This window comes from Peristeroidobacter agariperforans (assembly GCF_004138335.1).
Lineage (GTDB): Bacteria > Pseudomonadota > Gammaproteobacteria > Steroidobacterales > Steroidobacteraceae > Steroidobacter > Steroidobacter agariperforans.
Genome location: NZ_RYFW01000007.1, coordinates 57,283 through 171,534, shown reverse-complemented (window position 1 = coordinate 171,534; position 114,252 = coordinate 57,283). Strand labels below are relative to the sequence as shown.

At 62.5% G+C, this 114,252-nt stretch carries 108 protein-coding genes and 1 pseudogene (2 of these 109 cut by a window edge); 33 read left to right on the top strand and 76 right to left on the bottom strand.

All coding sequences use genetic code 11. From position 1 onward, the window contains the following. The 4 genes in view from ubiG to EK373_RS31295 are tightly spaced (at most 21 nt apart) and all read left to right on the top strand, a layout consistent with a single transcriptional unit that may run on beyond the window. Window positions 1–621, top strand: partial view of a bifunctional 2-polyprenyl-6-hydroxyphenol methylase/3-demethylubiquinol 3-O-methyltransferase UbiG gene (ubiG, locus tag EK373_RS31310; RefSeq protein WP_129649302.1) — the 3' portion only. 90 nt of this gene lie to the left of the window's left edge; 621 of the gene's 711 nt are visible here — the last part of the coding sequence; the start codon falls outside the window, past its left edge; its stop codon occupies window positions 619–621. 1 nt (window position 622) lies between these two features. Further along, window positions 623–1,936 (top strand): DNA recombination protein RmuC, encoded by a 1,314-nt coding sequence (rmuC, locus tag EK373_RS31305; RefSeq protein ID WP_129649301.1) that lies wholly within the window; start codon window positions 623–625, stop codon window positions 1,934–1,936. Window positions 1,937–1,940: 4 nt separating this feature from the next. Next, on the top strand, window positions 1,941–2,774 hold the full coding sequence (locus EK373_RS31300) for a phytoene/squalene synthase family protein (RefSeq protein WP_157994626.1): 834 nt from the start codon (window positions 1,941–1,943) through the stop codon (window positions 2,772–2,774). 21 nt (window positions 2,775–2,795) lie between these two features. Next, a complete protein-coding gene (locus tag EK373_RS31295; protein ID WP_129649299.1) occupies window positions 2,796–3,545 on the top strand; it encodes a YciK family oxidoreductase in 750 nt (249 codons plus the stop codon). 2 nt (window positions 3,546–3,547) lie between these two features. Here EK373_RS31295 and EK373_RS31290 read toward each other — a convergent pair whose 3' ends face one another. Then, entirely contained in the window at window positions 3,548–3,817 is a 270-nt protein-coding gene (locus EK373_RS31290) for a hypothetical protein (protein ID WP_129649298.1), read from the bottom strand. A 98-nt stretch (window positions 3,818–3,915) separates the two neighbouring features. On the opposite strand from EK373_RS31290, the gene EK373_RS31285 reads away from it, so the two are divergent. Then, on the top strand, window positions 3,916–4,335 hold the full coding sequence (locus EK373_RS31285) for a VOC family protein (protein ID WP_129649297.1): 420 nt from the start codon (window positions 3,916–3,918) through the stop codon (window positions 4,333–4,335). An 84-nt stretch (window positions 4,336–4,419) separates the two neighbouring features. On the opposite strand, the gene EK373_RS31280 is transcribed toward EK373_RS31285, so the two are convergent. The 5 genes and pseudogenes from EK373_RS31280 to EK373_RS31260 all read right to left on the bottom strand — a co-directional run bounded on the left by EK373_RS31280 (window position 4,420) and on the right by EK373_RS31260 (window position 10,707). Beyond that, window positions 4,420–5,262: a S4 domain-containing protein gene (locus EK373_RS31280; RefSeq protein WP_129649296.1), complete on the bottom strand. Its 843-nt coding sequence runs from the start codon at window positions 5,260–5,262 to the stop codon at window positions 4,420–4,422. 39 nt (window positions 5,263–5,301) lie between these two features. Then, entirely contained in the window at window positions 5,302–6,432 is a 1,131-nt protein-coding gene (gene scpB, locus EK373_RS34095) for an SMC-Scp complex subunit ScpB (RefSeq protein WP_129649295.1), read from the bottom strand. A 1,448-nt stretch (window positions 6,433–7,880) separates the two neighbouring features. Then, a pseudogene (locus EK373_RS34475) lies at window positions 7,881–8,642 on the bottom strand (segregation and condensation protein A); the annotation flags it as partial. A 95-nt stretch (window positions 8,643–8,737) separates the two neighbouring features. After that, window positions 8,738–9,955, bottom strand: a complete 1,218-nt coding sequence (locus EK373_RS31265) for a tryptophan--tRNA ligase (protein WP_129649294.1) — start codon at window positions 9,953–9,955, stop codon at window positions 8,738–8,740. A 128-nt stretch (window positions 9,956–10,083) separates the two neighbouring features. After that, on the bottom strand, window positions 10,084–10,707 hold the full coding sequence (locus EK373_RS31260) for an L-threonylcarbamoyladenylate synthase (protein ID WP_129649293.1): 624 nt from the start codon (window positions 10,705–10,707) through the stop codon (window positions 10,084–10,086). A gap of 66 nt (window positions 10,708–10,773) precedes the next feature. Between EK373_RS31260 and EK373_RS31255 the strand changes: the two genes are divergently transcribed. From EK373_RS31255 to EK373_RS31245, 3 genes are read left to right on the top strand one after another with little or no spacing between them, the layout of a single operon-like run. Continuing rightward, window positions 10,774–11,337 carry a septation protein A gene (locus tag EK373_RS31255; protein ID WP_129649292.1) on the top strand — a complete coding sequence of 188 codons (564 nt, stop codon included), beginning with the start codon at window positions 10,774–10,776 and terminating at the stop codon, window positions 11,335–11,337. Continuing rightward, entirely contained in the window at window positions 11,334–11,603 is a 270-nt protein-coding gene (locus EK373_RS31250; protein ID WP_129649291.1) for a BolA family protein, read from the top strand. Before EK373_RS31255 ends, EK373_RS31250 begins: the two co-directional genes overlap by 4 nt. A 48-nt stretch (window positions 11,604–11,651) precedes the next feature. Then, entirely contained in the window at window positions 11,652–12,464 is an 813-nt protein-coding gene (locus EK373_RS31245; RefSeq protein WP_129649290.1) for a peptidylprolyl isomerase, read from the top strand. A 194-nt stretch (window positions 12,465–12,658) separates the two neighbouring features. Here the strand turns inward: EK373_RS31245 and ligA are convergent, their stop codons facing one another. Genes ligA through smc form a run of 3 tightly spaced genes read right to left on the bottom strand, consistent with a single transcriptional unit; the run spans window position 12,659 to window position 19,160 of the window. Further along, a complete protein-coding gene (gene ligA, locus EK373_RS31240; RefSeq protein ID WP_198683793.1) occupies window positions 12,659–14,674 on the bottom strand; it encodes an NAD-dependent DNA ligase LigA in 2,016 nt (671 codons plus the stop codon). Then, window positions 14,671–15,645, bottom strand: a complete 975-nt coding sequence (locus EK373_RS31235; protein ID WP_129649289.1) for a cell division protein ZipA — start codon at window positions 15,643–15,645, stop codon at window positions 14,671–14,673. The genes ligA and EK373_RS31235 overlap by 4 nt, the downstream gene beginning before the upstream one ends. Window positions 15,646–15,656: 11 nt before the next feature. Further along, complete coding sequence (smc, locus tag EK373_RS31230) at window positions 15,657–19,160, bottom strand: chromosome segregation protein SMC (RefSeq protein WP_129649288.1); 3,504 nt, start codon at window positions 19,158–19,160, stop codon at window positions 15,657–15,659. Between the two features lie 281 nt (window positions 19,161–19,441). On the opposite strand from smc, the gene dksA reads away from it, so the two are divergent. From dksA to phaR, 3 genes are read left to right on the top strand one after another with little or no spacing between them, the layout of a single operon-like run. After that, window positions 19,442–20,389: an RNA polymerase-binding protein DksA gene (gene dksA, locus EK373_RS34150; protein WP_129649287.1), complete on the top strand. Its 948-nt coding sequence runs from the start codon at window positions 19,442–19,444 to the stop codon at window positions 20,387–20,389. Window positions 20,390–20,437: 48 nt separating this feature from the next. Then, window positions 20,438–21,475, top strand: coding sequence for a tRNA glutamyl-Q(34) synthetase GluQRS (gene gluQRS, locus EK373_RS31220; protein WP_129649286.1), 1,038 nt, complete (start codon window positions 20,438–20,440; stop codon window positions 21,473–21,475). Beyond that, window positions 21,472–22,119, top strand: coding sequence for a polyhydroxyalkanoate synthesis repressor PhaR (phaR, locus tag EK373_RS31215; protein ID WP_198683792.1), 648 nt, complete (start codon window positions 21,472–21,474; stop codon window positions 22,117–22,119). The genes gluQRS and phaR overlap by 4 nt, the downstream gene beginning before the upstream one ends. 51 nt (window positions 22,120–22,170) lie before the next feature. Here the strand turns inward: phaR and pnp are convergent, their stop codons facing one another. The 10 genes from pnp to gcvA all read right to left on the bottom strand — a co-directional run bounded on the left by pnp (window position 22,171) and on the right by gcvA (window position 33,993). Further along, window positions 22,171–24,258 carry a polyribonucleotide nucleotidyltransferase gene (gene pnp / locus EK373_RS31210; RefSeq protein ID WP_129649285.1) on the bottom strand — a complete coding sequence of 696 codons (2,088 nt, stop codon included), beginning with the start codon at window positions 24,256–24,258 and terminating at the stop codon, window positions 22,171–22,173. 190 nt (window positions 24,259–24,448) lie between these two features. Then, complete coding sequence (rpsO, locus tag EK373_RS31205; protein WP_129649284.1) at window positions 24,449–24,718, bottom strand: 30S ribosomal protein S15; 270 nt, start codon at window positions 24,716–24,718, stop codon at window positions 24,449–24,451. Window positions 24,719–24,839: 121 nt separating this feature from the next. After that, window positions 24,840–25,754: a tRNA pseudouridine(55) synthase TruB gene (gene truB, locus EK373_RS31200; protein ID WP_129649283.1), complete on the bottom strand. Its 915-nt coding sequence runs from the start codon at window positions 25,752–25,754 to the stop codon at window positions 24,840–24,842. An 11-nt stretch (window positions 25,755–25,765) separates the two neighbouring features. After that, window positions 25,766–26,275: a 30S ribosome-binding factor RbfA gene (gene rbfA / locus EK373_RS31195; protein ID WP_129649282.1), complete on the bottom strand. Its 510-nt coding sequence runs from the start codon at window positions 26,273–26,275 to the stop codon at window positions 25,766–25,768. Between the two features lie 12 nt (window positions 26,276–26,287). Beyond that, window positions 26,288–29,035, bottom strand: a complete 2,748-nt coding sequence (gene infB, locus EK373_RS31190; RefSeq protein ID WP_129649281.1) for a translation initiation factor IF-2 — start codon at window positions 29,033–29,035, stop codon at window positions 26,288–26,290. Window positions 29,036–29,072: 37 nt separating this feature from the next. Continuing rightward, window positions 29,073–30,578: a transcription termination factor NusA gene (nusA, locus tag EK373_RS31185; RefSeq protein WP_129649280.1), complete on the bottom strand. Its 1,506-nt coding sequence runs from the start codon at window positions 30,576–30,578 to the stop codon at window positions 29,073–29,075. Between the two features lie 47 nt (window positions 30,579–30,625). Then, window positions 30,626–31,075, bottom strand: a complete 450-nt coding sequence (rimP, locus tag EK373_RS31180; RefSeq protein WP_129649279.1) for a ribosome maturation factor RimP — start codon at window positions 31,073–31,075, stop codon at window positions 30,626–30,628. A 520-nt stretch (window positions 31,076–31,595) separates the two neighbouring features. Beyond that, window positions 31,596–32,408 (bottom strand): pentapeptide repeat-containing protein, encoded by an 813-nt coding sequence (locus tag EK373_RS31175; RefSeq protein ID WP_198683791.1) that lies wholly within the window; start codon window positions 32,406–32,408, stop codon window positions 31,596–31,598. 226 nt (window positions 32,409–32,634) lie between these two features. After that, window positions 32,635–33,030, bottom strand: a complete 396-nt coding sequence (locus tag EK373_RS31170; protein ID WP_129649277.1) for a TfoX/Sxy family protein — start codon at window positions 33,028–33,030, stop codon at window positions 32,635–32,637. Between the two features lie 36 nt (window positions 33,031–33,066). Then, window positions 33,067–33,993 (bottom strand): transcriptional regulator GcvA, encoded by a 927-nt coding sequence (gcvA, locus tag EK373_RS31165; protein ID WP_129649276.1) that lies wholly within the window; start codon window positions 33,991–33,993, stop codon window positions 33,067–33,069. 78 nt (window positions 33,994–34,071) lie between these two features. Here gcvA and EK373_RS31160 point away from each other — a divergent pair, with 78 nt between their 5' ends. Next, window positions 34,072–34,887 (top strand): aminotransferase class IV family protein, encoded by an 816-nt coding sequence (locus EK373_RS31160; protein ID WP_129649275.1) that lies wholly within the window; start codon window positions 34,072–34,074, stop codon window positions 34,885–34,887. 13 nt (window positions 34,888–34,900) lie between these two features. On the opposite strand, the gene EK373_RS31155 is transcribed toward EK373_RS31160, so the two are convergent. Beyond that, window positions 34,901–35,398 (bottom strand): TspO/MBR family protein, encoded by a 498-nt coding sequence (locus EK373_RS31155; protein WP_129649274.1) that lies wholly within the window; start codon window positions 35,396–35,398, stop codon window positions 34,901–34,903. A gap of 141 nt (window positions 35,399–35,539) precedes the next feature. Here EK373_RS31155 and EK373_RS31150 point away from each other — a divergent pair, with 141 nt between their 5' ends. Together EK373_RS31150 and EK373_RS31145 are read left to right on the top strand one after the other, a co-directional pair. Continuing rightward, window positions 35,540–36,067: a DUF1003 domain-containing protein gene (locus EK373_RS31150; protein WP_129649373.1), complete on the top strand. Its 528-nt coding sequence runs from the start codon at window positions 35,540–35,542 to the stop codon at window positions 36,065–36,067. A gap of 93 nt (window positions 36,068–36,160) precedes the next feature. Continuing rightward, complete coding sequence (locus tag EK373_RS31145) at window positions 36,161–37,042, top strand: AraC family transcriptional regulator (RefSeq protein WP_129649273.1); 882 nt, start codon at window positions 36,161–36,163, stop codon at window positions 37,040–37,042. A 36-nt stretch (window positions 37,043–37,078) separates the two neighbouring features. Here the strand turns inward: EK373_RS31145 and EK373_RS31140 are convergent, their stop codons facing one another. Genes EK373_RS31140 through EK373_RS31130 form a run of 3 tightly spaced genes read right to left on the bottom strand, consistent with a single transcriptional unit; the run spans window position 37,079 to window position 39,644 of the window. Then, entirely contained in the window at window positions 37,079–38,431 is a 1,353-nt protein-coding gene (locus EK373_RS31140; protein WP_129649272.1) for a right-handed parallel beta-helix repeat-containing protein, read from the bottom strand. A gap of 10 nt (window positions 38,432–38,441) precedes the next feature. Next, on the bottom strand, window positions 38,442–39,095 hold the full coding sequence (locus EK373_RS31135; protein WP_198683789.1) for an alpha-ketoglutarate-dependent dioxygenase AlkB family protein: 654 nt from the start codon (window positions 39,093–39,095) through the stop codon (window positions 38,442–38,444). Between the two features lie 15 nt (window positions 39,096–39,110). Next, window positions 39,111–39,644, bottom strand: a complete 534-nt coding sequence (locus EK373_RS31130; RefSeq protein WP_198683788.1) for a DinB family protein — start codon at window positions 39,642–39,644, stop codon at window positions 39,111–39,113. Window positions 39,645–39,863: 219 nt separating this feature from the next. Here EK373_RS31130 and EK373_RS31125 point away from each other — a divergent pair, with 219 nt between their 5' ends. Continuing rightward, complete coding sequence (locus EK373_RS31125) at window positions 39,864–42,524, top strand: DUF3857 domain-containing protein (protein WP_198683787.1); 2,661 nt, start codon at window positions 39,864–39,866, stop codon at window positions 42,522–42,524. Between the two features lie 49 nt (window positions 42,525–42,573). On the opposite strand, the gene EK373_RS31120 is transcribed toward EK373_RS31125, so the two are convergent. From EK373_RS31120 to flgB, 17 genes are all read right to left on the bottom strand, one after another. Further along, window positions 42,574–42,828 carry a hypothetical protein gene (locus EK373_RS31120; protein WP_129649269.1) on the bottom strand — a complete coding sequence of 85 codons (255 nt, stop codon included), beginning with the start codon at window positions 42,826–42,828 and terminating at the stop codon, window positions 42,574–42,576. A gap of 136 nt (window positions 42,829–42,964) precedes the next feature. Beyond that, entirely contained in the window at window positions 42,965–43,729 is a 765-nt protein-coding gene (locus tag EK373_RS31115; protein WP_129649268.1) for a class I SAM-dependent methyltransferase, read from the bottom strand. Window positions 43,730–43,821: 92 nt separating this feature from the next. Next, complete coding sequence (locus tag EK373_RS31110) at window positions 43,822–45,006, bottom strand: serine hydrolase domain-containing protein (protein WP_129649267.1); 1,185 nt, start codon at window positions 45,004–45,006, stop codon at window positions 43,822–43,824. Between the two features lie 33 nt (window positions 45,007–45,039). Beyond that, window positions 45,040–45,345, bottom strand: a complete 306-nt coding sequence (locus tag EK373_RS31105) for a hypothetical protein (RefSeq protein ID WP_129649266.1) — start codon at window positions 45,343–45,345, stop codon at window positions 45,040–45,042. Between the two features lie 47 nt (window positions 45,346–45,392). After that, the gene (locus EK373_RS31100) at window positions 45,393–45,956 is read right to left on the bottom strand and encodes a GNAT family N-acetyltransferase (protein ID WP_232831403.1); all 564 of its coding nucleotides are present in this window, start codon (window positions 45,954–45,956) and stop codon (window positions 45,393–45,395) included. Between the two features lie 53 nt (window positions 45,957–46,009). After that, on the bottom strand, window positions 46,010–47,011 hold the full coding sequence (locus tag EK373_RS31095; protein ID WP_129649264.1) for a hypothetical protein: 1,002 nt from the start codon (window positions 47,009–47,011) through the stop codon (window positions 46,010–46,012). A gap of 12 nt (window positions 47,012–47,023) precedes the next feature. Further along, the gene (gene flgL, locus EK373_RS31090; RefSeq protein WP_198683786.1) at window positions 47,024–47,938 is read right to left on the bottom strand and encodes a flagellar hook-associated protein FlgL; all 915 of its coding nucleotides are present in this window, start codon (window positions 47,936–47,938) and stop codon (window positions 47,024–47,026) included. Between the two features lie 16 nt (window positions 47,939–47,954). After that, window positions 47,955–49,334 carry a flagellar hook-associated protein FlgK gene (gene flgK / locus EK373_RS31085; RefSeq protein WP_129649263.1) on the bottom strand — a complete coding sequence of 460 codons (1,380 nt, stop codon included), beginning with the start codon at window positions 49,332–49,334 and terminating at the stop codon, window positions 47,955–47,957. A 45-nt stretch (window positions 49,335–49,379) separates the two neighbouring features. Next, entirely contained in the window at window positions 49,380–49,706 is a 327-nt protein-coding gene (locus EK373_RS31080) for a rod-binding protein (protein ID WP_129649262.1), read from the bottom strand. A gap of 3 nt (window positions 49,707–49,709) precedes the next feature. After that, entirely contained in the window at window positions 49,710–50,840 is a 1,131-nt protein-coding gene (locus tag EK373_RS31075) for a flagellar basal body P-ring protein FlgI (RefSeq protein WP_129649261.1), read from the bottom strand. Window positions 50,841–50,851: 11 nt separating this feature from the next. Continuing rightward, window positions 50,852–51,511: a flagellar basal body L-ring protein FlgH gene (flgH, locus tag EK373_RS31070; protein ID WP_129649260.1), complete on the bottom strand. Its 660-nt coding sequence runs from the start codon at window positions 51,509–51,511 to the stop codon at window positions 50,852–50,854. Window positions 51,512–51,516: 5 nt separating this feature from the next. Further along, window positions 51,517–52,305 (bottom strand): flagellar basal-body rod protein FlgG, encoded by a 789-nt coding sequence (gene flgG / locus EK373_RS31065; RefSeq protein ID WP_198683785.1) that lies wholly within the window; start codon window positions 52,303–52,305, stop codon window positions 51,517–51,519. A gap of 145 nt (window positions 52,306–52,450) precedes the next feature. Then, the gene (locus EK373_RS31060; RefSeq protein WP_129649259.1) at window positions 52,451–53,179 is read right to left on the bottom strand and encodes a flagellar basal body rod protein FlgF; all 729 of its coding nucleotides are present in this window, start codon (window positions 53,177–53,179) and stop codon (window positions 52,451–52,453) included. Then, window positions 53,179–54,366 carry a flagellar hook protein FlgE gene (locus tag EK373_RS31055; RefSeq protein WP_129649258.1) on the bottom strand — a complete coding sequence of 396 codons (1,188 nt, stop codon included), beginning with the start codon at window positions 54,364–54,366 and terminating at the stop codon, window positions 53,179–53,181. The genes EK373_RS31060 and EK373_RS31055 overlap by 1 nt, the downstream gene beginning before the upstream one ends. A gap of 21 nt (window positions 54,367–54,387) precedes the next feature. After that, the gene (locus tag EK373_RS31050; protein WP_129649257.1) at window positions 54,388–55,041 is read right to left on the bottom strand and encodes a flagellar hook capping FlgD N-terminal domain-containing protein; all 654 of its coding nucleotides are present in this window, start codon (window positions 55,039–55,041) and stop codon (window positions 54,388–54,390) included. A 2-nt stretch (window positions 55,042–55,043) separates the two neighbouring features. Continuing rightward, a complete protein-coding gene (gene flgC / locus EK373_RS31045; protein ID WP_129649256.1) occupies window positions 55,044–55,466 on the bottom strand; it encodes a flagellar basal body rod protein FlgC in 423 nt (140 codons plus the stop codon). A 3-nt stretch (window positions 55,467–55,469) separates the two neighbouring features. Next, window positions 55,470–55,835: a flagellar basal body rod protein FlgB gene (flgB, locus tag EK373_RS31040; RefSeq protein WP_129649255.1), complete on the bottom strand. Its 366-nt coding sequence runs from the start codon at window positions 55,833–55,835 to the stop codon at window positions 55,470–55,472. 10 nt (window positions 55,836–55,845) lie between these two features. On the opposite strand from flgB, the gene flgA reads away from it, so the two are divergent. Continuing rightward, the gene (gene flgA / locus EK373_RS31035; protein WP_157994624.1) at window positions 55,846–56,550 is read left to right on the top strand and encodes a flagellar basal body P-ring formation chaperone FlgA; all 705 of its coding nucleotides are present in this window, start codon (window positions 55,846–55,848) and stop codon (window positions 56,548–56,550) included. A gap of 3 nt (window positions 56,551–56,553) precedes the next feature. Here flgA and flgN read toward each other — a convergent pair whose 3' ends face one another. From flgN to EK373_RS30955, 16 genes are all read right to left on the bottom strand, one after another. Continuing rightward, entirely contained in the window at window positions 56,554–56,982 is a 429-nt protein-coding gene (gene flgN / locus EK373_RS31030) for a flagellar export chaperone FlgN (protein WP_129649253.1), read from the bottom strand. Then, window positions 56,979–57,248 (bottom strand): flagellar biosynthesis anti-sigma factor FlgM, encoded by a 270-nt coding sequence (gene flgM / locus EK373_RS31025; protein WP_129649252.1) that lies wholly within the window; start codon window positions 57,246–57,248, stop codon window positions 56,979–56,981. Before flgM ends, flgN begins: the two co-directional genes overlap by 4 nt. 29 nt (window positions 57,249–57,277) lie before the next feature. Further along, complete coding sequence (locus EK373_RS31020; protein ID WP_129649251.1) at window positions 57,278–58,267, bottom strand: flagellar motor protein MotB; 990 nt, start codon at window positions 58,265–58,267, stop codon at window positions 57,278–57,280. Beyond that, window positions 58,251–59,177 (bottom strand): flagellar motor stator protein MotA, encoded by a 927-nt coding sequence (gene motA / locus EK373_RS31015; protein ID WP_129649250.1) that lies wholly within the window; start codon window positions 59,175–59,177, stop codon window positions 58,251–58,253. Before motA ends, EK373_RS31020 begins: the two co-directional genes overlap by 17 nt. A gap of 16 nt (window positions 59,178–59,193) precedes the next feature. Further along, window positions 59,194–59,904 (bottom strand): FliA/WhiG family RNA polymerase sigma factor, encoded by a 711-nt coding sequence (locus EK373_RS31010; protein WP_129649249.1) that lies wholly within the window; start codon window positions 59,902–59,904, stop codon window positions 59,194–59,196. A 15-nt stretch (window positions 59,905–59,919) separates the two neighbouring features. After that, window positions 59,920–60,396, bottom strand: coding sequence for a flagellar basal body-associated FliL family protein (locus EK373_RS31005; protein WP_129649248.1), 477 nt, complete (start codon window positions 60,394–60,396; stop codon window positions 59,920–59,922). Then, window positions 60,393–61,502, bottom strand: a complete 1,110-nt coding sequence (locus tag EK373_RS31000) for a flagellar hook-length control protein FliK (protein WP_129649247.1) — start codon at window positions 61,500–61,502, stop codon at window positions 60,393–60,395. The genes EK373_RS31005 and EK373_RS31000 overlap by 4 nt, the downstream gene beginning before the upstream one ends. Next, window positions 61,499–61,810, bottom strand: a complete 312-nt coding sequence (locus EK373_RS30995; RefSeq protein ID WP_129649246.1) for a hypothetical protein — start codon at window positions 61,808–61,810, stop codon at window positions 61,499–61,501. The genes EK373_RS31000 and EK373_RS30995 overlap by 4 nt, the downstream gene beginning before the upstream one ends. A 4-nt stretch (window positions 61,811–61,814) precedes the next feature. Further along, window positions 61,815–62,201, bottom strand: coding sequence for a flagellar export chaperone FliS (fliS, locus tag EK373_RS30990; protein WP_129649245.1), 387 nt, complete (start codon window positions 62,199–62,201; stop codon window positions 61,815–61,817). A gap of 33 nt (window positions 62,202–62,234) precedes the next feature. After that, window positions 62,235–63,590 carry a flagellar filament capping protein FliD gene (gene fliD, locus EK373_RS30985; protein ID WP_129649244.1) on the bottom strand — a complete coding sequence of 452 codons (1,356 nt, stop codon included), beginning with the start codon at window positions 63,588–63,590 and terminating at the stop codon, window positions 62,235–62,237. Window positions 63,591–63,673: 83 nt separating this feature from the next. Continuing rightward, on the bottom strand, window positions 63,674–64,102 hold the full coding sequence (locus EK373_RS30980; protein WP_129649243.1) for a flagellar FliJ family protein: 429 nt from the start codon (window positions 64,100–64,102) through the stop codon (window positions 63,674–63,676). Further along, window positions 64,099–65,409, bottom strand: coding sequence for a flagellar protein export ATPase FliI (fliI, locus tag EK373_RS30975; RefSeq protein WP_129649242.1), 1,311 nt, complete (start codon window positions 65,407–65,409; stop codon window positions 64,099–64,101). The genes EK373_RS30980 and fliI overlap by 4 nt, the downstream gene beginning before the upstream one ends. Continuing rightward, entirely contained in the window at window positions 65,406–66,104 is a 699-nt protein-coding gene (gene fliH, locus EK373_RS30970; RefSeq protein WP_129649241.1) for a flagellar assembly protein FliH, read from the bottom strand. The genes fliI and fliH overlap by 4 nt, the downstream gene beginning before the upstream one ends. After that, window positions 66,101–67,120: a flagellar motor switch protein FliG gene (locus EK373_RS30965; protein WP_129649240.1), complete on the bottom strand. Its 1,020-nt coding sequence runs from the start codon at window positions 67,118–67,120 to the stop codon at window positions 66,101–66,103. Before EK373_RS30965 ends, fliH begins: the two co-directional genes overlap by 4 nt. Then, a complete protein-coding gene (gene fliF / locus EK373_RS30960) occupies window positions 67,104–68,687 on the bottom strand; it encodes a flagellar basal-body MS-ring/collar protein FliF (protein ID WP_129649369.1) in 1,584 nt (527 codons plus the stop codon). The genes EK373_RS30965 and fliF overlap by 17 nt, the downstream gene beginning before the upstream one ends. A gap of 109 nt (window positions 68,688–68,796) precedes the next feature. Then, window positions 68,797–69,117 (bottom strand): flagellar hook-basal body complex protein FliE, encoded by a 321-nt coding sequence (locus tag EK373_RS30955; protein ID WP_129649239.1) that lies wholly within the window; start codon window positions 69,115–69,117, stop codon window positions 68,797–68,799. A gap of 456 nt (window positions 69,118–69,573) precedes the next feature. Between EK373_RS30955 and EK373_RS30950 the strand changes: the two genes are divergently transcribed. From EK373_RS30950 to flhA, 7 genes are read left to right on the top strand one after another with little or no spacing between them, the layout of a single operon-like run. Then, window positions 69,574–70,449 (top strand): FliM/FliN family flagellar motor C-terminal domain-containing protein, encoded by an 876-nt coding sequence (locus tag EK373_RS30950; RefSeq protein ID WP_157994623.1) that lies wholly within the window; start codon window positions 69,574–69,576, stop codon window positions 70,447–70,449. Between the two features lie 13 nt (window positions 70,450–70,462). Then, window positions 70,463–70,828, top strand: a complete 366-nt coding sequence (locus EK373_RS30945; RefSeq protein ID WP_198683783.1) for a FliM/FliN family flagellar motor switch protein — start codon at window positions 70,463–70,465, stop codon at window positions 70,826–70,828. Then, the gene (fliP, locus tag EK373_RS30940; protein ID WP_129649236.1) at window positions 70,825–71,601 is read left to right on the top strand and encodes a flagellar type III secretion system pore protein FliP; all 777 of its coding nucleotides are present in this window, start codon (window positions 70,825–70,827) and stop codon (window positions 71,599–71,601) included. Before EK373_RS30945 ends, fliP begins: the two co-directional genes overlap by 4 nt. A 17-nt stretch (window positions 71,602–71,618) precedes the next feature. Further along, window positions 71,619–71,891 carry a flagellar biosynthesis protein FliQ gene (gene fliQ / locus EK373_RS30935; protein WP_129649235.1) on the top strand — a complete coding sequence of 91 codons (273 nt, stop codon included), beginning with the start codon at window positions 71,619–71,621 and terminating at the stop codon, window positions 71,889–71,891. A gap of 11 nt (window positions 71,892–71,902) precedes the next feature. Continuing rightward, window positions 71,903–72,673, top strand: coding sequence for a flagellar biosynthetic protein FliR (gene fliR, locus EK373_RS30930; protein ID WP_129649234.1), 771 nt, complete (start codon window positions 71,903–71,905; stop codon window positions 72,671–72,673). Between the two features lie 4 nt (window positions 72,674–72,677). Next, complete coding sequence (locus tag EK373_RS30925; protein WP_129649233.1) at window positions 72,678–73,802, top strand: EscU/YscU/HrcU family type III secretion system export apparatus switch protein; 1,125 nt, start codon at window positions 72,678–72,680, stop codon at window positions 73,800–73,802. A 6-nt stretch (window positions 73,803–73,808) separates the two neighbouring features. Continuing rightward, a complete protein-coding gene (gene flhA / locus EK373_RS30920) occupies window positions 73,809–75,908 on the top strand; it encodes a flagellar biosynthesis protein FlhA (RefSeq protein ID WP_129649232.1) in 2,100 nt (699 codons plus the stop codon). Here the strand turns inward: flhA and EK373_RS30915 are convergent. From EK373_RS30915 to prpB, 7 genes are all read right to left on the bottom strand, one after another. Next, on the bottom strand, window positions 75,889–77,010 hold the full coding sequence (locus EK373_RS30915) for a hypothetical protein (RefSeq protein ID WP_129649231.1): 1,122 nt from the start codon (window positions 77,008–77,010) through the stop codon (window positions 75,889–75,891). The two genes, flhA and EK373_RS30915, sit on opposite strands and share 20 nt — an antisense overlap. Before the next feature lie 111 nt (window positions 77,011–77,121). After that, entirely contained in the window at window positions 77,122–78,018 is an 897-nt protein-coding gene (locus EK373_RS30910; RefSeq protein ID WP_129649230.1) for a flagellin N-terminal helical domain-containing protein, read from the bottom strand. 270 nt (window positions 78,019–78,288) lie between these two features. Then, window positions 78,289–79,188, bottom strand: a complete 900-nt coding sequence (locus tag EK373_RS30905; RefSeq protein ID WP_129649229.1) for a flagellin N-terminal helical domain-containing protein — start codon at window positions 79,186–79,188, stop codon at window positions 78,289–78,291. A 128-nt stretch (window positions 79,189–79,316) separates the two neighbouring features. Then, window positions 79,317–80,501, bottom strand: coding sequence for a 2-methylaconitate cis-trans isomerase PrpF (prpF, locus tag EK373_RS30900; protein ID WP_129649228.1), 1,185 nt, complete (start codon window positions 80,499–80,501; stop codon window positions 79,317–79,319). Window positions 80,502–80,517: 16 nt separating this feature from the next. Next, on the bottom strand, window positions 80,518–83,112 hold the full coding sequence (gene acnD / locus EK373_RS30895) for a Fe/S-dependent 2-methylisocitrate dehydratase AcnD (RefSeq protein WP_129649227.1): 2,595 nt from the start codon (window positions 83,110–83,112) through the stop codon (window positions 80,518–80,520). 21 nt (window positions 83,113–83,133) lie between these two features. Beyond that, window positions 83,134–84,306: a bifunctional 2-methylcitrate synthase/citrate synthase gene (gene prpC / locus EK373_RS30890; protein ID WP_129649226.1), complete on the bottom strand. Its 1,173-nt coding sequence runs from the start codon at window positions 84,304–84,306 to the stop codon at window positions 83,134–83,136. 38 nt (window positions 84,307–84,344) lie between these two features. Continuing rightward, window positions 84,345–85,223: a methylisocitrate lyase gene (gene prpB / locus EK373_RS30885; protein WP_129649225.1), complete on the bottom strand. Its 879-nt coding sequence runs from the start codon at window positions 85,221–85,223 to the stop codon at window positions 84,345–84,347. Window positions 85,224–85,422: 199 nt separating this feature from the next. On the opposite strand from prpB, the gene prpR reads away from it, so the two are divergent. Continuing rightward, the gene (prpR, locus tag EK373_RS30880; protein WP_129649224.1) at window positions 85,423–87,354 is read left to right on the top strand and encodes a propionate catabolism operon regulatory protein PrpR; all 1,932 of its coding nucleotides are present in this window, start codon (window positions 85,423–85,425) and stop codon (window positions 87,352–87,354) included. Here prpR and EK373_RS30875 read toward each other — a convergent pair. From EK373_RS30875 to EK373_RS30860, 4 genes are all read right to left on the bottom strand, one after another. Continuing rightward, window positions 87,332–88,888, bottom strand: a complete 1,557-nt coding sequence (locus EK373_RS30875; protein WP_129649223.1) for a S41 family peptidase — start codon at window positions 88,886–88,888, stop codon at window positions 87,332–87,334. The genes prpR and EK373_RS30875 overlap by 23 nt on opposite strands. Before the next feature lie 99 nt (window positions 88,889–88,987). Beyond that, entirely contained in the window at window positions 88,988–90,334 is a 1,347-nt protein-coding gene (locus EK373_RS30870) for a M20/M25/M40 family metallo-hydrolase (RefSeq protein WP_129649222.1), read from the bottom strand. A gap of 94 nt (window positions 90,335–90,428) precedes the next feature. Further along, a complete protein-coding gene (locus EK373_RS30865; RefSeq protein ID WP_129649221.1) occupies window positions 90,429–92,099 on the bottom strand; it encodes a flotillin family protein in 1,671 nt (556 codons plus the stop codon). Between the two features lie 40 nt (window positions 92,100–92,139). Then, the gene (locus EK373_RS30860) at window positions 92,140–92,769 is read right to left on the bottom strand and encodes a YqiJ family protein (protein ID WP_157994622.1); all 630 of its coding nucleotides are present in this window, start codon (window positions 92,767–92,769) and stop codon (window positions 92,140–92,142) included. A 167-nt stretch (window positions 92,770–92,936) separates the two neighbouring features. Here EK373_RS30860 and EK373_RS30855 point away from each other — a divergent pair, with 167 nt between their 5' ends. The 4 genes from EK373_RS30855 to EK373_RS30840 all read left to right on the top strand — a co-directional run bounded on the left by EK373_RS30855 (window position 92,937) and on the right by EK373_RS30840 (window position 95,722). Then, window positions 92,937–93,257 carry an ArsR/SmtB family transcription factor gene (locus EK373_RS30855; RefSeq protein WP_129649219.1) on the top strand — a complete coding sequence of 107 codons (321 nt, stop codon included), beginning with the start codon at window positions 92,937–92,939 and terminating at the stop codon, window positions 93,255–93,257. Between the two features lie 11 nt (window positions 93,258–93,268). Then, window positions 93,269–93,793 carry an SRPBCC family protein gene (locus tag EK373_RS30850; protein WP_129649218.1) on the top strand — a complete coding sequence of 175 codons (525 nt, stop codon included), beginning with the start codon at window positions 93,269–93,271 and terminating at the stop codon, window positions 93,791–93,793. A gap of 70 nt (window positions 93,794–93,863) precedes the next feature. Beyond that, on the top strand, window positions 93,864–94,499 hold the full coding sequence (locus tag EK373_RS30845; protein WP_129649217.1) for a TetR/AcrR family transcriptional regulator: 636 nt from the start codon (window positions 93,864–93,866) through the stop codon (window positions 94,497–94,499). Beyond that, complete coding sequence (locus EK373_RS30840) at window positions 94,496–95,722, top strand: glycosyltransferase (RefSeq protein WP_129649216.1); 1,227 nt, start codon at window positions 94,496–94,498, stop codon at window positions 95,720–95,722. Before EK373_RS30845 ends, EK373_RS30840 begins: the two co-directional genes overlap by 4 nt. On the opposite strand, the gene EK373_RS30835 is transcribed toward EK373_RS30840, so the two are convergent. Genes EK373_RS30835 through napE form a run of 5 tightly spaced genes read right to left on the bottom strand, consistent with a single transcriptional unit; the run spans window position 95,711 to window position 99,848 of the window. Continuing rightward, window positions 95,711–96,370, bottom strand: a complete 660-nt coding sequence (locus EK373_RS30835) for a NapC/NirT family cytochrome c (protein WP_129649215.1) — start codon at window positions 96,368–96,370, stop codon at window positions 95,711–95,713. The two genes, EK373_RS30840 and EK373_RS30835, sit on opposite strands and share 12 nt — an antisense overlap. Next, window positions 96,367–96,879, bottom strand: coding sequence for a nitrate reductase cytochrome c-type subunit (locus EK373_RS30830; protein WP_129649214.1), 513 nt, complete (start codon window positions 96,877–96,879; stop codon window positions 96,367–96,369). The genes EK373_RS30835 and EK373_RS30830 overlap by 4 nt, the downstream gene beginning before the upstream one ends. After that, window positions 96,879–99,377 (bottom strand): nitrate reductase catalytic subunit NapA, encoded by a 2,499-nt coding sequence (gene napA, locus EK373_RS30825; protein ID WP_129649213.1) that lies wholly within the window; start codon window positions 99,375–99,377, stop codon window positions 96,879–96,881. The genes EK373_RS30830 and napA overlap by 1 nt, the downstream gene beginning before the upstream one ends. Continuing rightward, window positions 99,343–99,696, bottom strand: coding sequence for a chaperone NapD (locus EK373_RS30820; RefSeq protein ID WP_129649212.1), 354 nt, complete (start codon window positions 99,694–99,696; stop codon window positions 99,343–99,345). Before EK373_RS30820 ends, napA begins: the two co-directional genes overlap by 35 nt. 8 nt (window positions 99,697–99,704) lie before the next feature. Continuing rightward, window positions 99,705–99,848 (bottom strand): periplasmic nitrate reductase, NapE protein, encoded by a 144-nt coding sequence (gene napE, locus EK373_RS30815; RefSeq protein ID WP_161816411.1) that lies wholly within the window; start codon window positions 99,846–99,848, stop codon window positions 99,705–99,707. 178 nt (window positions 99,849–100,026) lie between these two features. Between napE and fdnG the strand changes: the two genes are divergently transcribed. Genes fdnG through selB form a run of 5 tightly spaced genes read left to right on the top strand, consistent with a single transcriptional unit; the run spans window position 100,027 to window position 107,519 of the window. Next, window positions 100,027–103,128 carry a formate dehydrogenase-N subunit alpha gene (gene fdnG, locus EK373_RS30805; protein WP_157994621.1) on the top strand — a complete coding sequence of 1,034 codons (3,102 nt, stop codon included), beginning with the start codon at window positions 100,027–100,029 and terminating at the stop codon, window positions 103,126–103,128. A gap of 10 nt (window positions 103,129–103,138) precedes the next feature. Further along, entirely contained in the window at window positions 103,139–104,053 is a 915-nt protein-coding gene (fdxH, locus tag EK373_RS30800; protein WP_129649208.1) for a formate dehydrogenase subunit beta, read from the top strand. After that, window positions 104,046–104,711 carry a formate dehydrogenase subunit gamma gene (locus tag EK373_RS30795; RefSeq protein ID WP_129649207.1) on the top strand — a complete coding sequence of 222 codons (666 nt, stop codon included), beginning with the start codon at window positions 104,046–104,048 and terminating at the stop codon, window positions 104,709–104,711. The genes fdxH and EK373_RS30795 overlap by 8 nt, the downstream gene beginning before the upstream one ends. Beyond that, a complete protein-coding gene (fdhE, locus tag EK373_RS30790) occupies window positions 104,680–105,609 on the top strand; it encodes a formate dehydrogenase accessory protein FdhE (protein ID WP_129649206.1) in 930 nt (309 codons plus the stop codon). The genes EK373_RS30795 and fdhE overlap by 32 nt, the downstream gene beginning before the upstream one ends. After that, the gene (selB, locus tag EK373_RS30785; RefSeq protein WP_129649205.1) at window positions 105,606–107,519 is read left to right on the top strand and encodes a selenocysteine-specific translation elongation factor; all 1,914 of its coding nucleotides are present in this window, start codon (window positions 105,606–105,608) and stop codon (window positions 107,517–107,519) included. Before fdhE ends, selB begins: the two co-directional genes overlap by 4 nt. Before the next feature lie 44 nt (window positions 107,520–107,563). On the opposite strand, the gene EK373_RS30780 is transcribed toward selB, so the two are convergent. The 4 genes from EK373_RS30780 to EK373_RS30765 form a co-directional block, all read right to left on the bottom strand. Then, entirely contained in the window at window positions 107,564–109,216 is a 1,653-nt protein-coding gene (locus EK373_RS30780; protein WP_129649204.1) for a hypothetical protein, read from the bottom strand. A gap of 22 nt (window positions 109,217–109,238) precedes the next feature. Continuing rightward, window positions 109,239–110,534, bottom strand: a complete 1,296-nt coding sequence (locus EK373_RS30775; RefSeq protein ID WP_129649203.1) for a conjugal transfer protein TraF — start codon at window positions 110,532–110,534, stop codon at window positions 109,239–109,241. Window positions 110,535–110,765: 231 nt separating this feature from the next. Beyond that, window positions 110,766–112,694 carry a serine hydrolase gene (locus EK373_RS30770; protein WP_129649202.1) on the bottom strand — a complete coding sequence of 643 codons (1,929 nt, stop codon included), beginning with the start codon at window positions 112,692–112,694 and terminating at the stop codon, window positions 110,766–110,768. 2 nt (window positions 112,695–112,696) lie between these two features. Next, window positions 112,697–114,252, bottom strand: the 3' portion of a protein-coding gene (locus EK373_RS30765) for a TonB-dependent receptor domain-containing protein (RefSeq protein WP_198683781.1). 1,015 nt of this gene lie beyond the right edge of the window; the window shows 1,556 of its 2,571 coding nt (coding positions 1,016–2,571); the start codon falls outside the window, past its right edge; the stop codon is at window positions 112,697–112,699.

Here is a 114,252-nt window from a genome sequence, read left to right as displayed (position 1 = left end):
CGTCCCCTGCACGTTTTGAATCCAGTGCGGCTCGAGTACATCGACGCAGGCGCTTCATTGCGAGGCAAGCGTGTCCTCGATGTGGGCTGCGGCGGCGGCATTCTCAGCGAGGCGATGGCCAAGCGCGGCGCTCAAGTCACCGGCATCGACCTGGCGCCTCAAACCATCGAAGTCGCCGAGCTGCACGCCCTCGAAAGCCAGGTGACGATCCGCTACGTGCGCGAGTCCGCCGAAACTCACGCCGCTCATTCGCCCGGCGCCTATGACATCGTCACGTGCATGGAAATGCTCGAGCACGTTCCCGAGCCGCAGAGCGTGCTGCGCGCGCTGCATGATCTGGTGAAGCCCGGCGGCCACATCTTCGTCTCGACGCTCAACCGCAATCTGAAGGCTTATCTATTGGCGGTGGTCGGCGCCGAATACGTTCTGAACATGCTGCCGCGGGGCACGCATAGTTATGAGCGCTTCATCAAGCCTTCCGAAATGAGCCGCTGGGCGCGGGCCACAGAACTGAGCGTCGTGGATATCGCCGGCCTGGCGTATGACGCGCTCCAACACACCGCCCGTCGCACCGGCGACGTGAGCGTGAACTACATGATGCACTTGAGAAGAGATTCCTGAGTTGGTCGGCACTTCGGTTTGGCTGATCGTCCTGACTGCCCTCGCGATCGGCGTGCTCATCGGCGCGCTGTTCGCGAGCTTGCGTGCACGCCAGCGCTCGCAAGCGCTGCACGTCGAGCTCGCGGTGCTGAAGGCTCAGGTCAAAGGCGAGGAACAGCTCGAACACGAGCGGCAGGCCGCGCTCGAACGCTCGATGGAGCGACTGAAGACATCCTTCGACAGCCTCGCCGGCTCCTCGCTGCGCTCGAACAGCGAACTGTTCCTGCAGCTCGCCCGCGAGCATTTAACTCAGCATCAGCAATACGCGGTCTCGGCGCTCAGCGAACGTGAGAAAGCCATCGAGACCATGCTCGGGCCCATCCGCGAGGCGCTGGGCAAGACCGAGCAGCAGATCCTGCGCATTGAAAAAGAGCGCGCCGAAACGTTCGGCAGCTTGAAGACCTCGCTCGAATCGGTCGCCCTCGGCCAGCAGGCCCTGCAAAAAGAAACGCGCACGCTGGTCAACGCGCTGCGTCGACCCGAAGTACGCGGCCAATGGGGCGAGATGACCTTGCGTCGCCTCGCCGAACTGGCGGGCATGGTCGAGCACTGCGACTTCAAGGAACAAGTGCACGTGCGGGTCGAGGACGGCAATCTCCGCCCCGATATGATCGTGCACATGCCCGACGGCCGCGATCTGATCGTGGATGTAAAGACGCCACTCGATGCTTATCTCGAAGCGGTAGACGCCAGCACCGACGAGCAGCGCGCGCTTGCGATGCGCCGTCATGCCAATGCCATCGGCGAGCGGGTCAAACAGCTCGGCGCCAAAAGCTACTGGGCCCAGTTCGAGCGCAGCCCCGACTTCGTCATTCTGTTCATCCCGGGCGATCAGTTCTTGTCGGCGGCGCTGGCCGAACAACCCAACTTGCTGGAAGACGCCATTCGCCAGGACGTCATCATCGCGACGCCGTCCAGCTTCGTCGCATTATTGAAAGCCGTCGCCTATGGCTGGCGGCAGATGTCGCTCGCGCAGAATGCCGAGACAATTCGCACGCTCGCCGAAGATCTCTACAAACGACTCGCCGTGTTCACGACCCACCTCGGCAAGCTCGGGCGCAATCTGAGCAACAGCGTCGAAAACTTCAACGCGGCCATCGGTTCGCTCGAACGCCAGGTGCTGCCCGGCGCGCGCAAGTTCACCGAGCTGGGCGTGCGTCCGGATCGCGATATGGAACCGTTGGAGCCCATCGACAAACTGGCGCGCGAGCCCGCGGACAATGGCCAGCTGCCCCTGCCCGGCACTGCCGACAAGGCCACCACGCAGCCGAGCTAACGACATGTCGACCCTGGACAACGAACTTGTCAATCGCACGGCCCCGCCGGGCTCGATGCGTTATTTCGCGCTGCTCTACTCGCCCGAGACCAGCCGCGAAATCGTGCAGGCGTTGTATGCGATCGAAACCGAGATTCGTGAGTCCGCGAAGAGCGCAAGTCACGATGTCGCACACACGCGTTTGACTTGGTGGCGCGCCGAGACCGACAGGCTCATCAACGCCAATCCGCAGCATCCGGCCACACGCGTCCTGCTCGAACGCACATCCGGCGATCGATCCGTGTTCAACAAACTTCACGAAGTGCTCGCGGCCGCCGACATGGATCTCGCCCGCATGACCTTCTCGAATCAGCAGGAGCTGCGCGCGTACTGTTCACGCAGCGGCGGCGCGATCCAGGAGCTGATCGCGACCTTGCTCGTCAGGCCCGAAGCGCTCGATGAAACGACCCGCGCCGCGGCCAACAAGCTTGGCGTCGGCATTCGAATGACAGAGATCGTTCGTGATCTGCGCCAGGATGCGTGCGACGGCAATGTTTATTTGCCGCTCGACCTGCTCGACCAACATGAGCTGAAGAACGACCACCTGCGCGCAGGCGAAGTCGATCCGAAGCTCAAGGACGCGCTGCGCTCCATGCGCGAGTCCGCGATGACCGAGCTCGAGCTGCCGCCGCGTAGCCCGCAAACCGAACACCTCCGCCCGATCTACGTACTCGCTGCCTTACACCGCAAGCTGCTCGACCACATCGCGGCTCGCAACTACGATGTGGCCACCCAACGCATCGAGCTCGGGCCTCTGCAAAAACCGTGGACTGCGTGGCGCGCCGCGCGTCGTGCCTGATCCATACACCTGGCAATGAATATGACCGACCCTCGCACTTACCAACCTTCCAAAGACGCGCTCAAAGATCGCGTCATTCTCATTACCGGCGCCAGCGATGGCATCGGCAAAGCGGTGGCGCTCGCAGCGGCATCGCACGGCGCGCAGGTCGTGTTACACGGCCGCAGCGTTCGCAAGCTCGAAGCGGTGTACGACGAGATCGTGAATGCCGGCGGTCCGCGTCCTTCCATCCTGCCGCTGGATTTCGAGAAGGCCGGGCCGGACGAATACGAGAAGCTGGTCGCCGCGCTCGAGCAGGAGTTCGGGCGGCTCGACGGACTGCTGCACAACGCATCGATGCTGGGCGAGCGCGCGCCCATCGAACATCACGACGTGGCGAAGTGGATGCGCACCATGCACGTCAACGTCAACGCCCCCTTCATCCTCACGCGCACCTGTCTGCCGCTGCTGAAGAAGTCGACCGATCCGGTGATTTTGTTTACTTCGAGCGGCGTTGTTTCCAATCCGCGCCCGTTCTGGGGCTCGTATTTGGTATCCAAGTGGGCCAGCGACGGTCTGATGAGCATGCTGGCCCAGGAACTGGAGAAACAACCGGCGATGCGTGTGAACAGCATCAACCCCGGTGCAGTGAAGACGAACATGCGCCTGCAGGCGTACCCGGCCGAGGATCGCAGCAAGCTGCGCGAACCCCACACCATTGTGGCCGCGTATCTTTATCTGCTCGGGTCCGATAGCCGTGGCGTACACGGCCAGACGATCAACGCGCAGTAAGGTTACTCGCCAAACTCCTTGTCATGGACCGGCGCGTCGGGTCGCTGCCGGTCCAGCGATTCCCGATAGCGCACGCAGCCGCGCATGAACCTGGGCCACGGCGGCACCGCTATGGCCGGATCGATCGGCTCGGGCAACAAACCCCACAGCTGCGGGTGGTGCCAGCACAACCCGTGACCGCTGCTGTCGCGATGCTCGCGAATAGCCGCCCGCAGTTTCCTTACCTCGGCGAGCAATTGGTCCCGGCTCAACGCCTCCAGGTCTTCGTCCATCGCTCCTCCAAAAAAATTCCGATGCCCGTGTCGGCAGTCGGGCGGCTGACGCGTCCTTGCCTCGAACGATACGCTTTCCACCCTCACCGGAGCAGAAGATGAGCGCTGTGCAAAACGAAACTCAATACCCGAACCCCGAAGTCAAGGGCGGTCTGGTCGCCTACCTGTGCGTGGACGGCGCCGCCAAGGCGGCCGACTTCTATATCAAGGCGTTCGATGCGAAGGAGGTCTTCCGATATCCGGTGGATGACCAGGGTCGCACCATGCACATACACCTGTACGTGAACGGCTCATCGCTGATGCTGGCCGACGGTTACCCCGAGCACGGTTGCCCGGCGGAGAAGCCGCAGGGCTTCAACCTGACACTGCAGGTCACGGAGATCGACAAGTGGTGGCAGCGCGCCCTCGATGCTGGCTGCGAAATCGTGTTGCCGCTGCAGGATATGTTCTGGGGCGCGCGCTACGGCCAGGTGAAGGATCCGTTCGGCGTTATGTGGTCGATGAACCAGCCGAAGTAAACGATTGGATGTTGGTGGTTAGGGGATGGAGGCTTGCCGGAGTCTTTGACCAACCCCTAACTATTAATCGCTGACGACCGGCTATTAGCGCCGCTTCGGCTTCTTGCGTCGATCCGGCGCTGGCCGGCGACGCGGCCGTGGCGCTGCTGCCGGTTTCGGCGGCGGCGTCGGCAATGTGAGCTCGACGCTTGCATACAGATCGGCAACGTCACTTTCCGACAACTCACGATGCTTGCCGCGAGGCAGATCTCGCGGCAGCTCGAAATCGCCGAACTTCACTTGAATCACGCGGCTAACTTTCAAGCCGCGGCTCTCGAACAATGCCCGCACGGCAGCGCGCCGGTGGGCACGGTGCGATTCCACACGGAACCATCGGTTCGTACCCTCACCGCCCGCCGGCTCGATGTTCTCGAACTCGATGGTCTCGTCGTCGTATTGAACGACGCGAGGAATCGAATCGACATCGTATTCGGGGAACGGCACGAGCACGCGCGCGACGTATGCAGCCGGCGTCGTCTCTGCCCGGCGGCGAAGCGCATCGGCCAGTCGGCCATCGCTCGTCAGTAACAGCAGCCCGCTGTCGCCCGCTTGCATGGTATTCACGACCAGCCAGCGCGAGCCGCGCAACGACGGCAGCGATTCCATTACGGATTTGGCCGCTACCTCGCCGCTCTCATCTTCGGCGGTCGGCGTGATCGGCTGGCCTTGCGGCTTGTGATACAGGACGACCTTCGGCGCAGCGAAAACCTGCAGCCGCGATGTCACATCCTTGCCATCGATGCTGACGCGATCGCCCGGGTTGTAGCGATCGCCTGGTTGCGCAGGCTGATTGTTCAGGCGTACGCGGCCTTCCAGCATCCACTTCTCGATCTCGCGACGCGAGCCGAGACCATGCTGGGCCAGTAGTTTGTGCAGACGTTCGGACATGGTGCTGGCACCCGCGGCGGGCAGCGGTGCCGGTAGTTGTTAGCCTTCGCTCGGCGGCTCGCTGACGCGAGCGTGCTCTTCATCGTCGTCCGACGCGACCATTGGCGATGATTGACCGGAGTCGTCGTCGCCGTCATCGGCGTCGGCCGACAGCTCGTCGTCGTTCAAGTCGTCGCCGTCGTCGCTATCACTGCCGTCGGCCGACAACTTGGTGTCGATGTCGCTGTCGTCGCTGTCACCCGCGCTGGCCGACAGCTCGTCGTCGATATCGTCATCGTCATCGATGTCGTCATCGTCATCGTCATCATCCGAGTCGTCGTCTTCGCTGTCGGCGTCGTCCTCGTCCTCGTCCTCGTCGTCGTCGTCCTCGTCCTCGTCCTCGTCGTCGCTGGCGTCAGCATTGGCTTCAGCGACCGTCGCGCTTGCGACGTCGGAGTCGGCGTCCGCGTCGGCTTGAACATCTGCGTCTGCTTGCGCTCCCGTGCTCGCTTCGACTTCACCCACGGACTCCACGGTCTCGCCGGGCGCCGCGGCTTCGTCCGTCGCCGCACCATCTTCGGCGCTTGCCGCGACTTCGCCTTCAGCTGTGCCTTCAGACGACTGCGGCTGATCGGCGGGCAGCTCGAGCTGCACACCGATGGCCTCGATGTCCTTCAGCTCGGCCAGCGTCGGCAACTGATCCAGGCTCTTCAGGCCGAAGTAATCCAGGAACTCACGCGTCGTGCCGAGCAGTTCCGGACGGCCCGGCACTTCACGATGGCCGACAGTGCGAATCCAGCCGCGCTCCTGCAAGGTGCGCATGATGGTCGAGCTGATCGACACGCCACGGATCTCTTCGATCTCGCTGCGGGTGATCGGCTGGCGATAAGCGATGAGCGCCAGGGTTTCCAGGAACGCGCGCGAGTACTTCGCCGGCCGTTCCGACCACAGACGCGAGACCACTTCGGCGGCCTTCGGCCGCACTTGAATGCGCCAGCCGCTCGCGACTTCGACCAGTTCGATGCCACGATTCTCGTAGTCCGCGATCAGCATGCCGATCGCAGTCGTGAAGAACTCGGGCGTGGGCCGCTCGCGCTCCTCGAAGAGGTCCATCAGCTGCTGAGTAGTGATCGGCTTGCCAGCCGCCAGCAGCGTCGCTTCGATGATGTGCTTGAGATCGTGTTCGTTCATCTCGATGATTCCGCGTCCGAATTGTCGTCCGAGCTTCCGGCCCCGGTCACGCTGTCGCCTGCCTGGGACACATCAGGCTCGGACAGATCGGCAATCTGTTCGCTCGTTGTCTCGCCCTGCTCGGCCGTTGCCACGGCGTCTTCGATCACGACGTTGGTCGTCTCATCGGACGGGACGTCCTCAGCAACGACTTCGATTGGCTCGTCAGTTGGCGCATCCTCTGCAACAACCTCGACCGGTTCGCTCGATGGCGCGTCCTCCGCGACCACCTCGATTGCTTCGAGGGCCGGAGTCGTCTCGGCAGCGACTTCGAGCGCCGTTGCTTCCTCGCTCACCACGACATCTGTCGCCTTGGCCAGCTGCGAATGCTCGTCGGCCTCGTGTGCGGCTGATACGTCGGAAGATGCGATGGGCTCGTCCGCGATCTCCGCCGTCGTCTCGACCGCAGCTACAACCTCTTCGATATTCTCGACCCTCTCGACATGAGCAACGGTTTCTTCGCCGCCGGCAATAAACTCGGCGGCAACTTCAGGCTCGGCTGTCTCGACCTGAGCGGTCGATTCGGCAGCGATGTCCTCGCTCTCAACCTGGGCCTCGTCAGCAACCTGCGCATCGACCAGCGAGTTGTTCTCTTCGACCACCGGCTCGGGCACGACGTGCTCTTCGACCACGTGCTCGGGAACGACGTGTTCCTCGACTTCGTGCTCTTCCACGACATGCTCTTCGACCGGGCGCGACTCGGTTGGATCGGCGGCGGCGATTTGGTTCACCGCGGCGCTCGTCTCGGCCGACTCGATCGTTTCGATGGATTCGATCTCGACCGATTCCGCCGTATCGACGGCCGTCTCTTCGGTAACGACAACTGCCTGAGCAATTGCAGCCTCCGGCAGAGCATCGGCGACGGGCGAAATGCTCTCTTCCACCACCGCCTCTGCCGAGTGCTCGACGACCTGCGCTTCCATCGGATCGACGAAGGCGCCGGCGTCATCGACGGGGCCGAACTCAGGCGGCACGTCTTCGAGCGTAATTTCCTCGGCAACGTGCGCGCTCACGGCGGCTTCATCAACAATCACCGGCTCGCCAGCAGCAACTTCTTCAGCCACCGCCTCTGCAAAGGCTACTTCGTCCGTCGCGGCAACCTCGGCAACCGTCTCCACTGCATTCTCGGTCGACGCAATCGCCTCCGACACCGCAGCTTCAACGAAGCCAACATCGGCGATCGCGTTATCCGACTCAACACTGTCTACAGCGATTGAGGATGCAGCGGCCACATCAGCAACGGCAGCCTGAACAGCAATGGCCGCGTCATCGGCCGGCGGCGTCTCATCCTCATCCGGGATGTCATTCTCACCCGCCAACTCAGGCTGCGCGAGCGCGGCGACGTTCTCGGCGTCCGCACTCTCGGAAGCTGTCGCGCCACCCTGAACAACTTTCAGGTGCCGCTGCGCCGTGCGCACGTGAATTGGAGCGTAGGCCTCAGCTTGCACGATTTCGATCAAGCCTTCTTTCATCAACTCCAGAATGGCGATGAACGTCACAGTGACGCCCATGCGCCCTTCCTCGGGCTTGAACAATTCCCTGAACTCGAAGAACGCGACCGTCTGCAAGCGCGACAGGATTTCCGACATGCGCTCACGCTGCGACAAGCGCTCGCGAGAGATGTGGTGATGCGCGAACTTCTCGGCCCGCGACAGGACGTCGCGGAACGCGTCGAGCATTTCCTTCAGGGTCACATCCGGCAGGAGCTTGACGACCTTGCGCTCCTCCAGCTCGGCCGATGCGGAAATGTTGTCTCGCTCCAAGCGATTGAGCTTGTCGAGATCTTCCGCCGCCTTCTTGAAGCGTTCGTACTCTTGCAGACGACGCACGAGCTCAGCGCGCGGATCCTCTTCTTCCTGACCTTCCGCCACTGCCGGCCGAGGCAACAGCATGCGCGACTTGATCTCGGCGAGCATCGCGGCCATCAGCAAATATTCGCCGGCCAGCTCCAGCTGCATCTCCGCCATCACCTCGATGTACTGCATGTACTGACGAGTGATCTCGGCGATCGGAATATTCAGGATGTCCAGGTTCTGCTTGCGGATCAGATACAGCAGCAGATCGAGCGGACCTTCGAACGCGGTCAGGAACACCTGCAGCGCGTCCGGCGGAATATACAAATCGCGCGGCAGCTGGGTCATCGGCTCGCCTTCGACCACAGCGAACGGCATCTCGCTCTGCTGCGGCGGCAGCTCGATGCTCAGGTCCTCCTCCTGCAGCTGCGAGCCGGTGTCCTCCACCAGCTTCAGTTCGGGCTTGGACTTGCTCACCGGTAATTCATCCCCATCGCCTGGTGCACCTCATCGAGCGTCTGGCGCGCCACGTCACGCGCCTTCTCGTTGCCTTCGGCGATGATGCCTCGGACGAGGTCGCGATTCTCTTCGAATTCCTTCGCGCGTGCCTGCATGTCGCGCAGCTGCGCCACGACCGCATCGATGACCGGCTTCTTGCAATCCAGACAGCCGATGCCGGCCGTACGACAGCCCTGTGCGGCCCACGCCTGAGTCTCGGAGCTCGAATAGATCTTGTGCAGATCGAACACCGGGCACTTGTCCGGATCGCCCGGATCGGTGCGCCGCTGGCGCGCCGGATCGGTCACCATCCCCTTGAGCTTCTTCGCGACCTGATCCGGGTCTTCGCGCAAGCCGATGGTGTTGCCGTACGACTTGGACATCTTGCGGCCATCGAGGCCGGGCACCTTCGGCGTCGCCGTCAGCAGCACTTCGGGCTCGACCAGATAGCTCCGGCCGGTGCCTTCGAGATAACCGATCAGTCGCTCGCGATCGGCGAGCGTCAGGCGCGCCGTGCCTTCCAGCAGCGAATGCGCTTTGGCAATGGCTTCGGCATCGCCCTTCTCCTGATAAAGACGGCGCAACTCGTTGTATCGAGTGCTGTTGCGAGTGCCGAGCGCTTTAAGTGCTTTCTCAACTTTGGCTTCGAAGTCGGGCTCGCGGCCATAGATGTGGTTGAAGCGCCGCGCGACTTCGCGGGTGATCTCGACGTGCGCTACCTGGTCTTCGCCGACCGGGACGAACGCGGTCTTGTACAGCAGGATGTCCGCGGCCTGCAGCAGCGGATAACCCAGGAAGCCGTACATCGCCAGATCCTTGTCCTTCAACTGCTCCTGCTGATCTTTGTAAGTCGGCACGCGCTCGAGCCAACTCAGCGGCGTCACCATGGACAGCAGCAGGTGCAGCTCGGAATGCTCGGGCACACGCGACTGAATGAAGATGGTCGACGAGGCGGGATTCAGGCCGGCCGCCAGCCAGTCGATCACCACATTCCACACATTGCTTTCGAGCTGCGAGGTGTCCTCGTAACCGGTCGTCAGCGCGTGAATATCGGCGACGAAGAAATAGCACTCGTACTGGTACTGCAGCTCCACCCAGTTCTTGAGCGCGCCGTGATAGTTCCCGAGATGGAGTGCGCCGGTCGGTCGCATGCCGGACAGGACGCGTCGGTTGTTAGCGGGAGTCGCGCTCAATGCTTGGCCTCGGGCCCTATAAATCAAGGCGTTATCGAATCTTGTTAATTCGGGAAATCAGCAGCTTGCAAAGCTGGCCGCATTATACGCAGCTTGACAGCCAGTCTTGATAGCCGCGCAGGACCGGATTATTCGAAGGCGCTCACGTCGCCTTTACCGCGGCGGACGATGACTGGCGCTGGCCCAGCCAGATCGATCACGCTGCTCGGCTCGAGCCCGCAGTTGCCGCTGTCGATCACCGCATCGACGAAGTGAAACAGCCGCTCCTGGATCTCGTGCGGATCGGTCAGCGGGTGTTCGTCGCCCGGCAGGATGAGAGTCGAACTCATGATGGGCTCGCCCAGCTCATCGAGGATGGCCGTGGGCACGGGATGATCCGGCACTCGCACGCCGATCGTCTTGCGCTTCTCGTTCTGCAGGCGGCGCGGTGTCTCCTTGGTGGCCTGCAGGATGAAGGTGTACGGCCCGGGCGTGAAGGCCTTGAGAGTGCGGTACTGCGTGTTGCTGACGCGGGCGTAGTTGGCGATCTCGGACAGATCGCTGCACACCAGCGTGAAGTGGTGATGGCGGTCGGTCTGGCGAATGCGTGCGATGCGCTCCATGGCGGCCTTGTCGCCCAGGTGACAGCCCAGCGCATAGCTGGAGTCGGTCGGATAAACGACCACCCCGCCCTCACGAATGATCTCGACCGCCTGACGGATCAGGCGGAGCTGCGGGTCCTTGGGGTGAATCTCCAGATAGCGGCTGGTCATCCCGGTATGATAGCGGCCCTGTCAAATCCGCCGGAGTATTCGATCCGGCAAGGCGCGCTCTCTCGCATGCAGTTGTTGTTCGACTTCTTCCCGGTCATCGCTTTCTTTCTCACCTACAAGATCACCGGCAACATGTTCGTCGCCACCGCCGTAATCATCGTCGCGGTGATAGCGCAGACGGGCTGGCAATGGTTCCGCCATCGCAAGATCAGCCAGATGGCGCTGATCTCGGGCGTGCTGGTATTGATTTTCGGCGGCCTGACGCTGGCGATCCACGACAAGGCCTTCATCCAATGGAAAGTCACGGTGGTGAACTGGCTGCTCGCGGCCGGCTTCCTGGCGAGCCGGTTCTTCGGCGACAAGCTGCTGATCGAGCGCATGATGGGCGAGAACGTGCAGCTGGAGCGCCCGGTGTGGGCGACCCTCAACTGGGCCTGGATCCTGTTTTTTGCCGCGCTCGGCGCCATCAACCTGTACGTCGTCTACAACTTCTCGGAAGAGGCCTGGGTCAACTTCAAGCTGTTCGGCATGCTCGGGCTGACCTTCGTGTTCGCGATCGCGCAGGCGGTCTGGCTGTCGTCCAAGATGCCGTCCGAGGACGCGCCGACGCAGTCGGAGAAGCCGCAATGACGCGCGCCGAACGCATCGTCGATGAGCTGCGCAAAGCGCTGCACACCGATCAGGTGGAGCTGGTCGACGACAGTCATTTGCACGCCGGCCATGCGGGTGCGAAAGAAGGCAAAGGACATTTCCGCGTGCGCGTCGTCTCTGCCGATTTCGACGGGTTGCGCACCTTGCAGCGGCACCAGCTGGTGTACCGCTCGCTGGGCGAGCTCATGCAATCCGACATCCACGCCTTGAGCATCACCGCGCTGACACCGGACGAGGCGCGCTGACGAATATCCGTTCAGCATCACTTCCCCCTTCTCCCCCAAGGATTGCGTATGAACCGTCATCTACTCGCCAGCCTGCTGCTGCCCCTGACGCTGCTGGCCGGCTGCGGCAAGGCTGCCGAAACTGCCAAAGCCCCCGCGGGCCCTGCCGTCGCAGTGGTCAATGGCAAAGAGATCAGCAAGTCCGAGTTCGACCTGTACGTCGAGAACGTCGCGCGCCAGTCGAAGCGCGAGATCACTGAAGCCGAAAAGTCGCAGCTGCTGGATCAGTTCATCAGCATGCAGCTGGCCGCCGAAGCAGCATCGAAGGACGGCATCGAGAAGGAAGCGAAGGTGCAGGATCAGCTCGCGCTCGCCCGGCTGAACGTGCTGGTCGATTCGGGGCTGCAACAGTGGCTGGAGAAGAACCCGGTGACGGACGCGGAACTGCGCCCGGAGTACGACGCGCAGGTCGCCCAGATGCCGAAGGAATATCACGCCCGTCACATCCTCGTGGACGATCAGGCCAAGGCCGAAGCGATCACGAAGGAACTCAAAGCCGGCGGCGACTTTGCGAAGTCGGCGCAGAAGAATTCGAAGGATCCCTCGGGCAAGAATGGCGGCGACCTCGGCTGGTTCACGCTCGAGACCATGGTGAAGCCGTTCTCCGACGCGGTCGCGGCGCTGCAGCCGGGACAGATGACAGATGCGCCGGTGCAGAGCCAGTTCGGCTGGCACGTCATCAAGCTCGAAGAGTCTCGCGTGACCTCGCCGCCTCCGTTCGAAGAGGTGAAGGATCGGGTGAAGGTGCTGGTCCAGCGGAAGAAGCTGCAGACTTATTTGGATGACCTGCGGAAGAACGCGAAGGTCGAGAAGAAGATTTAAGAATCGGAGCGTCGGCGCACGCGGCGGCTGTCGGGGGGATGTGTCCTCCCGGCACCGGGCGCCGGCCGGAGCGCATTGCGCTCCTCGCCGCACGTCCATGGTGAGCCCTGCTGTTTCGGCCCCATCCCTGTGCCGAAAAGCTGCCGGGAGAACACATCCTCCCGACAGCCACCGCCGATCGCGCGGTGGGGCGTTTAGCCTTCCAAGAGTTTTAGGAACGCGGCCTCGTCGAGAATTTCGACGCCGAGCTCTTGGGCTTTGGTGAGCTTCGAGCCCGCTTCAGAGCCGGCGACCACGTAGCTCGTCTTCTTCGACACGCTGCCTGTCACCTTCCCGCCGAGCGCCGTGATGCGATCGCCGGCGTCATCTCGGCTCATGCTTTCCAGCGTTCCCGTGAGCACGAACGTTTTGCCGGTCAGCGGGCCTTCGGTCGGAGCGGCGCGGGCCTTTTGTGCCGGCCAGTTGACGCCGAGGTCACGGAGCGCTTGGATCACCTCTCGATTGTGAGGCTGCTGGAAGAACGTGTAGACGTGCGCCGCCACGACGGGGCCAACGTCCGGCACTTCCTGGATCGCGGCTTCATTCGCGTCTTGGAGCGCCTCGATCGAGCCGAAGTGATTCGCGAGCGCAGTGGCCGTCGACTCGCCTACGTCTCTGATGCCGACGGCGTAAAGGAAGCGAGCCAGCGTGGTCTTCTTGCTCTTCTCGAGCGCGGAGACCAGATTCTTGGCCGACTTCTCTCCCAACCTCTCCAGATTCGCGAATTGCTCGACCGTCAGCTGGTACAAATCCGCCGGGCTGTGCACGAGCCCTTCGGTGAGCAACTGATCGACGATCTTCTCGCCCAGTCCATCGATATCCATCGCCCGCCGACCCGCGAAATGCAGCAGCGCACCTTTCAACTGCGCCGCACAGGACAGGCTGCCCGTGCAGCGGGCGACAGCTTCGCCCTCCTCGCGCTCCACGGCTGAGCCGCAGATCGGACATTTTTCGGGAAGCACGACCGGCCGGGCATTCTTCGGTCGACGTTCCAAAACGACTTTGACGACCTCGGGAATCACATCGCCCGCCCGACGAATGACCACCGTATCGCCGATTTGCACGTCCTTACGCTGCACTTCATCCATGTTGTGAAGCGTCGCGTTACTCACCGTCACTCCACCGACGAAGATCGGCTCCAATCGCGCAACCGGCGTCAGTGCACCCGTGCGACCGACCTGAAACTCCACATCGCGAACGATCGTGTTCTCTTCGTGCGCCGGAAACTTGTGCGCGATCGCCCAGCGCGGCGCGCGCGAGACGAAGCCGAGCTCGCGCTGTTGAGCGAAACGATTGACCTTGTAGACGACGCCGTCGATCTCGTACTTGAGCGAGCTGCGTTTCTCACCGATATCTTGGTAGTACTCCAGGCAGCCCTCGGCGCCCTGCACGCGCTTTACGAGCGGCGAGACTTTGCAACCCCATTCGCGCAGTTGCTCGAGCACTTCGTAATGCGTAGGCGGCAATTTCCAATTGCCGTGCTCGCCGACGGCATAAAAGAACACATCGAGCGGACGGCTCGCCGCAAGTCGCGGATCGAGCTGACGCATCGTGCCGGCCGCGGCGTTGCGCGGGTTCACGAACACCTTCTCGCCCTTTTCCAGCGCGCGTTGATTCATCGCCTTGAAGCCGGCAAGCGTCATGAAGATTTCGCCACGCACGTCGACCACGTCCGGCGCTTTGCCGCGCAGCTGCGTCGGCACCGCCTTGATGGTGCGAACGTTGTGAGTAACGTCTTCGCCCTTCATGCCATCGCCACGAGTCGCGGCGCGCACGAGCTTGCCTTTCTCGTAACGGAAGCTCATGGCCAGGCCGTCGAGCTTCGGCTCGGCGACGTATTCGATGATTTTGTCGGTCTCGAGACGCTCGCGAACGCGGCGGTCGAAATTGATCAGGTCCTCATCCGTGAAGGCGTTGTCCAACGACAGCATGGGCGTCGTGTGAACGGCTTCCTGCAGCTCGCTGACCGGGGTCGCGCCGACGCGCTGGGTCGGCGAATCGGGCGTGATGAGATCGGGATTGTCCGTCTCGATCTGCTTCAGCTCATTCAGCAGGCGGTCGTACTCGGCATCGGAGACTTCCGGATCGTCGAGCACGTAATAACGATAGTTATGATGCTCCAGCTGGCGGCGCAAATCCTCTGCGCGCGCCGCAGGCGACGGCTTGGTCACTCGTGATTACCCCTGCCCGGCGGGCGCTCGAAGTCGCGGACTTCCTGTCGCATGCGCTCGACTCGGTGCACGGTCAGCGGCACACCACGATCGTCCTGAAGCACGCCACCCAGCGATTGGTGCAGGCGACGCGCACATGCGACCAGCTCGTTGAGCGCATGCATGCCCGGCACCGGGCCGGGCAACTGAGCAAACAAAGTCACGCCCGGATACAGCGTCTCGCCCATTTTCTCCAGATCGAACGTGCCGGGCTCGACCATGCTGGCGATGCTGAAGATGGCCTGCCCGTCGCTGTGCTCGCGATGGAAGATGTCGTACTTACCGTGGCTCAGCAGCTCGGCCGCCAGCACTTCCTGCAGCTTCGTGCCTTCGATCTTCTGCGGCGCCGTGCTCAGGCGCAGTGAAAGAATCTTGCGGCGCTCGGGCGACCGGCGCGGCGCTGGCGTATCGCTCGAAGACAGCGTCGGCGCGGGGGTAACAACCGCCGTCGAATTTGGCGACTGAACCGGCAGCTCCTCGGTGACGGAATCGCCGCCGAGCGTGGGCTCGACGCGTCCGCGACGAAAATCCGGCAGCGGCCGTGACTCAGAGCTCGTCGCGGGCGGCGGCGTTTCTCTCGCTACCGGTCGCGGCAACTCGCCGCGAGGAAGCCGAGCTTCCATGCGCGGTGGACGCACCGGCCGAACCGCGGTCTCTTCGTAACTTTCAGCCAGCGGCTTTGCTTCGTCGGCAGGTTCCTCGGACTCGTCGTCCTGCTCGTACGAAGGCTCTTCGTAGTCGGGAACCTCCGCTCGCTGGAACGCCGGCTCGCGACGCACCTCGGTGAAGCCATGGGGTGGCAACGCGGACTCGGGTCGCGAGCGAAGCGCGACATCTTCCGCAACGGCAGCGCCACCGCGCCGCCCCCACAGATAGATGCCTGCGAGCAGAACGATACCGAACCCGATCAGAATCCAACGCAACTCACTCATTGCGAGCCCGCTTACATCGCCGCCAGACGCACCGCTTCGTCGACGTCCACCGCCACCAGGCGCGACACGCCCGGCTCGTTCATCGTCACACCGACCAGGTGCGACGCCAGCTCCATGGTCGTCTTGTTGTGGGTAATGAAGATGAACTGCACGCGCTCGGACATCTCCTTGACGGTGTTGCAGAAGCGGCCGACGTTGGCTTCGTCGAGCGGCGCGTCCACCTCGTCCAGCAGACAGAACGGTGCGGGGTTCAATTCGAAGATCGAGAACACCAGCGCCACGGCCGTGAGCGCCTTCTCACCGCCGGACAGCTGGTTGATGGTGCTGTTCCGCTTGCCCGGCGGGCGCGCCATGATGGACACGCCGGCGTTGAGGATGTCCTCGCCTGCCAGCTCCAGATACGCATGACCGCCGCCGAACAGGCGTGGGAAGCGTTCCTTCAAGCCGGCATTGACGCGATCGAACGTATCCTGGAAGCGCTGACGCGTTTCTTTGTCGATCTTCTGGATCGCCGTTTCCAACGTCTCCAGCGCCTCGGTCAGGTCCTTGAACTGGCTGTCGAGGTATTCCTTGCGCTGTGACTGTTCCTGATATTCCTCGATGGCCGCGAGGTTCACGGCGCCGAGGCGGCCGACCTTGTCGGCGATATCGCTCAATGTTTCTTCCCAGGCGTGCACGTCCGCTTCCGGCGGCATCTCCTGATACACCGTCGCCAGATCGAGCCCGGTCGCTGCGAACTGTTCCTGCAGCGTCTCACGCCGCACTTTCAGTTCCTGCGCGAGCATGCGCACGTCTTCCAAGCCCGCGCGCGCCTGTTCGATCGCGTGCTCGCGATCCATGCGCTGCTGATCCATCGTGCGCATCAGATGCTCGGCGGTTTCCAACGCCTGGCGCGCGACCGACAACTCTTCCTCGACTTCGACGCGCTGTTCGAGCTTCGCTTCCAGCTCGGCTTCCAGCGCATTCAACGGCTCATCGCCCTCGGAGAGTTGCTGCGTCAAACGCTCGCGACGCTGTTCCAACTGTTCCAGCTGGTTGCGCAGACGATCGAGACCGGCCGAGATGGACGACAGCGCCGAGCGCCGCGACTCCACCTTGATGGCCACGTCCTGCGCACCGGCGCGATCCAGCTGCGCCTGCGAGCGCTTGTGACCCAGATCCTCGCGACGCTCGTCGCGTTCCTGCTCGAGCCCGATGCGCTGATCTTCGAACTGCGCCATCGCTTCCACGCCTTCCTGCAAGCGGGCGCGTGCTTCGGCAATCGCTTCGGAGCGACTGCCGTAATCGTTATCCAGCTCTTCGATTTCACCGGTGACGCGACGCAGGCGCTCCGCGGTCTGCTCGGCCTTGGCACGCAGCGCGGTGACCTGCGAGGTGAACTCGCTGTGCGAGCGGTGCAGACGATTCACCTCGACCTGCAATTCATCGCGACGCTGTTCGAGCGCGTGGAAGCCGTCGCGGCATTCCGCGAGCTGCGATTGAACGGTCTCGCGCTGCTCTTCGGCGGCGCCAACGCGATCGCGCAGCTCGCCCATTTCCTTTTCGCGCTCAATGACGCCGGCGTGCACGTCTTTGTCACGGCTGACCCGCAACCAATCGCGACCGATCCACACGCCATCGCGCGTGATGATCGACTGACCGTCGGAGAGCGAATGACGACGCTCCAGCGCTTCGGGCAACGAGTCCACCGCGATGATGCCCGTCAACAATGCCGAGATCGCGGACGGGCCCCGCACGCGCGACAGCAAGCTGTTGCTGTCACTGCTCTGAGCGCTGCTCGTGCCTGAAGAGAAGAACGAAACAGTGCCGACTTGCAAGGAGTCGATCCGTTGAGCGATGTCATCGAGTGCATCGACGGACACGGCTTCGAGATAGGAGCCGAGCACCGTTTCGACAGCACGCTCCCAGCCCTGGTCCACGACCAGCTGCTGACCCAAGCGTGGGCGCTCGGTCAGCGAGTTGGACGAGAGCCATTCGGTGACCTTGCCCTGTGCCAGACCCAGCGCGGCCTGCTGCAGAGCCTGCAGCGACATCAACTTGCCCTGCGCTTCCTGCAACTGCTTACGGCTGTTGTCCTCGGCGCTCACCAACTCGCGTTCGCGCTCGCGCAGACTCTGCAACTGTTCCGTCGCCTCACGCAGCTGAGTCGCCGCGGTTTCGCCTTGAACCGCTGCATCTTCCTGTTGAGCTTCGAGCATCGCGATGCGCTCGGTGGAATCGCCCATGTCGAGCTGACCCAGCTCGGTGCTCAGACGCTCACGCCGCGACTGCAGGCCCGAGAGCTGATGTTCCAACTGTTCGATACGCGCGCGTTCGACCTGCGTCTTTTCGCTGGCCGATCGGGATTCGCGATTGAAATCCTCCCAGCGCTCCTGCCACAACTGCATCGCCTCTTCGGCTTGCGATAACGCATCGGCGGACGCCTGTTCGCGTTCGCGGGCCGCTTCGAGTCCGGGCTCGAGTTGTTCGAGCTCGGTTTGCAGCTGACTGATCTGCTCCTGATCGCGCGACAAATGCTTGCTGGCTTCGGCCGCGCTCTCTTCGGTCTGCTCCAGGTCCTGGCGCTGCCGTTGACGCAGCTCGCGGGTGTGCTGAATCGACTGCTCGATGCGCGAGATCTCGGAGCCGATCTGGTAGTAGCGGCCCTGGACTGCGTTGAGAGCTTCCGACTTCTCCGTGAAATCTTCGCGCGAGGTTTCGATCGACGACTCGATGGCGCGCAGCTCGGCAATCAACGCCTGCATCGCGGTGTCGCGCTCGCGCAGGACGGTTTCCTTCGACTCCGCATCGCCCTCGATGGTCTTCAGGCGCAGCGCGATCAATTCGGCGTTGAGTTTGCGCTCGTCCTGCTTCAAGGCCTGGTAGCGACGGGCGGTGGCGGCCTGGCGCTGCAAGTGGCGCAGCTGCTTGTCGACTTCCTCGCGGACGTCGTTCAAGCGCTCCAGGTTCTCCTTGGTGGCGGAGATGCGATTCGCAGTCTCGCGGCGGCGCTCCTTGTACTTGGAGATGCCGGCGGCCTCTTCGATGAAGCCGCGCAATTCCTCGGGACGCGCCTCGATGACGCGGCCGATCATGCCTTGCTCGATGATGGCGTAGCTGCGCGAGCCCAGGCCGGTGCCCAGGAACAGCTGCGTGATGTCCTTGCGACGGCAGCGGGCGCCGTTGAGGAAATATGCCGACGTGCCGTCGCGCGAAACGACTCGTTTCAGCGAGACTTCATTGAAGTTGGCGAACTGGCCCGCCAGCTTGCCGTCGGAGTTGTCGAACACCAGCTCCACCGAGGCGGTGCCCACCGGCTTGCGCGAGCTGGAGCCGTTGAACACCACGTCGGCCATCGAATCGCCGCGCAGGTGCTTGGCAGAGATCTCGCCCATGACCCAGCGGACCGCGTCGATGATGTTCGATTTGCCGCAACCGTTCGGACCGACGACGCCCGTCAGGTTGCCTGGGAAATTCACCGCGGTCGGGTCCACGAAAGACTTGAACCCGGCCAACTTGATCTTATTGAGTCGCATCGCGCCTCGGTACGAAGAGGGGTATGAAAACGGGCCGTAGTGTATGTGAAACATTCCCGCCTGTGGACGCGTTGACGCAGGCTGAGCGGGCCAAAATTCAGCCCATCGATAGACCTGTACGCGCGGGGTGCGGTCTGTATAATCGCGCCCCTCTTTGGCGAACGATTGTCCGGAACTGTTGAAGCTGTTGGTCCAAGCTGTTGTTTAGGGCCGTGGTTTGGGTTCGAGCCTCGCGCGGGCGAGCCGAGCTCCTCTAGTAGGCCCTGGCGGAGGCACTTTAGATGGCCGCAAAAAAACCGTCGGCGAAGCCGGCGAAGGCCAAGCAAACCGTGGTCAAGAAAGCTCCGGCCGTGAAAGAGCCGGCCAAGGACACCGCGAAAAAGGCGGCGTCCGCCAAGAAGGCGCCTACAGTCGCGGCCCGGCCCAAGCCAGCGGCGGCGGCCCCCGCGCCTCGCCCCACACCAGCCTCCGCCCACACTGCAACCAAGGCCGACAAGCCCATCGAACCGATCAAGCCAGTTGCCGCCCCAGCACCCAAGGCAGCAACGGTCGCCGCCTCTGCCCATGGTGTCGGTGTGGCGGCCCACAAGCCGGCGTCGAAGGTGAGCCGCCCAGCCGCCCCGGTCGAGCAGAACGACGAAGAGTCGATCGCCGCGCCGGCCCCTGCAACCCCTGTGAAGCCAACGATTTCAGCGAGACCCGTGATTTCCAATCTGAACACCCATTCCCAGGACACTGACGCTGCCAGCGACAGTGAGGACAGCGAAGGCCAGGATCTTTCGAGTGTCAATCTGTTAGCCGGTCCGCGCAATGTAAAACCTTACATTCCGCGGCGTGGCGAGCAGTACATGAACAAGGAGCAGCTCGAGCACTTCCGCCAGATCCTGAACAATTGGAAGCGCGACCTGATGCAGGAAGTGGATCGCACCGTACTTCACATGAAGGACGAGGCGGCCAACTTCCCCGATCCGAACGACCGCGCGACCCAGGAGTCCGAATTCAGCCTCGAGCTGCGCACGCGTGACCGCGAGCGCAAGCTGATCCGCAAGATCGAAGAAGCGATCAAGCGGATCGAGGATGGCAGCTACGGCTACTGCGTCGAGACCGGCGAGGAGATCGGCATCAAGCGGCTCGAAGCCCGCCCGGTCGCGACCCTGTGCATCGAAGCGCAGGAACGCCGCGAGCGTCGCGAGCTCCAGTACGGCGACCGCGACGACCGCTACAGATAGCGGTTAGCGGTTGGCGGTTCGCGGTTGGCGGTTAGTTAAGAGGCCCCGCTGCGCCCGTCAGATGTCCAGTCCGAATCAAACCCATCGCCGCCAGCCGGCGATGGACGGACACCCCTAACCTCTTCACCAACCACCAACCGCGAACCGCCAACCGCCCACCGCTATCGCGGCCGGTTCGCACCCTCGCCAACCGGCCCCCTCCACTTCGGCTCGCTGGTCGCAGCCGTCGGCAGTTATCTGTACGCCCGTCAGGCGGGCGGCGAGTGGCTGCTTCGCATCGAAGACCTGGACACGCCCCGCGAGATACCAGGCAGCGCCGATTCCATCATCCGCACCCTCGACACACTCGGTTTCGAGTGGACTGGTTCTATCCTGCGCCAGAGTTCACGCCGCGATGCCTATGCGGCGGCCACGCAACGTTTGCTAAATAACAACCAGGCGTTTCATTGCTCGTGTACGCGCAGCGAACTGCAAGCCGCGCAAGCTTCCGAAGTGCGTTTGTTTGATACCGATGAGTTGCGCTATCCAGGATGGTGTCGCCTGGGCCCTCGCGCGCCAGAACGCAAGACCGCCATTCGTTTATTTGTACCCCGAGGGGAAACCGCAGTTACGGATTTGCTGCAAGGACGTTTCACTGTTGATGTGTCAGCAGAAGTGGGTGACTTCGTCATTCGCCGCCGCGATGGACTGCACGCTTACCAGCTTGCGGTGGTGATCGACGACGCCTTCCAAGGGATTACCGCGGTCGTGCGCGGAGCCGATTTGCTACACAGCTCGCCTCGACAGGTGATATTGCATCGCATGTTAGATCTGGCAGTACCGGACTACGCACATTTGCCGGTAGTAACAGATGTTAATGGGATCAAACTGTCGAAGTCGGCAGGCGCTGCAACAATCGATATTGCCCGCCCTACTTATGAAGTGTGGCGGGCTTTAGAGTTTCTGCAGCAAACGCCGCCTCCCGAACTGCGTCGTGCCGGATTGGCGACGTTGTGGGAGTGGGCAATAAAACACTGGCAACCGAAACGTTTGAACGGACTGCGTCAGGCAACGATCCGGGTCGGACGCGAGGATGGACTAACATGAATGCGCTAGAAACACGATTGGCTCCGAGCTCTGAACTGCACCGGGGAGCAGTGATGGGCGAGCCGCACTTCGACGGTAAACAGGTCGACGGCAAGCAGGAGAATGCGATCAATCAAACAAGAGACAATCAACCCAGAGAAGGGCAGCCGAGAGTCGTCAAGAAATATCCAAACCGCCGTCTCTACGACACAGTCGAAAGCCGCTACATCACCCTCGCCGACATTCGTCGCCTGGTGATGGAGAAGATCGACTTCATCGTGATCGACAAGAAATCGCAGGAAGACATCACTCGCTCCATCTTGCTGCAAGTGATTGCCGAGCAGGAGCACGCCGGCGAGCCGCTCATGAGTCAGGATTTCCTGTCGCAGGTTATCCGCTCGTACGGCGGCGCCATGCAGTGCTTGGTGGGAAGCTATCTGGAACAGAGCCTGAAACTGCTGTCGAACCAACAGCAGCAGATGAGGGACCACATGCGAGGCGTGTTCGGCGACGACGCCTTTGACAGCATCGCCGCGCTGACGCAGCAAAACATCGAGCGATGGCGCTCGGTGCAAGATGATATTTTCAAAGTGATGAGCGGGGCCGCAGTCGCAGCCCGCAAGGACCAGCGCGCTGAGGAAACGGAGACCGACCCGCGCAGCTAAGCAGATTTCAGGCCGGAGGCAGTGGCCACTGCCCCCGGTCCGATTAAGCTCTTAAGCGGCGTCGACGTTGCGCATGCTCAGACGCACGCGACCCTGACGATCGACTTCCAGCACCTTCACGCGCACCACGTCGCCTTCCTTCAGCTTGTCGCTGACACGCTCGACGCGCTCGTCGGAGATCTGGGAGATGTGCACCAGGCCGTCCTTGCCCGGCAGGATGGTGACGAACGCACCGAAGTCCATCAGGCGCGCCACGCGGCCTTCATAGACACGGCCGACTTCGACCTCCGCCGTGATCAGCTCGATGCGACGCTGGGCTTCGCGGCCCGACACGCCGTCGACAGAGGCGATCTTCACCGTGCCGTCGTTCTCGATATCGATCGTGGTGCCGGTCTCTTCGGTGATGGCGCGGATGACCGCACCGCCCTTGCCGATGACTTCGCGGATCTTCTCCGGATCGATCTTGATGGTGATGATCGACGGCGCCCACTCCGACATCTGCGGACGAGCTGCGGGAAGGATCTGGTCCATCTGCTCGAGGATGTGCAGACGGCCGGCCTTCGCCTGATCCAGCGCCACCTGCATGATCTCCTTGGTGATGCCGTTGATCTTGATGTCCATCTGCAGCGCGGTCACGCCGTCGCGCGTACCGGCCACCTTGAAGTCCATGTCGCCGAGGTGATCTTCGTCACCGAGGATGTCGGTGAGCACCTGGAACTTGTCGCCCTCCTTCACCAGGCCCATCGCGACGCCCGCGACCGAAGCCTTGATCGGCACGCCCGCATCCATCAGCGCGAGGCTGGAGCCGCAGACGCTGGCCATGGAGCTCGAGCCGTTCGACTCGAGAATTTCCGAGACGACGCGGATGACGTACGGGAAATTGGTCATGTCCGGCATCACGGCGCTGATGCCGCGACGAGCCAGGTTGCCGTGGCCGATTTCGCGGCGCTTCGGCGAGCCCATCATGCCCGTCTCGCCGACGCTGAACGGAGGGAAGTTGTAGTGGAACATGAACGGCTCTTTACGCTCGCCGGTCAGCGCATCGATGATCTGCGCATCGCGGCCAGTGCCGAGCGTGACAGTGACGAGAGCCTGCGTCTCGCCACGAGTGAACAGGCCCGAGCCGTGGGTACGCGGCAGCACGCCGGTCTTGATCGTGATCGGACGCACCGTCTTCATGTCACGGCCGTCGATGCGCGGCTGACCGGCGATGATGCGGTCACGCACGATGCGATATTCGAGGTTCGCGAATTCCTTGGAAACATCGGCCGCGACGAACTGCGGCGCTTCGCCGGTCGCGAGCGCGGTGAGTGCCGCCGCCTTGATCTCTTGAACACGATTGCGACGCTGCTGCTTGTCGAAAATCTGATACGCCTCGGTCAGCGCGCTCTTCGCGTTCGCAGCGAGTGCCGCTTCCAGCGCAGTGTTCGCAACCGGTGGCGCCCATTCCCAAGCAGGCTTGCCCGCCTCGGCCTTGAGCTCATTGATCGCCTTGATCGCGACCTGCATCTGCTCGTGACCGAACACCACGGCGCCAAGCATCACATCTTCCGGCAGACGATCTGCTTCGGACTCGACCATCAACACTGCTTCGGCCGTGCCGGCGACCACGAGGTCGAGCTTGGAAGTCTTCAGCTGCTTACCGGTCGGGTTGAGCACGTACTGCCCGTCGATGTAACCGACCTTGGCCGCAGCGATCGGGCCCATGAACGGCACGCCCGACAGCGCCAGAGCGGCGGAGGCGCCGAGCATCGCCGGAATGTCGGCATCGATATCGGGATTGAGCGAGACGACGGTCGCAACGACCTGGATCTCGTTGAAGAAGTGCTCGGGGAACAGCGGCCGGATCGGGCGGTCGATCAGGCGCGAGGTCAATGTTTCTTTTTCGGACGGACGGCCTTCACGCTTGAAGAAGCCGCCGGGGATGCGGCCCGCGGCGTACGTCTTCTCGACGTAGTTGACCGTCAGCGGGAAGAAGTCCTTGTTCGGATCGGCCTGCTTGCGGCCCACCGCGGTGACCAGCACCACGGTGTCGCCCATCGACACCACCACCGCGCCGTCGGCCTGACGGGCCATTTCGCCGGTTTCCAACGTGACTTGATGCTGACCGAAGGCGAAGGATTTTTTAATAGCGCTCACGATGGTTCCTACTGATATTTGGATGGCTCAGCAGCTCATCGCGCGACACGAGGGCGCAAATTGGCCGAGACACGAAGTTGAATTGAAAGCTCGATGCAGCGAACGGCACAGCATGACGATGGCCACGGTTCGTGCGGGATCAGGCGGGAGAGCCGGCATGACTAAGATCCGGCTCGATCCCATCTGCGGCTTAGCGCCGCAGACCGAGGCTGCTGACGACGGCGGTGTAGCGCTCCGGCGCGGTCTCTTTGAGATAGTCCAGCAGCTTGCGGCGCTGATTCACCATCTTGAGCAAGCCACGGCGGGAAGCGTGATCGCTCTTGTGCGCGCTGAAGTGCTCGCCCAGGCCGTTGATGCGTGCGGACAGCAGCGCGATCTGGACTTCCGGCGAACCGGTGTCTTTGGCGTTGCGGCGGTACTGGGCGACGATTCCGCCCTTCTGGTCGGTCGACAATGACATCTGCTTAACCTCGGTGCGGCGTGCGAATCGCCGCGTGAAGAAACTCTAACCGCCACAGTGGCGGCTTTTGAGAGGCGCGCATTGTACCCGCGCGGCTCGGAATCTCAAGTAAAACCAAGAATTAGGGCACCGATACGAACAAGCGCGCAGGTTTGACCCGCCCGCCTGGCTGGCCCTCGCCCAGGCCCAGGAAACGCCCGGCCGGGCCATAAAGCCGCACTTCGCCCAGCGGCGCTGCTGCTTGCCCGGACACCGTACGGCCCAGCAGAAGGCTCTGCTGGGCTGAAACGTCCAGATCCACGCGCGGCAGGTCGGCAAACGCCGTATCCACGGCCAGCAAGCGGCCGCCGAGCTGCTCCTGGCTTTCGGTCGACAGCGCCTCCAGGGTGAACATCGGCCGATCGCCGAAGGGATCCACCGACAGGCGGCGCAGGCCTTTGACATAGCCTAGCGTGCCCAGCTTGACCGCCACATCCGCGGCCAGGGTGCGGATATAGGTCCCCTTGGAGCAGTACACGTCGAATTCGAGCTGGTTGGTCGCGAGCCCCTCCTCGGTGCTCACGCGCACGATCTTGTGGATCACGATGTCCCGGGGCGGACGCTCGACCGACTCGCCTTTGCGAGCGAGCTCGTACAGCCGCTTGCCCTCGAACTTCAGAGCCGAGTGCATCGGCGGGATCTGCTGCTGATTGCCCAGGAATTGAGCCAAGGTTGCGTCGACGCCCGCTGCGGTCAGCGCCGGAACCGGCGCGCGTTCGATAACTTCAGTTTCGCCATCGCCGGAGGGCGTCAGCTCGCCAAGCTGCACCAGCACGCGATAGGTCTTGCCAGAGTTCAGCAGACGGCCGCAGACCTTCGTGGCTTGCCCGAAGCACACAGGCAGCAAGCCTGACGCCAACGGGTCGAGGCTGCCCGCGTGGCCCGCCTTGAGCGCGCCGTAGAGCCCCCGGACCTGCTGGAGAGCGGCGTTGGAAGACACGCCGAGGGCCTTGTCGAGCAGCAGGATGCCGTCGACTTCACGATGGAAGCGCTTCATGGATGACGGCGTTAGCTTTTCGAAGGGGACGGGTTCGAGTCGGAGGCGTCGTCGTCCTCGTCCGAGTCGTAGTGTCCGTCGTCGTCATCGTCGGAGCTGTAATGGGCGTCCTCGTCCGCTTCGGCGGCGGCTTCTGACTCGCTGGCGGGCTCGTCATCGACATGCCGGGCTTCGTCGTCCTTCACGGCCTTGTTGATCAGCGCCGACAAGCGCGCGCCGCTCTCGATCAGCTCGTCCTGCACGAAGCGCAGCTCCGGGCTATGCCGAATCCCCAAGGCGCGACCCAACGGGCCGCGGAGCATGTCCGCGGCCTGCGTGAGGATCTGCTGAGCCAGGTGCGGATCCGCTCCCAGCACCGAGTAATAGATTTTCGCGTAGCTCAAATCACTCGACATGCGCACGTCGGTCAACGTGATCATGCCGAGCCGCGGGTCGCGCAGCTCACGTCGGATCAACTCGCTCAGCGCGCGTTGAATCTGCTGGCCGACCCGCTTGGCGCGGGGATAGGACTTCGTCGACATCTCACCTCAAAATCAAGCTTCGAGCGTGCGCGCCACTTCGACGCGCGAGAAGCACTCGATCTGGTCGCCCACCTGCACGTCGTTGTAGTTCTTCACGCCGATGCCGCACTCGGTGCCGGCGCGAACCTCATTGACGTCATCCTTGAAGCGACGCAGCGATTCCAGGCCGCCCTCGAAGATCACCACGTTATTACGCAGCACACGGATGGGATTGTTCCGGCGCACGTAGCCGTCCGCCACGATACAGCCCGCGACCGTGCCGAACTTGCTGGAGCGGAACACTTCGCGCACCTCGGCGAGGCCCACGATCTGCTCCTTCACTTCCGGCGCCAGCATGCCCGTCAGCAACGCGCGCATCTCATCGATGGCTTCGTAAATGATGCTGTAGTAGCGAACGTCGACGCCCGCTTCCTTGATCATCGCGCGAGCCGAGCTGTCGGCGCGCACGTTGAAGCCGATGACACGCGCGTTCGAGGCCTGCGCCATCGTGATGTCGGACTCGGTGATACCACCGACGCCGCTACCGATGACCTTGACCGCCACTTCATCGGTGGACAGCTTGGTGAGCGAATCGCGCAACGCTTCCGCCGAGCCCTGCACGTCCGCCTTTATGACGACGTGCACGGTCGCAACCTTGCCATCGCCCATCTGCGACAACATGTCCTCGAGCTTCGCCGGGCCCTGCTTCGCCAGCTTGGTATCGCGGAACTTGCCCTGCCGATACAACGCGACTTCGCGAGCCTTGCGTTCGCTCTCGACCACGAGCAGTTCATCGCCGGCATTCGGCGCACCCGACAAGCCGAGCACGACGACCGGCAACGACGGACCCGCTTCGGTCACCTGCGCGCCAGTCTCGTCGAACATCGCACGGACGCGACCGAATTCGGTGCCCGCGATAATCGGATCGCCCGGCTTCAGCACGCCGCGCTTCACGAGCACGGTCGCGACGGCGCCGCGGCCCTTCTCCATGCTGGACTCGACCACGACGCCGGCCGCGAGGCCCGACTTCGTCGCCTTGAGATCCAACACTTCCGCCTGCAGCAGAATGGTGTCGAGCAGCTCGTCGATGCCCTGGCCGGTATGCGCCGACACGTTTACAAACATCGTGTCGCCGCCCCAGGCTTCAGGCAGCACTTCGTACCTGGAGAGATCGGTTCTCACCTTCTCCGGATCCGCAGCCGGTTTGTCGACCTTGGTGATCGCCACGACCATGGGTACTTCAGCCGCTTTCGCATGCTGAATCGCTTCGATGGTCTGCGGCATGACGCTATCGTCGGCAGCCACGACCAGCACGACCACGTCCGTCACCTGAGCGCCGCGAGCGCGCATCGCGGTGAACGCGGCGTGACCCGGCGTATCGAGGAACGTGATGACGCCCTTCGGCGTCTCGACGTGATACGCACCGATGTGCTGCGTAATGCCGCCCGCTTCACCGGCCGCCACTTTGGTGCGACGGATGTAGTCGAGCAGCGAGGTCTTGCCGTGGTCGACGTGACCCATGATGGTGACGACCGGCGGACGCGCTTCGAGCTCGTGCGAGGCATCGGTGGCCTGCAACTCGTCCTCGATCGCGCTCTCCTTGTGGATGACGGCCGTGTGGCCGAGCTCTTCCACGACGAGCACCGCGGTGTCCTGATCGATGGGCTGATTGATGGTGGCCATCACGCCCATGTTCATCATGACCTTGATGACTTCGTTGGCCTTCACGGCCATGCGCTGAGCGAGCTCGCCGACGGTCACCGTCTCGCCGATCTGCACTTCGCGCTTGACCGGCGCTGCCGGGCGCTCGAAGCCATGCTGACTGGCGACGTTGATCTGCGACGGACGGCCGCGCGATCGGGCGCTGGTCGCCGCCTGCTGTTTCTTTTTCTTGAAACGAGCACTGGCGTCGCTGGACACGTGCAGCTCGGCACGTTGCGGACGGTCGGAGGCGCCGCCACGCTTGCCGCCACGTTCTGCCGGACGCGCCGGAGCCGCTGCTGCAGCTTCCTGCTGCTTGCGTTCAGCTTCAGCTCGGGCCGCAGCTTCGGCTATGCGACGAGTTTCGTCTTCAGCGGACTGACGGGTCTCCGCGTCAGCCATGCGACGGATCTCGTCCTCCATTCGCTTCTGCTCGCGGGCAGCGAATTCACGCGCTTCGGCTTCAGCCTGCTCTTTCTGCAGACGATCCGCTTCTTGGCGTGCCGCTTCGGCAACGGCTTCGGCAGCAGCTTGAGCGGCGCGTTGTGCTTCCGTCTGCGCTTCATTCTGGGCAGCTGCCGCTGCCGCTTGAGCGGCGGCGGCGGCATCGGCCGCGGCCTTTTGAGCCGCAGCAGCTGCATTTTGAGCCGCAGCAGCTGCGTTCTGAGCCGCAGTACGCGCTGCCGCTTCTTCTGCGGCAGCGGCGGCAGCACGGTCGGCCGCCGCATCGCTCGCAGACGGCGTAGCCGGACCGCGAGCCTGCTCTTCGAGCACGCTGCGGTTCATGTACGTCTTCTTGCTGCGAACCTCGACGTTGACCATGCGCGCACGACCCTGCGCCGAGGCGACTTTGATTTCGCCCTGGGACTTGCGCTTCAAGGTGATCTTGCGAGGCGCAGTCGCTTCCTGCGTGCGCCCGTGCGCACGACGCAGGAACGTCAAGAGCTCCATCTTGGCGTCGTCGCTGATCGTGTCATTCGCGCCGGAGACTTGAATCCCGGCTTCATCGAGCTGCGTCAGCAGCCGCTCGACAGGTACTTTCAGTACCTCGGCAAACTGGCTTACCGTCACATCCGCCATATACGCCCTCCCGACCCGCTACTCAGTACGACGCCGCTCATGCCTGCTGCCCCGCGTTGTCGAACCAGTGCTTACGCGCCGCCATGATGAGCGCGCCCGCGCGCTCGTTATCCACGCCTTCGATCTCCGTCAGGTCATCGATCGCCTGCTCGGCGAGATCCTCACGCGTCACGATGCCTCTGCTGGCGAGCTTCCGCGCCAGGTCGTCGTCCATGCCGTCTACCTCCAGCAGATCCGCTGCAGGCTCGGCACTGTCGATTTCTTCCTCGCTCGCGATCGCCTGCGTCAGCAGCACGTCGCGCGCACGATTACGCAATTCTTTAATGATGTCCTCGTCGAACTCTTCGATGTTCGCCAGCTCGGACGCCGGCACGTAGGCGATCTCTTCGATGGTCGAGAAGCCTTCCTGCACCAGGATCTGCGCCACGTCTTCATCCACATCCAGCTGCTGCTTGAACACGTCGATGAGCTTCTGCGACTCGCCTTCGCTCTTGGCTTCGGCGGCCTGCTGCGTCATCACGTTCAATTCCCAGCCAGTCAGCTCGCTGGCCAGACGGATGTTCTGACCGCCGCGGCCGATGGCCTGCGACAGCTTCTCCTCCGTCACCGCAATATCCATGGAGTGCGAGTCCTCGTCGACGACGATGGAGACCACTTCCGCAGGCGCCATCGCATTGATCACGAACTGTGCCGGATTCTCGTCATAAGGAATGATGTCGACGCGCTCGCCGGCGATCTCGTTCGACACCGCCTGCACGCGCGAACCGCGCATACCCACGCAAGCGCCGACCGGATCGATGCGGCTGTCGTTGCTCTTCACCGCGATCTTGGCGCGTACGCCTGCATCGCGAGCGGCGCCGAGGATCTGGATCAGACCCTGGCCGACTTCCGGCACTTCGAGCTTGAACAGCTCGATCAGGAATTCTGGGGCCGTACGCGTCAGAAACAACTGCGGACCGCGCTGCTCGGAGCGCACATCCGCCAGGTAAGCCTTCACGCGATCCTGCGAACGGATCGGCTCGCGAGGAATCATCTGATCGCGCGCAATGAAGCCTTCGGCATTGCCGCCGAGATCCACGAAAACCCCGTTACGATCGACGCGCTTGACGATGCCGGACACCAGGGTGCCCTGGCGCGCCTTGAATTCATCGACGACCTGCGCCCGCTCGGCCTCGCGCACCTTCTGCACGATGACCTGCTTGGCGGTCTGGGCGGCGATACGGCCGAACGCGACCGACTCCATCGGCACTTCGACATAGCCGCCGACTTCGGCGTCCTCTGAAATGTCCTTAGCGTCTTCCAGGCGCAGCTCGCTGTCCGGGAATTCCAGCTCGGTGGAATCGTCCGCGAACACCTTCCAACGGCGCCACGTATCGTAGTCGCCGCTCTTGCGGTTGATGGAGACGCGCACGTCGATGCCCTCGCCGTGACGTTTACGGGTCGCGGACGCGAGCGCGGCTTCGAGCGCCTCGAAGATGATTTCCTTGTCGACGCCCTTCTCGTTGGAGACTGCGTCCACGACCATCAGAATCTCTTTGTTCATCGTGCGAACTCCGCTATACGCCTACCGCGACTCCCGTCGCTCATACGTCATACGTCCGGGATCAACCGCGCCCGGTGAATGTCTTCGATCGGCAAGCTCACCTCGCCGCCGTCCGTCTCGAGCGTAATCTCGCTCTCGCCTACCTTCTGCAAGCGCCCCTGAAACCGCTTGCGGCCGTTGATCAGCGCAATCATCTCCACCTTGACCCGCTCGCCGGCAAAGCGCGCGAAATGGGCCTGGGTCCTGAGCACCCGGTCCAGCCCGGGCGAGGACACTTCCAGGGTGTACTCGTTCGGAATGGGGTCGGCCTCGTCCAGCACGGCGCTGACGCCCCGACTCACCTTCTCGCAATCATCCAGAGAAATGCCATCCGGGCTGTCGATATACAGCCGCAACAGCCCGCCGCCGGCGCGCGGCGCGTACTCGATTTCCCACAGCTCGTAACCGAGATTGGCCACGACCGGGCCGAGCAGCTCGCCCAGCTGATCTCGCAGCATCGGTCACCTCCGGTTTGACTGTGGGGCCCTTGGCTCGCCCCTGTCCGGCGCTTGCTACCCGCGCCGGAAGAGCTCCGCCGGGCCGGTTTTTACCGTCGCCGAAACGAAAAATGGGCCCCAAGGCCCATTCTCACTCTCCGTCCCTTCCTGCCAGGCGGCCTTGAGGTACCGCCCAACTCCCCTAATTCGTCATGTAAGTTCTGCGCCGGAAGCCTGTCCTGGCTGGCTCCAGAAGCGAAAAAGGCCCTTCGAATCGGGCCCTTTCATACCCGGACACCTTATATATGCCCGGAAGCGCTACCTACAACCCCTGTCGGACCGGCTGACACCTGTTACCAGGAGGAGACGCTCGACAAGGGCCGCGGAGTTTAAGGGGGTGAGTGGGGAGATGGCAAGGCCGATCTAATGATCGCGAAGGCTCCCAATTGGTCTCACCGGAAGGTGGACGGCTGCAGCGATCTTCGCCATCCACAAGCGACTTTCGCGAATCAACCCTGCTTCATTCGCTCGCACTTCAGCACTATTCGCTCATCGGCAGACCACGCGCGCCCGTGGTGGTCGCGGTGTCGAGCCCGCGAACATTGCGAGCAGTTGCACCAGTGAGATCCGCGTTGGTCAGGTTCGCCCCCGAGAGATCCGTGTTGTCGAACACTGCATCGCGCAGGTCTGCCCCAGAAAGATCGGCGCCCGCCAGATTGGCGCCGCTGAAGTCGGCTCGGAAAAGCCTGGTCCGTTGCATCTTCGCGCGGCTCAGATCGGAAAAGCTGAAATCGGTGCGCGAAAAATCCGAATCGGAGAAGTCCGCCTCGATGGCCTTGGCGCTCACGATGTTGGCGCGCATCAGCCCCATCGACTGATTCTTCATGTCCGGCGCAGCGTTCATGCGAACCAGTTGCGCCTTGGACAGATCGGCCTTGCGCAGGTCGCCGATCAACCGCGCGCCGGTGAGATCGGCGCCGATCAGCTTCGCGCCAGCAAGCTGAGACGAAAACAGCATCGCCTCACGCAGCGAGGCGCCCGACAGATTGGCGCCCTCCAGGAAGCTGACCGTAAGATTGCATTTATCGAGCGTGGCGCGACTGAGGTTCGCGCCATTCAGCACCGAGGCCGAGAGATTGGCACCGCGAAAGTCGATCCCCGACAGATCAACGTCGATCAGATTCTTGGAGGTGACTTTGGGCTTCACCCCGGCATGCGAACCGTCGAGGGTTTCGAGCAACTGCTCGCGACTGAGCCGCTCGTAGCCCTCCCACTCCGCCCCGAAGGTAGCGCCCGCGAAGATCACGCACACCAACGCCACATATCGCCGACCGGCTCGCGAAGAGATGAACATCCGGCGTGCCTCTTGACGGTGTTGCGGCGGGTATACCGCTGACCGCCGCAACATTCAATTGTGACGCTCGCACCAGTGCAGCGCACTTAGATCGGCGAAGCATTTCAATCAATTGCCTACTTGCTGAGTCAGGGAAGTCGGATCGTCACCTACTACGGCTGCAACGACGAGCAGTACATCGAGCACTACGCGGCCGTGGAGCTTCCAGCTTGACCCTCACGCCGCGTCATCGGGTCTTTGAACGCGCTTTCGTTCTCTTGGCCTTCTTGACCCTCGGCACCGGCTCGTTCTCATGCTTCGGCGGCAGCGTCTTCACAAACGCTCGGCACCGCATTATCCACTCCTCCAATTCCTCATCACCTGCAATCCCAGGCGAATCGACATACACATACCCCTTCATCGGCCTGCCGGTGAAATCCATCTCGCGAACGTACTTCCGCTCCAGCGCCGCGGCGTAGTACTCCGGACCGACGCGCGCCATGAGCACGTCGCCGATGAGACCGACGAACATGTGGCCATCGGCAAGAAACGCCACGCCGCCAAACATGCGCCGCTCGGTAATTCGCGGTGTCTTGACCAGAACGTCGCGAATTCTTTCAGCCAGGCCCTCATCGAACGCCACACAATCCTCCAGCTAGAGCGTGCACCAGAAACTGAATCACCTCAGTCCTGCTCCGGCCGCGATCTCCTCCAGCATCCATTCGCGAAAGGCCACAACGCGTGAGTCCTCGCTGCTGCTGTCTGGATAAACCAAGTGATACGCGTATCCCGGAGCCGGACTGAGCCCGATATCGAACAATTTCACCAAGCGTCCGCGAGCAACGTCGCCAGCAATCATGGCCAGCTCAACCAGCCCCACAGCATTGCCGTCGAGAATGGCTTGCACGACATGGCTTGAATCCGCAAACGCGACGCATTGACTGTCGTCAAAGTCGCGAACGCCGGCGGCGTCCATCCACATGCGCCAGTTGGGCCAGTCCACGTCGTTCACTTTGCAATTTACATAGCAAAGGGTTTGCCCAGCCAGATCGCTTGGTTTCTTCAGGTTGGGAGAGTTAGCGCGCAGCGTAGGACTGCAAACAGCCGCTACGACGGCATCGAACAGGCGGTGCGAGCGTGCTTGCGCATAGGTACCAGCACCGAACCGAATCGCGACGTCGACATCGTCTCGGTCGAAGTCGCGAACCTGATCGGTAATGTCGAACGTGAGCTCCAGCCCGGGATGTGCGACCTTGAACTGAGGTAAGCGTGGCAAGAGCCAATGAGTTGCAAACCTCGGCCCCACCGTCAGGCGCAGTTGATGCGAATCCCGAGCAATGCGTCGCGCACGGCCGGCAGCACGCTGCAATGTGTCCAACGCATCTGTGGTCGCTTCGAATAGAACAGCGCCGGCGGGCGTCAGCTGGATGCTCCGACTGGTACGCGCGAACAGCACGATGCCGAGTTGATCCTCGATCTCTTTGATCTGGTAGCTGACGGCGGCCGGCGTCAATCCCACTTCGTCCGCGGCGCGTGTGAAATTCAAGTGTCGCGCGGCCGCTTCGAAGGTTCGCAGTGCTCGCGTGCCCGGCAGGTTTCGGTTCATCGATCTTCAAGCCAAATTTGTCGATGCGTCGAAAACTACTTGTTTCCCCTCATTCGTTCAAATCCCTAGGATGCGGCCATGTCTACCGCATCCAACTCCCTCGTTACGCAAGTCAATGGCCGCACAGCCACCACCGACGACTTGGCGCCGATCGCCTTCGCAGGCTTCGCTCACTTCACTGCCATGCAGGTGCGTGGTGGGCGCGTCCGAGGGCTCGATCTGCACCTGCAACGATTACGCACTGCCTCACTAGCGCTGTTCGGTCGCGCCACCTCAGATGACCAGCTGCGCGCCCATCTTCGGTCGGCCCTGGCGGCCGGACCGACGGATGTCTCATTGACCGCCACCGTTTACTCGCGAGCCGGCGAGTTCACCGCGACGGAAACGAAACGCGAGCTCGATGTACTGGTCCGCACGGGACCGGCGGCATCCGGTCCCAAAGGCCCGCTGGCACTAGCCGCGTTCGAACACGAGCGAATGCTGCCTGCCATCAAGCACGTCGGCGAGATCGCGAAGACCTACTACATGCGCGAGGCTGCGAAACAAGGCTTCGACGACGCTGCATTCGTCGACCGCAGGGGCCGATTGAGCGAGGCATCGATCTGGAATCTGGCGTTCTGGGATGGCGAGGCGGTGGTGTGGCCCGAGGCTGCCATGTTGACCGGCACCACCCTGGGCATCGTTCGCCGCCAATTGCAGGCCATGGGAATTCCACAGCGCGTTCAGGAGATCTCGCTGACCAACCTGCCGCAGCTTCGTGGCGCTGTCGTGATGAACTCGTGGACACCGGCCGTGCCTGTGAGCAGGATTGGCTCGGTCAAGTTACCGGAGGCGCCCGCCTTCCTCGACACACTCCGCCGCGCATATGAATTCGAGCCGCTCGTCGAGATCTAGGAGGTTCGACGGCTCACCTACCCAATACATCCGGATTCATCTGCCACACCGTGTAGTTGAGCACAGCTGCAAAACTCACCCAAAGCAAATAGGGAACGAGCAAGAGCGCGGCGAGCTGCCGCTGGCGCCAGAAGGCAAGCATTGTCGCGATGAGCAGCGTCAGCAGCAGGAGGATATCGACGAACGCCGCGGCACCAAGGTGCCAGGCGAAGAACAGCCAGCTCCACAGGGCATTGAGAGCGAGCTGAGCCAGAAACAGATTCAGCGCCGCGCGTGCGTTGCTGTACCCCCCTTGTCGCCAGACCAGCCACGCAGCAATCGCCATCAACGTGTAGAGCGCCGTCCACACGGGCCCGAACACAGAAGCTGGCGGCGCCCACTCGGGCCTCGACAGGGAGAGGTAGAAAGAACCGGCCTGCACGGAAGCGACCGCACCTATGGCCGCCGCGATAAAACAAATCGCAAGCCACGCGATGAACCCGCCCACCTGGGCTTGTTTTGAAACGGCCATGCTCGCGCCTCTGACAACTGCGACCACGAGCAAGATGCACGAATCGCGATGTTGGCGCCACAACCAGTCCACTGCTTACACCGCGCGAGCGTGCGCCCGGCCACACAGGAACCGATTCACCCGGCGCGCGTTCGCGTCGGTATGGAGCAGTCCTTCACCAAGCCACCCGACGGCCCGAGCGTTGTCGCGAGGAACATCCAAGCTTTGCTGCTACGACAGAGTCGAGAGCAGGAATCGCGGACATTGCAGCAGCGGATCGCTGACGCGATCACCCGCGCGGCGGGTAGCCTGCCTTTTGTCTATGTGCACCTGGCAGTCGTGGTCGTGTGGACGCTGGTGAACGTCGGCTGGACGCCACTGAAGCCGTTCGACCCCACGTTTGTGCTGCTCGCCACGGCAGCTTCGGTCGAAGCAATCTTTCTGAGCACGTTCGTGCTGGTCACGCAGAATCGCATGCAGCGGGAAGCGGATCGGCGCGCCGATCTCGACCTGCAAATCAGCTTGCTAACCGAGCATGAGTTGACCCGTGTCATCCAGCTCGTGAATGCAATCGCGGAGAAGGTGGGAGCGCAACTGCCCATGCCCGAGCTCGAGGAACTACAGCGCGACATCTCGCCCGAGCAAGTGCTGGACGCGATCGACAAAGCCTCTACCAACGGTCGTACCTGAGCCATCCAAGTGCTCACTTCCGCAAGATCGGCCGGGCGCCGCTCGCGCCCGCTCGACAATGTACCCGGGTGCCACGAAAATCCGACGACGACAATGACGACGGCAACCGAGCGATACAACGAAAGGCTGCGGCGTGTGCTGGAACATATCGACCAGCACGCGGATGACGCACTCGACCTCGAAACGCTGAGCGGCGTCGCGACCTTTTCGAAGTTTCACTTCCATCGGCAATTCACGGCGGTTCTGGGCTTGCCCCTGTACCGTTACATCCAATTGGTCCGCATGAAGCGGGCATCCTGGAGACTGGCGTTCCGCGAGGGACAGGCGGTCATCGACATTGCGATGGATGCCGGCTACGAAACGCCCGACGCCTTTGCTCGCGCCTTTCGTCAGCAGTTCGGACAGACGCCCACCGCGTTCCGCAAGGATCCTGACTGGGATTCGTGGCTCGAAGCGTTCACACGATACAACCACGCGAGAGCCCAACTCATGCAGACTCCATATTCCGCTGATGATGTGACCATCGTCGAGGTGCCGGCAACACCTGTCGCCGTCATGCCCCATCGCGGCGATCCGGCGCGGCTCGGTCAGACGATCCAGCGCTTCATCGCCTGGCGAAAAGCAATCGGCCTTCATCCCCGAAGCAGCGCAACCTTCAACGTTTTTCACACTGATCCGCGAGCGACCGCACCGGATGAGTTCCGCTTGGATCTATGCGCAGCAACCCACCGCACCGTTGCTCCAAACGACGCTGGCGTAGAAAACGGGCTGATCCCCGGCGGCCGCTGCGCGCGGTTACGCGTAAGAGGTTCCAGCGACGACCTGGAGGCGCCCGCCCTCTATCTTTATCGGGAATGGCTGCCGGCCAGCGGCGAAGAGACTCGCGACTTTCCTATTTATTGTGAGCGCGTGCGCTTCTTTCCCGACGTGCCCGAGAACGAGGCGATCACCGATCTGTATCTGCCGTTGCGATGAAGCGCTCGGATCAGGGCAAGCAACCCTATCGCCGCGCTACCGCGAGTCAAAGCAGATGTCGGTTGGCCCGCCGTAGAACTTGTACTCCGACTGCACTACCCCGCTGTGCATGCCGGGGTCGACCGTAATCTCGGAACACGTTCCCGCGAATGCGATGTGAGAGGAAGCTCGACGGTCGGCACGGATCGTATTGCCACCGACGCGGACGTTCGTCGAGTACGCGAACAGGATGGAGTCGATGCCGTATCCAACCTCTATGGTGTTTCTTTCGACGGCGACGTCCTGGCTATGGGCAATACTGACGCCATTGACGTTCTTGTCATCGTACGCGATGGTGTTTCCGACGATCACGACATTCCGCGTGGTGAATGTGCCAGAACTACGGAAAACCGCGATGCCGTTGCGCTCCGACACGCCTGCACGAATGCCGCGAATGACATTCCCGGCGATCGTGATATCGACGCCGTTTCCGTTACAGCCGTCGTATTCGATTCCGCCGAAGCTACCATCGATGACATTTCTCGAGATGGCAATCCGCTCCGCCGAACGCACCTCGATGGCCCCTTCAAAACCGGTGAGCCCATGCGTGCCGGTCCAGTCAATGACGTTGCCGGACACGACCACATCCTTGCAGACGTTATCGTTGTTATAAGCCCGTCCCGGATCCGCCGAGATGTAGATCGCGTGCCGATCCATCCTGCCGGCTTCGAATCGATTGCCTTCGACGAGCACACCGAAGCATGTTTGGAACAGCACACCATAACCCCCGGCGCCGCGACGACGGTGGTACACCATGCCGCCGAAACGGCAGCCCCGGATCGTGATGTTGCTCGCGCCTGTGGCGATGAAGCCGCCGGTGAACCCCGACATCCTCAGCCCCGACAGAGCGATAGCATCGCAGCCGCCGCCATTCACGTAGGGCATGGCGGGTGGATCGACGACCGCGATCCCGTAGGCTGGCTGGTCGGGCGCGACCGCCCCGATGATCCGACCGCCGGTGATCTTGATACGATCAGTCTTTATGAACGAAGCACTGTCGCTGGTGCGGCCGATGCAAAGGAAGGGCGCCGTACTCGTCTGCATCACGATCGTGCAGTCTCGCAGGTCGATCGTGGTATCACTGGTGGTTAGGTATGCCGCATCGGACATTCTGTAGGTGCGACCTGGCCGGCCCTTGATATTTCCACCCACTTTGAAGGCATCTCGAATCGCTCGGGTATCGGCGACTACGTTGCCGCCCCGCGCTCCGTAACGCTCGAACGTGCCGGGTGGCTCATCGTAGTTGGTCGGTGTGACTTTCGCCGCACGTTCGGCCGAAGTGATCGGATAACGAGGAGCCGAGCTGGAGCACGCTCGGCTCGGCGCTCCGATCAGGATACCCAAGAGCATTCCGGAAAAATCACGGCGTCGCATCGGCGCAAGCTTCGCACAACCCACGCCCAGCCGACACCCGCCGAAAAGTGAGATTCACCCGAGGTCCGCACGGGCGGCTGAGCTTGTTGATGCCGTGTTTCCAGTGGTGCTGAGTCGCGCCCTTCATCAGCAGCAAGCTGCCCGACTCCAACTCGATGTTCACGGGCTTCAAGTCCTTTCTGAATCTGTGCTTCAGCACGAACGTGCGTTGCTCACCGAGACTCAGCGACGCGATCGTCGGATTTCTTCCGAGCTCGGGCTCGTCGTCGCTGTGCATGCCCATGCTGTCGCGATGATCTCGATAGTAGTTCATGAGCACGCTATTGAACGAAGCGCCGGCCAGCGTTTCGACGCGGCTGCGAACGTCCGAGAGCAAATCGGTCCACGGCAAGGGTTCGAGCGAGAGCCCGGAGTACGTGTATCGCGCTCCGGGCTCGCCGAACCAGGCAGTCAATCGCGGTTGTCGATGCTCCTGACCCCACAGCGTGATGACCTCGGAGCGCCAGGGCGTTTGCTCAATGAGCTCCTGCAGGATGCGATCCAGAGGCGCGCCGAGATCGATGCGCGACCAATAGCGGATGTCGGCATCGGGCAAATCCAGCAGGCGCGGTTCGCCATTGTCAAAGAGATCGCCCGTCACCACCTCACCGCTCCATTACTGCTCCAGGAAGTCCGTAACGGAATCGCGACTCGGGGTGAGCCCCCGTAGTTGCAGAACCGCGCCGGCATTGCCTCGATGATAGGTCCCGTGCATGCAAACATGAAGGATGATCTCGCCTCGCTTCATGCGCGCGGGCTTGCCACTGGTGAAGACGAAGTCGATAGGCTCCTCGAAATCGCTCTCCCGCAAGCCTGCAACGTAAGCCGCGTACCAGTCGTCGACCTCTCTGGCGCTAGCCGCCAGCGTCTCGAGCGTCGGCATGTTTTCGGACCGAGCCGCCTTGAACGTGTGCGGCAGTCCGCACAGGTGGTGCTGAAAGATCCGGTCGACCGCGTGAATGTGGTCGAGAATGCGAAGCATGATGAAGCTGTCCTCATTCGTCAGCCGATCCAGGTTCTGGCCGATCGCCTCGTACAAGCCCAGATCGGCCCAGCGTTTGACATCGATGAGCTGTGTGTAAGCCGTGTGAGTCATGATTCGTCCAACCTCCGTCGCTCGTTCATTCGACGCCAGCAGAATACGAGCCATGGCTCGTATTCACTACTCGCATCGGGTGACGCGCCGCGTGACCTGTAAACACGCGACTCGAGCGCTTTCGATGCAATGGCAGCTCGCATTCGGGCGGTGTCGGCCATTATGTCCGGGAAGGCGGCCCGGTCCCTTGCCAAAGCCCCTGCCCCGTGCCAGCGTAGCTTCACAAAATCTCAAAGCGCCGCGGACGGATGGCGGCACGGGTGCAGGGTTCTCATGAGAGACGGGATCGGGATGCCTTCGGGCGAACCGCAGGTTCGCCTGCTCGTGATGTGTGCGGCGCTGCTGTGGGCAGTCCTGATCAACGGCCTGGCGTGGGCCGACGATGCGGTGACGCTCGCCGAAAAGCCGCCAGTCGCTGCACCGGCAGGCTGGACCAAGACAGTCGATGCCGCTGCGGCCGATCCCAAGAACACTCAGCTCGACTACCTGCTCATCGATCGCCAGGTGCGCGTCGAGGATCGAGGATCCTCCTATTACTCGCACTTCGTCATGCACCTCGGCAATCAATCCGCCGTGGACGAACAGTCGCACGTTCAGATCACCTATCGTCCGGCCACCGACCGGATCATCCTGCACAGCCTGAAGCTACGCCGCGGCGGCAAAACCATCGATCAGTTGCAGCGCGCTCGCATTTCGACGCTACGTCGTGAGCTGGACCTGGAACAGGGCATCATCGACGGCGACCTGACGACCAGCATCGTGCTAGAGGATGTCCGGGTCGGAGACGTCCTGGATTACAGCTACACGCTGATGACAGGGGAAGATGGCCTCGGCACGCCATTCGGCGAATCGTTCACCACACAGTGGTCGATTCCCGCTCGCTACTCGTACTTGCGCATCCTGCATCCGGTCACGCGTAAGCTCGCGTTCAAAGCGTCCAACACAGCGGATCAGCCGCTGAGCCGAGTCAATGGCGCATGGCAAGAGCTCGTCTGGCAATGGCGCGACCTGAAGGGCCTGCCGCACGACGAAGGCCGTCCGGGCTGGCACGTCCACTATCCATACATCGACGTTAGCGAAGCTCACAGCTGGCAAGAAATCGCGCGCTGGGCCACTCGCCTCTATCCGAAGGCACGCTTGTCTTCCGAGCTGAAATCTCTCATTGCGCAGTTGCAAGCGTCCGCGGACACGAAAGAAGAACAGATCATCGCAGCGCTGCGCTTCGTGGAGGATGAGATTCGTTACACCGGCATCGAGATCGGTGCGGGAGGCTACCAGCCACAGCCGCCGGACGCCGTGCTGAAGCGCCGCTTCGGCGACTGCAAAGAGAAGTCCTATCTGCTGGTGACCTTGCTCCAGGCAATGGGCGTCGATGCGCGCCCTGCCTTGGTCAACACCTATCGCAGACAGGCGACACCGACGCTCCTGCTGCCCTCCGCTGCCGCGTTCAATCACATGATCGTGCGCGTTCAGCACGCCGGCAAAGTGTTTTGGCTCGATGCGACTCGAACCTTGCAGGGCGGCGGGCTGTACAACGTCCAGCAGGCACATTTTGGCGCGGCGCTAGTCGTTGACGACACAGGCAAGTTCGAGACGATTCCAGAGCCGACGCTGAAGACGCCCAATGAAAGCGTCCTCGAGCGTTTCGATCTGAAGGCCGGCGTGTTCGAGAAGGCCTCCATGAAGGTGGAAACGACTTACCTGGGCGCCGAGGCGGATCGCGTGCGACGCTTCCTCGCCGATTCCAGCAAGGAAGAAGTCACACGCCAGTACTTGAACTTCTACAAGGACGAGTATCCGGGCATCAGCGTCGCCGATCCGTTCGTGGTAGTCGACGATCGCGAAGGCAACCAGTTGGTCCTGATCGAGAAGTACGCGATCGAGCCGGCGTTCACCAAGGACGATGACGATCAGAAGTACTATTTCGAGTTCAATCCGCACGTCATCCGTCAGGCAGCCGTGGCGCCCAAGACCCTGGTGCGCACAGCGCCGCTGCAACTCGATCACCCCACTCATATCCGCTACAAGGCCGTGGTGCTGTTGCCCGAGCCGTGGGACGTTGAAGAGCTCAACGGGAATATTACGACGCCGGCGTTCGCCTATCGCTCCTCGGTTCGCTACAAGCAGGACACCATCACCGCGGAATATGATTTCAAGACGCTGGTGAACCACATTCCTGCCGCCGATGTCGTCGAGCATGCGCGGAAGCTCGAAGCTGTGCGTGACGACGCCTATTATTACTTGAGCTATGCCCCCGCGTCCGCAACGGCGCCGGTGTCTTTCAAACTCAGCATGACAATGATGTTCGCAATCATCGGCGGCATTGTTGTCGGTGGGCTGCTGATTCGCTGGCTGTGGCGTTACGAGGACCCTCGCTTTCCAAAGCGTGCGTCTGCTGGCGCGCCCGAGGGAATCAGGGGATGGCTCGTGCTCCCCGTTCTCAGTGTGATCGTCACCGCCGGCGCGCTGTCATTCATGTTCTTCGCGCTGCACGACTATTTCGACGCCAACACCTGGGCCGATCTCGGCGGCGGAGCAGACCCGGTCGTCGCGCACTGGGGCAAGATCGGCTGGTTCTTCGTGATGTTGTTCGGTTATGCGCTCTTGCTGATGACGCTCTTCGTGTTCTATCTGCTGTTCACGAAGCGCCGGGGCTTTGCGCCAGGCTACCTCATCGTGTTGTGGTTCAGCCTGCTGTGGGCTGTCCTGGTGGCGTTTTCCCAGGATGCGCTTGGCCTGGAGAAGATGAATCCAGCGAAGTTCGCGGGCTCCATGGTTCGCGATGTCCTCGTCGCGGTGATCTGGACCGCGTACATGCTCAAATCGGAGCGCGTTCGCGCGACATTCGTGCGAACGCGGTCGACGCCAGCTGCGACTACGTTGGCGGCCCTGGATCCTGTGCCAGAAACCTCTCCAGCTCCGTCAACAACGTGACCGGATTGGATTTGCGATCGACTGACGAGTCGCGTGCTTCAGTTGACGGTTATTTGTCTTTTTGCATGGCGCGTTTGGCTTCTTTCGCGCCTTCTTTCGCGGCCTGGCCTACTTCCTTGGCAGCCTCGGCCACTGCCTTGCCCACCTGCTTGGCGCCATCGCCCACTTCGCGGGCAGCCGTTCCGACGGCTCGGCCGACATCTTTCGCGCCTTCTTTGAGCGTGCTTTCTTCGGCAATGGCCGGCGCAGCCAGGCCGATCGTCAGCAGCAACGCGGTGATTCGAAGCGCGGCGGGCAATTTCATAGTTGCGGGCCTATATGAACGGAATGCCGCACATGTACCTCCGCCCAGCGCGATTGTCCATAGTGCGGCCGCGGAAATGGGGGCTGAGACCCTTTATTGCTCGAGACCCCTGAGCGGAGCCTGAACGGACCTGGAGCTACGGCCGACGGAACTTATAGATGAATTGGTCGGTGTAATGGCGGACCGAAGCATCGAAGACCGACTTGGTGTGATCGTCGTCGGGGTGCCGAAGCGCGGTGCTCTCGTCGACGAAGGCGAAACCGGCCCGCTCGAAATCCGCCCGGACCACCTGCGGATCGATCCGGTGCAATCGGTTCGCGACCGACGTGATGTTCTCGCGCGCTGTCGGATTGGCAAGGTGATCGACAACGACCACCAGGCCGCCCGGCTTCAACGCCTCACGCAGGATACGCAAAACCTTCTCGGGATCGCCCATCGGCTCGGGCGCGTCGCCGGGCTGCCAGTAGATGTCGTGGTACGTGAGCACGATCAGCACTCGATCCAGCGAACCGGGCGCGAGCTTCAGATAGTTGCTGGGCGCATTGACCCGGACCGCATTCGGCAACCGCTTGCGAGCCAATCGCGAAGTGAGGCCGTTGTGTGCGGCCTGGTTGTAGAGCTCATTGTTATAGATGAGCACCTGGCCGCTCTGCCCGACGATGTGGGCCAGCAACTCGCTGTAGTAGCCAGGGCCCGCGTAGAAGTCGAGCACATGATGCCCGGGCGCGATCTCCAGAAACCGCAGCACCTCGTGCGGCTTGCGCCATGCATCCTCGATGCGATCTGCCGGCATACGCGTGCTCGCAATCGCTGCTGCAATCGGATCGTCGGCAACGGCTGTGTGTCCCCATGCAAAGAGACTCAACGCCAACGGCAGCAGACAACGTGAGATGAGTTGCATCGGACGCAGCATACACGCGGCGTCAGGCACGAAAGGAATGCAATGACAAAACTTCAGCCTCGCGCCCCCGCAAGCGCGCTTCTCGCTAAGCGTTACTCAGTAGCGGCCGAGGGCGTGGCGGCGGTGGATGGAAACGTGCGCGCCACGCGCCCCATCCAATCCTTCAGAGCACCGGTGCGCAGATCTTTCTCCGGCGTCATGCCCAAGCGCACCACGATGAGATCTTTCGAAGGGACGACGAGGGTGTACTGGCCTTCGAACCCCTGCGCGCTGAAACCGTCCCGCTCCGGGCCGGTGTCGACGTAGATGGGATAAGGGCGGCCGCTGCCGTGCTTCGGTGCAAGCCACCACCCTGCGCCGTAGATGTCAGCGTTCGTGCCGGTGCCGTGGGTGCGCGCAAAATCCACCCAGCCTTCCGGCAACACTCGCCGCCCATCCCACATGCCGTCGCGCAGGTAGAGCAAGCCGAACCTGGCGAAGTCGCGCGCCGACGCGTAGATGAGCGCGCTGCCGTACATCAAGCCCGCCGCGTCGAACTCCGGCTGTGGCTTCATGCCGATCACGTCGAACAGGCTCACATTCATCCATCTCAGCATCGCACCGCGACGTTGCTCCGGCGAGGCTGGATTGGGAACAATGGTTCTCGTCAGCGCATCCGCCGTCAGCACGATGCCGCACGAATTGTAGTTCCAGTGCGTGCCAGGCTCATGGATCAGCGGCAAGCCAGCACAGTAACTCGCGACATCCAGGCGGCCCGGGCCGAACAACTTTCGCGAGGCATCGCTCTCGGCAATCGTTTCTGCTTCGATTTCAAGATATCGCTGACCGTCGGTCATCTGCAGCCATTGGCGCCACGGAATCTGCGCCCGACGATCATCCGGCGACCAATGGGGGCTGCCCATGGGCTGGTCGATGTTTATTTTTCCCTGGGCTACCGCGATGCCGACCAGCGCCTGCGTGATCGACTTGGCCATCGACCACGACACCAGGCGTGTGTTCGTGTTGTAGCCCTGCGCGGCCCGCTCATAGATAAGTCGCCCACCGCGGATGATGACGAGCTCGCGGGTTTCTCCCAATCCGGCAGCGCGCTTGTCGAAGGCATCGGCAATCACAGCGCTGAAAGCGGCCGAATCCATCTCCAGCGGCAACGAGCCGACCGGCCATTCCGTCGTCGGCCACGGCACATCGGGCGGCTGCGCCGGCAATGGCGCCAAGTCAGCATGTGCGTGAGATAGCGGCGCGGCCAGCGATATCGTCACTAACAAAGTTCGCAACATCGCGAGGTCCCTCCCGATGCAGTACTTGTCGTTCTAGTTCACTGGATGACAGCCAAAGCCGTCCTCGAATCTCGACCGCGACGAAATCAGGCCGCCGAGGGCTGAAGCAGTCACCGCGCCATTACCGGCGACGACATCGAGAGATTGCAGCGCCTCGGGATCGAAGTCAGTGCTGCACGAATCGAGCGGACGACCTGCTACAAACAGGCAGGAGCAGGTTTGTTTGGCAACATAGGTTGTACCCATGCGTGCGGTCGCGTATGTATCCCTGGCGCTCCACACGCCAATACCGACCAGCAGCACGAGGACGCCGGCGATCAACGGCCATATGCGCTTCATTGCAGCCTCCGTGCACTCGATGAGCGCGCCGATCCTAGCGCAATTATTTACTGAGTGACAGGCGGGGAGCGGCCCTTTGTCATGGGTACGAAAGTGATGCTCAACCCGCCCGGCAGTGGATGCTCGATCGGCTGATCGCCCACGTAGCCACACACTTCATATAACCGCTTGCCCGGCAGCGTGGCCATCAGAGCGAACTCGCTGAATCCGGCGCGAGCAGCTTCGGATTCACAGCGATCGAGCAGCATCCGACCCAGGCCGCGGCGCGCGTGCCGTGAATCGATAAAGAACGCACGGATCCGAGCGGCATCGACGGCGGGGTCGAGCCAGGAATCGTCCCGGGATTCGCGAGTGTCGCTGCCGAAAAGCGTCTTGCGACGACTCCAGCCGCCGCAGCCGACGATGTCGCCGGCGCCAGTTTCAATGACGAAGTAGGTTTGATCCCGGATCAGTGCGGTGTCGACGCCGAATGCACCGAGCAGTGCGGCTTCGATTTGTTCCGGCGTGTAGTGGCCAGCGCCCAGCTCGCGGATGGAGCGAGCGATCAAATCGCGAAGTACAGGCTCATCGGCGGCGACCGCCACCCGCAGTTGATAGTCCACGCTCACCATCGCCTCATCGAGTAAGCGTCAAGGATGACGCCCGTCAGCGATGCTAGCAAAAGTCAGGTCGTTCCTGGGGCGGCAGCGAGCAGCGAGGCAACGGTACGCTTGGAAATGCCGGCAACTGTCTGCACGGTCGCAGCGATAGCGGCGCTGTCGCCCCGAGCGAGCGTGTCGGCATATTCCTCAGCGAATCCTTGCCAATAGACGCCTTGGGCGTCGGTGGTCTCACCGTGGTCGACGCTCTGTGCGGCCTCCTCCAACACGCCACGCACATCGCCATACGACCTGCGAATCAGCTGCTGCGCCTGAGCGATGTCCTGCAACGCCTTGCGAGGATCTGCGGCGTTCCACTGCGACGGTTGAATCGCCTGCTCCGCCACGACGGTGCGAACGTGATTGAACTGGCCGGTCGGAAAGCGCCGGCCGCCGCCGCGAATCGCGAGCGAGTCGCGCACCTGGGGCCAGTCCTTTTCGGAAACATTGAACGCCAGCTCACCCCTCGCATCACGCGTCGCTCGAACCCCCATGGGAGTCAGCGCTCGATCCAGGGCAGCAACAATCGCCGACTCCGACTGGGTTGGATCCACGGTGACGGAGCTCGCCTGCCGCGACCACTTGCCGACGGCGAAGCTCAGCGTTTCCGAGTCGCCGTTGCGTAATGTTTCGAAGCTCAAGCCGCGCACCGCGAACTCCTGCGTCGCCTTGGCCTCCGCGCTGAACTTCAGACTGCCATCGAGCGTCCCGGCGCTGGCCGCCGAGCGCTGTTGCCAGAACTTGTCGAACTTCTCGATGGCCGCGGCCGCATCGCCGCCGGTCATTTCCTTTCGCAGCGCACGCAGCCGGGCATCGGCTTCGGACAGGAATCGAAGCGCCTGCTGTGCGCCCGAAACCTGGCGATTCAGCTGGCTGTCATAGGACTTGAGGCCACCGCGCAGCGTGGTCGGTGCAACGGGCTCGACCTTGCCGACCGGCGCCGGCAATTCGGTGCGGGTCAGCGAGACGCCTTCGACGGCGCTTCGCGGTGTAACCTGACGGCCTGAATCTACGACGGAAAGTTGCATGGCGTGACGAGGTTAGATCGCCTGGAATAGCGAGAGCTTGCTCACCTGCGCATACGCCTTCTGCGTCGCCTGCACGGCTGTCGTGTATCCGTTCAACTTCACTGCCGCGTCGCTATAGTCGAGCTGCCCCAGGGTCAGCGCCGCTTGCTTGTTCGACAAGCTGACGTTGGCGTGACTGGTCTCGAGCGTCTCGAGAATGTTCTGGGCGCCGCCCAACCCGGCAATACGACCGCTGATGCTTTCGATCACATCGTCCAGCGAGCCCATCGCCGCAGTGACATCGGCACGCACGGCCGGATCGTTCACGTTGGCGCCCGGGGTCTGCAGCGTCGTGAGCACACGCTCCAATTGGTTCAGCACGCCCGCCATTTCCGGCAGCGTGACATTCGAAGGCTGAGTCACGCCGGGACCGACAGCCACCTGCTGTGACTCGGTGTTGCCGGTATACGTATAGCGAGAGCCCACCGGCGCGGCCGGATCGTAGGTCACGGTCGGCGAATCGACCGCGGTGCCCGAGAACACGTAACGACCCTCCGCGTCGGCGCTATTCGAAACGTAGAACATGCTGTCGAGCAGAGGCTTCAGGGAACCCGCCATTGCAGCGACGTCCTCGGAAGTATTCGAGCCGTCGCCCGCCCACACCAGCAAATCACGCACGCTCAACATGTCGTTCGACATGCTGGTGAGATAGACCTCGTTCTGTGTCAGGCGGCTCTGCAACGTCGAAATATTCTCGCGGTACTGATCGAGCGCCGCTTCTTCGCGATACAGGCGCGACAGTCGCACCGTAGTCACGGGGTGCTCGGAGGGCAGCGAATATTTCTCGCCGCTGGCCATCTTCTGCAGAATGTCCTCCAGACGGTAGGACGCCTTCTGCAAGGCCGTATTCATCGTGGTGTGATATTGCGTGCTGGCAATGCGCATCATGACTTCGATCTCAACATCAGCCCAGCAGCGCGAGCGTGTTGTCGAACAGCTCGTTCGCCACCGCGATCACTTTCATGTTGGCCTGATACATCTGCTGATATTGCATCAGGTTGATGGCTTCTTCGTCGGTGTTGACGCCGCTGGTGGACTTCCAGCTCTCCTCCGCCTGGTTGCGCACGGTCTGCGCGGTGTCCATGGCGGCCTGGTTCTGCTGACTGTCCATGCCCAGCTTGGCAACCAGCTGCGTCGAGGCGTCGGCCAGCGTCACCGAGCCGAGCCCGGGCAGCGTAATCGCCGAGGAGCGCAAGCCGATCAAAGCCAACAAGTTCTTGCTGTCGCCACCCGCGGTCGCCGACGTCGAGAATGCAAGCTCGCTGCCCTGAATGCCCGGACGAACCCGAAGCATGCCGGTGGCGGTCGAGGAATCGTATTCAAACAACGGCGTGCCCGGCGTGCCATCGGGGGCGAAGCCTGCCGCCAGTTGCGCGTTCACAGCGTCCGCCAACTGCTCGGCCATGTCGCCGATCGATTCGATCATCGGCGTCAGCGTCTTGGCTTCGTAATCTTCCAGGCCACCGAGCTCGCCGCCCAAGCCCGTCCTCGGCAGGATGAAGGCTTCCGAGGCGAACGCGACTTGCAATGTTTGTGTGCCGTCGGGGTTGGTGGTCGCGGTCATGGTCGCAGCACGTCCGCCGACGACCAGTGGCTGACCGCCACGCAAGGAAATGCTCCGTGTGCCGTCGGCCTGGTCGACGACCTGTAACGAGACGAGCGTCGCGAGCTCATCGATCTTGTTGTCGCGCGCATCCATGAGCGCCGAGGGATTCACGCCCGAGCCCTGCGTGGCCGCGATCTGTTTGTTCAACTCGGCAATGTCCTTCGAGAGGCCATTGATCTGGGTGATCGTGGTAGCGCGCTGCTGAACGATCGCCTGGCGCTGATTCGACAATACTTGTGTGAGGCTGTTGAAGCGCTGCGCGAGCGCGTCGGCGGCGGTGATGATCTGCTGACGCAACGGGCTCGAGGTGGGGTCGACGCTCGCCGCGTTCAGTGCGCCAAAGAACGCATCGAGTCCGCTGTTGATGCCGGACTCTTCGTCGCCCATCACCTGCTCGAGCTGTGTGAGATATGGCTGCGCCGTCGTGCGCTGACCCAGTTCGGAAGCGGCGCTCCACATCTGCAGGCTCTTGTAGCCGTCGCTGAAGCGGATCAATGACGGCACCGCGACGCCGCTGCCGGCGCTCAGCTGGCCGGTCTGACACGGCGCGATCGACGCCAGCAACACACCCTGGCGCGTATAACCCGGCGTCATGACGTTGGCGACGTTCTGGCTGGTGGCGTTCAGGCCCGCCTGCGCCGCCAGCGCTCCCGACAATGCGTTGAAGATGATGCTCATTGCTGGAATGCAGAGCGACCCGCGAAGCTCAAAACTTAAGCTTTGTTACTTGTCATTTTTTTGGGTCGGCAGCAGCTGACGCACGATCACATCGGCAATGCCGAAGGCGCGCTGCCGGGACATCACATCGGCGACCGACGTGTCCGCGTAGTCGAGCATGTCGGCGTTCGTGTTCTTGCCGTAGATGCTGTCTTCGCCGGCAATCTCTTTGGTCGCACTGCGCATCTGTCGCAGCATCTGGGAGATGAAAAAACTTTCGAACTGCTGGGCGGCCTGCTGGACTTTGCCGCGATAGACGGCGTCTTCGCCCGACGGCGCGATCGCCGAGTCGTCCGCTGCCCGAGGCTGCGATGAAACCAGATCGACCTTCATGGCTCAGATCACCGTCAGCTCGCCTTCGATCGCGCCGACTTGATCCAGCGCCTGCAGAATGGCCATCAGATCGTCGGGCGTCGCACCCGTGCTGTTCACCGTATCGATGATGGCCTGCAGGCTCACGCCCTCCGGCCACTGGAACATGCGACCCTCATCCTGGCTGACCGACACGTCGGATTGCGGCGTGACCACGGTCTGCCCCTGGCTGAGCGGATTCGGCTGGCTCACCTGCGGGTTCTCGCTGATGATGACCTTCAAGCCGCCGTGCGAGATCGCAGCAGAGCGCACTCGCACGCCTTCGGATATCACCACCGTGCCGGTGCGTGAATTGAAGACGACCTTGGGCAACTGTGAGCCCACGTCGACCGGCAGAGACTCCAAGCCAGCGACGAACGCGACTCGCTGAGTTGGATCCATGGGAGCGGCAACTTCGACGCTCGTCGAATTGCGCGTCGTGGCGATCGCGCCGTAACGCTTGTTGATGGCCTGTACGATGTTGGTCGCGGTCTGGAAGCTCGGCAGCTTCAAGCTCAGTAGCACAGTGGGACGCGTGTCGAAGTCGGTTTCGATCTCGCGTTCGATGGTCGCGCCGTTCGGCACGCGACCGGAGGTCGGCGAATTCACGGTGACGCTCGAACCACTCGCGCCCTGTGCCGACAGGCCGCCGACGACCAGGTTGCCTTGAGCCAGCGCATAGACTTCAGAGTCGGCGGCACGCAGAGGCGTCAGCAATAACAAACCGCCACGGAGGCTCTTCGCATCGCCCATCGACGAAACGGTCACGTCGATCTTCTGGCCACGACGATAGCCCGGAGGAAACACGGCGCTGACCATGACGGTCGCGACGTTGCGCAGTCGAGGATCGGTGCCTTCCGGCAACTTCACACCGAACTGCTTGAGCATGTTGGCGACAGACTGGCCGGCGAACTTCACCTGCGTGCCGTCGCCCGTGCCCTGCAGGCCGACAACGAGGCCATAGCCGAGCAACTGGTTCTCACGCACGCCTTCGACGCTCACGAGCGAGCGCAACGGCTTGGACGGCGACATCGGGATGTTGGCCGTCGCGTTCACGCTCGGCGCGCCGATCAGCAGCGCCAGCGCCAGGGTGCGGAGAATTCGAAGCAAGTACATGGACCAGATCCTTAGAACGGCATCCACGGACTGTTGAAGAAGCGCGTCAACCAGCCCGCCTGATTGGAATCGGCCAAGCTGCCCCGACCTGAATAGGCAATGCGTGCGTTTGCCACGCGCTGTGACGAAATTCTGTTCTCGGCGTCGATATCCTCGGCGCGCACGAAGCCCGATACGCGCAGGAACTCTTCGCCCTGGTTCAAATACAGACTCTTCTCGCCATGAACGCGCAGCAGTCCGTTCGGCAACACTTCCTGCACGATGACCGTAAGCGCGCCCTGCAAGGCGTTCTGCTGAGTGCTGGTGGCGCCGCCCTGGAACTCGCGATCGGCCGAGATGCTGGTGTTCGCGTCGATGGTGCTGTGACCGATCGTGAAGCTCGGGATGTCGACGCTGCTGCTCTTGCTGATGTTGGTGTCGGCGCTCTTGCGCGCCTGGGTCGTTTCCAGCAATACCACCGTCAACACGTCGCCCGGGCGGAACGCACGTACGTCCGCTACCAACGCCCACGGACGCTCGGCTGTGAACACGCCACCCGACGTGCCCTTCGGCAACGCGGTGAACTGAGGAACAGCAGGCTCCTCTTCGGCCGGCTGTTGACGCGGCAGCATCGAGCAGCCCGACAACAGCAGTGCCGCACCGACGACAGCGAACAACGTGCGAACGTTCATGATCATTACCGGACAGCCGCCGCCAGGTATTGCAGCATGTTGTCGGCCGAGGTCAGCACCTTCGTGTTCATTTCGTAGGTGCGCTGAGCCGCAATCATGTCCACCATTTCTTCGACGACCTGCACGTTCGAACCTTCTAGCGCGCCCTGCTTGAGCTTGCCCAGCGCATCCTGGCCCGGAGTGCCTTCGGTCGGCACGCCGCTCGCGACCGTTTCCTGATACAGGTTGTCGCCGAGTGCGAGCAGACCGGCGGGATTCATGAAATTCACCAGCGTGATCTGGCCAACCTGCACCGGCTCGGCCTGGCCCGGCACGGTCGCGGACACTTGACCGTCCTCGCCGATGACGACGTTGGTGGCGTTCGCGGGAATCGTGACTTCAGGCGTCACCGGCATGCCCGTCGAGGTGACCAGGCGGCCCTGGTCGTTGATGCTGAACGCGCCGGAGCGCGTATAGGCCATTTCGCCGTTCGCCTGCTCGACCTGGAAGAAGCCTTGACCGCCGATGGCCACGTCGTAGGTCTGACCGGTGGTCTGGATGTTGCCGGTCGTGAACACCTTCTGAGTGCCGACCAGGCGCGTGCCGTTGCCCAACTGCACGCCCGAAGGCGACACAGTGTTGTCGTCATTGCGCGCGCCCGGCGGACGCTCGATCTGATAAAACAAATCCGCGAACACCGCGCGATCGCGCTTGAAGCCCACCGTATTCACGTTGGCCAGGTTGTTCGCAATCGCCTGCAGCTTGGCGTCCTGCGCCTGCACGCCGGTCTTGCTGACCCACATTGCTGGATTCATGAGAGCTCCAAAACTAACTTGATAATTGCCACCCCAGGCACAGGGATGTGCCCGCCGCCATCGGCGGCGAGCGCAGGGGAAAAAGTCGCGCCTTTTTCGCGCTGCGCCACAGCGCGAGTGGCAGGATGCCCGAGTCGCTGTTCCATCATGCGCCGACCAGGCGGTTGCCGCTTTCGGCCATGCCGTCGGCGGCGCGATACAGCTTCATCTGAATCTCGAACTCGCGCGTGAGATTCATGACGGCGACCATTTCCTCGATGGCGGACACGTTGCTGCCTTCGAGATGGCCGCTGCGCACAGTGACTGTTTCATCGACCGCGAACGGCTCGCCATTGCGCGCGACGATCAAGCCTGCGGGATTCTTGGTGACCTCGGCCGGCTCCGGCTTCACCAGACGCAAGCGATCGACCTCCTGCATCTCGGTCGCGCCCGGCGCCTCGATCGAAATCACGCCGTCGCTGGCAATCTGCACACGCGAAAACTGCGGCAGCACGATCGGGCCGCCATCGCCGAGGACCGCACGGCCATCGAGCATCAGCTGGCCATCCTGATCGACGACGAAGTGACCCGCGCGCGTGTACGCCTCGCCTTCGCCGAACTGAACGGCGAAATAGCCTTGGCCGGAGATGGCGACGTCGAGATCCTGACCCGTCTGACGCAACACGCCTTCGCGCGAAGCGACCGAGTTCGCCTGCAGCTCACTCATGTGGCGGGCGTCGTAACCGTAGCCCGTGTTCACCGCCTTGCTGGTCGCCAGCTCCAAGTCGGCGCGAAAGCCGCCGGTCTCCAGATTGGCGAGATTGTTGGCGTGAATCTGCTGAGCGCGCATGCTGCGCTCAGCGCCACTCATCAATGTAAAGATCAACGCGTCCATCAGATCGCCTGCATCAGCGACTGCATCATCTCGTTCTGAGCCGCGATGACTTTGGAGTTGGCCTGATAGTTACGCTGCGAGTTCATCAGCTGCACCAGCTGCGACGTCATATCGACGTTCGACTGCTCCAGCGTGCCCGGCGTCAATCCGCCAGCCATGCCGACGCCCGGCGTGGAGTACAGCGGCATGCCCGAGGCGCTGGAAGTCGTCCAGGCCGTATCGCTGACCTGGATCAGCGCGCCTTCGGCCGGGAACGTCGCGACGGCGAGCGTGCCGATGCGCTGTTTCTCGCCGTTGCTGTACTGAGCCATCACGCCGCCATCCTCGGCGAGCTGCAGGCCGAGATACGTACCAGCGGCGTAGCCGTTGCTGGCGTTGGTCGTCGTGGTCGCTTCACCCGCCGACTGCGTCGTGCCGGCGTAGCTCACATCCAGATCGAGCGGGGCCGCACCGGTGGGCGTACCCAGCGCGAGCGTCACGGTGCCGGCCGGCGCCGTGAGCTGACCGTTGGTGTTGAAATCGAGCACCGTGGTCGTCGGCACGGCCGCGCCATCGGTGGTGTAGTGGACGGTGACCTGGTTGGTGCCCGTCTTCACGAAATACTGAGTCACGCTGTGCTGAACGCCGAGCGAGTCATACACGACCGACACCATCGAACCGTTGAACGACTGCGGATCGGTCGGATCGAACGGCGCAACCGTCGGCACGGTCCAGTCGGCCGAGAGATTGCCAACGTAGTTCAGCGTCGTGCTGGCCTGCGCGGGAATCTGGCCGGTCGGCACTCGCAGATCGCCGAACGCACCGAGCGCCGTGCTGTTATCGAGAGCTGCATAGCCCTGCACGCGACGACCGAAGCTGTCCGAGAGATAACCTTCTTTGTCGACGGAGAAGATACCGACGCGCGTGTACACCTCGGCGCCCGAAGTATCGCGCGTGACGAAGAACCCACGGCCTTGCAAGGAAGCGTCGAGACTGCGGCCGGTGGTGAGCACGCCGCCGCCGACATCGATGCTCTGAGTCAGCGACGAGGCCTCGGTGCCCATCGCCTGCGAGCCTGCATACATCGCGGCAAAGTTGGCGCGGCTGGACTTGAAACCATACGTGCCAGCATTGGCGATGTTGTTACTGATGGCATCGAGCTCGGTGTTGATGGCGTTGATGCCGGACAGTGCAATGTTGAAGCTCATGGGCGCTCCTGAAAATAAAACTTACTGGGGCCGGCCGTTGAAGGCCGTGATGGCGCTGGCGCCGATGCTGCCCAGGTTGCTGACCTGGAGCACCGCGCCATCGGTCGCGGAGATGCGCACGCTCTGCAAGGTGCCCTGCACTTCGATGGCGGGCGTTTCCTTGGTCGGCGTCTCCACGCGGATGGAATAAGAACCGGGCGCAAGACCCAGCGCTTCTGGATCGATCTGGAAATCCACTGCGCCCGGCTTGTGCGTGCCGAGCTGGATACGGTGTTGCTGCCCTTCGGCATTTTCGAGCACGACGGTCACCGACGTGCTGCTGGACTCGAGCGAGAAGCGGCCATGCACTACGGTATCTCCGAGCACGACTCGATCAGTCACCGCGGTCACATTCGAGCCGACCTGAGCGCCGAGCGCCATCACCTGCATGCTCTGGAGCATCGAGGCGCTGGCATTGGTCTGCGCGACCATCTGCTGCATGGACTCGACTTGCGACAGCTGCGTCAGCTGGCTCACGAACTGGCTCGGATCGGTGGGCTCGAGCGGGTTCTGGTTCTTGATCTGCGCAATCAGCAGCCTGGTGAACAGCTGCGTCATATCGCCATTGGCCGCGATCGAGTTCGATGAGCCCGTCGCGTTCGCGTTCGAATCGACGCCGTTGGTGCCGATGGTCATGATTACTCCTCACCCAGCCGCAACAGCGCCGTCTGCATGGACTTGATCCGGCTCATCACTTCGACGTTGGTCTCGAAAGCGCGCGAGGCCGCCATCATGTCGGTCATCTCGGCCACGGAATTCACATTGGGATAGAACACCACGCCCTCGGCGTTCGCGAGCGGATTGTCCGGCTCGTACGACTCGCGCACCGGCTCGGTGCTCTGAACCACATCGAGCACCTGAACTTTCGCACCGGCCAGGGCTTCATCGCCGGCGTTGCGTTCGAACACGGCAGCGAACACCGGCTTGCGAGCGCGATACGCTTCGGCCTCCGAGCTGGCCGCGGTATCCGCATTTGCCAGATTGCTGGCGACGGTATTGAGACGCACACTCTGTGCATTCATCGCGGAGCCCGCGATGTTGGCGATATCCCGGAATGACATGCTTTATCCCTCGATGGCCTTGGCCAGACCGCGCAGCTTCATGCCGATGAAGGTCAGGGAGGTTTGGAAGTCGGAGGCATTCTGCGAGAATGCGGCCTGCTCCACGCCCAGCTCGACGGTGTTGCCGTCGGCCGAGGGGTGATTGGGCACGCGATACATCGTCTCGGGCGCACCGGTATCGAGCACGAGGCCGCCCTCTTCGCTCGCCGCCGTAGCGCGAGCCAGGCTGGCAGCGAAGTCGATGTCGCGAGCCTGATAGCCGGGCGTGCTCTCGTTCGCGAGATTCGACGCCAGGACTTTAGTGCGCTCGGCGCGCAGGCGCAGAGCGTCGGCGTGAATGCCCAGAGCTTTGTCGAAGTTGATGGCCATGATGTTTGCTATGAAACCGTTCGAAACGTCGTGTTACTCGTTACTGCTGTTGCCGCTGCTCGCATCCAGCGCGTGGTCGGCGAGCCCGGTGGAAAGCGCAGTCGAACGCGTCGCACGAGAACACCTGAATCGATACGCCGAATCCATCGGCTGGGTCGAGCCACAACTTAAGCTCAAATTAAGTACAGGGAATCTCGGTGGGTGTCCGGACGGTGCGCACATAGAAACAATCGACGTCCGACAACCGTCACGCATGCGCTTCGCCGCCATGTGTAATGGAGAGAAGCGCACAGTCGTCGTTCGAGCAACCATTGCGGCTGACGTGGTCGTTTTCGCGCACGACCAGAGAGCGGGCGTGCCCATCGATGCAGCGGCGTTGAAACTGGAGCGTCGCGATGTGACGGCCACGCCTGGCGCGGTCGCCAACATCGACGATGTCGCCGGCAAAACCAGTCGACGCGCCATGCGCGCCGGCCAACTGGCCGATCGCCGCTGGTTGAACGAGAGCGTGCTGGTGAAGCGCAACTCAAAAGTCACCATCGTCGCGCGCAACGCAGGCGTCGAAGTGCACGTAGCCGCGGAGGCCATGCAATCCGGCAAGCGCGGCGAAGTCATTTCCGTGAAGAACTCGACGAACGGCGCCGTCATTCGCGCGCGCGTCATCGGGCCCGATGCGGTCGAGCCGCTCGAGATTCCTTCGGGAACGACGCGATGAAGCTCAGGCCGGTGCATACGTCCCACCGGCGTCCGTCTGCAACACTCGCTGCAGGATCTCGTGCTGATTCATCAGCAAATCGCAATTGCGCTGATTCAAACGCTTGCACTCTTGCACCAGCTGCTCGAGCGCGTGCCACCATTCGTCGAACGCCGGACGCGCGGTGGCCGGCAATCGTGCGGACACCGCGGAAATCGTCACGCTGTTCTGCTTGCCAGCGAGCACCTTGGCGAGCGCAACCCGCTCGATTCGACGCTTTTCCAACTGCGCCGTCAGTGCCGAGATGCGATCAGCGACGTCGGTGATCACAGCCGAGCGATGCTTGAGCGCAGCTTCGAACTGCGCATCCAGCAGCTCACGCAGCGTGCGGTAATCGCCGAGATCGGCGTGCACGCCCTTGATCAGACGGCCGAGCGCCTCGCGCGCTGTCATCTGCCGCTCCGGTGATAACGCTCGATCAGGGCCGCGAGCTTGGCGAGATTGAACGGCAGCTCACCGCGCTCCAGGGCCGCCTTCAGCGCCGTGACCTTTTCCTGATCGATATCGGGCATCTCGTTCATCGCAGTCAGCGCCGGCTGCAACACGCTGGATTGCAACTTCGATGTCGCACTTGGCGCAGTCGTCGCCGGTGTGCGGATTTCAGCGGCTGGGGCAATGCCCGCGACCGGCGTGGCGGCGGAGCCCGGAACGACCTTCATATTGGATCCTCGAGACTTGGTGCGCATGACTACAGGTCCCTGTTGTGCAGCTGGCCGCGCAGCTCTTCCAGAGCAGCGCTATCGGGCAGGCTGGTGCTCACGTCATCACCCAGCAGCGGCATGGTGTCCGTCGGTGCACCGAACATCTGCGCGATGCTGTGCGCCTGGCCGCGAGTGAGAATGAGCAATTCGATACGGCGGTTTTCCGATGCCGCCGTGTCGTCGGGATTGATCGGTGCGGTGTCGGCCTGGCCGACCACCTGCAGCACGCTCTTCGTCGGCATGCCACCCGCGAGCAGATAACTGCGCGCAGCCATCGCGCGCTCGCTCGACAGCGTCCAGTTCGAGAACGCGGTGTAGCTCTTGTCGGCGTACTGCAATGAATCGGTGTGGCCGACGATCAGCAGCTGATTGTCGATCAGCTTGAACACCGGGCCGAGCTTCTTCAACAAGCGGCGGAAGCGCTCGTTCGGCGACGAGCTGCCGAGCTGGAACATGCCCTGCTTGTCGGTGTCGTGCATCAGCACTCGCAGGCCATACGGAGTGATGATCGTGCGAATGTTGCTCGACAGACCGACTTCCGCACCGAGCGCCTTGAGCACCTCGGACAGCTCGAGCATGTCGGCGTGCGACTCATAGTGCGCCTTCGACAAGCGCAGGCCCTCGCCCGGGCCGGCCGGCTCGCTCTCGCCGGTGTTGGCGGCGCGCTTCGACAGCGTATCGCCATCGCTCGGCAGCGGGTTGCGATCGATCAAACTGCCGCGCGGTCCGCCCATCGACATGGACATGCGGCCACGCCCTTCGTCGACCAGCGTGCCGCCGGCTGCCTTCATCAGATCTTCCATGTGTTCGGCCTGGCGCGAGGCCATCAGCCACATCACCAGGAACAGCGCCAGCAGCGCGAGACAGAAATCCGCAAACGCGACTTTCCACGCCGCGCCACCGTGCCCCTCCTCGCTATGACGGCGCGAGACGCGCTTGACGATGGCCTGCTGCCCTTTATCAAGCTTGTTGAGCACGTAAGTCTCCCTTACGACGACGCGGCGTGGCCGGCTCTTCCTCGTCTTCCGAATTGTTCAGCTTGTCGATCCAGCTTTCCAGGCGCGCGAAGCTCGGCTTGGTATTCAGCTGCACCAGGCGACGGCCCGCGTCGATCGCGAGCAGCGGCGGCTTGCCAGCCACGTGAGTCACGAGCACGACCTTCACCGAGTCGAGCGCCATGCGCTCGTCGTCGACCAGCTGACGCATGCGATTGGAAATCGGGTCGAGCACGCCGTAGCACATGAAGATGCCGATGAAGGTGCCGACCATCGCGGCCGCGACCGCCATCGCGACTTCGCCGGTATCCGCGCCCGCCGCCACCGAGTTCATCGCCATCACGATGCCCAGCACCGCGGCCAGGATGCCGAAGCCGGGCATGGCGTCGCCGACCTTGCTCAGCGACTTTGCCGGCTGCGCCATTTCTTCGTGAATCGCTTCTATTTCCTGCTCGAGCACGCCTTCGAGCTCATGCGCGCTGATCTTGCCCATGGCCATCAAGCGGAAGTTGTCGACGATGAAGTGCAACAGCTTCGGCTCGTGCAGGATCATCGGATAACGCTTGAACAGCTCGCTCTCGTGCGGCGCTTCGACGTGCGCATCGAGCGCCTTCAAACCGCCCGCGGCCGTCTGCAGCAGTTCATACATGAGCAGCAGCAACTGACGCTGGAATTCCTGACCGTCTTTGCGACGACCCAGCACTTCTTTCACTTGCAGCCACATCTCGCTCAACACGTGACGCGGATTGCCGAGGATGATCGTGCCTGCGCCGGCGCCGATGATGATGACCAGCTCCACCGGCTGCCAGATGACGCCCAGGTCGCCACCGTGCAGCATGAAGCCGCCGAACACACACAGCAGAATGGTGGCAATACCAACTAGCGACTGCATCGATCTATCCTCGCTGCTACTGCAGCAGCTCCCGTAACTTCTTCAACGCCAGCTTGTTGATCTGGCACACCCTCGCCTCGGTCAGGTCCAACACGCGGGCAATCTCTTTCAAGCTCAAATCGAACTCGTAGTACAGCTGCACGACGCGCTGCTCACGATCGTTCAAACGACGCAGCGCCTGCTCGATGCTGCGTTGGAGCAGCAGATGCGACTCCGGCGAATGCCGACGATCGCCCGACTGCTCGGTGAGCTGCTGTAACAACTCATCGAAATTCGCCAACTGCTCGGCGCTCTGCGCCAGCTGATAGTCCTGGTACTGCTCGACGGTGAGGCCCAGCGCCTGCTGCGTTTCGGCAGCCGTCGGCTCGCGCCCCAGCTTTCTCGCCAGCTCACGGACGCCGTCGCGCACCTTGTGCGTTTCCTGGCGCACCGTGCGCGGCCGCCAGTCCTGTCGACGCAGCTCATCGAGAATCGCTCCCCGCACACGCACCGAAGCGTAAGCGGCGAACTTTTCATCGGGCGTGCCGTAGCGACGCAACGCGTCCAGCAGCCCCATCAAGCCGATCTGCTGCAAGTCCTCGCGATCGATGCCGCCGCCGGTCTGCAATTCAAGCTGCTTGACCACTCGCTTCACGAGCGGCGCGAAGCTCACGAGCAAACGCTGCTCGTCGGCCGGGCTCAGTGGCGCCGCGACGAACTCATCTGCTATGGCGTATCCAGCTTGCATCGTAGACTTCAACAACTATTCGACAATGAGCTTGCCGATCATCACATCGACGAACGGACGCTCGGCGCGGTCCTGCGCGTATCGGTCCGCGAAGGCCTTGGTCATCTGCGCGGTCAGCTCTTCCACCGTCATCTTGCCGGCGCGATCCATGGTCAGAGTCGACAGCTCTTTGACGGCGACACTACGCAGCAGCGGCAACTGTTCTCGCGCAATTTTTTCCTCTTCCTCGGGCGTCTTGAACACGAGGTCGAGTGCGAGGTAATGAGGCGCCGGCTCGCCTTCCACACCGCGCAACATGACGATCACCTTCTCCAGACTCACATATTTGAAGACGCGATCGTCGATCTCGGGCTCTTCCTCTTTCGGCACGGAAGCATCGGCCGTCGAGATGGCAGCTCCGCCTTTCACGAACCACCAGGTCGCGCCGGCGCCGAGGCCGAGCGCAAGCACCGTCACTCCGAGCAGCGCGGCTACGATCTTTCCGAAACTCATGCGCCACGCTCCTCATCCACCGCGAGCGTGAATGTCTTGGCTGACTCTTCATTCGGTTCCGACAGCGCGCGGCCCGGAGCTTCGCGCTGCGATTGAGACTGGCGCTGCCCCTGCTGGCTGGCATGTTGCTCGCGCGAGCTGTCCGAGACGTGCACGGAAACATCGCCGTTCTGACGATGAATCAAATCCTGTCGCAACGAGTCGCCGATGCCGTGCAGCTGACGGACCACTTCGGCGTTGCTGGCGCGCAAATGAACCTGGAGGTTGCCGCCTTCACGCTGAATCACAATTTCGATCGTGCCCATCGAAGGCGGATCGAGACGAATGACGGCGTGCTCGCTGCGCTGAGTGATCTGCAGCTGCAAGCGGTCGCCCAGTGCGACCTCCAAGGCCGATCGTTGCGTGCTCAGCGCCTGTGCGGGCTGCTGTGCTGACACGGGGGCCAACACGCCAGGCTGCTGATTGAAGCCTTCGACCAGCGCCTGTGCCAATCCGGCATTGGTCAACGACGCGAGCTGCGTTACTGTCAGCGTGGACTGACTGTCAGTGAGCGCGGCAGGCGCCGCTCCTTTCGTCGCAAGCGAGAACGCCGGCGTATTGATCGTGAGCGCGCCCAGCGCCGATGTTTCCGGAACAGCGGCCAAGACATTCAACAATGTTTGCTGGCGCGAGCCTGCCGACTGAGTCGGCTGCGACACCGGCGCGACCGGCAGCTGCTTCTGCACCTGCGGCTGCTGCGCAAAGTTAGTCGAACGCTGCGCGTACTCGAGCGGCACACTCACCGGCTGCGTGAAAGTGATCAGGCCCGGGAATGTCACAAGCGTGTCGATCGTCGCCGCATCTTCCGTTGCCTCGTCCGATTGCTCGACCACCGCCTCATCGGACTTCGGCTGTTCGGTCACGCGCGGAGCGAGATTCAACGGCGCAAGCGCATCGGCGGCCAACGACTGGCGCAGCTGTTCGCCAAAACGTATCGGCGTCACAGGCACTGCTGGCCTCGGCACGCCAGGCGCCAGGCCGACCGACAACAGCGGCAGCCCAGGTTGTGCGCCCGTAGCCGGAGCATCAGTGCTGACCAATGCGGCGCCAAAGGCAATGGCGGTCATGGCCGTTCCTCGGCAACTTCGCCGTTCATCGCATAAGCCAGCCAGCCCGCTTTGTGCTCGCGCATCTGACCGAGCCGCGTGTGCATGGCCTGTGTTTCGGAGACGCAGCGTTCGCGTGCCTGCTCATGGGCCCGCTGTACCGTGGCCAGCGCCATCATTTCCTGCTGCGACCACTGGCCCCATTCGGTGCGGCGAGTCAACAGCTCGGCGAGCTGACGATCGACGCTCTCGAGCAGCGTCCAGTCGCCGCGCTGAGAAGCGCTCAGCAAGTTGCGAGCAATGCTCATGAGTTGTGCGTATCGATCCATGGCGTCAACCCAGGCGCTGCTGCATGCCCTGCCAGCCGCGACGCAGAGTCGTCAGCAGGCCGGTTACTTCGTCGATGAGGGTCGGATCGAGACTGACGCCGGCGCGATACAAGCGTTCGGCGCAATAGTCATAGAGCCGGCTGAGGTTCTCGGACACTTCACCGCCCTTCTCGATGTCCAGCGCGCTCGACAGGCCGTTCAACATGTCGACGCAACGATCGAGGCTGCGAGCCTTCAATTCGTAACGCCGCGCTTCGATGTGCGCGCGGGCTCGGACCAGCTCTTCGAGCAGGCCGTCGGTCAACAGCAGCACCAGTTTCACTGGCGAGGCGTGCGCGACTTGCGCACCCAGGTTGACGTTGTGATAGCTGCGGTAGGCTTCGTGATTCACGGTCTGATTTGCTCCTGGGAGATCGCGCGGGTGTTATGAGCCCATGCTCACTTGCGCGAACAGGCCCGACGTCTGCTCCATCTGCGCCTGCAAGGTCGCCAGTTGCGTGAACTGCTGCAGGTAGCGCTGGTAGTAGCTGTCGTACTGGGCATCGAGGCGCGTCTGACGCACCGAAAGATTCTTTTGCTGGATCTGAATGCTGTTCTGGCGACTGGCGATCTGGCCGCTGCCGCTGGTGAGCCATTGATCCAGATACTTGCTCATGCCGCCCAACAAACCGGTCGGCGCCGAAACGCTGGCGCTGCCGAACACTTTGTCGAGCGCGGCCGGATCGGTCAGCAGCGCTTTCTCCAGGCGCGACTTGTCCAGCGACAACTGGCCGTTGCGATCGCCCTTCACGCCCAACTGCGCCAAGCTCACGCCGTCATATTCATTGCGAAGCAGGGTGTTGAGTTTGCTGCTCAGGGCGCGCATCCCCGCATCAGAGGCGAATACACCCTTGGTCGCGTTCTCGCCGCCGGCTTTGGTGAGCGAATCGAGCGCGGTGCGCAGCGTGTTGTACGCTTTGACGAACTCATCGACCTTGCCTGCCGTGCCGGCCATATCGTCACTGACAGTCAAGGTCAGCGGCGCTTCGGTCGCCGTCATGGCGCGTGTGAACGTGAGGCTCACGCCTTCGATGCTGGTGAATGTATTCGACGCCTGCTGCATGCGGACGCCGCCTTGACCGCCGAGCCACACCACTGCGTCTTGCGCCGCTGTGAGCTCACGCGAACTGTTGAACGCGTCCTGCAGCGCGCCTACTGGCAGGCCGCTGGCGTCGACGGTGATTTCGCCGCCTTCGCCGGTCTTGCTCGAGCTCAGCAGCAGCTGCGTCTGACCGCCGCTGGTGACGACCGACGCAACCACCTTGCCCTGGTTGTCGTTGGCCTGATTGATGGCGCGTGCGATCTCAGCCTGCGAGATCGTGCCGTTGGAATCGGAGTCCGCGGCCACCAGGTTCACATTGAACGAGCTGCCGTCTTGCAGCTCCACCGTGATCGGTCCGCCCAGCGCCACAGGCACGGCGGGCAGATCTTCGAACACGACCTGGTGCGCCGTCGCGAGCTGCTCGACGTGGAACTGATAGCTGCCGGCCTGCGCCTTCGACGTCGTGGTCGCGGTGGCGATGCCCGAGGTGTTGAACGAAGCGGCAAACTGCTTCAGGCCCTTGCTCGACGAGAGCGACGATAGCGCGCTATCGAATGCACTCAACGCCGACCGCAGCGTGCTGAGCGCGGTCGACTGCTTCTGCGCGTTCTGCGTCTGCGTCGTCAGCTGGGTCTGCAACGGCTGCGTGTACGCCGTTGCCAGCTGCGTCGCTGTGGTAACTGGATCGAGTGTTGCCATCGTCGTCTTCCTCGGAGCGGAGTCCTACAGTCGTCAATAGGCGACAGGAACCGCGAGGAAATTAAATTCGTCGTCGACTTTCTTTACTTGTTACGCCACCAGACCTGTGACGCCAGCTCGTCCTGATGCTTCTGCTCCTTCACCTTTGTGACGTGACGCACATTCGAGTGCTCACGCTGCAGCACCTGGTCCAGCGCTTCGTGACGACGCGCAGCATCGACCAGCTCGCGCTGTGACAAGGCGAGCTGCGACTCGTGCAATGACAGATCCAAACGATGAGTAGCAGCCATTCTTAGCATAGCCTGTTTGTAGCCGGCGCGATTCATGGCGAGCACGGGCGAGCCGCCGACGGGGCCGCTGCTGTGAGCGAGCTTTTCCAGCGTCGCAAGGTTGCGCAGAAAGCGCTCGCGGGTCGCACGCTTTTCCGCGACATCGGCGCTGAGACGATCGACCTTGCGACTTTGCAGATCGACCAGGCGACCCAGCGAGCGCAAACGCTGACGTTCGCTCATGCCATCAACCCTTCGAGTGCTGCGATGGTCTGCGTCAGCGGCGCCGCTTCACGCGTGCCCTGGTGCAGGAATGCTTCGATCTTGGGAAACAATTCGACTGCCTTGTCGGTCGCCGGATCGGCGCCAGGAACATACGCGCCGAGCGGCAACAGATCGCGGACCTGCGCGTGCTTTGCAACCATCGCGAGGAGCGCGCGCGCGGCGCGCTGATGCTGTTGAGTTGCAACCAGCGCCATACAACGGCTGATCGATTGTGAGATGTCGATGGCCGGGTAATGACCGCGCTCGGCGAGCTGACGAGTCAGAACGATGTGGCCGTCGAGAATGGCTCGCGCGGTATCGACGACCGGATCTTGCTGGTCATCGCCTTCCGCGAGCACGGTGTAAATCGCGCTCATGCTGCCCTCCTCGCGCTCGCCGTTGCCGGCGGTTTCGACGAGTTGCGGTAACAGACTGAACACTGAGGGTGGATAGCCACGAGTCGCCGGTGGTTCACCCAATGCCAGAGCGACCTCGCGCCGAGCCATCGCATAGCGGGTCAACGAATCGACCAGCAGCAGTACGTCTTTGCCCTGATCGCGAAAGTGCGCGGCGATCGAATGACACAGCTCGGTTGCACGCAGGCGCATGAGCGGCGATTCATCGGCTGGGGCCACCACGACAATCGCGCGCTTCATGCCGGCTTCGCCGAGCGACAGATCGATGAACTCGCGCACTTCGCGACCGCGCTCGCCGATCAGACCTACGACGACGACGTCGGCGACGGTCTGGCGAGTGATCAGTCCAAGCAGCACGCTTTTGCCGACGCCGCTGCCGGCCATCAAACCGACGCGTTGCCCCTTGCCGAGCGTGAGGATGCCGTTGATGGCGCGCACACCCACATCGAGCGCGTCCTTCACCGGCTTCTTCTTGAGCGGATTCACTCGCGGCGGCTGTGTGTCGAGCACATGCTCGCCGCCCAAACGACCGCGACTGTCGACGGGCTCTCCCAAGCCGTTGACGATGCGGCCCAGCCACGACGGGCCAATGCGCAGAACATCACGATCGGTCTGCGGCAGCACGCGCGCGCCAGTGGCCAGGCCTTCCGGTCGTTTGAACGGCATCAGATAAGAAACGTCTTCGCGGAAGCCCACGACCTGGGCGTCGATCCAATCGCCGTTGCCCGCTTCGACGCTGCAGCGCTGGCCCGTGCTCAGCGGACAGCCGCGACTCTCCAGCAGCAGTCCGGAAGCACCGACGAGTCGGCCAGTCGGTGTCGCAATCGGCACTGACTCCAGCTCGAGGTTACGTAGAGCAGCGCCGATCATGCGGCCACCAGCTCGTCCTGGTGCGGCAACAGCTGCTCTTCGATCTGCTCCATGCACGCGGCCAGGCGCTGACTGCAGCCCGCGTCCGCTTCCCGATTGCCTGCTTTCACGCGGCATTCGCCTGGCTCGAGCTTGTCATCCGCCCACAGGTTCCAGCGTTCGGCCTGCGCCGGCTCGAGCTCGATGATACGTTCGAGGTCTTCCGGGTTCAGATAGACCACGACTTCGTCGGCAGCGACGCGCGGCATGGTCGAGAGCGCTTCATCGACCAGAGCGAGCAACTGTATGGGCTCCATCTGGATTTCTTTGCGGATCACCTGCCGGGCCACCTTCGCGACCAGCTCGATGACTTCCTTGCGCATGGCCGTCTGATAGTCGGCCTGCATTTGTTTCAATTCTTCGACCAACTCGTTGACCGGTCCGGCCAGGCGCTCGAAACGAGCCAGCGCTTCTTGCTTGCCCGCTTCCAGGCCCTGCTGTCTGCCCTCCTCGCGACCTTCGCTGCGACCCGTGTCCATGCCACTGCGCATGCCGGCTTCGTGACCTTCGCGGTAACCGCGCTCCATGCCGCGCTGATAGCCATCGTGCATGGCCGATGTGACCTGCGACGGCACCGCACCCGGCCCGGCCCAGGCGTTCGGGTCCGCCAACTGCGCGAGCGCAGTGAATCGATGTGAGCGCCAGACTCGGCTCATTCCAATACCGCCTCTGCGAACAACTGCACTTCGATCTCACCGGCGTCGGCGAGCGCTTTGACCTGAGCCATGATTTCGTTGCGCGCCTGCTCGACCCGGCTGCGCGACAACGGACCGCTGCGACGCATGGTTTCTTCGAAGCTTTGCGCCTGACGACGCGGCATCGCCCGGATGATGGAGTCGCGCACGGCGGGCTCGGCGCCCTTCAGGGCGATCGCCCACTGTTCGACCGGAACGTCTTCCATGATCCGCAGCAGCGTCGCTTCGGTCTGGCGCGACAAAATGAAGAAGTCATACATGCTGCGCTCGATCTCGGCGACCACTTCGGCATCGTGACTGCGCAGCACTTCGACCATCTTGGCGCGGTTGTCCGGCAAGCGATTGAGGATCTCGGCGACCTGGCGAACACCGGCGACGCTCGTGCTCTGCAAGCCGAGGCTCGCGAGACAACGCTCGACCAATTCATCCAACTCGACCAGCAACTCGTGATCGACTTCGTTCAAGCGCGCGAGATTCACGAGCACCAGATCGCGCGTACCGGCCGGCAGCGCGCCGATGACCTGGCCAGCAAGCGCGGGCGGCAGGAACGCGAGGAACACCGTCTGCATGCGAACGTGTTCCTGGCTGATGCGATCGGCGAGCCACTTCGGTGAGGCCCACTGCAATCGGGCCAGCTTCGGACGGATGGCGTCGCCGTAAATGCTGTTCAACACGCTGTCGGCGATATCGGAGCCGAGCGCGAGGTCCAGTGAGCGCTTCAGATAAGAACGCGACGCACCGTGCACGCCGCTCTGCTGGCGATATTCGTCGAAGAAACGTTGCAGCGACTGCTTCACCGCTTCGACTTTGATGCCGCTGATCCGCGACATCACTTGTGTCACTTCGAGCAGCTCTTCGCGCGACAGGCAACGAAGCACGGCCGCGGCCGGCTCTTCGCCCATGCTCAACAACACGATGGCGGCCTGCTCCAATGGCGAGGCGGCCACTTGAGCGACGGCATTACTCGCGTCGGACATTCTTCTGCACCCACTGCTTCACGACTTCAGCGACACGCTCCGGCTCCTTGGCCGCCAGCGCGCGCAAATGATCGACCATCACATCGACCGGCGAGCCCGGCGGCGGCAGGTCGTAATCTTCCAGGAGCGGACCGACCGGGATCGGTCCCTTGTTGACGTTCGCGGGCGGCAAAGCCGCCGCCGCGGTGGCGCTCGCAGTCGCAGCTGCCGACACCGGCGTCGCTTCGATCTGCTGCACCGTCGGCGCCGGCAACTGCAAGCGCTGCTTGGCCATGCGCAGTAACGGTCGAGCGAGGAGCAGATAGGCGAACAACGCGGCCATGGCGTAGGCGATGTATGCGCCGATATCCATCACGCGATCGGGCTGCTGCCACCACACCGGCGCAGCGGCCGGCTTCGGGAAGCCCAGCGAAGAAACAACCAAGCTGTCGCCGCGAGCAGTGTCGATGCCCAGACCGCTGCGGAGAATCTTGTCGATGTTGGCGAGTTGCGGCTCGGTCCATGCCGTGCCGCTCGGTGCGGCCGCGTCGTTGAGCACGACAGCGACGCTGAGTTTCTTCAGACGGCCACGGCTGCGCTCGATCTGAGTGACGCTGCGGTCGTACGCGAACTGGCGGGTCGCCGCGTTTCGCTGTGTGCTGCTTTCCTGGCCGTCTTGCGCATTCGCGCCGACATCGACCGGACGATTGCTCAGCGAGCCGGGCACGCCGAGCGCCAGCGGATCGGTATCCTGCTCGGCACGCGTCGATTCACTAGTGACTTTGGGCGTGTCCCCATACTGTTCGCGCGTTTCCTGCACTTTGTCGTTATCGACATCGGCAGTGACGCTGAGCTTGAAGTTGTTGCCGCCGACGATGGGCGCGAGCAGGTTCTCGGCGCTGCGCAGAGTCTCGTCGCGATAATGACCGGCCGCATCGTTGACCTGCGTTGACTCGAAGCCTTCGCTGAGATCGACCCGAGCTGACAACAGGTTGCCCGACTGATCCACGAGCGTGACGTTGGCCGGATCGAGCCCGGTGGTGCTGCTCGCGACCATCTTGACGATGGCGGCGATCTGTTCGTTGGACAGCTTGTGACCCGGCTTCAGGCCGAGCACGACCGATGCCGAGCTCGGCTCGGCGGTGTTGACGACGAACGACGACGACTTTGCGATCGCGATGTGCACGCGCGCCGAATCGACGGCGTCGATGGTCATGATGCTCTGGGCGAGCTCGCCTTCGAGGCCGCGACGGAAGCGCACGTCCTGCACGAACTGGCTGACGCCGAGCGGATCGCTGCGATCCATGAGCTCGAGGCCGGCAGGCAACTGAGCGACCACGCCCTTCGATGCGAGCAGCATGCGCACTTCACCGAGCCGATCGGACGGCACGAGCACCTGTCCGGTGTCGGGATGAATGCGATACGCAATGCCGGCGCCATCGAGCACGGACATCATGTCGGCGGCTGCGACTTTCTCGCGCGCACCGAATAGGGGCTTATATGAGGACTGATCGCGCCAGGCGAACATCAACACCGCAGCAGTGATGACAATCGCCAGCAGTACCAGCGGCATCAGGCCGCGTAACATCGCGGTCCAGTCGAGCGGAGTGCTCACGTTACCGTTCGGCACGCTCGCAGCTCCACTACGCGGCCAGAACCTGGCCACGGTTGCTTTCAACGTATTGGTCACGGCAGGCTTACAACGGCAGCTTGATCAGGTCTTCCATGGCGCCGACGATCTTGTTTCGGCCTTGCATGAGCATGGAGAACGACAGACTCGCTTGTTGGCTGGCCAGCATCGCGCCGACCAGATCGTCGCTGCGACCGGCATCGACCGCCGCCATCTTTTCGGCGGCGGCGCGATCCTGCGCATCGACGTTGTACACGGCTCGCTCGAAGAACGAACCGAACCCAGCGACGTGCTGAGCGTGATCGGCAGCAGGTTGAGGCGCCGCTTGCCGCAGAGATGCCGCGTCGTCGGCGATGCGCGATCGGACTGCTTCGATCGCTGCCGACATGGGGCTATGTGAAAACTGCGTTACGGGCATCGCTTGATCCTTTCAACTCGTCTGGGTCGCTCAGAAAACGCCGCAGTGCGTTGAGCCGTCCCTAGCATCGACGCTGTATCGATCCGAGTTAAGCACGCGTCCGCCCTTCTGCTACACGACGCACACTTTCCCGAGCAAATTCAGCGCATCCCAGCGCGCATGTTTACGACCAACCCTGAGCCAGCGGATCAGACCGAACATGAGCGCGTCACACGCGGCGCAAATCGCAGACGCGGTTGCGCCTGCAACGGGCGATTAGCGGCCCGACTGTCCGCGCATTGAATCGGCGCTCTCGGCTCGTGACGTGAATCACAAGAGCCCACCGCTTAGTGGTTTGCCTACTAAAGAATTTCGAACGCACACGCGATAACCGCCTCGATTCATTTTTTTCCTGACGACGACGAAGAGGTGGACGTGGCCGCGATGATGAGTAGACAGCCAAACGTCCGCACGCACACAGTCATCGACCCGCGCACCATGGGTCGTCCGGTTCACTTGCTCGGCAGCTTCGCTCATCAACTGCGCGATGATTTCGCCGATTTTCTGCGAGCACGAATCAATCGTCGTTACAAGGCCAGTTTCCAGATCGATGCAATCTCCTTTGTCGCGGCTCCGGCAGACTCGCAGCGCTGGTTGAGCTACGCAGCGGATGACGGACGTATTCACTTTGCAATCGAGCGGCCGCTGTTGTTGTGCCTGCTGCGTTATCGCTATGGCTCGGTGATGCCCGAAATCACTGCAACGACGGACAGCCCTGCGGCCCCGCTCGCTGCGACCATCGATGAGCCCGAGACTGCAACCGAGGAGCGCCTCGGCACCATGTTGGGTCAACAACTCGTCGAGCTCGCCGTGCGCCGGATCGAATCCGTGCAACGCGCACCGGTCGAGGCACCCGCCGCAGTGACGTTCGCCGAAGCGAGCTTGCAAGGCGCGAACGACGGCGAATGGCTGCTGCGACTCACACTGAGCGAAACCCGCTGCAACGTCAGCGGAGAATTGCTGCTGAAGATTTCCGCGGTCTGGATGAATCGCCTGTTACAGGCGCTGGCGCCGAACCGCGAGCGGCAAAGACAACGACCGGCCACGAAGCCGTTTCCCGCCCGCCTGCAGCTGACTTTGCAGGCTCGGTTGCTGGAGAAAGAAGTGCCGCTCGCGACACTGCTCGACCTACGACTGGGGGACGTTCTGCCGATCAGCGTGGGAGATGCCGATGTGTTGATCGGCGACTCGCGCCTCTTTACTGCCAGCGTCGCCGAACACCACGGCAAGCTGTGTCTCACTTCGTTAGCCGATGTAGATTGAAGGATTGAATACCGTGAACACCGCATCGAATCCTGCCGACGACAATTTGCTGGCTGACCTCGAAGATGTGCTCGAAGACGAAGGCGTCGCCGCCGCCGCGCCAGCTCCCGCACCTGCCAAGCGCAACTTCGCTGCCATGATGCGCCGGATCCCGGTGACGCTGACGCTCGAGGTCGGCTCCGCGAAGTTGTCCTTGCAGGATCTGGCCGAGATCGAGCGCAGCAGCATCATCGAACTGGACACGCTCGCCGGCGAGCCGCTGATCATCAAGGTCAACGGCACCGCGATCGGCCGCGCCGAAGTGGTCGTCAGCGGCGAGAACTACGGCCTCAAAGTGGTCGAGCTCAGCGATCTGAACCTGGATTCGCTCACGTCATGATCCACGCGCAGGCGCAGGCCCTCCTGCGCTGGAAATGGCCGCGCCTGATCGCAGCGGCCGCGCTGCTGTTCGGCCTGTGTTCGGCAGCCGGCGCGGCGCCGATCGAGATCATCGGTACCAGCGACACCGGCAACACCACCGAGTTCACGGTCAAGACGCAAGTCCTGATCATCATGACGCTGCTTGGGCTGCTGCCCATTCTGGCGCTGATGATGACCTGCTTCACGCGCTTCGTGATCATCCTGGCGTTGTTGCGTCAGGCGCTCGGTCTGCAGCAGGGCCTGCCGAACCGGATCGTCACCGGCGTGGCGCTGATTCTGACGCTGCTGGTGATGCGCCCGGTCGGCGAGCAGATCTACACCGAAGCGCTGGTGCCGTTCGACAACGAACAGATCACCTTTCAACAGGCGCTCAAGAACGCCGAGGCGCCGTTGTCGCGCTTCATGCTCGCGCAGACCCATAAAGGCGCCCTGACGCAGATGGCGCAGCTAGCCGGCGAAGCCCATATCACCGATCCGACACAGCACGGCTTTCTGGTGAAGCTGTCGGCGTTCGTGCTCAGCGAGCTCAAGACCGCGTTCCAGATCGGCTGCATGCTGTTCGTGCCGTTCCTGATCATCGACCTGGTCGTATCCTCGGTACTCATGGCCATGGGCATGATGATGCTCTCGCCGCTGGTCATCTCGCTGCCGTTGAAGCTGCTGCTGTTCGTGCTGGTGGACGGCTGGACGCTGACGGTGCAGACGCTGGTCGGCAGTATTCAAGCGTATTAGCGAAGGCGGACCTGCAGATGAATGCCGATATTGCCGCCGATCTGGTCAGCTCCGCACTTCGCTTGACCATGCTGCTGGTCTGCGTGCTGGTCGTGCCCGGCATGCTGGTCGGCTTGGTGATCGGCTTGTTCCAGGCCGCCACCCAGATCAACGAACAGACGCTGAGCTTCCTGCCTCGCTTGCTAGTCACCCTGCTCGCCGTCGCTTTGACCGGCCACTGGATGGCCGCGCAACTCATGGACTTCTGTGTCGCCGTGTTCAGAGGCGCGGCACAGCTGGCGGGCGGCTGAGACGACCTGCCATGGAAGCGGTACTCCTTCAGCAACTTCCCAATCTGCTGAGCGCAGTGTGGTGGCCATTCTGCCGCGTACTGGGCATGCTCAACGCAGCGCCTATCATTGGCGAGAACATGGTGCCAATCACCGTACGCGTACTGCTGTCAGTCGTGCTCGCGGTGATCTTTATTCCCGTCGCTCAGCCCGTGACACCAATCGATCCGCTCTCGTTGCAGGCGCTGGTCATGACGGCGAATCAGGCGCTGATAGGCTTTGGGCTCGGCCTCGCCTTTCATCTGACGATGGCGGTGATGCAGATGTTGGGCTTCGTGGTGTCCTCGCAGATGGGCTTGTCGATGGCCGTCATGAACGATCCCATGACCGGCACGTCCTCCGATGTGATCGCGACACTCATTTATCTGCTGTGCGTGCTGGTGTTCTTCGCCATCGACGGGCATCTGGTGCTGGCGCAGGTGATTGGCGCCAGTTTCCACACCTGGCCGGTCGGTGGGCCGCTGGACATCAACACATTGCGCGATATCGCCTACAACGTCGCCTGGGTTTTCTCCGCGGCGTTGCTGCTGGCCATCCCCGTCGTGTTCTCTACCTTGGTCGTGCAAATGGGCTTCGGTTTACTAAACCGAATTGCGCCGGCTCTGAACCTGTACTCCCTGGGCTTTTCGGCCATCATCATCTTCGGGCTATTCATGCTGAGTTACCTGGCGCGAGTGGTGCCAGGCCATTACTTGAGATTGACGCAGCAGGTGCTCGAGCTGTTGCGTCTGAAGACCGGGTGACGCCGTGGCCGAACCCTCACAAGACGATAAGAGCGAAAAAGCGTCAGCCCAAAAGCTCCGCAAATCCCGCGAGCAGGGCCAGGTTGCACGCTCGCGCGACTGGACCACCGCAATCGGCATCTTCCTCTGCCTGCAGCTGACGGTATTCCTGATTCCCGGCTACCTGGAGGATTTTCGCGAGCTGTTCGCGCGCAGCTTTGTGCCGATGCCCCAGCCCGGCGACCTGGAGAATGCGAACTCGACGCTGTTCTCTGCGAGCATGGTGCTGCTGTTCAAGATGCTGGCGCCGCTGTTGATCCTGCCATTGCTGGTCGCCTTCGGCTCACTGTTTCCGGGCGGCTTCGTGATGAGCCTGACGCCGCTGAAGCCGCGCTTCGACAAGCTCAATCCGCTCTCCTATTTCAAGCGCATGTTCGCACAGCGCCATTTGCTGGAGACGCTGGCCTCGATGCTCAAGGCCACCGTGCTGATCGCGACCTTGTTTTGGATCACCCGCGGTAGCGTCACCGATTATCTGCAACTGCAGACGCGCCCTCTGCCGGATGCGATCAAGGGCGGTGCGGATCTGATGCTCGGCGGTGTCATGGCGCTGTGCGCCGTGTTCATCGTCTTCGCCATCATCGACCTGCCCGTGCAAACGTTTGTCTTCATGCGCGAACAACGCATGACCAAGCGCGAGGTCAAGGAAGAGCACAAGACTCAGGAAGGCCGGCCGGAAATCAAGCAGCGCATTCGCCAGATCCAGCAAAAGATGTCGCGCGGCGCCGTTCGCAGGGCGGTGCCCACCGCGGATGTGGTGATCGTGAACCCCGAGCACTACGCCGTCGCCGTGAAGTACGACGAAAAGCGTGCGCAGGCGCCGTTCGTCATTGCCAAGGGCGTCGATGAAATGGCGCTGTTCATCAAGGCTGTCTCCATCGAGCACAACGTCGAAGTCGTGACGCTGCCGCCACTGGCGCGCGCCATTTACAACACCAGCCAGGTGAATCAGCAGATTCCGGCGGCGTTGTACGAAGCCGTCGCCAGCGTGCTGGCGTATGTGCTGCAGATCCAGGCTTTCCGCAAGGGCCGCCGCAACGTGTTGCCGGCGCTGCCCAGCGATCTTTCATTTCCACGTTTCGAAGGGTAGCCGGGCATGAGCGCCGCTCCTGATAATTTACTGAGTCGCACCGTCCAGTCGCTCCGCCAGCATCGCGCGGCGGTGCCGGTGTTCCTGATGGCGCTGCTGGCGATGATCATCTTGCCGCTGCCGCCGCTGCTGCTGGACGTGTTGTTCACGTTCAACATCGTGCTGGCGCTGATCGTGGTGCTGGTCAGCGTGACCAGCCGCCGGCCGCTGGATTTCAGCATCTTCCCGACCGTCATCCTCGCCACAACGTTGATGCGACTGGCCCTCAACGTCGCTTCGACGCGCATCGTGCTGCTGCACGGTCATGAAGGCACGCACGCCGCCGGTAGCGTCATCGAAGCATTCGGTCATGTGGTGATCGGCGGCAACTTCGTCGTCGGCCTGGTGGTGTTCGTCATTTTGATGATCATCAACTTTGCGGTGGTGACCAAGGGCGCCGAGCGAATCTCGGAAGTGTCGGCGCGCTTCACCCTGGACGCGTTGCCCGGCAAGCAGATGGCGATCGACGCGGACTTGAACGCCGGCCTGATCAATCAGGAGAAGGCTCAGCAGCGTCGCCGCGAAGTCGCGATGGAAGCGGACTTCTATGGCGCGATGGACGGTGCGTCGAAGTTCGTGCGCGGCGACGCCATCGCCGGCATCCTGGTGTTGCTGATCAACATGGTCGGCGGCGTGATCATCGGCTCGCTGATGCACGGCCTGTCGTTCGGCGAAGCGTTCAAACTGTACGCCCTGCTCACCATCGGCGACGGCCTGGTCGCGCAGATCCCGGCGCTGCTGCTGTCGGCCGCTGCCGCCATCATCGTCACGCGCATCAGCGACTCGGGCGATTTCGAGCAGCAGGTTGGCTCGCAGATGCTCGCGTCGCCGAGCGTCCTGTGGGGCGCCTCCGCAATGATGATGGTGCTGGGTTTGATCCCCGGCATGCCTTGGCTGACATTCCTCGCGTTCGCGGCTGTGCTGGCGTTCGCGGCCTGGCGCATGAGCAAACATGCCGCCGAGGCGCCGGACGCAAATGCAGCTACTGAAGCTGCCATCATTGCGCAGCCGGCGCCGGAATTGGATTGGCGCAGCCTGCCGTTCGTCGAGCCGCTCTCGGTCAGTGTCGGCTACAAGCTCGTGGCGCTCATCGATCGCGGCCAGGGCGCACCGCTCGAGGGCCGGCTCAAAGGCATTCGTCAACAGATGAGCGAGTCGATGGGCCTGCTGCTGCCGCCGATTGGCGTGCGCGACGATCTCACCCTGCCGCCGACTCAGTATTCCGTCCTTCTGAATGGCAGCGTGATCGCCGAAGCCGAAATTCAGCCCGACAAGCTGATGGCAATCGCATCGGCGCAGGTGTACGGCAATATCGATGGCATTCCGGGCGTCGAGCCTGCCTATGGCATGCCGGTCGTCTGGATCTCCCCGTCGGAGCGCGCCAATGCGCTGGGCCTGGGCTATCAGGTCGTCGACGGCGCCAGCGTGATCGCGACTCATGTTTCCAAGTTGGTGCGCGAGCATCTGTCGGAGCTGGTCCGTCACGAAGACGTGCCTGCCCTGCTCGAGCGGCTGGCGGCGTTGTCGCCGAAGCTGTCGGCGGCGGTCGAGAAGGCGCTCACTCACAGTCAGCTGTTGAAAGTGTTCCGGCTGCTGCTGGCGGAGAACGTGTCGTTGAAGGACATCGTGCCGATTGCCACGACGTTGTTGGAAAGCTCGGAGACCACGAAGGATCCCATTCTGCTCGCCGCCGAAGTGCGCTGTGCCCTGCGCCGGCAGATCGTGAGCTCGATCCTCGGCAAGTCGCCGCAGATGCGGGCGTTCAACCTCACCGGCGAGCTGGAGAACATGTTGCTCGGCTCGCTCAATCAGGCGACGCAATCGGGCAAGGTCGCGCTGGACAACTATCCGGTCGATCCGAATCTGTTGTCGCAACTGCAGACCAACATGCCGGTGATGCGCGAGCAGATGAAGCAGCAAGGGGTGCCGCCGCTATTGCTCGTGATGCCGCAGATTCGCCCGCTTCTCGCACGCTACGCCCGGTTGTTTGCTCCAGGCCTCGCGGTGCTTTCGTACAACGAGATTCCGGAGCATCGGGATATCAGCATCATCGGTTCGCTTGGTTGAGTTCCGCTCGCGGCCGTAGCTGCAGGATCACGATCGCGGCTTCGGCCGCTGCTCGAAATAACGACGCTGACGGCAACTCGACATCGAGATGCGGCGGCAGCATGCTCGATGAGTTCTCGTTCACGACGCTGAGCACGGCGTTGCCCTGCGTAACCTGCGCTCGTCGTAGTCGCAGACCGGCTCGACTCAAGGCCGAAGCGACGCTCGGCAATGCCTGTTGAATGGTGAGCAAGCTCGGACGCTGCTCGCAGGCGACGACCAATTCCACATCCTCGTCCGAGGATTGAACGTGCAGCACGATGCCGCCCATCGTCGGTGGCGAGAGCCCGAGCTGCAACGCCAAGGGCAAGCCGCGACGCGCGGGCTTGCGACGCGCCCGATCGATCGCAACGACCAGACGTAACATCAATTGCATTCCGGCCCAGGCGTAGACCGGCAACACCCATCGCTCATTGCCGGCGGGATTGGCCATGAACGCCGGCTCACGGAATAACGCACCTGTACCCGCACGCGGCCCCGGCGAATCGACGCCCGCGAGATCCTGTGCGCGTGGCCAAGGCTCCGCCGCCGGACGAATCCACTGTTCTCCGGTCGGACGAGTTCGCGATTCTGCCGTCGGCCTGGTCCACTGCTCCCCTCCGGCGCGGGACCAAGCTTCTCCGGGTGGGCGCGTCCAGTGCTCTTGTGCGAGCAAGCGCCACGAAGTGGCCAGCGCTGCAGGATCGGGCAGCTGCCACGCGATCTGCCTCAATACGGCCTGATCCAATTGCATCGCTCTGAACTGAGTCAGCGGCGGTGAGGAGTTGCCGTTAGAGGCATTCGAGCTCGGCGCCTCGCGGAAGCCCAGCTCCAGGTGCGGCTCGGTCGCGAGCACTTGCATCATCAAAGTGTCGCCGGGCCGCAAGGCCTGGCTGAGTCGATTCAAGCCCACCAGGCGAAGCTCCGTGCCATTGGCCGTGGTCACGAGCAGATCGTCGCCGGCGGCGTCAGCCAGCGTCAGTAACAGAGTCTCACCGGGTGTCGGCAGCGGCCTGCGCTCGCCGGTACGTTGTTGGGTCACTCGCGGCTGAACAATCGCGGCGACTCTTTCTACCACTGCCATATCGTCCCCAGATATGCGCGCCTGCAAACAAAAGGAGCCAACCGTTCGCACGGTTGGCTCCTCCCGTGTCTCAATGAGTGCCGCGCCCTCAGGACTACGGCGTGCTCACTATTACTGCATCAGAGACATCACCAGCTGCGACAAGCTGCTGCTCTGCTTGAGGGCCGAGGTACCAGCCTGCAACAGCAGCTGCTTGCTGGTCGAGTTCGACGTTTCCAGGGCGTAGTCCACGTCCATGATGCGACCCTTCGAAGCGGTCGTGTTCTGGATCATGTTGCCGAGGTTGTTGTACACGTGGTCGAGGCGGTTCGAAGCAGCACCCAGCTTCGCGCGCACCGTGCCGACCGCCGCGACGGCGTCGTTGATGGTCGTGATGATGGTGTTGCCATCCGTCAGCTCGGTGCCGGTGGCCGGAGCAGCAAGAGCGTAGTTCGCGCTCACCGCATCCAGCGCAGTCGACAGAGCCTCCAGGTCGGTTTCAGCGTCGACCACCATGGTCTCGTTCTCGCTGGCGCCGATCTGGAACGTGATGCCGCCCGCCGTGCCCAGCAAACCGGCAGCCGCGCCCGCGGCCGGCACAGTCGTGCCGTCGGCGCTGAACAGCGTCGAGCCGCCGAACGAGGTGCTCTTGATGATGTTCGCGATTTCAGAACCCAGCGCGTCGAATTCGGCCTGCATCGCTTCCACGTCATCGGTCGTCGAAGAGGCGTTGTACGCTTCGGTCGCGAGATCCTTCATACGCAGCAGCACGTTGGTCAATTCCGAGAACGCGCCTTCGGCCGTCTGCATCATGGAGATGCCGTTCTGCGTGTTGCGCTGAGCGACCGACATACCGCGAGCCTGCGCATCGAGGCGGGTCGCGATCTGCAAGCCGGCGGCGTCGTCCATCGCGCTGTTGACGCGGAAGCCGGTGCCGAGGCGGGTCAACGAGGTGGTCAGGGCCTTCTGAGTGCTGCCGACCGAATTCTGCGACGACAGCGCCGCAGCGTTAGTGTGAAGAGAAAGCATGGCTGAAACTCCTGGTGATTATCGGGGTGAGCGCGACAGCGTTTCGGTACCAGACCGTGGGGTTTCTCGCGCTCTCAGTCCTTGAAGGCGGCGGTCCGTTCGAAGTTCTTAAATCGCGACACTCGGAGTTTTCTCGTGACGGGTGTCACGCCTGCGAGCGAACAACAGCTCGCGTGGTAGCTGCAGGAATAAAAAAGAGCCAGCCCGTTTTCACGGACTGGCTCCCATCTGCATGAGGGCCGCGCCACCAGGACCGCGGCGTACTCGGTATTACTGCATCAGAGACATCACCAGCTGCGACAAGCTGCTGCTCTGCTTGAGGGCCGAGGTACCAGCCTGCAACAGCAGCTGCTTGCTGGTCGAGTTCGACGTTTCCAGGGCGTAGTCCACGTCCATGATGCGACCCTTCGAAGCGGTCGTGTTCTGGATCATGTTGCCGAGGTTGTTGTACACGTGGTCGAGGCGGTTCGAAGCAGCACCCAGCTTCGCGCGCACCGTGCCGACCGCCGCGACGGCGTCGTTGATGGTCGTGATGATGGTGTTAGCGCCCGACAACTCCGTGCCCGCCGTCGCCGGCGCGGTCGTCGCGTAGAAGGAGCTGACGGCCGCCAGAGCATCGCCCAGATCGGACAGATCGGTTTCAGCGTCGACCACCATCGTCTCGTTCTCGCTGGCGCCGATCTGGAACGTGATGCCGCCCGCCGTGCCCAGCAAGCCGGCAGCGGCGCCCGCGGCCGGCAGAGCCGTGCCGTCGGCGCTGAACAGCGTCGAGCCGCCGAACGAGGTGCTCTTGAAGATGTTCGCGACTTCAGAGCCCAGCGCGTCGTATTCGGCCTGCATCGCTTCCACGTCATCGGTCGTCGAAGAGGCGTTGAAGGCTTCGGTCGCGAGGTCCTTCATACGCAGCAGCACGTTGGTCAATTCCGAGAACGCGCCTTCGGCCGTCTGCATCATGGAGATGCCGTTCTGCGTGTTGCGCTGAGCGACCGACATACCGCGAGCCTGCGCATCGAGGCGGGTCGCGATCTGCAAGCCGGCGGCGTCGTCCATCGCGCTGTTCACGCGGAAGCCGGTGCCGAGGCGGGTCAACGAGGTGGTCAGGGCCTTCTGAGTGTTGCCGACCGAATTCTGCGACGACAGCGCCGCAGCGTTAGTGTGAAGAGAAAGCATGGCTGAAACTCCTGGTGGTTATCGTCTCGAGCGCGACACCATCGGTGCCCGGCGCCCTCAGTCCTTGAAGGCGGCGGCCCGTTCGGAGTTCTTAAATTGCGACACCCGGAGTTTTTTCGTGACCGGCGTCACACTCCAGGAATGCGCACCCAACCTTCCATAAGTACGCGCGCGCTGCGGCTCATGATGGCCTTCGTAACCGTCCACTCGCCATCGACCTTGCTGGCTTCGGCTCCCACGCGCAGCGTGCCTGACGGATGACCGAAACGGACCGTGCTCCGCTCTCCTCCGCCCGCGGCGAGATTCACCAGCGTTCCGGGAATCGCCGCAGCTGTGCCGATGGCAACGGCGGCGGTGCCCATCATTGCGTGATGGAGCTTGCCCATGGAGAGCGCGCGCACGAGCAAATCGATGTCGCCGGCCTGCACGTGCTTGCCGCTGGAAGAAACATAGCTGTTCGCGGGTGCAACGAACGCGACCTTCGGCGTGTGCTGACGCTTCGCTGCTTCTTCGAGCGTCTTGATGAGCCCCATGCGAATCGCACCGTGCGCACGAATGTTTTCAAACATCGCCAGCGCCTTGCCGTCGCTATTGATGGCTTCCTGCAGCTCGATGCCGGTGTAACCGATGGCGTCGGCGTTCACGAAGATAGTCGGAATGCCGGCGTTGATCATGGTCGCTTTCAAGATGCCGATACCGGGCACCTCGAGATCGTCGACCAGCTTGCCGGTCGGAAACATCGACCCGCCCGCGCCTTCTTCGTCCGCCGCCGGGTTGAGGAACTCGAGCTGCACCTCGGCGGCCGGGAACGTCACGCCGTCCAGTTCGAAATCGCCCGTCTCCTGCACGGCGCCGTCGGTGATCGGCACGTGCGCGATGATGGTCTTGCCGATATTCGCCTGCCAGATACGAACCGTAGCTGTTCCGTGCTTGGGAATACGGCTCGGATCGATCAGCCCATTGCTGATGGCGAACGGCCCAACGGCGGCCGACAGGTTGCCGCAGTTGCCGCTCCAGTCGACGAACGGTTTATCGATGGACACCTGGCCGAACAAATAGTCGATGTCGTGATCCGTTTTTGTGCTCTTCGACAAGATCACGGTCTTGCTGGTGCTAGAGGTCGCACCCCCCATGCCATCAATCTGTTTGCCGTACGGATCGGGGCTGCCGATCACGCGCTGGAGCAACGCATCGCGCGCCGCGCCCGGCGCTCGAGCCGACGCAGGCAGATCTTGCAGGCGGAAGAACACTCCCTTGCTCGTGCCGCCACGCATGTAGGTGGCGGGGATTTTGATTTGCGGTGCGTGGGGCATGTGGGTTCAAGAACTATCAGGCGACCTTGGACGATTCGAGGAAGTCCTGCGCGAAGCGCTGGAGCACACCGCCGGCTTCGTAGATCGAAACCTCTTCCGCCGTATCGAGGCGGCAGGTGACGGGTACTTCGACGCGTTCGCCGTTCTTACGATGGATCACCAGCGTCAAGTCGGCTCGCGGCCTGCGCTCGCCGAGCACATCGTAGGTCTCGGTGCCGTCGATGTTGAAGGTCTTGCGATTCACGCCCGGCTTGAACTCCAGCGGCAGCACGCCCATGCCAATCAAGTTGGTGCGATGGATGCGCTCGAAGCCCTCGGCGACGATGGCTTCCACGCCGGCCAGACGCACGCCCTTGGCGGCCCAGTCACGCGACGATCCCTGGCCATAGTCGGCGCCCGCGATGATGATCAACGGCTGCTTGCGGTCCATGTAGGTTTCGATCGCTTCCCACATGCGCGTCACTTTGCCTTCCGGCTCGATGCGTGCGAGGGAGCCCTTCTTGACCTGTCCGTCGACCACGGCCATTTCATTGACCAGCTGCGGATTGGCAAACGTCGCGCGCTGCGCGGTCAGGTGATCGCCACGATGCGTCGCGTAGGAATTGAAGTCTTCCTCGGGCAAGCCCATTTTCGCGAGATACTCACCTGCGGCGCTGTCAGCCAGGATCGCATTCGACGGCGACAAATGATCCGTCGTGATGTTATCGGGCAGCACCGCCAGCGGACGCATGCCTTTCAATGTGCGCTCGCCCGCAAGTGCGCCTTCCCAATACGGCGGACGGCGGATGTAAGTGCTCTGCGGCCGCCAGTTGTACAGCGGGCTGATCTTCACAGCGCTTGCACCGCTGGCCTTGAACATCGGCTCGTACACCGCGCGGAAGTGCTCGGGCTTGACGCTCTTGGCAACGATGGCGTCGATCTCTGCATCTGTCGGCCACAGATCTTTCAAGTACACCGGCTTGCCGCTCTGGTCATGGCCCAGCACGTCCTTCTCGATATCGAAGCGGATCGTACCTGCAATGGCGTAGGCAACGACCAACGGAGGCGATGCAAGGAACGCCTGCTTCGCATAAGGATGAATGCGGCCGTCGAAGTTGCGATTGCCGGAGAGCACCGCCGTCGCGTACAGATCGCGATCGATGATCTCCTGCTGGATCTTCGGATCCAAGGCGCCCGACATACCGTTACAGGTCGTGCAGGCAAACGCGACGATGCCGAAACCCAGACTTTCCAGCTCGGGCAGCAGCTTTGCCTCTTCCAGGTACAACTGCACCGCCTTCGATCCGGGTGCAAGCGATGATTTCACCCACGGCTTGCGCGTGAGCCCGCGAGCGTTGGCGTTACGCGCGAGCAGGCCCGCAGCGATGACGTTCCGCGGGTTGCTTGTATTCGTGCAACTCGTGATCGCCGCGATGATCACGGCGCCATCAGGCATCTGGCCGGGGGTCTCTTCCCACTTGCCGGCGATGCCGCGCTTCGCAAGCTCCGTAACCGGCAGACGCTTGTGCGGATTCGACGGGCCGGCCATGTTACGAACGACGGAAGACAGATCGAACTTGAGCGTGCGCTCGTATTCGGCGGTCTTCAGGCTGTCGGCCCACAGGCCAGCCTCCTTTGCATAGATCTCGACCAGCTTCACCTGCTCATCGGTGCGGCCGGTGAGTTTCAGATAATCGATGGTCTGCTGGTCGATGAAGAACATCGCCGCCGTGGCGCCGAACTCCGGCGTCATGTTCGAGATGGTGGCGCGATCGCCCAACGTCAGCGCCGCGGCGCCTTCGCCGAAGAACTCGATGTAAGCCCCGACGACCTTCTCCTTACGCAGATACTCCGTCAGAGCGAGCACCACGTCGGTGGCCGTGATGCCCGGAGCCGGCTTGCCGGTCAGCTCGACGCCGACGATATCCGGCAGCCGCATCCACGAAGCGCGGCCGAGCATCACGCTTTCCGCTTCCAGGCCGCCGACGCCAATGGCGATGACGCCAAGCGCGTCGACGTGCGGAGTGTGACTGTCCGTGCCGACCAGCGTGTCCGGGAACGCAACGCCATCCACTGCATGAATCACCGGCGACATCCGCTCCAGGTTGATCTGGTGCATGATGCCGTTGCCCGGCGGGATCACGTCCACGTTCTGGAACGCCAGCTTGGTCCAGTTGATGAAATGGAAACGATCGTCGTTGCGACGATCTTCCACAGCCCGGTTCTTCGCGAACGCATCCTTGTCGTAGCCGCCGTACTCGACCGCAAGCGAGTGATCGACGATCAGCTGCGTCGGTACGACCGGATTGATCTGCGAGGGATCGCCCCCCTTGTCCGCGATGGCGTCGCGCAGACCGGCCAGATCCACCAGCGCCGTCTGACCCAGAATGTCATGACACACTACTCGAGCCGGGAACCAAGGGAAATCCAGATCCCGCTTGCGCTCGATGAGCTGCTTCAGAGACGCCGTGAGCGTCCCCGGATCGCAGCGACGCACCAGGTTCTCGGCATGCACGCGCGAGGTGTACGGCAACTTGGCATAGGCGCCCGGCTGGATCGCATCGACCGCTGCGCGCGTGTCGAAATAATCCAGCTGGGTGCCGGGCAGGCGTTTGCGATGGGCTGTATTCATAAACCTTTGGCGATGGCTGGCTTACTTGCGCTGTTCGATCGGCAGGAACTTCTGGTCTTCCGGCCCGGTGTAGTTGGCGCTCGGACGGATGATTTTACCGTCAATGCGCTGCTCGATGATGTGGGCGCTCCAGCCCGACGTGCGGGAGATCACGAACAGCGGCGTGAACATGGCAGTGGGCACGCCCATCACGTGGTAGCTGACGGCGCTGAACCAGTCCAGGTTCGGGAACATCTTCTTGATTTCCCACATCACCGTCTCGAGGCGCTCGGCGATGTCGTACATCTTGGTATTGCCGGCTTCCTTCGACAGATCCAGCGCCACCTGCTTGATCACCTTATTGCGCGGATCGGAGATCGTGTAAACGGGATGGCCGAAGCCGATCACGACTTCCTTGCGTTCGACGCGAGCGCGGATGTCCGCTTCCGCTTCGGCCGGCGTGTCGTAGCGCTTCTGGATCTCGAACGCGACTTCGTTGGCGCCGCCGTGCTTCGGGCCGCGCAGCGCGCCGATGCCGCCGCAGATCGCCGAGTACATGTCAGAGCCAGTGCCGGCAACGACGCGTGACGTGAAGGTCGATGCGTTGAACTCGTGCTCGGCGTACAGGATCAGCGATGTGTGCATCGCCTTCACCCACGAGCGCGGCGGCTTCTGCTGGTGCAACAGGTGCAGGAAGTGACCACCGATTGAATCTTCATCCGACTCAGTCTCGATGCGCTTGCCGTTGTGAGCGTAGTGATACCAGTACAGCAGCATCGAGCCGAGCGACGCCATCAGCTTGTCGGCGATGTCGCGCGCGCCCGCATGGTTGTGATCGTCCTTCTCGGGATTCACGCAGCCGAGCACCGAAACGCCCGTGCGCATCACGTCCATCGGATGCGCCGACGGCGGCAGTTGCTCGAGGGCCGTCTTCACCGCAGCCGGCAGGCCGCGCAGCGACTTCAGCTTGGTCTTGTAGGCCTTCAGCTCCGCGCCGGTGGGCAACTTGCCGTGCACCAGCAAATGAGCGATTTCCTCGAACTCCGACTGAGCCGCGAGATCCAGAATGTCATAGCCGCGATAGTGCAGGTCGTTGCCGCTGCGACCGACTGTGCAAAGCGCGGTGTTGCCCGCGACGGTGCCGGACAGTGCAACTGACTTTTTTGGTTTGAACCCGGGCTGGCCAGATCCAGTTTGGGTGGATGCGTCGGTCATGTTCAAGTCTCCTGGTCGTTGTTACTTACGGCGTGCGGTTATTTCTTGGCTTTGAAGAGCGCATCGAGATGCTGCTCATAAGCGTGATAACCGATGCGCTCATACAGTTCTTCGCGCGTCTGCATCGTGTCGATGACATTGCGCTGATGGCCGTCGCGGCGGATCGCTTCGTAAACATTCTCGGCGGCCTTGTTCATCGCGCGGAAGGCGCTCAGCGGGTACAGCACCATGGCCACCCCGGCGCTCTTCAGCTCGGGCACGGAGAATAGCGGCGTCTTGCCGAACTCGGTGATATTCGCGAGCACCGGCACCTTCACCGCATCGACGAACTTCTGATACGTCGGCAGGTCGTAAGCCGCTTCGGCGAAAATGGCGTCAGCGCCCGCCTCCACGCATTTCACCGAACGCTCGATCGCTGCATCGATGCCAAACGAGGCGATCGCGTCGGTGCGCGCGATCAAATAGAAGTCGGGATCAGTCTTCGCATCGGCCGCAGCCTTGACGCGATCCACCATCTCCTCCGTGGACACGAGCTCTTTGCCGGGACGGTGGCCGCAACGCTTCGCGCCGACCTGGTCCTCGATGTGACAGCCGGCCGCGCCGAACTTGATGAGGCTCTTCACGGTGCGCGCGATGTTGAACGCGCTCGGACCGAAGCCGGTATCGATGTCGACGATCAGCGGCAAGTCGCACACGTCGGTGATGCGACGAATGTCGGTCAGCACGTCATCCAGATTGTTGATACCGAGGTCGGGCATGCCCAGCGAACCCGCCGCGACACCGCCGCCCGACAGATAGATCGCGCGATAACCGGCACGCTTGGCGAGCAGCGCGTGGTTCGCATTGATCGCGCCCACGATCTGCAGCGGTTGCTCGGCGGCCAGAGCCGAGCGGAAGTTGGATCCGGCGGATGCCATGGAAGTCTCCTCGAAAATGCGGTCGCAGCTGGGTTGCGGAGGGAGAGCAAGACCTATGCCACTGCAGCGAAGCCAGTGCGCACCCCCAACCCATTGATTTCGCAGGACATAGGTTTGGACAGCCATCACTTGGCCGAACTGGCGGTTTCAATCTCGAAACAGTACAGTTTCAGGCTGCAACATTGGTGAAACTGTTGTCATGAACGCCCAGGTCGCCCGCTCCAATGACCCGCTCCGCATCGTCGCCGTCGGCCTGCACCGGCTGAAGGACCTATTCCGGGATCTCGCGCCCACCTACGCCCAGGTCGCCCGCGTCGAGGTGCTCGACAGCGGCTTCGAGACTGCAGTCGACACCATTAACGAGTTGAGCCGCCAGCAGCCCATCGATGTGCTCGTAGCAGCGGGCTCCAACGGCGCCTACCTTCGACAGCACATCGAGCTGCCAGTCGTGCTGGTTCGCGTGGGCGGATTCGACATCATGAGTGCGCTTGGTCGGGCTCGCAGCATCTCGTCGCACATCGCGCTCGTGACCCATGGCGCCCTGCCCGTCGAGCTCGAACGCTTCAACGAATTGTTCGGCTTGGGCATCGAGCAGCGGAGCTATCGAACCACGGACGAGGCCAGAAACTGTGTGCTCGAGCTGCGGGCTCGTGGCATCGAAGTGGTGGTCGCGCCCGGCTTGATCGCGGATCTCGCCGAAGCAGCCGGCATGGCAAGCGTCTTTCTGTACTCTGAAGACGCGGTCCGTGAGGCACTTGATGATGCAGTCGAAATGGCCCGCCTGTCTCACATGGAAGGCGCGAAGCGCGAACGATTGAATACGATCCTCGGCCAGCTGCGTGACGGCGTGGTCGCGGTCGATATGGACGAGCGGATCGAGATTTTGAATCCCGCCATGGCGCGGTTGTTGGAACGGCCCGCGCCCGAGCTCATCGGCCGCAAGCTCAGCGATGTCGCGCCGGAGCTTTCACTCACACGCACGCTGCGTGAGCCTCGCGCGGAGATCGACGAACTGCAGAAGCTTGGCGCGCGCGCCGTGCTCACGAGTCGGCTGCCGATCACCGAGCAAGGCACGCAGACCGGCGCAGTGCTCACCTGCCAGGATCCCGAATCGATCCAACGCGTCGATCGCGACCTGCGCGCCCGACGTCACAAGCCGGCGGCGAATGTTCGCTACCGACTGACGGATCTCGTCGGTACGACGCCAGGTATCGTCCATACTCGGTCGCTCGCGGCTCAATACGCGCGCAGCGATGCGACGGTACTGATCTTCGGTGAGAGCGGCACTGGCAAAGAACTGCTCGCGCAAGGCATCCACGTCGCGAGCAAACGGGCGAATCAGCCGTTCATCGCCATCAACTGCGGCGCCTTTCCTGAATCGCTGCTGGAGAGCGAGTTGTTCGGTTACGAGGAAGGCGCTTTTACCGGCGCGCGCCGCGGCGGCAAGCTCGGCCTGTTCGAAGCCGCGCACACGGGCACGATCTTTCTGGACGAGATCGGCGAGATGCCGGTGTCTCTGCAAACCCGCTTGTTACGCGTGCTGCAGGAGAAAGAGATATTGCGAGTCGGTGCGATCGAACCGACGCGCGTCGACGTTCGCGTCATCGCCGCCACGCATCGCGATTTGACCGAGCGGATCCTCACCGGCGACTTCCGACGGGACCTCTACTATCGACTCAACATTCTGCGTTTGGAATTGCCTGGTCTGCGCGAGCGTCGGCAGGATCTGCTCGAGCTCGTTGCTCACCTGGCGCGCAAGATCGCCCTGCGAACCGGTATCGACATCGCGAACGATGCGCGGGTCCAGAAGCTGCTGGATGCGGCGTGGAACTACGAGTGGCCCGGCAACGTGCGCGAGCTGGAGAATTTGCTGGAGCGAGTCGCCATGCTCGCGAGCCCGAACGATGCGACGCTCAGCGACGTGCAACTGCGGGAACTGATGCCCGAAATCTCAGCGCCGATATCCAGCAAAGTCGCCGCCTCCATGGCCGTCCATCGCGCCGAATCAGAGATCGAACTGATTCGACGCGTGCTCGAGGAAAGCGACGGCTCTTACGCCAGGGCGAGCGAGCGACTGGGGATCAGTCGCACGACGCTATGGCGCAAGCTCAAAAAGCAATCCCCGTCCTAGGCCGCTCCACGATGCGATTCTCGCGGGCGGGCGACTTGATCATCTTGCCCTCCCAGCTGCGTGCCACAGCGGGTTTCGAGCTGCTGCCGTCAGGCGCCGCGCTTACTACAGCCGGACAGATCTGATTGTTACTGGCGCGGAAGCCGAGGGCTATCTGCAGACGCGCCTCGAGCGGATCGCCAAGTTCATTCGTGAAATCGTCCGCGACCCGGCAGCCTCTGATCGTGCTGCCCGAGTCCGCACTGCCCGGCACGAAGCCGTCGGGATAGTTGCCGAAGTCCTTGGCGTTGCGTCCCTCGAACTGAATCGAGAAATAGGTCGTGCCGCAGTTGTCCTCCGGATAGAAACCGTAGGGCTTGCCGCAAGTGGTCTCGCCGATCTGATACACCTGCACGTCGATGCCACGCAGGCTGTTGATGATGGACTCGCTGGCCGAGCAGGTGTTGTTGCCGGTAATCACATAGACGCGCTCGAGATTCAGCGACGGCAGCGGCGTACCGCTGGGCACCGTGAATCCCTTCGCAGTGGAATAAAACGGCGTGGGCTCGATGGGTTGCCCGGCAGGATCGATGGTCGTGAACTTGTTGTTGAATATGAGCCGTTCGAACGTGCGGCCCGCAGTTCGCGTCGTGTTGGCGATCATGTAAGCCAGCTCGTTGGCGATAGCGAGATAGCCGCCGCCGTTGTAGCGCAGATCGAGCACCAGGTCCTTCACGCCCGCGTTACGCAGCCCGTCGATCGCATCGAACAACTCTCTTTCGGCGGGCGCGACGTGATCGTTGAACAGCAGATATCCGACCGGCCCGTCCGCCTGGTTGATGACGCTCCAGGTGGGCACGGCGCTATAGGTCACCGAAGCGCTGGTCATCGTGATTTCGCGCTGCGCGCCGTTCGCGTCGCGCAATGTGAAGGTGTGCTGCTCGTTGGCGGCGGCCGGGTACAGCGCCGCATAAAGCTGGTCGACCTGCGCGTCCGTTCGAATGTTTGCGACGACGATACCGTCGGCCGCCATCACCTCGGTGCCACGGACCACACCCTGCTGGGCAGCCGTGTAGCCCGACTCGACGAACGCAGTCATGACTTGCGGGTTCGCATTGGCACGCGGCACGAGCACCCACTGCGCGCCATAGCCGACCTGGATCGACTGCTGAGACAACGCCTGCCAGTCCGCGGTCGAATACGTGAAATGGAAACGATCCTTATCGTTGCCGGTGGCCGTCGTCAGCGGGGTCTTCAATCGCTCGAAATAATCGGCTGTCGTGAAGCCGGTCGGATTGGTATCCGGCACCTCGGAGTACCAGAGGTACGTCTCGTTGGTCCACGAGCGCAGAAACATACTCTGCGCCATGGGCGTGGAACACTGATTGGCCAGGGACGAGGAAGCAGCGTATACGCCCGGGGTGTAACCGCCTGGGGCGTTCGAGCCGCCGCCCGGTGGTCCGCCGACGGCCGGGTTGTCCCCACCGCCTCCGCCACAACCCCCGACTCCCCACAACGCGACTGCCAGCACCGCGCCACGCGACATCCATTCCATGTAGAGGATACTCCCCGCTGTTCGATGGTGCGGTTGTACTACATACGTCACATCGCGAGTAGTACACACGACACATCCGGGCGCTTTGCGCGTCTTCGTTCAGCGACGCTTCGGTAACAACGGCTTCGGCCCGCCTTCGATTCCAGCCAACGCCAGGGTCGTCAGCAGCAATCCTTGCGGACCGAGCCAGGCATTGACGGGCTCATACCATTCATCCAGCGAATGGGCCTTGTCGCCGATGCCGCCTCCTGAGGCGGTGATGGCCGGAATGCCCAGGCCCAGCGGGACGTTGGAATCGGTGCTGCCCGCGACCGGCGTCGGGGGCTTCTGACCCAACGCGACCATCGCGCCGATCCAGGTGGAAGCCATCAGGCTGTCGTTGCTGCCGGCCCCGGCGGGTCGGTCGCCCAGCAAGGTTCGCTCCACTTTCACAGGCGCCGCTCCCCAACGCTTGCCCTCATCCACGCCGGCCTGCTCAGCGGCGGCGAGGATCTGCTCTTCCAGGGACGCCAGCGCGCTCGCGGATTCTGAACGAATATCGAGCTGCAGCTGGGCCTTTTCGGCAACGGCATTGATTGCCGTGCCGCCCGATACGATCGAGACCGTGAACGTGGTCTTCGGCTCGGTGGGCGCCTGCAGATCGGAGATCGCACTAATTGCTCGGCCCATCGCGTGCACGGCGCTCGGCGTGCCGAAATTCTCGTAGCTGTGGCCGCCCGGCCCGGTGAAGGTGATTTGCCAGCGATGGCTGCCGACGGCGCGCGCGACGACTTCAGATTCGCCAGCCGGCAAGCGCGGCGAGTCGGTCCCGTCGACGGAGATGAAGCCATCGATATCTTTCCGATCGCGGAACAAAGCCTTCACGCCGCGCAGGTTGCCCAAGCCCTCCTCACCCACGGTGGCGACGAATAAAACATCGCCTTGAGTGCGCAGCTTGTTCTCCTGCATCGAGCGCAACACGGTCAGCAGAACGGTCAAGCCACGAGCGTCATCGCTGATTCCCGCGCCGTGATATCGATTGCCTTCCTTGCGGACCTTGACGTCGGTGTCCGCGCTGAACACGGTATCGAGGTGAGCCGACAGCACCAACGTCGGGCCGTTGCGCCCCGTGCCCGGACGGCGCGCGATGACGTTGCCTTCGGAATCGGTGGCGATCTCGGTCAGGCCGAGCTCGTGCAGGCGTCGCATGTAGTCATTGGCACGCACTTCTTCCTTGCGTGAAGGCGCCGGGATCTGGGAGATCTCGATCTGCTCCCGCAGCGTCCGCTCGTCTTCACGACGGATCTGTTCCAGCGCTGCCTTCACCGCGGGCTTGCTGCTGAGAGTCTTGAAGGCGGCCTGATGCTTCGAAGCTGCGTCGGCAGCATGCGCCTCGAACGCGAACAGAGCACTGAATAGACACACCACACTGGCGAGCTTCACGCCGACCGCAGTAACACCTGCCATGAATTTTCATTCCGTCTAAGCGCCAGTCCGGCGGATCGCGGAATCATAGCCCGCGCCATGCGCCGATGGCGCGGGCTTTGTCATCGACCCGACGTTACGAGGGCAGTGGAACCGGCGGCGTCGCAGGCGGTGTTATGGCCGAGGTGGCCTTCACCAACCCATCCAATCCGTTGCCGGACAGCCCCACTTCCTTGATCAACTGATCGACCACCGGCGCGTAGGCGCGATATTTCAGGGCCGCGCCCACTGCTTGCTCGGCGAGGTTGCCCGAGCCATTGCCGAGCGTCGGGTCGCCCGCCTGCGCGCCGGCGGCGCCGGTGTTGAGACCGTCGACCTGCATGATGCGGATCGAGTCGATGTTCTGCATCGGCCGGACCGCCTCTTCGATGATCTTCGGCAGCGCCTGAATCAACGCCAGCTTCTCCTGCAGCGAGATCTGCGCACTCGAGAGCGTGTTGATGGCCTCATTCAAGGCGCGCTTACCGGCGGCTTCCGCTTCGTAATTTTCGCGGTTCGCCTTGGCGAGCGTACGGATCGCATCGGCCCTCGCTTCCGACGCTTCTTTTTCCGCGAGCGCCGACACCTTCACGCTGATGGCCTGGCGCTCCGCTTCCTGCGACGCGAGCACCAAGGTCACCTGCTTCTCACGTTCGGCCTTGGCGACTTCCTCGGCCGTCTTCACGGCCTGCTCGGACTTCACGGCTTCGGCCAAAGCCAGGTTGGCGCTGGCCTGAGCCTTGGATTGCTCCTCGGACTTCTGCGCAATCGAGATCGCTTTGTTCTGATCGGCGATCTCCGTGGCGCGCAGCTGTTCGATAGTCGCAATCTTGACTTCGCGCTCGGCTTCGACGACGCGCTGGCGCACGGCCTGTTCCTTGGCGACTTCGGCTTCGCGAATCTGGCGTGCCGCGGTGATCTTCGCTTCCTCGGCTTCCCGAGAGCGCTCTGCTTGCACCTTGGCGACGATGGCTTGCTGCTCGGCCTCGCGAGCGGAGACTTCCTGCGACTGCGCCAGCTCGGCGAAGCGCTTCTGCCGATCGATCTCCAGCTGCAGTTGTTTGGCTTCGAAGTTCTTGCGCGAGATCGCAACGGACGTGTCCTGCTCGATCTCATTGCGCTCACGGTTGCGACGCTGCGTCTGTTCGGTGAGCCGCGTCAGACCTTCGGCGTCGAACGCATTGTTGGGATCGAAGAATTGCATCGCCGTCTGGTCGATGCGGGTCAGCGACACGCTCTCCAGCTCCAGACCGTTCTTCAGCAGATCCTCGCTCACGGCGTTCTGCACGCCCTGGATGAAGTCCTGACGTTTGTCGAGCAGCTCCTGCATGGTCATCGATACCGCGGCGGCGCGCAGCGCGTCGACGAACTTATCCTCGACCAGTTGTGACAACTGCTCGGGGTCGATCGTGCGTTGGCCCAAGGTCTGCGCGGCATTTGCGATGCCTTCCTTGGTCGGCACGACCCGCACGAAGAACGCCACGACCACGTCCACCCGCATGCGGTCCTTGGTGAACAGCGAGTCCTTGCCGAAACGCGTCACTTCGAGCTTGAGCGTATTCATGTTGACGAGAATGGTCTCGTGGAACACCGGAAAGACGATGGCGCCGCCATCCATCACGACCTTCTGCCCGCCCAAGCCGGTGCGCACGAAGGATCGCTCTTTCGAGGAGCGGCGATACAGCCGCGAGAAAATGATTCCTATGACCAGCAGCGCGAAAAACGCGATGCCCGCCAGGATCAAATTGTCCAGGATCAGATCCGACATCGGTGACTCCCCAGCAACGTTGACAATCCGTGGAAAAAGCTCAGATCAAATCGGGCCAGGGATTCACCGCCCCGGCAAACCGATTTCCGGACAGGCGCTTGTTGAGCAGCACGCGTTCCCCGCTTTGAAACGTCATGCCCTCCGCTTCCGGCTCGACCATCACATACAGCATCTGTCCATGCTCATTCGCCACCTTCGCCTGCGCCGGATAACCCGGTCGCGCGGTGCCATTCACGATGGTCGCGACCCGGCCGACCAGCGAGTCGAACGAGACCGCATAGGTTTGATCCTGTGGAATCACGCGCGCCAGCCCCGCCCCGGCGAAGCGCACGACCGGCAAAGTAATGAGGAATGCAACAATCGCCGCAATCGACGGCGGCGCCCAGAAACCGAACATTTGCCGCACGACCAGATTGAGCCCGAAGCCCGTCAGCGCAAAGCTCGCGAGGAATAGCACCACCAGCACGAGCGCCGGCACGCGGCCGAACGAGAGCCAGCCGAGCAGCTTGTCGAACACGCCCACGTGGACATCGCCGGGCTCGGGAAGCAAATGCTGCAGCGATTGGGAAAGACTCGACCCCAGGACCATCGCAATCCCTTCTACGATCGCGATCAGCAACAGCAGGAAAGTTGCTACGGTGAATGGCCAGGTTTCTGGGGCGAACAGCACGTGTTGTTTATCCCTCAACAATAAAAGCCGTTGCGGGCAGTATCCGGACAGCAAGCCATCAATGCAACGCACCGCCGGTGAATGACCACCCGCTACCGGCGAAATCGCACTTGCCCCGCGAGCGGTTGTTATTTTAGTCTCTACTAAATTAAGCATTGGCTACATCCATGAGCGTCTTCGCAGCCCTGGCTGATCCAACCCGGCGTGGCATCGTCGAGTCGTTGGCGCGCGGCGCGCTGTCTTCCGGCGAAATCGCCGAGCAATTCGATATCAGCGCCTCGGCGATCTCCCAGCACCTGAAGGTGCTGCGGGAGGCGCAGATGGTCCGGGTTCGCGCCGAGGCCCAGCGCCGCATTTATGAGCTCGATCCACAAGGGGTGAACGAGCTCGCGGGCTGGGTGGATGAGTTGCGGAGTTACTGGGCGACGAAGTTCGATGCTCTCGAGGCCGAGCTGCGCAAACCCGCCGGCAAGTCACGCAAACGTTGAGAGGTGATGCGATGGTCAAAGCGGAACTGCACGAACGCGGTGAGATGTCGAACGTTCCCTGCGTCACTTTCACTCGCCTGCTGCCCGGCCCGATCGAGCGAGTGTGGGCTTATTTAACCGATCCGACGAAGATGCCGACCTGGTATGGCGAGGTCGCGCTGATCGAGCCGCGTCAGGGCGGCGAGGTTCGTCTCGTCGATGGCCACATTCGCGGCATAGTCACGCAGTGGCAGCCGCCGAGAAAGCTCGTTTACACGTGGAATGTGTTCGATGGCGGCGCAGCGGACGATGCAGTGTCTGCGTATCCCGAGTCATATCCCACATTCGAGCTGGAGCCGCGCGGTGAAAAAGTGCTACTGACGTTCAAGCACTTCCCCATCCTCGACCGCTTCGTCCCGCAGAATGCAATGGGCTGGCACACCATGCTCGACATGCTGATCGCCGCGCTCAACGATCAGCCGATCAAGGACCGTGTCGAATACGTCACCAAGAATGCGGCGCTCTACGGCGTCGATCTGAAGAACCTGGCGCGCTGACTCCACGCTGTTTGCGATCGATTTCTGGACGACGTATAATTCTGCACGTCGTTCACTTTTCGTGATTATCATGGTCGAGCCGGGTCGTCGCGAGCGCAAGCGTCAGGAAAAGCTGGATCACATCGCGCAGACAGCTCACCGTCTGTTCGAGACGCACGGCTATGACGCGGTCACGATGGAGCAGCTCGCCGTCGCTGCCGACGTGGCGAAAGGCACGCTCTACAGCCATTTCCCCGTGAAGGAAGCTGTACTCGCGCACTGGCTCCACATGCAGCTGGAGCAGGATCTCGAACAGCTCCTGCCGATCTGCCTTGCGCAAGGCAGTTTTAAACGGGGCATGCGCAAGCTGCTCGACGCCTCGGCCGCCGGCCTTGAACAGCATCGCGAATATTTGCTTCCTTATCTGCGCTACCGATTCGTCAACGTCGGTCAACCGCACGCCAACGCGAACGACGCGCGTTCTGATCTCGTCCGAGCCTTCCTGGCGTTGATCGCGGCCGGTCAGAAATCTGGCGAGTTGCGGGATAGCCAACCGGCGCCGCGCCTCGCTCTCTTCTTTCATTTTCTATATCTCGCCGCGCTGATGCGCTGGCTGGCCGAGCCGAAGTCCGACCTGCGTGAAGAGCTCGTCGGCGCGCTGGATCTGTTCTTGAAAGGCTCGCTCAAAGCGAGTGCCCCGACCGGCAAGCGTCCTTCCAAATCATGAAATTCCTCGTTCTGACCTACGGCACCGACGGCGACACTCGACCACTCGCAGCGTTGAGCCGCGCATTGATGGATGCCGGCCACGAAGCTCATCTACTGGCAGATGGAGCATCGCTCGGCACAGCAACCGCGCTCGGCGTGCCGGCCACCGCGATAGCCGGCGATATCCGGCAGGCGCTGCGACACGACGGCGCGTCTGCGGGCTTGTTCGAGAAGAACAGCGTCAACAACACGGCAAGGGAGCTGGCGCGAATCGCGAACGAAAACGCCGAGCATTGGCTCCGCTCAGCCGTGCAGTTCGGCAGGGGTTGCGACGCCATCATCATCTCGGGGCTGGCCGGTTTCGTTGGCCTGTCCGCCGCCGAGTATCTGGGGGTGCAGCCCCTTGGCACGGGATTGTTTCCTCTCACGCCGACCAAGGCGTTTGCGTCCCCTTTCCTGCCGCCGGGCAAACTGCCTCGCATGTTCAATCGATTGGGTCAGCATCTGATCAACAACCTGCTCTGGAAGGCATTCCGCAAGGCGACGAACGAAGCTCGCGCACGCGTGTGCGGCCTGCCACCGCGCAAGTCGCTGTGGGTCGGCCATCCCATGTTGTACGGAGTGTCGCGGAATTTGTTGCCGAGACCCGATGATTGGCCGAGCAACGCGCTCGTCTGCGGTCAGTGGCTCGTACCCGCCAAGCACTGGAGCCCGCCCGCCGAACTCAGCGCGTTTCTCGCTGCCGGGGAACCGCCGGTTTATATCGGCTTCGGCAGCATGGGCGGCTTCGAGCCTCGACGCATGCTCGAAGCAATCGTCGGTGGAGTGGCCGGTCGCCGCGCGTTGTTCTATCCAGGCTGGAGCGGCGTCGACGTTTCGCAGCTTCCCGCAAACATTCTTGCCATCGGCGACACGCCGCATGATTGGCTGCTGCCGCGAACGTCAGTAGCTGTCCACCACGGCGGCTCCGGCACGACGCACTCAGCTGCACGCGCTGGCATCCCATCGGTCGTCGTGCCCTTTGCCGGAGATCAGGCCTTCTGGGCCGATCGCCTCTATCAAGCAGGCGTCGGGGCCAACCTGTCCAGCTGGAAGGCGTTGAATGCCACCTCTCTGGCCGAAGGGATCCGATTCGCGGAACAGGCGGAAATACGAGCGCGCGCACGAACGCTGGGCGAAAGGATGCGCGCGGAAGACGGGTTGAAGACGGCTGTAAAGGCGATCGAAGCGCTAATTGCCTGACGAACCTTCGGACTTCGGCTCATGCGAAGAGATCTGCTCGATCGGCGCGCCGTAGAGCATCTCGATGCCTTCCATGTTCGGCAGGCGGTGCGCGATGCCCTTGTGGCAATCGATGCAGGTATGTTCGTCGCCAGCCAGCGCCGTCGAGTGAACGTACACTGCACGCCGGCTTTGACGCGTCCAGTCCATATATTGGTACGCGTGACAGTTGCGACACTCGAGCGAATCGTTTGCTTTCAGGCGTGCCCACTCGTGCTTGGCGAGATTCAAGCGCTCGTCCAGAAATTTTTCGCGGGTATTGATCGTGCCGAAGATCTTGCCCCACACTTCTTTCGAGGCCTGCATCTTGCGGGCAATCTTGTCCGTCCACTCGTGCGGCACGTGACAATCCGGGCAGGTGGCGCGCACGCCGGAACGGTTGCTGTAATGGATCGTGCTCTTCAGCTCGGCGAACACGTTGTCGCGCATCTCATGGCAGCTCGTGCAGAATTGCTCGGTGTTGGTCGCTTCCAGCGCAGTGTTGAACCCGCCCCAGAAAATGATGCCGCCGATGAAGCCGCCAATCACCAGAAAGCCGAGGCTGAAATAGCGGCTCGGAGAGCTCAGCACCCGCCACCAGCCCACCGCCCTGTCGAATAGCGCCTTCACTCCTTCTTTTCCTTCGCTGCCGGCTTTTCCTTCGCTGCCGGCGCCGGCGGATCCGCCAGCCGCTGCTCCTGGTCGACCAGGTCGTACACATCGACGAAGCGATTGTCCACTGGCGGCCGCGCATCGGTCTGGACCACGTGGCACTGAGTGCAGAAGTAGCGTCGCGGCGAGATCTCGGCGAGGAAGTTTGCGTCCCGATCCATATAGTGAGTTGCGCTCACCATCGGAGCGCCGAACTCCTCGTTACGCACGCGTGAATGACAGTACATGCAGAAGTTCACGTTACGCGTGAGCTCGTATCGATCGATGGCGTGCGGAATCGTGGGCGGCTGACTCGTATACGCGCGCCCTCGCCGCACATCGAAGTTCTCGACCGTCGCCATGCGCGGGGCCTTTGGTTCTTGATTGAGCGGCGTTGGGCCGCGCAGTCCTTCGAGATTGTCGGCAGCCAGCGCTGCGCTGAAGCACAGCACGCCGATAATCGCGACTCGTCGTACGCGGGGCGTCATCACACCGCTCCCATCGGCACGATCTTCACCGCGCACTTCTTGAAGTCGGTTTGTTTCGAAATCGGATCGGTGGCGTCCAGTGTGCACTTATTGATGAGCTGGGACGCGTCGAACCAAGGCACGAATACGACACCTCGCGGCGGCTTGTTACGTCCACGTGTTTCGACGCGCGAGCGCATCTCGCCCCGTCGCGAAACCACTTTCACCTCGACGCCTCGGCGTACGCCGAGGGCTTCGGCATCGTCGGGATGCATGAACACGACCGCGTTCGGAAACGCCTTGTACAACTCGGGCACGCGGCCCGTCATCGAGCCGGAGTGCCAGTGCTCGAGCACACGACCGGTCACGAGCCAATAGGTGTACTCGGCATCCGGCGCCTCGGCTGCCGGCTCATAGGGGAATGCGAAGATGTTCGCTTTGCCGTCCGGGTTGCCGTAGAACCTGAAACCCTCGCCGGCCTTGACGTAGGGATCCGAGCCTTCGCGATAGCGCCAGCGCGTTTCTTTGCCATTCACGACCGGCCAGCGCAGCCCGGGCACTTCGTGATACTTGTCGAACGGCGCCAGATCGTGGCCGTGACCGCGGCCGAACGAGGCGTATTCTTCCCACAGGCCCTTCTGCACATAGAACCCGAACGCCTTCGACTCGTGGTTCTCATAGTCCTTGTTCAGATCGCTCAGGGGATAACGATTGACCTGGCCGTTGGCGAACAACACGTCGAACAGCGTCTTGCCGCGATAGCTCGGATTCGCGTTCAGCAACTCGGCAGGCCACACTTCGTCGGTCTTGAATCGTTTCGAGAACTCCATCAACTGCCACAGATCCGAACGCGCCTGGCCCGGCGCATTGACGAGTTGGTGCCAGAACTGCGAGCGCCGCTCGGCGTTGCCGAATGCGCCCTCTTTCTCCACCCACATCGCTGCCGGCAGGATCAAGTCCGCGGCCTGGGTCGTCACCGTCGGATAAGCATCCGACACGACGATGAAGTTCTTGGGATTGCGATAGCCGGGCAACACCTCTTGATTGAAGTTGGGCGCGGCCTGGACGTTGTTGTTGACCTGCACCCAATAGGCGTTGAGCTTGCCGTCGGTCAGCATGCGGCTCTGCTCGACGGCGTGATAACCCACCTTCGGGCTGATCGTGCCGTGAGGCAGCTTCCACAACTCCTCGGCATGCTTGCGATGCTCGGGATTGGTCACCACCATGTCCGCGGGCAATCGATGCGAGAACGTTCCGACTTCGCGCGCTGTGCCGCATGCGGAGGGCTGACCGGTGAGCGAGAACGGGCTGTTGCCAGGTGTGGCGATCTTGCCGGTCAGCAAGTGCAAGTTGTAACAAAGATGGTTCGCCCAAACGCCGCGTGTGTGTTGATTGAATCCCATCGTCCAGAATGAGACGACGCGCACCTTCGGGTCCGCGTACAGCTCGGCAAGCTGCTTCAGCCAGGACTCCGGACAACCAGACACCTTGGCAGCGTGCTCCAGCGTGTACGGCTTCACGAAGCGCGCATAGTCCTCGAATGACATCGGCGAGGAATCGCCAGCGCGCGAGGCGTTCTTCGCCTTTTTTTCAAGTGGATGCTCCGGGCGCAATCCATAGCCGATGTCATCGACACCGCGCTTGAAGTTCACATGCTTGCCGATGAAGTCGCGATTCACCCGCCCGGTCTCGATGATGTAATTGGCGATGTAATTCATGATCGCCAGATCCGACTGCGGCTGCATGACCAGCGGAATGTCGGCGAGATCGAACGAGCGGTGCTCGAACGTCGAAAGCACCGCGACTTTGACCTTCGGCTCCGACAAGCGGCGGTCCGCGACACGCGACCAGAGGATCGGATGCATCTCCGCCATGTTCGAGCCCCACAGCACGAATGCATCGGCGGATTCGAAGTCGTCGTAGCAGCCCATCGGCTCGTCCATACCGAAGGTGCGCATGAAGGCGTAAGCCGCCGACGCCATGCAATGCCGGGCATTCGGATCGAGGTTGTTGCTGCGGAAGCCGCCCTTCATCAACTTGTTGGCGGCATACCCTTCCCAGATGGTCCATTGGCCCGAGCCGAACATGCCGATGGACTCCGGCCCGTTCGCCTTGAGCGCCTCCTTGAACTTCTGCGCCATGATGTCGAACGCAGCGTCCCAGCTGACAGGCGTGAACTCGCCGTTCTTGTCGTAGACGCCGTCCGTCATCCGCAACAACGGCTGCGTGAGCCGATCTGCGCCATACATGATCTTCGACAGGAAATATCCCTTGACGCAGTTGAGCCCGCGATTGACCTCGGCGTTCGCGTCGGCGTGGGTCGCCACGACGCGATTGCCCTTTACCGCCACGCGCACGCCGCAGCCCGTGCCGCAGAACCGGCAAGGCGCCTTCGACCATTTCAGTTTGGTGAATTGCGATTCGGTAATGATGTTCTGGGCCGGCGCATTCGAGCTCGCCGCCGCGATGGCCGATGCCGCCGCGCTACGCCGCAGGAACTGTCGTCGATTGATCGTCATGTTGTTCTTCCAGGGACGAAGCACTTTCCATCAAGTGCGCCACGATCGAAACGGTGAGCACGCCGGAGAGCTGCTGTAACTCAGTGGTGGCGTCGGCGATAGCTCGGCTGTCCGCCGATTCGAGAACGATCGCGACTTTGCCGGAATGTCCGGTTTCGTGCAGTTCGGCTCCGGGCATCGTCCCGATCAGCGCGCGCACGGCCTCGCAACCTGTCGGCGTGGCTTGAACCAGCAAGCTTGCGATGTGGACGATGGGCTCGTCCGCATCGCTCGCACCAGGCCCGAATGTCAGAAAGTCACGACGCGAAAGCCAGCGCATGGCCACCCTTACACCGACGGCGGCCCGGCGATGAGTTGATACATCCAGACCGCAAAGCCGTAGCCAGCGACGATGAGCACCGCCAGGATGGGCGCCAGGATGAATGTAAGAAAGAAAAACACGGCGAATTCGCGCCGTTTCTCGGCTTGCATGCGACGCATTCTATGCGGACAGTGCTTAGGGAGGAAACCATGGATTTTCCGAGAGGAATTGCGCGGAGTTCCTGAGCGCATTTCATCGCGGCCGGGCCGCACGCTGCCGCGTTGCGAGCCCTGCCGTGCAGGCATAGACTGACCTGACCCATGTCATGGCCGCACGGGAGTTCCTTCCATGAGCGATATGACTAGGCGCCAGTTCCTGGCGATCACCGGCAGCGGGCTGGCGGGTTCCAGCCTGGCGCTGCTGGGATTCTCGCCGGGCCCAGCGCTGGCCGAGGTGCGTGAGTTCAAGCTCTCTCGCGCCACCGAGACGCGCAATACCTGTCCCTACTGTTCGGTGTCCTGCGGCTTGCTGATGTATTCGCTCGGCGATAAGTCGAAGAATGCGACGGCGAGCATCTTTCACATCGAGGGCGACCCGGATCACCCGGTGAATCGCGGCACCTTGTGCCCCAAGGGCGCGGCGCTGATCGACTTCATCCACAGCCCGAGCCGGCTGACGCACCCGGAATATCGAGCGTCGGGCTCGGATCGCTGGCAGCGCATTTCCTGGGATGAAGCGCTGGAGCGCGTCGCCCGGTTGATGAAACAGGATCGGGACGCCAACTTCATTGCCAAGAACGCCGAAGGTCTGACCGTCAACCGGTGGCTCACCACCGGCATGCTGGCGGCCTCGGCGAGCAGCAACGAAGCCGGCTACATCACGCACAAGGTCATCCGCAGTCTCGGCGTACTGGCGTTCGACAATCAGGCGCGTGTGTGACACGGCCCGACGGTGGCAGGTCTTGCCCCGACGTTCGGCCGTGGAGCGATGACGAATCACTGGGTCGACATCAAGAATGCCGACCTGGTCCTCATCATGGGTGGCAACGCCGCCGAGGCGCATCCGTGCGGTTTCAAGTGGGTCACAGAAGCCAAAGCGCACAACAAGGCGCGGCTGATCGTCGTCGACCCTCGCTTCAACCGCTCGGCTTCGGTCGCCGATGTCTATGCCCCGATTCGCGCCGGCACCGACATCGCGTTCCTCGGAGCGGTGATCAATTACCTGCTGACGAACGACAAGATCCAGCGCGACTACGTCACTCACTACACCGACGCGAGCTTCATCGTAAAGGAGGAATTCGCGTTTCAGGACGGTTTGTATTCGGGCTACGACGCCGACAATCGTCGCTACGACAAGTCCAGCTGGGATTATGAGTTCGGCGACGATGGCTTTGCGCGCGTCGATCCGACGCTCGCGCACCCACGCTGTGTGTTGAATCTGATGAAACAACACTACTCGCGCTACACACCCGAAATGGTCGAGCGCGTGTGCGGCACGCCGCAACAGAAGTTCCAGCAGATCTGCGAGATGATCGCCTCGACGGCGACACCGACTCGCGCCATGACGATCATGTACGCGCTCGGCTGGACACAGCACTCCATTGGATCGCAGATGATTCGCTGCGGAGCGATGGTACAGCTGTTACTAGGAAACATCGGCGTCTCCGGCGGCGGCATGAACGCCTTGCGCGGCCACTCCAACATTCAGGGCCTCACGGATCTGGGCCTGCTGTCCAACACACTGACTGGCTACATCACCTTGCCGCACGACCGGGAGCAGGACTATGAGAAATACGTGGCGGTGCGAGCCTTCAAGCCGCTGCGTCCGAATCAGGTGAGCTACTGGCAGCACTTCTCGAAGTTCTTCGTCAGCTTGCAGAAAGCCTGGTGGGGTGATGCCGCGACCGCCGGGAATCGCTGGGCCTACGACTATCTGCCCAAGATCGACAAGCTCTACGACATGCTGCAGGTCTTCGATCTGATGGAACAGGGGAAGATCAACGGTTATCTCGCGCAGGGATTCAATCCGCTCGCCGCCGCGCCCAACAAAGCCAAGATGACGGCGGCGCTGTCGAACCTGAAGTTCCTGGTGATCATGGACCCGCTGGTCACGGAGACGTCGGAGTTCTGGCGCAACTACGGCGTCCACCACGATGTCGACTCGAGCAAGATCCAGACGGAAGTCATTCGTCTGCCAGTAACCTGCTTCGCCGAGGAAGACGGCACGCTGGTCAACTCGGGGCGCTGGCTGCAATGGCATTGGAAAGGCGGTGAGCCGCCCGGCGAAGCGCGCACCGACATCGAAATCATGGCCGAGCTGTTCAATCGGCTGCGCAAGCTTTATCAAACCGAGGGTGGCGCGTTTCCGGATCCCATCCTGAATTTGTCGTGGCCGTATATTCGTCCCAACAGTCCCACGCCCGAGGAACTGGCCAAGGAATACTCAGGCCGCGCGCTCACCGATCTGGTCGATCCCAAGAATCCAAACAACGTGGTGCGCAAGCGCGACGAACAGCTCGCTGGCTTCGGCGAGCTGCGCGACGACGGCTCGACCGCGAGCGGCTGCTGGATTTTCTGCGGCGCCTGGGGGCCGACCGGCAATCTCATGGCTCGACGCGACAACTCGGATCCGACCGGCATTGGCCAGACATTGAACTGGGCCTGGTCGTGGCCGGCGAACCGGCGCGTGCTCTACAACCGGGCGTCGTGCGATCTCGACGGCAAGCCGTTCAATCCGGAACGCCCGCTGATCCGGTGGAACGGCAAACAGTGGGTCGGCGCCGACATCCCGGACTTCAGGATCGACGACGATCCTGCGGCCGGCGTCGGGCCCTTCATCATGAATCAGGAAGGCGTCGCGCGCCTGTTCGCCCGCACCAACATGGCTGAGGGTCCATTCCCGGAACACTATGAGCCGTTCGAATCCCCGCTCGGCTACAACCCGCTCAGTCGCAACGAGCCGCGAGCCGTCAGCAATCCGGCAGCACGCATCTTCAAAGCCGACCGCGAAGCGCTCGGCAACGTTGCACAGTTCCCACACGTCGCGACGACGTATCGATTGACGGAGCATTTCCACTATTGGACGAAACATGTCCGCCTGAACGCCATCACGCAGCCCGAACAATTCGTCGAGATCGGTGCAGCATTGGCCGATGAGCTGGGAATTGCCGCCGGCGATCGCGTCCGGGTCAGCTCGAACCGCGGGCACATCGAAGCCGTCGCGGTAGTCACCAAACGCATCCGTGCACTGAACATCGACGGCAAGACCGTGCACACCGTGGGCATTCCGATTCACTGGGGCTTCACCGGCCTCGCCCGCCCCGGCTATCTGGCCAACACGCTGACGCCCTTCGTCGGCGACGCCAACTCGCAGACCCCGGAGTTCAAAGCGTTCCTGGTCAAGGTCGAAAAGGTGGCAGACGCATCGCCAGCCTCGGGCCAGAAGTCGTGAGGAGCCGGCCATGGCATTGCAATCACTCGATATCGTCCGACGCTCCGCCACCACGACTGCATCGCCGAGCGTGCGACAGGCGCAGACCGGCACGGTCGCGAAGCTGATCGATACGACCAAGTGCATCGGCTGCAAGGCGTGCCAGGTCGCGTGCATGGAATGGAACGACCTGCGCGACGAGATCGGCACCAACATCGGCGCCTACCAGAATCCGCACGATCTCACCGATCAATCCTGGACGCTGATGCGTTTCGCCGAGTACGAGAATCCCGACAAGGGCAACGACCTGGAATGGCTCATCCGCAAGGACGGCTGCATGCATTGCGCCGATCCCGGCTGCCTCAAGGCCTGCCCCGCGCCGGGCGCGATCGTGCAGTACTCCAACGGCATCGTCGACTTCCACCAGGAGAATTGCATCGGCTGCGGCTATTGCATCGCCGGCTGCCCGTTCGACATTCCGCGCATCTCGAAGCGGGATCACAAAGCGTACAAGTGCACACTGTGCTCGGATCGCGTCGCCGTAGGCCTCGAGCCCGCGTGCATCAAGTCCTGCCCGACCGGCGCGCTCGTGTGGGGCACCAAAGAAGATATGCAACATCACGCCGCAGAGCGAGTCGAAGATCTGAAGTCGCGCGGCTTCGACAACGCGGGCTTATACGATCCGCCAGGCGTGGGCGGCACGCATGTGATGTATGTGCTTCATCACGCCGACCAGCCGCAGCTCTACAACGATCTACCTGCGGACCCACATATCAGCCCGGCCGTTGGCTTGTGGAAAGGCGCCACCAAGCCACTCGCATTAACCGGCATCGTGCTGACCGCACTCGCCGGCTTCTTCCACTACATCCGCATCGGTCGGAACGAAACGCACGAAAGCGACGAGCAAGCCGCCGCGCGGGAAACGGAGCGCGCTCGCCATGAGTGACCCTACGAATGATCCATCACGCCGCACGATCCAGCGCTACACGCCCAATGAGCGCACCAATCATTGGATCGTCGCGATCGTTTTCGTGTTGACCGCAATCTCCGGGCTGGCGTTGTTTCATCCGGCGCTCTATTGGTTCAGCGTGTTCTTGGGCGGCGGCACGTGGACACGAATACTGCACCCGTTCCTCGGGCTGATCATGACGATCGCTTTCGTGGTGCTGGCGGCGGCGATGTGGAAGTTCAACAAGATGGAAGCGCGCGACTGGCAATGGCTGCGCCAGGGGCGCGACGTGATCAACAACCGCGAGGAGCGCCTGCCGGAAGTCGGCCGGTTCAACGCCGGGCAGAAGCTGGTGTTCTTCGTATTCATCGCCTGCATCCTGGCCCTGCTGCTGTCCGGCGTCGTCATCTGGCGTGAGTATTTCTCCCTGTACTTTTCGATCGGGTTGATCCGCGCCGCCGCGGTGGTCCACGGGGTCAGCGCCTTCATCCTGATCTGCGCCGTCGTCTTGCACATCTACGCGGGCATCTGGGTGAAGGGGTCGCTTGGCGCCATGACGCGTGGTACCGTCACGCCTGGCTGGGCCTGGAAACACCACCGTGCCTGGTTCCGGGAAAAGCTCCATGCAACGCATCCTCGACCCCGGTCAGATTGAAGCGTTCGCGCAACGAAATATTCAGCGATTGCGCCTTCCCGATCGCGCGCGCGTATTTTCCACACGCGCCACGCGATTGCGCCAGCAGAGCGAGCCTGGCGCAATCGGTCATTCCATCGGCGACTATCTGCAACTGATGGCGCATCTCGCCGACGCTCAACAGACCGCGCTCGCCAGCATCGAGCCTGCCTTGCCGAATGCCGAGCAAGTTACCCACGCTCAGACGTTTCATATGCCGATTGTTGCGGTGGGCAGTTGGCGTCGTGAAGAGCATTGGCGTGAGTCGCTGCGCTTGATTTGCGACGCTCTCGCGGCCCTGCCGGAGATCTCGGGCCAAGTGCGCTCTGTCTGCGATCGCCTGCGGGCTCTGAAGCCAGAGCAGCTCGAAGCGCAAGCGGAGGATCTGTTAGGCACGCAAACATCGCCGGTCGATGCCGCTTCCGCTCCGTTCGTGATGGCAGCACTGCAGGTGTACTGGGTGGCGCTCGCCAGCCGCATGAACATCGATGATATCCGGGAGCTCGACGTTCCCGGAGTATGTCCGACCTGTGGCACGTTGCCGGTCGCGAGCATCGTACGCGCCGACTCTCGATCGCAGGGGCTTCGCTATCTGCACTGCTCTCTGTGTGCAACCGAGTGGCACATGGTCCGCGTGAAGTGCAGCCATTGCCAGAGCACGAAAGGCATCAGCTACCAATCGATCGAGAGCGGACCGCGCGGCATTCGCGCCGAATGCTGCGATACGTGCCATACGTACCGCAAGATCCTGTATCAGGAGGAAGACCTCGCAGTCGAGCCAAGCGCGGACGATCTTGCCAGTCTCGCGCTCGATCTGCTGCTCGGCGAAGCGGGGTATCGGCGTGTCCACCCGAATCCTTTGCTCTGGAACCCGTCATGATCATCGGCACCGCCGGCCACATCGATCATGGCAAAACCTCGCTGGTGCGGGCGTTGACCGGTATCGACACCGACCGCCTGAAAGAAGAAAAGGAACGCGGCATCTCCATCGAGCTCGGCTACGCATATACGCCCCTGCCGAACGGCGACGTGCTCGGATTCGTCGATGTGCCGGGACATGAGCGGCTGATTCATACGATGGTCGCTGGCGCCTGTGGCATCGACTTCGCCCTGCTGGTCATAGCCGCCGACGACGGAGTGATGCCGCAGACTCGCGAGCATCTGGCCATTCTGGAACTCCTTGGCGTCACTCGTGGCGCCGTGGCGCAGACTAAAGTGGATCGAGTGCGTCCCGAACGTGCGCGCGAAGTGGAAGCAGAAGTACGAACCCTTCTGCATCACACAGCATTGGCGACTGCACCGATCTTTCCAGTGAACGCCACCGCTGCCAACGAGCCGGGTATCGCCGGCCTTCGCAAGCATCTTCACGAAGCGGCCACAAATATGCCGCCGCGTAGCAACGACGGTCTTTTCCGGCTGGCAGTGGATCGCGTCTTTACCCTGCCCGGCCACGGCACGATCGTCGCCGGCACAGTATTCTCAGGGTGCGTTCACGTGGGTGACAATCTCATTGTGATGCCCCGCGGCCTTCCTGCGCGGGTGCGTAGCATTCATGCGCAGAATCGTTCGAGTGAGAACGGCGTGGCCGGTCAGCGCTGCGCACTAAATCTCGCTGGCATCGAGAAAAGCGCTGCCTCGCGTGGCGACTGGCTGGGTGATCCGCGTGTGCTTGTCGCAACCAAACGCGTGGACGCGAGAGTTCATTTGTTAGCTGACAGTAAACTGAAGCTTTCGCCGGGAACCTCCGTTCACGTACACCTCGGAGCCGCGCACGCTCTCGCGCAGCTGATGCTTCTCGACTCGGAGCATTGGGGAGCTGGCAAATCGGCGCGCGCACAACTTGTGGTCGAGACTTCGATCTGCGCGCTCCCGGGCGATCGATTCATCATCCGCGATGCGCAGGCCGCCCACACGATTGGCGGTGGCGTGGTGCTCGACTCGTCAGCTCCGTCGCGCAAACGCCGCTCAGAACAGCGCCTGCGTTACCTCGATGCAGTCGAGAAGATGCTCGCAGGACAAGGTCTCTCGCAGTTGTTGGCAGATGCGCCGAACGGCGTAGCCCTAGCTGATCTCGAGCGATTGACCGGCCACAAGGCAACCAGCGTGATACTTCCGGTCGGCACCCTCACGAGGGGCGCGAATCAGGATCAGTTCGCCATACCAGAAGTTGCTTGGGAGGCGCTGCGTGAAAGTGCACTTCATGCCTTGCGAGAATTTCACGCGCAGTTTCCGGATGATCCCGGTCCCGATAGTGGCAGGCTGCGGCGAATAGCACGACCCGACTTGCCTGCACCGCTGTGGGCTGCACTCGTGGACGAGCTCACGAATGACGGCTCCATGACTCGTCATGGGCCATGGCTGCAACTCCCCGATCATGCCGCGGCGCTTTCGGAGAGCGATCAAGAGCTCGCTGGTCAGTTGCAATCTCTCATTGCGCAGGCGCGTCCCGAGCCACCTTGGGTGAGAGATCTGGCCAGTGCGGTTCGACAGCCCGAAGAACGGGTGCGCCAGATATTGCGCCGGCAGGTCGCCTGCGGAACGGTCTGCCAGATCGTGCACGACCTGTTCTACGACAGCGATCGCGTCGACACGCTGGCGAGCGTCGTAGCCTCACTGGCTCGGGAACAAGGAAGTGTCGATGCCGCGAGTTATCGGGATGCGATCGGGCTGGGCCGCAAGCGATCCATCCAGATTCTGGAATTCTTCGACCGCGTCGGCTACACGCGGCGCGTTCATGATGTCCACGTGCTGCGCAAGGACAGCGGTTGGAACGTGGGACATTCCCACTAGTACAGAGAAGGCAGGACTGCTCACGAGTCCTGCCTTCGAGTCGCTCAGATCATCGGGCCGAAACGCTCGACCAACGAGGCTTTGCAGGTCGCATCGCTGGTCGGCACCGAGCCCGCAGCGAAGCCCGCCGGCGCGAGGCCGCTCCAGTTCTCCAGGTCGTCGCCGAAGTCGAAGCGATAGTCGAGGCCGGTGGCGTTGGTGCCAACCGCCTTGAGCAGCATCGAGCGCGCGCCGCCGGCGATATCGAGGCTCAGCGTCAAGGTGTGATCGTCCAGCAGGCTCCAGTGACCGCCGACCAGCAGCGCTCCGTTCGGATCGGTGCTGCTCGTCGTATCGAAATCGCCGTCGTCGCCGCTGTAGCGGACGCAGACTTTGATATCGCCCGAGCGCGCGCCGTTGGCGCCGGTGACGAACAACAGCGCATCGCCCTGCTCATCCGGCTTGTCGATGGTGACCGAGAACGCAGTATTGACGAGCGCTGCGAATGCGGTCGCGGCTTCTGCCGGAATGGTCGCGCTCGCGCTGATCGTTGTGGAGTTCGGATCGAAATTGAACTGCGGGTCGACCAGCAGGCCAACGTCGATGTCGCTGCCGCCCAGTCCCTTGAGGTCCACGCCGAATTCACCCGCCGTGATCTGCGAGCGAGCCCAATCGTACAGATCGTCCAGCTCGGGATCGTTCGGATTGTTCAATGCACGCTCGGCAGCGATCCGCTGCAGTCGCAGCATGGCCATCACTTCTTCCTGCGTCGCCGAGCCGTTCAACGCGGCGAGCATCTCCTCGCTCAACGCGACGATATCCGCCGTGCTCTGTAACAGCGACTGGATTGCGCTTTCATTCGGGAGCTGGTAGCTGCCCGGCATGATCTGGCCAGGATTCGCCGCCGCGAAGATCGATTTACGCGCCAGCTCTGCCAGCTGGTCGGTGGAGCCGAACGTGGGCTCGAAAATTCCCGAGCCGGTGTCGATACCCTCGATGAGCTGCGCCGACATCGCGATGTAGCTGTTGGCCCAGATGCTGCCTTCGATGTCCTCGAAAGTCGCAGGCGGCAGCGTCAGATCGGCAGCTGTGCCGATCATCTGCGAAATGATCGCCGTCATCTGCGCGCGGGTGATGTGTTCGATGTTCCCAAACGGATCGCTATCGAAACCCGCGGAATCCAGGATGCCTGCCTTGAGGAGCGCCTCGAACTTGGCCTGTGCGGTATTGCCGGCGTCCGCGACCATGCTGGTCTGCGGCGTCACCAATCGCAAATCGTCGCGGTCCAGATCGCTCGAGCGCAGGCTGAGCATGCCCTCGAACGGCAGCTGGGTGACCGTGTCGTAGCCGCCGGTGACGCGAATCACCACTTCGGCGTCCGCAGCGATCGTGCCGCGCAGACAGTACTTATTCAAGCCGCCAGCAGCGCAATAGTCGGTGCTGGTGCGATGGTTGTACGAGAAGTAGCCGTCGCTGTCCGTCAGCGCACGCGGCTCGAAGGCGTCGAGCTTGGCGTTCGCGTTCTGATCGACGAACACGGTCGCGCCGGCCAGATAGCCGTCGATCGCACGGGCATGAAACACTCGGCTGCTTGCACCGCCGTTGCCGCTCGGATTGCTGCCGACGTCCTGTGTGCCTTTGCTGCCGCCGCCACACGCCGCCAGTCCGACCATGCTGCTGGCGATCGCACCCGCCAGAATCTGCTTACGAATTTTCATTCTGATTGTCTCCGTACCCTGATCAATAGCTCATTTCGAAACCGAGGTTGAACGCTGCCGTTCTCGGCACGGAGCTACCGTCGATATCCGTCGATTCGAGGCTGCACGACACGTCGAAGTGCACGGCGCCGAAGAAGGTGAAGCCCAGCGACGCGCTGCTCAGCTCGCTGCCGGCCAGGTTCTTGCGATAGCCGACACGCAGGTCGGGCAGCCAGTTGGTCTGCGTCTTGTAGCCGAGCGCGACCTTTGCATTCTGGTTGAGATCGCCGACCGGATCGTGCACGTCGTTGAGATCGACGCTGGCCGCGAGCGAGCCCCGGCCGGATGCGAAGAACACTGCGCCTTCCAGCGTGGCCAGGCGCTCCAGGGTCCAGGTCTCGTTCAAAGCGATGCGATCGCTGAAGTACGCAGCGCTGAAACAGTTGTACTGCGCGCTGCCGCTCAGCAGTTCGCAGTTGGCGCCGATCGCGCCGTACTCGAAGTCCGGCTCGGTGAGATTCGCGAGCGTCACGCCGACGCGGTAGTTGTCGGCGTCGTAGATCGCGCCGATATCCACCGTCACGTTGCTCGACTTGCGCTCGTTGGCGTCGTAGCTGTCTTCGAGCACGTCCTGGACGTCCTCGTCATCCTCGATGGATTCCAGCGCCACCACTTGCTTGCTGAGCTTGGCCTGCAGATAGCGCAGGCTGCCGCCGACGATCACCCGTCGTCCGGGTTGCTGCCAGACGGACCGGCTGTAGCCGAGCGCGATCTCGTTCACCTGGCCAGCTTTGACGTACGCCGCCGAAGCCGTCTCCACCTCTTCGGAGACCGAGTTATAGGTCAGCGGGGCATCCAGCAATCCAAGTCGCGCCTGCGCGCTGAGGTTGGCGTCGAGCGTGAACACGCCGAGGCTGCTGCGATAGAGCATCGGGAACAGCGGCACCTGCACGCCGCCGTGCACTTTCACGTAACCGGCGCGGCTCAAAGGATCGAGAATGGCGTTGAAGCGCTCGACCAGCGCATTGCCTTCGGACAGCGTCAGGTCGTCCCGGTCCAAGGCGTCGGTGAGATCGTCGATCTCATCGGAGAAATTATCGACCGGACCCACCTCCATGCCGATGCCGATCGAGCTGAGAATGCCCATGCGGAACGAGGCGTCCGGCGCAATGGCGAATTCGGAACCGGCCGGATTGCGTGTCGCGTACAGCGAGGTCCACGCGCCCGAGGCGCCGTTATCCGAGAGATTGGGCCCCGCATCGACAAATCCCGGCGCCGCGAGGGACGCGCACGAGAACAGCACCGCGCTCACCGCGGCCGCAATCCGAACACTCTTCACTTCAAGACCTCCGCTGCAGAATCATTCTGGTTTTCGCTGCCCTACAAACGGCAGCGACTGCAGCGAACTGAAGCGAGCGGCAGGTCCTTTGGCGAATTTTCTAGACGCCAGTCACGCTGTCGTGGCGCGCCTGCGGTGACTCCATTGCTCTGGATTCAGGGAATTCCGCAGTGCGCCCTTGGCAAAAAGTCGCTGCGCCAGCTGCACGTCGATCTCCATGCATGCTCTCGACTAGTAGTTCACGCCGGAAGTGATCACGTTGTAGGCGACGGCCATCCAGAGGCTGACGTTCATCGCCAGCACCGTCGCGACGGCCCATGTCTTCGCATACCAGCGCCGCCCACCGCGAAACACACGCTCCGCGTGCCACAGAGCGGCCATAACTCCGCCCAGCACTGTGACGACGGAAAGAACGTGCAGAACCCATAGCCAGGCATCGAACTTCTCCGACAGATTCGCAAGGTCGGACGTCATCGTGCCGATGGTCGCGATCCACGCCAGCCACATCACGACAGTTGTGATAGCAGCGATTCGCAGCCAGCGATGGGCGTTGGCATCCGCAGCGGAGCGCGTGTCCACCACGCCGTAGCGTCGACGCGCTAGGGCACCGACTGGCCATGCAACGGCTGTGGCAACCATGGCGATCAACGAGGCGAGGAATACAGGCGTGAACCAGCCTGCTCTCGATGGCGCTGGTCGCTCGAACATCATGAACGGCGACACTTCGTCGAACGAAAATCGTGTGACTGTTCCATCTCGCACTTCCGCCGACAGCAACCGTGAGCTGCCGTCGAGCTGCCAGACGAAGGGCTCCACTTCCCGCCAGCGTCGTGGCTGGCCCGAGCGATTGCGAACCATCGACACGCCGATCGTACCGTCGCGGTTGTCGATAACGTCGATGCCGCTGACCAGAGCGAGCAGGCTCATGAAGCTGGATTCGGAGCGCCGCGAGTTCACGTAGTGTCCGGCGATGAGGTGCGCGTGCTCGCCGGCCGTCCGCTCATCTACGCCGCGTCCGGCGCTCCACTCCGGCACTCGCAAGTAGCGATTCGCAAACTCCTCGAACAGCTCGATACGCATGTCGATCGCGGCCATGCCCTTGCCCATGCTGTTACACGACACAAACATGCCGACGCCGTCATCGATGTAGAGCCGCAAGTCGCTGTGGAACCACTGTGTGTCGCCACCGTGTGCGATTACACGTCGGCCCTGGTAGTTGGCCTCCCAGAAGCCGAGGAGCATGCGGTCTATGCGAGGCAGAATGGTCAACGGCGTTCTGTGCATCAGCTGAGCCGTCTCTGAGCGCAGAATCTCGGCCTCGCCCAGCCGTCCCTGATTTAGATGCGCCAGCATGAATTTCGATATGTCGGTCGCGGATGCCGACAGAGCGCCCGCGGGTGCAAGACCGATGATCTCGAACGGGCGCGCAGGCCCGGAAGCCGTGGCGTATCCTTTCGCCATCCTCGGTTGCAGTTCACGCGGCAATGGCTGACGAAATGTCGAGCTGGTCATGCCGAGCGGGCCGAGGACGTGAGCGTCCATGTAGTCCTCCAGCGGCACGCCGGAGATTCGTTGCACGATGTAACCGGCAAGCGCCGTCGCGTAGTTCGAATACGCCGGCGTTGTCCCGGGCGCGAAGATCCGCTCTGGCGTCCAGCGCTTCAGCAGCGCTTCAAACTTTGGCGCCGTCGCGGGATCGTACGCCACCGCGTTCTTCAGCTGCTCTTCAAATCCCGGCGTGTGCGTCATCAGGTTGCGCACCGTGACGGGCTGGCCAGCGAGCGGCGGGATCTGAAAATCGAGATATGAATTCACGTCGGCCTCGAGCGCCACCTGGCCACGCTCGACCAACTGCATCAGTGCCGTCCAGGTGAACAACTTCGATATCGAGCCCACACGCAGCAACGTGCGCTCGGGGTCCATGGGCTCGTGTGCGGCGAGGTCGGCGTAGCCGAAACCGCGCTGCGTCAGGATGCTCCCCTCCTTGACCACGACGACGACCGCTCCCGCGATGTCGGCGTGCCGAAGCGCATATGGCATGAAGCCATCGAGCCAGGCGTCGACATCGGCTTTCGTCAGCTCAGGCGTCGGATCGGCGAGTACCGCAGACGCGCACAACAGGGCCGCCGCAATGGCGGCCCTCTTCAACGCTGCGAGCACGATCAGAAGCTCACATCGACGCCAAGCCCGTAAGTCCTAGGCTGCAGGATGCTGACGTTCGCGGGGCCGCCAAACAAAGAGGTGCCCGTGATCGCCGACAGCTGGCCACGCTCATTAGTGACGTTCTTGCAGTAGAGCTGGAAGCGCGTACCGCCCACCGTGACGCCGGTGCGAAGATCGACTGCCGTGTAGTCCGGCAGTTGGTACTGTGGCATGCCTGAGCTCAGATCGAAGTTTGCGCTTCGATCGTCGACGTACCGTACGGTGCCGCCGGCGAACGCGTCGTAGCTCGCCAGGCCAAAACGATACTCTGCCGACAGCGCCGCGGTAACTTCCGGTGTATCCGGCAACGACTCGCCTTTCACGCCGCCAAGATCCGGCGCGTCCGCGGCGAGCTCGGCATTCGTATAGCCAAACGTGCCCATGACGGTCAGATCGGGGACCGGCAATGCCGTCAGCGTCATCTCCAGTCCTTCGCTCTGCGCTTTCGCGGCATTGGCAATCACACCGAGACCGTTGCGGATCGCAGTGATCTGCATGTCCTTCCAATCGACGTGATACACGGCGATGTCCGCGTTGAAACGGCGGTCCGCGCTGCCGAACTTGACGCCCGCTTCATAACTGGTGAGCCGGTCGTCATCGAACGTCGGATCGGCCAGCGGCTGGCCGTTCAAATCGTTCAGCACCGCGTTCGGCCCACCCGGCCGATACCCCGTGGCGAAGCGCAGGTACGGCATGAAGTTGTCGTTCACGCGATAACGAACGTTCGCAAGATAGGTCGGCACGCTGTCGCTGTCGCTACGCGTCGGCACGACGCCGATCAGCAATCCGGAGCCGTTTTGTTCCTGCCGCTGCTCATTGTGAGCGTAGCGAACGCCGCCCGTGACATCGAGTTTGTCGGTGACATGGAAGGTGACATTGCCGAACGCCGCATATTCCTCGTACTTGCTTGGGATCGTCAGCGTGAGGAAGTTCACCGGCGACGGCGCGCCGCTCGGATCGAACGGCAGCAATTGCTGGAACTGCTCGCTGTCCTCCTTGGTGTAGAAGCCGCCGATCAACCAGTCGACGACTGGGCTGGTGGACGACAGGCGCAGTTCTTGCGTGAACTTGTCCGTATCGGCGTTGCGAGCCAGGCCAATGGCGCTGAATGCACTCGGGCCACCGAACGCCGGCACGTACAACGCCGAGAAGTCGGTGATGGCATCGCTGCGCACCGTCTGATAGCTGCTGATCGAGGTCAGTGTGGCGAAGTCGAACGAGTACTTCACCGTAGCGCTGGCCAGGCGAAAGCTCTGCTCGAAGGTCTCCACCATTGCGCGCCGCTGATCCAGTTCGCCGTCGATGGCGACGCCGGTGGTGCGATTGAAGTCGGCGGCGATGGAACCGTCGCGGTCGATGTCTTGCGCAAACGCCGTGAGCCGCACCGACAAACGCTCCGTCGGCGCAAACAGGAAATCGACGCGGCCGCCGTACATGTCCGCCGCATCCACGTCCTCGTCATTGAGGGTGAGATTGTCGACGTAGCCGCCATTGTGCGTATAGAAGCCACTCGCAC

Excerpts from the sequence above, each read along its gene's own strand:
- EK373_RS31300 (WP_157994626.1), top strand. The coding sequence starts at position 1,941 with ATGTCGACCCTGGACAACGAACTTGTCAATCGCACGGCCCCGCCGGGC.
- EK373_RS31295 (WP_129649299.1), top strand. The coding sequence starts at position 2,796 with ATGACCGACCCTCGCACTTACCAACCTTCCAAAGACGCGCTCAAAGAT.
- EK373_RS31290 (WP_129649298.1), bottom strand. The coding sequence starts at position 3,817 with ATGGACGAAGACCTGGAGGCGTTGAGCCGGGACCAATTGCTCGCCGAG.
- EK373_RS31285 (WP_129649297.1), top strand. The coding sequence starts at position 3,916 with ATGAGCGCTGTGCAAAACGAAACTCAATACCCGAACCCCGAAGTCAAG.
- EK373_RS31280 (WP_129649296.1), bottom strand. The coding sequence starts at position 5,262 with ATGTCCGAACGTCTGCACAAACTACTGGCCCAGCATGGTCTCGGCTCG.
- scpB (WP_129649295.1), bottom strand. The coding sequence starts at position 6,432 with ATGAACGAACACGATCTCAAGCACATCATCGAAGCGACGCTGCTGGCG.
- EK373_RS31260 (WP_129649293.1), bottom strand. The coding sequence starts at position 10,707 with ATGACCAGCCGCTATCTGGAGATTCACCCCAAGGACCCGCAGCTCCGC.
- EK373_RS31255 (WP_129649292.1), top strand. The coding sequence starts at position 10,774 with ATGCAGTTGTTGTTCGACTTCTTCCCGGTCATCGCTTTCTTTCTCACC.
- EK373_RS31250 (WP_129649291.1), top strand. The coding sequence starts at position 11,334 with ATGACGCGCGCCGAACGCATCGTCGATGAGCTGCGCAAAGCGCTGCAC.
- EK373_RS31245 (WP_129649290.1), top strand. The coding sequence starts at position 11,652 with ATGAACCGTCATCTACTCGCCAGCCTGCTGCTGCCCCTGACGCTGCTG.
- EK373_RS31235 (WP_129649289.1), bottom strand. The coding sequence starts at position 15,645 with ATGAGTGAGTTGCGTTGGATTCTGATCGGGTTCGGTATCGTTCTGCTC.
- smc (WP_129649288.1), bottom strand. The coding sequence starts at position 19,160 with ATGCGACTCAATAAGATCAAGTTGGCCGGGTTCAAGTCTTTCGTGGAC.
- dksA (WP_129649287.1), top strand. The coding sequence starts at position 19,442 with ATGGCCGCAAAAAAACCGTCGGCGAAGCCGGCGAAGGCCAAGCAAACC.
- phaR (WP_198683792.1), top strand. The coding sequence starts at position 21,472 with ATGAATGCGCTAGAAACACGATTGGCTCCGAGCTCTGAACTGCACCGG.
- rpsO (WP_129649284.1), bottom strand. The coding sequence starts at position 24,718 with ATGTCATTGTCGACCGACCAGAAGGGCGGAATCGTCGCCCAGTACCGC.
- truB (WP_129649283.1), bottom strand. The coding sequence starts at position 25,754 with ATGAAGCGCTTCCATCGTGAAGTCGACGGCATCCTGCTGCTCGACAAG.
- rbfA (WP_129649282.1), bottom strand. The coding sequence starts at position 26,275 with ATGTCGACGAAGTCCTATCCCCGCGCCAAGCGGGTCGGCCAGCAGATT.
- infB (WP_129649281.1), bottom strand. The coding sequence starts at position 29,035 with ATGGCGGATGTGACGGTAAGCCAGTTTGCCGAGGTACTGAAAGTACCT.
- nusA (WP_129649280.1), bottom strand. The coding sequence starts at position 30,578 with ATGAACAAAGAGATTCTGATGGTCGTGGACGCAGTCTCCAACGAGAAG.
- rimP (WP_129649279.1), bottom strand. The coding sequence starts at position 31,075 with ATGCTGCGAGATCAGCTGGGCGAGCTGCTCGGCCCGGTCGTGGCCAAT.
- EK373_RS31175 (WP_198683791.1), bottom strand. The coding sequence starts at position 32,408 with ATGTTCATCTCTTCGCGAGCCGGTCGGCGATATGTGGCGTTGGTGTGC.
- gcvA (WP_129649276.1), bottom strand. The coding sequence starts at position 33,993 with ATGAACCGAAACCTGCCGGGCACGCGAGCACTGCGAACCTTCGAAGCG.
- EK373_RS31160 (WP_129649275.1), top strand. The coding sequence starts at position 34,072 with ATGTCTACCGCATCCAACTCCCTCGTTACGCAAGTCAATGGCCGCACA.
- EK373_RS31155 (WP_129649274.1), bottom strand. The coding sequence starts at position 35,398 with ATGGCCGTTTCAAAACAAGCCCAGGTGGGCGGGTTCATCGCGTGGCTT.
- EK373_RS31150 (WP_129649373.1), top strand. The coding sequence starts at position 35,540 with ATGGAGCAGTCCTTCACCAAGCCACCCGACGGCCCGAGCGTTGTCGCG.
- EK373_RS31145 (WP_129649273.1), top strand. The coding sequence starts at position 36,161 with ATGACGACGGCAACCGAGCGATACAACGAAAGGCTGCGGCGTGTGCTG.
- EK373_RS31140 (WP_129649272.1), bottom strand. The coding sequence starts at position 38,431 with ATGCTCTTGGGTATCCTGATCGGAGCGCCGAGCCGAGCGTGCTCCAGC.
- EK373_RS31130 (WP_198683788.1), bottom strand. The coding sequence starts at position 39,644 with ATGGCTCGTATTCTGCTGGCGTCGAATGAACGAGCGACGGAGGTTGGA.
- EK373_RS31125 (WP_198683787.1), top strand. The coding sequence starts at position 39,864 with ATGAGAGACGGGATCGGGATGCCTTCGGGCGAACCGCAGGTTCGCCTG.
- EK373_RS31120 (WP_129649269.1), bottom strand. The coding sequence starts at position 42,828 with ATGAAATTGCCCGCCGCGCTTCGAATCACCGCGTTGCTGCTGACGATC.
- EK373_RS31115 (WP_129649268.1), bottom strand. The coding sequence starts at position 43,729 with ATGCAACTCATCTCACGTTGTCTGCTGCCGTTGGCGTTGAGTCTCTTT.
- EK373_RS31110 (WP_129649267.1), bottom strand. The coding sequence starts at position 45,006 with ATGTTGCGAACTTTGTTAGTGACGATATCGCTGGCCGCGCCGCTATCT.
- EK373_RS31105 (WP_129649266.1), bottom strand. The coding sequence starts at position 45,345 with ATGAAGCGCATATGGCCGTTGATCGCCGGCGTCCTCGTGCTGCTGGTC.
- EK373_RS31100 (WP_232831403.1), bottom strand. The coding sequence starts at position 45,956 with ATGGTGAGCGTGGACTATCAACTGCGGGTGGCGGTCGCCGCCGATGAG.
- EK373_RS31095 (WP_129649264.1), bottom strand. The coding sequence starts at position 47,011 with ATGCAACTTTCCGTCGTAGATTCAGGCCGTCAGGTTACACCGCGAAGC.
- flgL (WP_198683786.1), bottom strand. The coding sequence starts at position 47,938 with ATGATGCGCATTGCCAGCACGCAATATCACACCACGATGAATACGGCC.
- flgK (WP_129649263.1), bottom strand. The coding sequence starts at position 49,334 with ATGAGCATCATCTTCAACGCATTGTCGGGAGCGCTGGCGGCGCAGGCG.
- EK373_RS31080 (WP_129649262.1), bottom strand. The coding sequence starts at position 49,706 with ATGAAGGTCGATCTGGTTTCATCGCAGCCTCGGGCAGCGGACGACTCG.
- EK373_RS31075 (WP_129649261.1), bottom strand. The coding sequence starts at position 50,840 with ATGTACTTGCTTCGAATTCTCCGCACCCTGGCGCTGGCGCTGCTGATC.
- flgH (WP_129649260.1), bottom strand. The coding sequence starts at position 51,511 with ATGAACGTTCGCACGTTGTTCGCTGTCGTCGGTGCGGCACTGCTGTTG.
- flgG (WP_198683785.1), bottom strand. The coding sequence starts at position 52,305 with ATGAATCCAGCAATGTGGGTCAGCAAGACCGGCGTGCAGGCGCAGGAC.
- EK373_RS31060 (WP_129649259.1), bottom strand. The coding sequence starts at position 53,179 with ATGGACGCGTTGATCTTTACATTGATGAGTGGCGCTGAGCGCAGCATG.
- EK373_RS31055 (WP_129649258.1), bottom strand. The coding sequence starts at position 54,366 with ATGAGCTTCAACATTGCACTGTCCGGCATCAACGCCATCAACACCGAG.
- EK373_RS31050 (WP_129649257.1), bottom strand. The coding sequence starts at position 55,041 with ATGACCATCGGCACCAACGGCGTCGATTCGAACGCGAACGCGACGGGC.
- flgC (WP_129649256.1), bottom strand. The coding sequence starts at position 55,466 with ATGTCATTCCGGGATATCGCCAACATCGCGGGCTCCGCGATGAATGCA.
- flgB (WP_129649255.1), bottom strand. The coding sequence starts at position 55,835 with ATGGCCATCAACTTCGACAAAGCTCTGGGCATTCACGCCGACGCTCTG.
- flgA (WP_157994624.1), top strand. The coding sequence starts at position 55,846 with ATGAAACCGTTCGAAACGTCGTGTTACTCGTTACTGCTGTTGCCGCTG.
- flgN (WP_129649253.1), bottom strand. The coding sequence starts at position 56,982 with ATGACAGCGCGCGAGGCGCTCGGCCGTCTGATCAAGGGCGTGCACGCC.
- flgM (WP_129649252.1), bottom strand. The coding sequence starts at position 57,248 with ATGAAGGTCGTTCCGGGCTCCGCCGCCACGCCGGTCGCGGGCATTGCC.
- motA (WP_129649250.1), bottom strand. The coding sequence starts at position 59,177 with ATGCAGTCGCTAGTTGGTATTGCCACCATTCTGCTGTGTGTGTTCGGC.
- EK373_RS31010 (WP_129649249.1), bottom strand. The coding sequence starts at position 59,904 with ATGCAAGCTGGATACGCCATAGCAGATGAGTTCGTCGCGGCGCCACTG.
- EK373_RS31005 (WP_129649248.1), bottom strand. The coding sequence starts at position 60,396 with ATGAGTTTCGGAAAGATCGTAGCCGCGCTGCTCGGAGTGACGGTGCTT.
- EK373_RS31000 (WP_129649247.1), bottom strand. The coding sequence starts at position 61,502 with ATGACCGCCATTGCCTTTGGCGCCGCATTGGTCAGCACTGATGCTCCG.
- EK373_RS30995 (WP_129649246.1), bottom strand. The coding sequence starts at position 61,810 with ATGGATCGATACGCACAACTCATGAGCATTGCTCGCAACTTGCTGAGC.
- fliD (WP_129649244.1), bottom strand. The coding sequence starts at position 63,590 with ATGGCAACACTCGATCCAGTTACCACAGCGACGCAGCTGGCAACGGCG.
- EK373_RS30980 (WP_129649243.1), bottom strand. The coding sequence starts at position 64,102 with ATGAGCGAACGTCAGCGTTTGCGCTCGCTGGGTCGCCTGGTCGATCTG.
- fliI (WP_129649242.1), bottom strand. The coding sequence starts at position 65,409 with ATGATCGGCGCTGCTCTACGTAACCTCGAGCTGGAGTCAGTGCCGATT.
- fliH (WP_129649241.1), bottom strand. The coding sequence starts at position 66,104 with ATGAGCCGAGTCTGGCGCTCACATCGATTCACTGCGCTCGCGCAGTTG.
- EK373_RS30965 (WP_129649240.1), bottom strand. The coding sequence starts at position 67,120 with ATGTCCGACGCGAGTAATGCCGTCGCTCAAGTGGCCGCCTCGCCATTG.
- fliF (WP_129649369.1), bottom strand. The coding sequence starts at position 68,687 with ATGTTACGCGGCCTGATGCCGCTGGTACTGCTGGCGATTGTCATCACT.
- EK373_RS30955 (WP_129649239.1), bottom strand. The coding sequence starts at position 69,117 with ATGTCGGCAGCGATCGAAGCAGTCCGATCGCGCATCGCCGACGACGCG.
- EK373_RS30950 (WP_157994623.1), top strand. The coding sequence starts at position 69,574 with ATGAGTAGACAGCCAAACGTCCGCACGCACACAGTCATCGACCCGCGC.
- fliP (WP_129649236.1), top strand. The coding sequence starts at position 70,825 with ATGATCCACGCGCAGGCGCAGGCCCTCCTGCGCTGGAAATGGCCGCGC.
- fliQ (WP_129649235.1), top strand. The coding sequence starts at position 71,619 with ATGAATGCCGATATTGCCGCCGATCTGGTCAGCTCCGCACTTCGCTTG.
- fliR (WP_129649234.1), top strand. The coding sequence starts at position 71,903 with ATGGAAGCGGTACTCCTTCAGCAACTTCCCAATCTGCTGAGCGCAGTG.
- flhA (WP_129649232.1), top strand. The coding sequence starts at position 73,809 with ATGAGCGCCGCTCCTGATAATTTACTGAGTCGCACCGTCCAGTCGCTC.
- EK373_RS30915 (WP_129649231.1), bottom strand. The coding sequence starts at position 77,010 with ATGGCAGTGGTAGAAAGAGTCGCCGCGATTGTTCAGCCGCGAGTGACC.
- EK373_RS30910 (WP_129649230.1), bottom strand. The coding sequence starts at position 78,018 with ATGCTTTCTCTTCACACTAACGCTGCGGCGCTGTCGTCGCAGAATTCG.
- EK373_RS30905 (WP_129649229.1), bottom strand. The coding sequence starts at position 79,188 with ATGCTTTCTCTTCACACTAACGCTGCGGCGCTGTCGTCGCAGAATTCG.
- prpF (WP_129649228.1), bottom strand. The coding sequence starts at position 80,501 with ATGCCCCACGCACCGCAAATCAAAATCCCCGCCACCTACATGCGTGGC.
- acnD (WP_129649227.1), bottom strand. The coding sequence starts at position 83,112 with ATGAATACAGCCCATCGCAAACGCCTGCCCGGCACCCAGCTGGATTAT.
- prpC (WP_129649226.1), bottom strand. The coding sequence starts at position 84,306 with ATGACCGACGCATCCACCCAAACTGGATCTGGCCAGCCCGGGTTCAAA.
- prpB (WP_129649225.1), bottom strand. The coding sequence starts at position 85,223 with ATGGCATCCGCCGGATCCAACTTCCGCTCGGCTCTGGCCGCCGAGCAA.
- prpR (WP_129649224.1), top strand. The coding sequence starts at position 85,423 with ATGAACGCCCAGGTCGCCCGCTCCAATGACCCGCTCCGCATCGTCGCC.
- EK373_RS30875 (WP_129649223.1), bottom strand. The coding sequence starts at position 88,888 with ATGGAATGGATGTCGCGTGGCGCGGTGCTGGCAGTCGCGTTGTGGGGA.
- EK373_RS30870 (WP_129649222.1), bottom strand. The coding sequence starts at position 90,334 with ATGGCAGGTGTTACTGCGGTCGGCGTGAAGCTCGCCAGTGTGGTGTGT.
- EK373_RS30865 (WP_129649221.1), bottom strand. The coding sequence starts at position 92,099 with ATGTCGGATCTGATCCTGGACAATTTGATCCTGGCGGGCATCGCGTTT.
- EK373_RS30855 (WP_129649219.1), top strand. The coding sequence starts at position 92,937 with ATGAGCGTCTTCGCAGCCCTGGCTGATCCAACCCGGCGTGGCATCGTC.
- EK373_RS30850 (WP_129649218.1), top strand. The coding sequence starts at position 93,269 with ATGGTCAAAGCGGAACTGCACGAACGCGGTGAGATGTCGAACGTTCCC.
- EK373_RS30845 (WP_129649217.1), top strand. The coding sequence starts at position 93,864 with ATGGTCGAGCCGGGTCGTCGCGAGCGCAAGCGTCAGGAAAAGCTGGAT.
- EK373_RS30840 (WP_129649216.1), top strand. The coding sequence starts at position 94,496 with ATGAAATTCCTCGTTCTGACCTACGGCACCGACGGCGACACTCGACCA.
- EK373_RS30830 (WP_129649214.1), bottom strand. The coding sequence starts at position 96,879 with ATGACGCCCCGCGTACGACGAGTCGCGATTATCGGCGTGCTGTGCTTC.
- napA (WP_129649213.1), bottom strand. The coding sequence starts at position 99,377 with ATGACGATCAATCGACGACAGTTCCTGCGGCGTAGCGCGGCGGCATCG.
- EK373_RS30820 (WP_129649212.1), bottom strand. The coding sequence starts at position 99,696 with ATGCGCTGGCTTTCGCGTCGTGACTTTCTGACATTCGGGCCTGGTGCG.
- napE (WP_161816411.1), bottom strand. The coding sequence starts at position 99,848 with ATGCAAGCCGAGAAACGGCGCGAATTCGCCGTGTTTTTCTTTCTTACA.
- fdxH (WP_129649208.1), top strand. The coding sequence starts at position 103,139 with ATGGCATTGCAATCACTCGATATCGTCCGACGCTCCGCCACCACGACT.
- EK373_RS30795 (WP_129649207.1), top strand. The coding sequence starts at position 104,046 with ATGAGTGACCCTACGAATGATCCATCACGCCGCACGATCCAGCGCTAC.
- fdhE (WP_129649206.1), top strand. The coding sequence starts at position 104,680 with ATGCAACGCATCCTCGACCCCGGTCAGATTGAAGCGTTCGCGCAACGA.
- selB (WP_129649205.1), top strand. The coding sequence starts at position 105,606 with ATGATCATCGGCACCGCCGGCCACATCGATCATGGCAAAACCTCGCTG.
- EK373_RS30780 (WP_129649204.1), bottom strand. The coding sequence starts at position 109,216 with ATGAAAATTCGTAAGCAGATTCTGGCGGGTGCGATCGCCAGCAGCATG.